Annotated in this window: 103 protein-coding genes and 1 tRNA gene (2 of these 104 only partly in view); 50 read left to right on the forward strand and 54 right to left on the reverse strand. The window is 36.9% G+C overall.

The genetic code is table 11. The annotated features are described in order from the left end of the window. On the reverse strand, nt 1–1,075 hold the 5' portion of the coding sequence (hflX, locus tag PXG98_RS04095) for a GTPase HflX (RefSeq protein WP_276389137.1). Its footprint begins 140 nt before the window's first position; 1,075 of the gene's 1,215 nt are visible here — the first part of the coding sequence; its start codon is at nt 1,073–1,075; the stop codon falls past the left edge of the window. 71 nt (nt 1,076–1,146) lie between these two features. Between hflX and PXG98_RS04100 the strand changes: the two genes are divergently transcribed. Next, on the forward strand, nt 1,147–2,121 hold the full coding sequence (locus PXG98_RS04100) for an endonuclease/exonuclease/phosphatase family protein (RefSeq protein ID WP_276389138.1): 975 nt from the start codon (nt 1,147–1,149) through the stop codon (nt 2,119–2,121). A 2-nt stretch (nt 2,122–2,123) separates the two neighbouring features. Here PXG98_RS04100 and PXG98_RS04105 read toward each other — a convergent pair whose 3' ends face one another. Continuing rightward, entirely contained in the window at nt 2,124–2,846 is a 723-nt protein-coding gene (locus PXG98_RS04105) for a 3'-5' exonuclease family protein (RefSeq protein ID WP_276389139.1), read from the reverse strand. A gap of 436 nt (nt 2,847–3,282) precedes the next feature. Between PXG98_RS04105 and PXG98_RS04110 the strand changes: the two genes are divergently transcribed. Next, on the forward strand, nt 3,283–4,419 hold the full coding sequence (locus PXG98_RS04110; protein WP_276389140.1) for a hypothetical protein: 1,137 nt from the start codon (nt 3,283–3,285) through the stop codon (nt 4,417–4,419). Nucleotides 4,420–4,575: 156 nt separating this feature from the next. On the opposite strand, the gene PXG98_RS04115 is transcribed toward PXG98_RS04110, so the two are convergent. From PXG98_RS04115 to hemA, 12 genes are all read right to left on the reverse strand, one after another. Then, the gene (locus PXG98_RS04115; protein WP_276389141.1) at nt 4,576–5,049 is read right to left on the reverse strand and encodes a methylated-DNA--[protein]-cysteine S-methyltransferase; all 474 of its coding nucleotides are present in this window, start codon (nt 5,047–5,049) and stop codon (nt 4,576–4,578) included. Further along, nucleotides 5,049–6,152: a CNNM domain-containing protein gene (locus tag PXG98_RS04120; RefSeq protein WP_276389142.1), complete on the reverse strand. Its 1,104-nt coding sequence runs from the start codon at nt 6,150–6,152 to the stop codon at nt 5,049–5,051. The genes PXG98_RS04115 and PXG98_RS04120 overlap by 1 nt, the downstream gene beginning before the upstream one ends. A 63-nt stretch (nt 6,153–6,215) precedes the next feature. Beyond that, nucleotides 6,216–7,565, reverse strand: coding sequence for a serine hydrolase domain-containing protein (locus tag PXG98_RS04125; RefSeq protein ID WP_276389143.1), 1,350 nt, complete (start codon nt 7,563–7,565; stop codon nt 6,216–6,218). A 21-nt stretch (nt 7,566–7,586) separates the two neighbouring features. After that, the gene (gene hemB / locus PXG98_RS04130) at nt 7,587–8,576 is read right to left on the reverse strand and encodes a porphobilinogen synthase (protein ID WP_276389144.1); all 990 of its coding nucleotides are present in this window, start codon (nt 8,574–8,576) and stop codon (nt 7,587–7,589) included. A gap of 40 nt (nt 8,577–8,616) precedes the next feature. After that, a complete protein-coding gene (locus tag PXG98_RS04135) occupies nt 8,617–9,405 on the reverse strand; it encodes a PhzF family phenazine biosynthesis protein (RefSeq protein WP_276389145.1) in 789 nt (262 codons plus the stop codon). 12 nt (nt 9,406–9,417) lie between these two features. Then, complete coding sequence (hemF, locus tag PXG98_RS04140; RefSeq protein ID WP_276389146.1) at nt 9,418–10,323, reverse strand: oxygen-dependent coproporphyrinogen oxidase; 906 nt, start codon at nt 10,321–10,323, stop codon at nt 9,418–9,420. Next, the gene (locus PXG98_RS04145; protein ID WP_276389147.1) at nt 10,295–10,861 is read right to left on the reverse strand and encodes a GNAT family N-acetyltransferase; all 567 of its coding nucleotides are present in this window, start codon (nt 10,859–10,861) and stop codon (nt 10,295–10,297) included. Before PXG98_RS04145 ends, hemF begins: the two co-directional genes overlap by 29 nt. 2 nt (nt 10,862–10,863) lie before the next feature. Next, entirely contained in the window at nt 10,864–11,355 is a 492-nt protein-coding gene (locus tag PXG98_RS04150; protein ID WP_420909541.1) for a DUF6973 domain-containing protein, read from the reverse strand. 1 nt (nt 11,356) lies between these two features. Beyond that, entirely contained in the window at nt 11,357–12,382 is a 1,026-nt protein-coding gene (gene hemE / locus PXG98_RS04155) for a uroporphyrinogen decarboxylase (protein WP_276389149.1), read from the reverse strand. 9 nt (nt 12,383–12,391) lie between these two features. Next, complete coding sequence (locus tag PXG98_RS04160) at nt 12,392–13,057, reverse strand: uroporphyrinogen-III synthase (protein WP_276389150.1); 666 nt, start codon at nt 13,055–13,057, stop codon at nt 12,392–12,394. A gap of 1 nt (nt 13,058) precedes the next feature. Next, nucleotides 13,059–13,967 carry a hydroxymethylbilane synthase gene (gene hemC, locus PXG98_RS04165; protein ID WP_276389151.1) on the reverse strand — a complete coding sequence of 303 codons (909 nt, stop codon included), beginning with the start codon at nt 13,965–13,967 and terminating at the stop codon, nt 13,059–13,061. Beyond that, entirely contained in the window at nt 13,964–15,220 is a 1,257-nt protein-coding gene (hemA, locus tag PXG98_RS04170; protein ID WP_276389152.1) for a glutamyl-tRNA reductase, read from the reverse strand. The genes hemC and hemA overlap by 4 nt, the downstream gene beginning before the upstream one ends. A gap of 203 nt (nt 15,221–15,423) precedes the next feature. On the opposite strand from hemA, the gene PXG98_RS04175 reads away from it, so the two are divergent. After that, entirely contained in the window at nt 15,424–16,308 is an 885-nt protein-coding gene (locus PXG98_RS04175) for a helix-turn-helix transcriptional regulator (RefSeq protein WP_276389153.1), read from the forward strand. Nucleotides 16,309–16,351: 43 nt separating this feature from the next. Further along, complete coding sequence (locus PXG98_RS04180) at nt 16,352–17,116, forward strand: ThuA domain-containing protein (protein WP_276389154.1); 765 nt, start codon at nt 16,352–16,354, stop codon at nt 17,114–17,116. On the opposite strand, the gene PXG98_RS04185 is transcribed toward PXG98_RS04180, so the two are convergent. Continuing rightward, on the reverse strand, nt 17,094–17,972 hold the full coding sequence (locus PXG98_RS04185) for an N-acetylmuramoyl-L-alanine amidase-like domain-containing protein (RefSeq protein ID WP_276389155.1): 879 nt from the start codon (nt 17,970–17,972) through the stop codon (nt 17,094–17,096). The two genes, PXG98_RS04180 and PXG98_RS04185, sit on opposite strands and share 23 nt — an antisense overlap. A 219-nt stretch (nt 17,973–18,191) precedes the next feature. Here PXG98_RS04185 and hemH point away from each other — a divergent pair, with 219 nt between their 5' ends. After that, nucleotides 18,192–19,229, forward strand: coding sequence for a ferrochelatase (hemH, locus tag PXG98_RS04190; RefSeq protein WP_276389156.1), 1,038 nt, complete (start codon nt 18,192–18,194; stop codon nt 19,227–19,229). A 110-nt stretch (nt 19,230–19,339) separates the two neighbouring features. After that, nucleotides 19,340–20,722, forward strand: coding sequence for an MATE family efflux transporter (locus tag PXG98_RS04195; protein WP_276389157.1), 1,383 nt, complete (start codon nt 19,340–19,342; stop codon nt 20,720–20,722). A gap of 13 nt (nt 20,723–20,735) precedes the next feature. Here the strand turns inward: PXG98_RS04195 and PXG98_RS04200 are convergent, their stop codons facing one another. Further along, on the reverse strand, nt 20,736–21,623 hold the full coding sequence (locus tag PXG98_RS04200; protein WP_276389158.1) for a bestrophin family protein: 888 nt from the start codon (nt 21,621–21,623) through the stop codon (nt 20,736–20,738). 246 nt (nt 21,624–21,869) lie between these two features. On the opposite strand from PXG98_RS04200, the gene PXG98_RS04205 reads away from it, so the two are divergent. The 7 genes from PXG98_RS04205 to PXG98_RS04235 all read left to right on the forward strand — a co-directional run bounded on the left by PXG98_RS04205 (nt 21,870) and on the right by PXG98_RS04235 (nt 33,741). Further along, on the forward strand, nt 21,870–25,001 hold the full coding sequence (locus PXG98_RS04205; RefSeq protein ID WP_276389159.1) for a glycosyl hydrolase: 3,132 nt from the start codon (nt 21,870–21,872) through the stop codon (nt 24,999–25,001). A gap of 26 nt (nt 25,002–25,027) precedes the next feature. After that, nucleotides 25,028–28,153 carry a WD40/YVTN/BNR-like repeat-containing protein gene (locus PXG98_RS04210; RefSeq protein WP_276389160.1) on the forward strand — a complete coding sequence of 1,042 codons (3,126 nt, stop codon included), beginning with the start codon at nt 25,028–25,030 and terminating at the stop codon, nt 28,151–28,153. 4 nt (nt 28,154–28,157) lie between these two features. Continuing rightward, entirely contained in the window at nt 28,158–28,709 is a 552-nt protein-coding gene (locus PXG98_RS04215) for a CopD family protein (protein WP_276389161.1), read from the forward strand. A gap of 115 nt (nt 28,710–28,824) precedes the next feature. After that, nucleotides 28,825–30,246: a sensor histidine kinase gene (locus tag PXG98_RS04220; RefSeq protein WP_276389257.1), complete on the forward strand. Its 1,422-nt coding sequence runs from the start codon at nt 28,825–28,827 to the stop codon at nt 30,244–30,246. A 7-nt stretch (nt 30,247–30,253) separates the two neighbouring features. Then, the gene (locus PXG98_RS04225; RefSeq protein WP_276389162.1) at nt 30,254–31,036 is read left to right on the forward strand and encodes an enoyl-CoA hydratase/isomerase family protein; all 783 of its coding nucleotides are present in this window, start codon (nt 30,254–30,256) and stop codon (nt 31,034–31,036) included. 23 nt (nt 31,037–31,059) lie between these two features. Beyond that, nucleotides 31,060–32,607 carry a hypothetical protein gene (locus tag PXG98_RS04230; protein WP_276389163.1) on the forward strand — a complete coding sequence of 516 codons (1,548 nt, stop codon included), beginning with the start codon at nt 31,060–31,062 and terminating at the stop codon, nt 32,605–32,607. A 51-nt stretch (nt 32,608–32,658) separates the two neighbouring features. Continuing rightward, complete coding sequence (locus PXG98_RS04235) at nt 32,659–33,741, forward strand: PA0069 family radical SAM protein (protein ID WP_276389164.1); 1,083 nt, start codon at nt 32,659–32,661, stop codon at nt 33,739–33,741. Between the two features lie 28 nt (nt 33,742–33,769). Here PXG98_RS04235 and PXG98_RS04240 read toward each other — a convergent pair whose 3' ends face one another. The 4 genes from PXG98_RS04240 to PXG98_RS04255 form a co-directional block, all read right to left on the reverse strand. Then, entirely contained in the window at nt 33,770–35,179 is a 1,410-nt protein-coding gene (locus PXG98_RS04240; protein WP_276389165.1) for a Gfo/Idh/MocA family protein, read from the reverse strand. Nucleotides 35,180–35,252: 73 nt separating this feature from the next. Further along, nucleotides 35,253–35,912 (reverse strand): HD domain-containing protein, encoded by a 660-nt coding sequence (locus PXG98_RS04245; RefSeq protein ID WP_276389166.1) that lies wholly within the window; start codon nt 35,910–35,912, stop codon nt 35,253–35,255. Next, nucleotides 35,909–36,646: a lysophospholipid acyltransferase family protein gene (locus PXG98_RS04250; RefSeq protein ID WP_276389167.1), complete on the reverse strand. Its 738-nt coding sequence runs from the start codon at nt 36,644–36,646 to the stop codon at nt 35,909–35,911. Before PXG98_RS04250 ends, PXG98_RS04245 begins: the two co-directional genes overlap by 4 nt. 104 nt (nt 36,647–36,750) lie before the next feature. Beyond that, nucleotides 36,751–37,164, reverse strand: coding sequence for a BrxA/BrxB family bacilliredoxin (locus PXG98_RS04255; protein ID WP_276389168.1), 414 nt, complete (start codon nt 37,162–37,164; stop codon nt 36,751–36,753). A gap of 128 nt (nt 37,165–37,292) precedes the next feature. Between PXG98_RS04255 and PXG98_RS04260 the strand changes: the two genes are divergently transcribed. From PXG98_RS04260 to PXG98_RS04275, 4 genes are all read left to right on the forward strand, one after another. Continuing rightward, nucleotides 37,293–38,024: a tellurite resistance TerB family protein gene (locus PXG98_RS04260; RefSeq protein WP_276389169.1), complete on the forward strand. Its 732-nt coding sequence runs from the start codon at nt 37,293–37,295 to the stop codon at nt 38,022–38,024. 32 nt (nt 38,025–38,056) lie between these two features. Beyond that, nucleotides 38,057–38,641 carry a HupE/UreJ family protein gene (locus tag PXG98_RS04265; RefSeq protein WP_276389170.1) on the forward strand — a complete coding sequence of 195 codons (585 nt, stop codon included), beginning with the start codon at nt 38,057–38,059 and terminating at the stop codon, nt 38,639–38,641. Between the two features lie 134 nt (nt 38,642–38,775). Continuing rightward, nucleotides 38,776–39,213, forward strand: a complete 438-nt coding sequence (locus PXG98_RS04270; protein WP_276389171.1) for a deoxycytidylate deaminase — start codon at nt 38,776–38,778, stop codon at nt 39,211–39,213. A 15-nt stretch (nt 39,214–39,228) separates the two neighbouring features. After that, on the forward strand, nt 39,229–40,851 hold the full coding sequence (locus PXG98_RS04275; RefSeq protein WP_276389172.1) for a S41 family peptidase: 1,623 nt from the start codon (nt 39,229–39,231) through the stop codon (nt 40,849–40,851). On the opposite strand, the gene PXG98_RS04280 is transcribed toward PXG98_RS04275, so the two are convergent. Further along, on the reverse strand, nt 40,848–41,051 hold the full coding sequence (locus PXG98_RS04280) for a hypothetical protein (protein ID WP_276389173.1): 204 nt from the start codon (nt 41,049–41,051) through the stop codon (nt 40,848–40,850). The two genes, PXG98_RS04275 and PXG98_RS04280, sit on opposite strands and share 4 nt — an antisense overlap. Nucleotides 41,052–41,093: 42 nt before the next feature. Beyond that, nucleotides 41,094–41,669, reverse strand: coding sequence for a MarC family protein (locus tag PXG98_RS04285; RefSeq protein WP_276389174.1), 576 nt, complete (start codon nt 41,667–41,669; stop codon nt 41,094–41,096). Between the two features lie 125 nt (nt 41,670–41,794). Between PXG98_RS04285 and PXG98_RS04290 the strand changes: the two genes are divergently transcribed. After that, nucleotides 41,795–42,370: a DUF3109 family protein gene (locus PXG98_RS04290; RefSeq protein ID WP_276389258.1), complete on the forward strand. Its 576-nt coding sequence runs from the start codon at nt 41,795–41,797 to the stop codon at nt 42,368–42,370. Here PXG98_RS04290 and PXG98_RS04295 read toward each other — a convergent pair. Together PXG98_RS04295 and PXG98_RS04300 are read right to left on the reverse strand one after the other, a co-directional pair. Next, a complete protein-coding gene (locus tag PXG98_RS04295) occupies nt 42,360–44,294 on the reverse strand; it encodes a tetratricopeptide repeat protein (RefSeq protein ID WP_276389175.1) in 1,935 nt (644 codons plus the stop codon). The two genes, PXG98_RS04290 and PXG98_RS04295, sit on opposite strands and share 11 nt — an antisense overlap. Nucleotides 44,295–44,303: 9 nt before the next feature. After that, complete coding sequence (locus tag PXG98_RS04300) at nt 44,304–45,038, reverse strand: LytR/AlgR family response regulator transcription factor (RefSeq protein WP_276389176.1); 735 nt, start codon at nt 45,036–45,038, stop codon at nt 44,304–44,306. 364 nt (nt 45,039–45,402) lie between these two features. Here PXG98_RS04300 and PXG98_RS04305 point away from each other — a divergent pair, with 364 nt between their 5' ends. From PXG98_RS04305 to PXG98_RS04320, 4 genes are all read left to right on the forward strand, one after another. Beyond that, nucleotides 45,403–45,546, forward strand: coding sequence for a hypothetical protein (locus PXG98_RS04305; RefSeq protein ID WP_276389177.1), 144 nt, complete (start codon nt 45,403–45,405; stop codon nt 45,544–45,546). 47 nt (nt 45,547–45,593) lie between these two features. Then, entirely contained in the window at nt 45,594–46,142 is a 549-nt protein-coding gene (locus tag PXG98_RS04310) for a hypothetical protein (protein ID WP_276389178.1), read from the forward strand. Nucleotides 46,143–46,771: 629 nt separating this feature from the next. Next, nucleotides 46,772–47,758 carry a ribonucleotide-diphosphate reductase subunit beta gene (locus PXG98_RS04315; RefSeq protein WP_276389179.1) on the forward strand — a complete coding sequence of 329 codons (987 nt, stop codon included), beginning with the start codon at nt 46,772–46,774 and terminating at the stop codon, nt 47,756–47,758. A gap of 93 nt (nt 47,759–47,851) precedes the next feature. After that, nucleotides 47,852–50,329: a ribonucleoside-diphosphate reductase subunit alpha gene (locus PXG98_RS04320; protein WP_276389180.1), complete on the forward strand. Its 2,478-nt coding sequence runs from the start codon at nt 47,852–47,854 to the stop codon at nt 50,327–50,329. A gap of 430 nt (nt 50,330–50,759) precedes the next feature. Here the strand turns inward: PXG98_RS04320 and PXG98_RS04325 are convergent, their stop codons facing one another. Genes PXG98_RS04325 through PXG98_RS04335 form a run of 3 tightly spaced genes read right to left on the reverse strand, consistent with a single transcriptional unit; the run spans nt 50,760 to nt 54,049 of the window. Then, nucleotides 50,760–51,680, reverse strand: a complete 921-nt coding sequence (locus tag PXG98_RS04325; protein WP_276389181.1) for a hydroxypyruvate isomerase family protein — start codon at nt 51,678–51,680, stop codon at nt 50,760–50,762. A gap of 6 nt (nt 51,681–51,686) precedes the next feature. Next, nucleotides 51,687–52,334 carry a gluconate 2-dehydrogenase subunit 3 family protein gene (locus tag PXG98_RS04330; protein ID WP_276389182.1) on the reverse strand — a complete coding sequence of 216 codons (648 nt, stop codon included), beginning with the start codon at nt 52,332–52,334 and terminating at the stop codon, nt 51,687–51,689. Continuing rightward, nucleotides 52,334–54,049 carry a GMC oxidoreductase gene (locus PXG98_RS04335; protein WP_276389183.1) on the reverse strand — a complete coding sequence of 572 codons (1,716 nt, stop codon included), beginning with the start codon at nt 54,047–54,049 and terminating at the stop codon, nt 52,334–52,336. Before PXG98_RS04335 ends, PXG98_RS04330 begins: the two co-directional genes overlap by 1 nt. Before the next feature lie 224 nt (nt 54,050–54,273). Between PXG98_RS04335 and PXG98_RS04340 the strand changes: the two genes are divergently transcribed. The 4 genes from PXG98_RS04340 to PXG98_RS04355 all read left to right on the forward strand — a co-directional run bounded on the left by PXG98_RS04340 (nt 54,274) and on the right by PXG98_RS04355 (nt 58,185). Next, nucleotides 54,274–55,275: a sugar phosphate isomerase/epimerase family protein gene (locus tag PXG98_RS04340; RefSeq protein ID WP_276389184.1), complete on the forward strand. Its 1,002-nt coding sequence runs from the start codon at nt 54,274–54,276 to the stop codon at nt 55,273–55,275. A gap of 15 nt (nt 55,276–55,290) precedes the next feature. Beyond that, complete coding sequence (locus tag PXG98_RS04345) at nt 55,291–55,734, forward strand: DinB family protein (protein ID WP_276389185.1); 444 nt, start codon at nt 55,291–55,293, stop codon at nt 55,732–55,734. A gap of 6 nt (nt 55,735–55,740) precedes the next feature. Then, on the forward strand, nt 55,741–56,970 hold the full coding sequence (locus PXG98_RS04350) for a nucleoside permease (protein ID WP_276389186.1): 1,230 nt from the start codon (nt 55,741–55,743) through the stop codon (nt 56,968–56,970). A gap of 75 nt (nt 56,971–57,045) precedes the next feature. Next, entirely contained in the window at nt 57,046–58,185 is a 1,140-nt protein-coding gene (locus PXG98_RS04355; RefSeq protein WP_276389187.1) for a Gfo/Idh/MocA family protein, read from the forward strand. 36 nt (nt 58,186–58,221) lie between these two features. Here PXG98_RS04355 and PXG98_RS04360 read toward each other — a convergent pair whose 3' ends face one another. Continuing rightward, a complete protein-coding gene (locus PXG98_RS04360; protein ID WP_276389188.1) occupies nt 58,222–58,692 on the reverse strand; it encodes an ASCH domain-containing protein in 471 nt (156 codons plus the stop codon). A 19-nt stretch (nt 58,693–58,711) separates the two neighbouring features. Next, a complete protein-coding gene (locus PXG98_RS04365) occupies nt 58,712–60,415 on the reverse strand; it encodes a GMC oxidoreductase (RefSeq protein ID WP_276389189.1) in 1,704 nt (567 codons plus the stop codon). A gap of 150 nt (nt 60,416–60,565) precedes the next feature. Here PXG98_RS04365 and PXG98_RS04370 point away from each other — a divergent pair, with 150 nt between their 5' ends. The 6 genes from PXG98_RS04370 (at nt 60,566) to nadD (ending at nt 65,318) form a co-directional block, all read left to right on the forward strand. Next, nucleotides 60,566–61,618 (forward strand): sugar phosphate isomerase/epimerase family protein, encoded by a 1,053-nt coding sequence (locus PXG98_RS04370; RefSeq protein WP_276389190.1) that lies wholly within the window; start codon nt 60,566–60,568, stop codon nt 61,616–61,618. A gap of 9 nt (nt 61,619–61,627) precedes the next feature. Beyond that, complete coding sequence (locus PXG98_RS04375) at nt 61,628–62,365, forward strand: 3-keto-disaccharide hydrolase (RefSeq protein ID WP_276389191.1); 738 nt, start codon at nt 61,628–61,630, stop codon at nt 62,363–62,365. 1 nt (nt 62,366) lies between these two features. After that, the gene (locus PXG98_RS04380; protein ID WP_276389192.1) at nt 62,367–63,179 is read left to right on the forward strand and encodes a 3-keto-disaccharide hydrolase; all 813 of its coding nucleotides are present in this window, start codon (nt 62,367–62,369) and stop codon (nt 63,177–63,179) included. A gap of 62 nt (nt 63,180–63,241) precedes the next feature. Continuing rightward, complete coding sequence (locus PXG98_RS04385; protein WP_276389193.1) at nt 63,242–64,099, forward strand: YicC/YloC family endoribonuclease; 858 nt, start codon at nt 63,242–63,244, stop codon at nt 64,097–64,099. Beyond that, complete coding sequence (gene gmk, locus PXG98_RS04390) at nt 64,099–64,680, forward strand: guanylate kinase (protein ID WP_276389194.1); 582 nt, start codon at nt 64,099–64,101, stop codon at nt 64,678–64,680. Before PXG98_RS04385 ends, gmk begins: the two co-directional genes overlap by 1 nt. A 53-nt stretch (nt 64,681–64,733) precedes the next feature. Then, the gene (gene nadD, locus PXG98_RS04395) at nt 64,734–65,318 is read left to right on the forward strand and encodes a nicotinate (nicotinamide) nucleotide adenylyltransferase (RefSeq protein ID WP_276389195.1); all 585 of its coding nucleotides are present in this window, start codon (nt 64,734–64,736) and stop codon (nt 65,316–65,318) included. An 86-nt stretch (nt 65,319–65,404) separates the two neighbouring features. Here the strand turns inward: nadD and PXG98_RS04400 are convergent, their stop codons facing one another. The 3 genes from PXG98_RS04400 to PXG98_RS04410 all read right to left on the reverse strand — a co-directional run bounded on the left by PXG98_RS04400 (nt 65,405) and on the right by PXG98_RS04410 (nt 69,721). Then, the gene (locus PXG98_RS04400) at nt 65,405–66,106 is read right to left on the reverse strand and encodes a DUF6503 family protein (protein ID WP_276389196.1); all 702 of its coding nucleotides are present in this window, start codon (nt 66,104–66,106) and stop codon (nt 65,405–65,407) included. Between the two features lie 41 nt (nt 66,107–66,147). Next, nucleotides 66,148–68,436 (reverse strand): inorganic phosphate transporter, encoded by a 2,289-nt coding sequence (locus PXG98_RS04405; protein WP_276389197.1) that lies wholly within the window; start codon nt 68,434–68,436, stop codon nt 66,148–66,150. A 76-nt stretch (nt 68,437–68,512) separates the two neighbouring features. Continuing rightward, on the reverse strand, nt 68,513–69,721 hold the full coding sequence (locus PXG98_RS04410) for a porin (protein ID WP_276389198.1): 1,209 nt from the start codon (nt 69,719–69,721) through the stop codon (nt 68,513–68,515). A gap of 390 nt (nt 69,722–70,111) precedes the next feature. Between PXG98_RS04410 and PXG98_RS04415 the strand changes: the two genes are divergently transcribed. Then, nucleotides 70,112–70,471: a toxin-antitoxin system YwqK family antitoxin gene (locus PXG98_RS04415; RefSeq protein WP_276389199.1), complete on the forward strand. Its 360-nt coding sequence runs from the start codon at nt 70,112–70,114 to the stop codon at nt 70,469–70,471. A gap of 6 nt (nt 70,472–70,477) precedes the next feature. On the opposite strand, the gene PXG98_RS04420 is transcribed toward PXG98_RS04415, so the two are convergent. From PXG98_RS04420 to PXG98_RS04430, 3 genes are all read right to left on the reverse strand, one after another. After that, nucleotides 70,478–70,879: a carboxypeptidase-like regulatory domain-containing protein gene (locus PXG98_RS04420; RefSeq protein ID WP_276389200.1), complete on the reverse strand. Its 402-nt coding sequence runs from the start codon at nt 70,877–70,879 to the stop codon at nt 70,478–70,480. 156 nt (nt 70,880–71,035) lie between these two features. Next, nucleotides 71,036–73,081 (reverse strand): hypothetical protein, encoded by a 2,046-nt coding sequence (locus PXG98_RS04425; protein ID WP_276389201.1) that lies wholly within the window; start codon nt 73,079–73,081, stop codon nt 71,036–71,038. Nucleotides 73,082–73,111: 30 nt separating this feature from the next. After that, nucleotides 73,112–75,925, reverse strand: coding sequence for a TonB-dependent receptor (locus tag PXG98_RS04430; protein WP_276389202.1), 2,814 nt, complete (start codon nt 75,923–75,925; stop codon nt 73,112–73,114). A 205-nt stretch (nt 75,926–76,130) separates the two neighbouring features. Here PXG98_RS04430 and PXG98_RS04435 point away from each other — a divergent pair, with 205 nt between their 5' ends. Then, entirely contained in the window at nt 76,131–77,474 is a 1,344-nt protein-coding gene (locus tag PXG98_RS04435) for a deoxyguanosinetriphosphate triphosphohydrolase (protein ID WP_276389203.1), read from the forward strand. On the opposite strand, the gene PXG98_RS04440 is transcribed toward PXG98_RS04435, so the two are convergent. Beyond that, nucleotides 77,471–78,601 carry a DUF3078 domain-containing protein gene (locus PXG98_RS04440; protein WP_276389204.1) on the reverse strand — a complete coding sequence of 377 codons (1,131 nt, stop codon included), beginning with the start codon at nt 78,599–78,601 and terminating at the stop codon, nt 77,471–77,473. The genes PXG98_RS04435 and PXG98_RS04440 overlap by 4 nt on opposite strands. Before the next feature lies 1 nt (nt 78,602). Next, nucleotides 78,603–80,375, reverse strand: coding sequence for a 1-deoxy-D-xylulose-5-phosphate synthase (locus PXG98_RS04445; protein ID WP_276389205.1), 1,773 nt, complete (start codon nt 80,373–80,375; stop codon nt 78,603–78,605). Between the two features lie 68 nt (nt 80,376–80,443). Between PXG98_RS04445 and PXG98_RS04450 the strand changes: the two genes are divergently transcribed. Next, entirely contained in the window at nt 80,444–80,899 is a 456-nt protein-coding gene (locus PXG98_RS04450; RefSeq protein ID WP_276389206.1) for a nucleoside deaminase, read from the forward strand. A gap of 57 nt (nt 80,900–80,956) precedes the next feature. Here PXG98_RS04450 and PXG98_RS04455 read toward each other — a convergent pair whose 3' ends face one another. The 8 genes from PXG98_RS04455 to PXG98_RS04490 form a co-directional block, all read right to left on the reverse strand. After that, nucleotides 80,957–81,151 (reverse strand): cold-shock protein, encoded by a 195-nt coding sequence (locus PXG98_RS04455; RefSeq protein WP_019671237.1) that lies wholly within the window; start codon nt 81,149–81,151, stop codon nt 80,957–80,959. Between the two features lie 90 nt (nt 81,152–81,241). Then, nucleotides 81,242–81,505, reverse strand: a complete 264-nt coding sequence (locus PXG98_RS04460) for a hypothetical protein (RefSeq protein ID WP_276389207.1) — start codon at nt 81,503–81,505, stop codon at nt 81,242–81,244. Further along, nucleotides 81,495–83,291, reverse strand: a complete 1,797-nt coding sequence (locus tag PXG98_RS04465; protein WP_276389208.1) for a chloride channel protein — start codon at nt 83,289–83,291, stop codon at nt 81,495–81,497. The genes PXG98_RS04460 and PXG98_RS04465 overlap by 11 nt, the downstream gene beginning before the upstream one ends. 64 nt (nt 83,292–83,355) lie before the next feature. Then, a complete protein-coding gene (gene aspS / locus PXG98_RS04470) occupies nt 83,356–85,104 on the reverse strand; it encodes an aspartate--tRNA ligase (protein WP_276389209.1) in 1,749 nt (582 codons plus the stop codon). A gap of 160 nt (nt 85,105–85,264) precedes the next feature. After that, the gene (locus PXG98_RS04475; protein WP_276389210.1) at nt 85,265–88,771 is read right to left on the reverse strand and encodes an efflux RND transporter permease subunit; all 3,507 of its coding nucleotides are present in this window, start codon (nt 88,769–88,771) and stop codon (nt 85,265–85,267) included. A gap of 4 nt (nt 88,772–88,775) precedes the next feature. Beyond that, nucleotides 88,776–89,939: an efflux RND transporter periplasmic adaptor subunit gene (locus PXG98_RS04480; protein ID WP_276389211.1), complete on the reverse strand. Its 1,164-nt coding sequence runs from the start codon at nt 89,937–89,939 to the stop codon at nt 88,776–88,778. A 22-nt stretch (nt 89,940–89,961) separates the two neighbouring features. Next, nucleotides 89,962–91,296 carry a TolC family protein gene (locus PXG98_RS04485; RefSeq protein ID WP_276389212.1) on the reverse strand — a complete coding sequence of 445 codons (1,335 nt, stop codon included), beginning with the start codon at nt 91,294–91,296 and terminating at the stop codon, nt 89,962–89,964. Next, nucleotides 91,297–91,902, reverse strand: coding sequence for a TetR/AcrR family transcriptional regulator (locus tag PXG98_RS04490; protein WP_276389213.1), 606 nt, complete (start codon nt 91,900–91,902; stop codon nt 91,297–91,299). It lies immediately after the preceding gene. A gap of 164 nt (nt 91,903–92,066) precedes the next feature. On the opposite strand from PXG98_RS04490, the gene PXG98_RS04495 reads away from it, so the two are divergent. Continuing rightward, the gene (locus PXG98_RS04495) at nt 92,067–93,041 is read left to right on the forward strand and encodes a polyprenyl synthetase family protein (protein ID WP_276389259.1); all 975 of its coding nucleotides are present in this window, start codon (nt 92,067–92,069) and stop codon (nt 93,039–93,041) included. Here the strand turns inward: PXG98_RS04495 and PXG98_RS04500 are convergent. Next, complete coding sequence (locus PXG98_RS04500; protein WP_276389214.1) at nt 93,038–94,183, reverse strand: lycopene cyclase family protein; 1,146 nt, start codon at nt 94,181–94,183, stop codon at nt 93,038–93,040. The genes PXG98_RS04495 and PXG98_RS04500 overlap by 4 nt on opposite strands. Nucleotides 94,184–94,228: 45 nt before the next feature. Continuing rightward, a complete protein-coding gene (locus tag PXG98_RS04505; RefSeq protein ID WP_276389215.1) occupies nt 94,229–96,523 on the reverse strand; it encodes a TonB-dependent receptor in 2,295 nt (764 codons plus the stop codon). 82 nt (nt 96,524–96,605) lie between these two features. On the opposite strand from PXG98_RS04505, the gene PXG98_RS04510 reads away from it, so the two are divergent. Together PXG98_RS04510 and PXG98_RS04515 are read left to right on the forward strand one after the other, a co-directional pair. Beyond that, complete coding sequence (locus PXG98_RS04510) at nt 96,606–97,259, forward strand: metal-dependent transcriptional regulator (RefSeq protein ID WP_276389216.1); 654 nt, start codon at nt 96,606–96,608, stop codon at nt 97,257–97,259. A 5-nt stretch (nt 97,260–97,264) separates the two neighbouring features. Continuing rightward, nucleotides 97,265–98,080 (forward strand): ZIP family metal transporter, encoded by an 816-nt coding sequence (locus PXG98_RS04515; protein ID WP_276389217.1) that lies wholly within the window; start codon nt 97,265–97,267, stop codon nt 98,078–98,080. A gap of 151 nt (nt 98,081–98,231) precedes the next feature. Here PXG98_RS04515 and ppk2 (PXG98_RS04520) read toward each other — a convergent pair whose 3' ends face one another. Both ppk2 (PXG98_RS04520) and ppk2 (PXG98_RS04525) read right to left on the reverse strand, forming a co-directional pair. After that, the gene (gene ppk2, locus PXG98_RS04520) at nt 98,232–99,035 is read right to left on the reverse strand and encodes a polyphosphate kinase 2 (protein WP_276389218.1); all 804 of its coding nucleotides are present in this window, start codon (nt 99,033–99,035) and stop codon (nt 98,232–98,234) included. 2 nt (nt 99,036–99,037) lie between these two features. Continuing rightward, the gene (ppk2, locus tag PXG98_RS04525; protein WP_276389219.1) at nt 99,038–99,883 is read right to left on the reverse strand and encodes a polyphosphate kinase 2; all 846 of its coding nucleotides are present in this window, start codon (nt 99,881–99,883) and stop codon (nt 99,038–99,040) included. A 192-nt stretch (nt 99,884–100,075) separates the two neighbouring features. Here ppk2 (PXG98_RS04525) and PXG98_RS04530 point away from each other — a divergent pair, with 192 nt between their 5' ends. The 6 genes from PXG98_RS04530 (at nt 100,076) to PXG98_RS04555 (ending at nt 105,195) form a co-directional block, all read left to right on the forward strand. Continuing rightward, the gene (locus PXG98_RS04530; RefSeq protein ID WP_276389220.1) at nt 100,076–102,109 is read left to right on the forward strand and encodes a S9 family peptidase; all 2,034 of its coding nucleotides are present in this window, start codon (nt 100,076–100,078) and stop codon (nt 102,107–102,109) included. Nucleotides 102,110–102,122: 13 nt separating this feature from the next. Further along, the gene (locus tag PXG98_RS04535; RefSeq protein WP_276389221.1) at nt 102,123–102,560 is read left to right on the forward strand and encodes a hypothetical protein; all 438 of its coding nucleotides are present in this window, start codon (nt 102,123–102,125) and stop codon (nt 102,558–102,560) included. A 37-nt stretch (nt 102,561–102,597) separates the two neighbouring features. After that, nucleotides 102,598–103,005 (forward strand): DUF2141 domain-containing protein, encoded by a 408-nt coding sequence (locus PXG98_RS04540; RefSeq protein WP_276389222.1) that lies wholly within the window; start codon nt 102,598–102,600, stop codon nt 103,003–103,005. Nucleotides 103,006–103,322: 317 nt separating this feature from the next. Then, nucleotides 103,323–103,904, forward strand: coding sequence for a TetR/AcrR family transcriptional regulator (locus PXG98_RS04545; protein WP_276389223.1), 582 nt, complete (start codon nt 103,323–103,325; stop codon nt 103,902–103,904). A 48-nt stretch (nt 103,905–103,952) separates the two neighbouring features. Further along, complete coding sequence (locus PXG98_RS04550) at nt 103,953–104,702, forward strand: SDR family oxidoreductase (protein WP_276389224.1); 750 nt, start codon at nt 103,953–103,955, stop codon at nt 104,700–104,702. A 100-nt stretch (nt 104,703–104,802) separates the two neighbouring features. Further along, on the forward strand, nt 104,803–105,195 hold the full coding sequence (locus PXG98_RS04555; protein ID WP_276389225.1) for a DUF423 domain-containing protein: 393 nt from the start codon (nt 104,803–104,805) through the stop codon (nt 105,193–105,195). Between the two features lie 153 nt (nt 105,196–105,348). On the opposite strand, the gene feoB is transcribed toward PXG98_RS04555, so the two are convergent. The 3 genes from feoB to PXG98_RS04570 form a co-directional block, all read right to left on the reverse strand. Beyond that, entirely contained in the window at nt 105,349–107,592 is a 2,244-nt protein-coding gene (gene feoB / locus PXG98_RS04560; RefSeq protein ID WP_276389226.1) for a ferrous iron transport protein B, read from the reverse strand. Next, entirely contained in the window at nt 107,589–107,834 is a 246-nt protein-coding gene (locus PXG98_RS04565) for a FeoA family protein (protein ID WP_276389227.1), read from the reverse strand. The genes feoB and PXG98_RS04565 overlap by 4 nt, the downstream gene beginning before the upstream one ends. Before the next feature lie 124 nt (nt 107,835–107,958). Further along, nucleotides 107,959–108,633, reverse strand: coding sequence for an SCO family protein (locus PXG98_RS04570; RefSeq protein ID WP_276389228.1), 675 nt, complete (start codon nt 108,631–108,633; stop codon nt 107,959–107,961). A 164-nt stretch (nt 108,634–108,797) separates the two neighbouring features. Here PXG98_RS04570 and rseP point away from each other — a divergent pair, with 164 nt between their 5' ends. The 3 genes from rseP (at nt 108,798) to PXG98_RS04585 (ending at nt 111,427) form a co-directional block, all read left to right on the forward strand. Beyond that, nucleotides 108,798–110,150, forward strand: coding sequence for an RIP metalloprotease RseP (gene rseP, locus PXG98_RS04575; protein WP_276389229.1), 1,353 nt, complete (start codon nt 108,798–108,800; stop codon nt 110,148–110,150). Between the two features lie 70 nt (nt 110,151–110,220). Beyond that, nucleotides 110,221–110,294, forward strand: a tRNA-Asn gene (locus PXG98_RS04580). A gap of 95 nt (nt 110,295–110,389) precedes the next feature. Continuing rightward, on the forward strand, nt 110,390–111,427 hold the full coding sequence (locus PXG98_RS04585) for a LamG-like jellyroll fold domain-containing protein (RefSeq protein WP_276389230.1): 1,038 nt from the start codon (nt 110,390–110,392) through the stop codon (nt 111,425–111,427). Nucleotides 111,428–111,637: 210 nt separating this feature from the next. Here PXG98_RS04585 and PXG98_RS04590 read toward each other — a convergent pair whose 3' ends face one another. Next, nucleotides 111,638–111,865, reverse strand: a complete 228-nt coding sequence (locus tag PXG98_RS04590) for a hypothetical protein (RefSeq protein ID WP_276389231.1) — start codon at nt 111,863–111,865, stop codon at nt 111,638–111,640. Nucleotides 111,866–112,102: 237 nt separating this feature from the next. On the opposite strand from PXG98_RS04590, the gene PXG98_RS04595 reads away from it, so the two are divergent. Beyond that, entirely contained in the window at nt 112,103–113,209 is a 1,107-nt protein-coding gene (locus PXG98_RS04595) for a helix-turn-helix domain-containing protein (RefSeq protein WP_276389232.1), read from the forward strand. A gap of 79 nt (nt 113,210–113,288) precedes the next feature. Next, entirely contained in the window at nt 113,289–114,761 is a 1,473-nt protein-coding gene (locus PXG98_RS04600) for an alpha/beta hydrolase (RefSeq protein ID WP_276389233.1), read from the forward strand. A gap of 170 nt (nt 114,762–114,931) precedes the next feature. On the opposite strand, the gene PXG98_RS04605 is transcribed toward PXG98_RS04600, so the two are convergent. Then, entirely contained in the window at nt 114,932–115,126 is a 195-nt protein-coding gene (locus tag PXG98_RS04605; protein ID WP_276389234.1) for a hypothetical protein, read from the reverse strand. Between the two features lie 166 nt (nt 115,127–115,292). Between PXG98_RS04605 and PXG98_RS04610 the strand changes: the two genes are divergently transcribed. After that, nucleotides 115,293–115,343: the 5' portion of an MBL fold metallo-hydrolase gene (locus tag PXG98_RS04610; RefSeq protein WP_276389235.1), read on the forward strand. It continues 975 nt past the right edge of the window; the window shows 51 of its 1,026 coding nt (coding positions 1–51); it begins with the start codon at nt 115,293–115,295; its stop codon lies beyond the right edge, outside the window.

A 115,343-nucleotide genomic window follows, 5' to 3' on the forward strand; every position in this document is an offset into this window, starting at 1 on the left:
TTTCACCAACTTTTTGCATCCAAGTATGTTTCCAGTCGGCAATAGAATAATGCCTTGTGGTACGTTCTGTAACCAAATCATCCTCATCGATGGTTTCAACTTTGAACTGATCAATCTTATTAAATATCATCAGGGTGGTTTTATCAGCTACGCCGATATCACTTAAAATTTGATTGACTGAACTGATATGATCTTCAAAGTTGGAATGTGATATATCTACAACATGTAGCAATAAATCTGCCTCCCTTACTTCGTCTAATGTACTTTTAAAACTTTCTACTAGCTGTGTTGGAAGTTTTCTTATGAATCCAACCGTATCGCTAAGTAAAAAGGGCAAATTACCAAGAACAACCTTTCTAACCGTTGTATCTAGGGTAGCAAATAATTTGTTCTCTGCAAAAACATCACTTTTACTTATAACGTTCATTAGAGTAGATTTACCAACATTGGTGTATCCTACAAGGGCTACACGAACCAGAGAACCCCTATTCCCACGTTGGGTACCCATTTGTTTGTCAATCTTAGCTAGTTTCTTTTTTAGAAGAGAAATACGATCTCTTACAATTCTTCGGTCTGTTTCTATTTCTGTCTCCCCAGGACCTCTCATTCCAATCCCACCTCTTTGCCGTTCTAAATGCGTCCAAAGCCCTGTTAATCGCGGAAGTAAATATTCGTATTGAGCAAGTTCAACCTGCGTTCGAGCATAACTCGTTTGTGCTCTTTGTGCAAAAATATCAAGGATTAATCCCGTTCTGTCTAGTATTTTACAGCGAAGAATTTTTTCAATGTTTCTTTGTTGTACAGCCGAAAGTTCATCGTCAAAAATAACAGAGCCAATTTTATTTTCGCTAACAAAAGCTTCCACCTCTTTTATTTTTCCACTACCGATATATGTTTTTGGGTTAGGCACTTCTACCCTCTGAACAAACCTTTTCTCTACTTGGCCACCAGCAGTATAAGTCAAAAACTCTAGCTCATCCAAGTATTCTTTCACCTTGTCTTCACTCTGCTTTTGATTGATAACACCAATCAACACCGTTTTTTCATGTTCAATGCTCTGGGTCTTTTCTATCATGCTTTTTAATATTAAACAAATCTGGTTAATCCCAGTAAGTTCATTTTTGTACTTTTAAACAAATATCTTTTATGGGTTTTCCTTTTTCAGATAGCAAAGATGACAATTATTTACATACAATTGCATTTTACAATTTGGAGAATTTGTTTAATACTAAAGATGATAAACATACTCTTGATAGAGACTTCACTCCAAATGGACGCAAAAAATGGACGGACGCAAGATATAGGAAGAAGTTAAGAAAACTTTCTACTACAATTTCTAAAATTGGTAAAGAAACGGCATATAAACCTCCGACACTTGTTGGTATTGTCGAGGTGGAAAACAGTGAAGTTATCAAGGATTTACTCTCCACTAAAGGCTTAAAGGATTATGATTACGACTTTGTACATTTTGAATCTCCTGACGAGAGAGGAATAGATACAGCTCTTTTATATTTAAAGTCTTATTTTAAAGTAATTGAATCGAGACCCATTCCCTTGCTTATTTTTAATGATAATGGGGTTAGAGATACAACAAGGGATATTCTATATATACGTGGAGAACTTAACGGAGAAGAAATACATGTTTTTGTAAATCATTGGCCTTCCAGGAGAACGGGTGCCTCAGAAACTTTAGAGAAGAGAATGTTAGCCGCGGAAAAAGTCTTAATGGAAATGACGGAAATAGAGAAGAATCATTCAAATCCTAAGTATATAATAATGGGAGATTTTAATGACAACCCAAATGCCCAGAGTATTCGGCATATGATTAGTTCCAAGCCTTTATATAATCCTATGGAGACCTTGTTAAGCGAAGAAAGAGGGAGTGCCAATTATAAAAGGCAGTGGTCTCTTTTTGACCAGATTATTATCTCTGAACGCTTTTTTAATTATGCTACAAAACAACATAGTTTTACTGAGGCCGATATTTTTGATAGCTATAACCTTAGAGAGTGGTCTGGACGGTATACTGGAAATCCGTTTAGAACGTATGTGGGAACCAAGTATCTAGGTGGGTCTAGTGATCATTTTCCGGTTTATATCCAGCTAGAATACAATCCATAATTTTAATCTATAGGTTTTAGTTGCTCCTTGCACAGGATTCTCTCATTTTTAAATCGTAAAAAAACATTAACCAAGTTTAGTATGTCTTTTTCGGCAGAACTCCATTTTCTAGATTGACTGGTATAATCAGACGCCGGATCACCTACAAGATGGGTGCCTTCTTTCTTTTTACTTGTTTTAATGGCGGAAAGGATATTTGTTAAAAGGGCTAAAGAAATATTGTGTTTATAGGCACCAAACTTCCATAATTCAAGAGTATCTAAATAAGGAGTTTCCCAAGGTTTTTTATCATAGGCAGCCAGTTTTTCTGGCAGTTTAATTTGATTTATAAGATACCTTCTTCCAAGAAAAGGGAAAGTAAATTCTTTCCCGTTATGGGCACAAAAAAGGTGTCTTGATTTATTAAAAAATTTCAGAATATAAGCCTTAAAATTTAAAAGTATATCTGGTTCTTTTCCTTTAAAAGTTTTTATGTTTAGGAGTTTTCCAATTGCATTGGTTTCAAGAGATCCAGTGGTTATTGAAGAAATTTTACCAAATTCTGCCCACAGAGCGGCCTCTCTTTTATAAGATATAGACGGATGCTCCCTAGCCCAATTGTATTTAGATTTACTACCCCAAAAGAGTTTTTGATTGTCATCTAGTAATTCGAATTTCAATTTTTGACGAACAGTTTCGAGTTTAATAAAAAGAACGTCTTCAGAGTTTATATTTTTGAATTTCATTTTCATTGGATGCTAAAGTCCGCAAGAATTCAAAACTAGAGGTCTTTGTTGAAAAGACCTTGCGGTTCATCGAAATACTTCTTAGAGCATCAATATATTTTTAGTAAATGCGTTACTATTTATAAAAATTAAAGGGATATGTTTTCTAAACGGAATTTTTTTACAAGGATAGTTTGTTTGCTACCATTTGTTGTTAGTTTTGTGCTTTTGATATCTTGTACTAATGATAATTCTGACAGTGAAGGAGAACTAGAGTATATTTTACCAGACGAGGAGACGGGGAAAGACTTAAGTTCTAATAAAGCGACAAAAGTGAAGGGGCAGGGCTAGAATAAGGAAATAAAGCAGCCATGGCTTTACGCCCAAATCAAGAATACTTTAGTAGGGTTTTAAGATAAATTCTTGGATTTAATCCTTAACTTTCCCAAAAAACTGCATGAAATCTTACAAAGGATTACTCATCCCATTTTGGTTTGGGGTGTTTACTCTGTTACTATCCTGTTCGAATGATGATGAAGGAATAGAAGATACTTCAGTTTCTAACTTTCCCAGCTACTCCGTTATTGGAGAAAATTTTCAAGGAGTTTTTCAATTTAATTACGATGGTTTAGATGAATCTGGCCAACTAATTAATTTAACGGAAGAGAACAATGTCTTAAGAGAATACCTTACCCTTAGACAAGTATCTGAAACGCTAACATTTTTCATTTTTTCTGCTGGAAAATTTTCGGCAGTTCAAAGGAACTACATAACGGGTGAAACAAATTTTGTAAATGAGTTTTATACCGATTCTAACGAAAGATCGGTCATTTGGGGAGCAACTTCTGAAAGTCAGATTTTTATGGCCAATTATAGTCCCAGAGGGTCTACAAATTTTGGAGTAAGAATAATTGATCTAGTTACTCAGGAAGAAGAAGATTTAATAGTGGATTTTGATGTAAATAATGTTTACCAACCTCTTTATCTCAATGGCAGGTTGTTTTTAGGCTATATGGACTCAAATTCGAACCATAAACTTGCCGTAGTAGATACTAATTTAAATACTTTGATTAGGACCTTTGATTTTGGACAATTTGCCCCTAGTATCTTTATTGCAAAGGATAAGAACATTGGGATTATCAGTGGGAATAATAGTTCCGACTATAGTTTTACACTTTATGATATTTCCTCTCTAGAGCCAATACAAGAGGAATCATTAATAATTAACAGATTTTTTAGCCCTGGCGCTATACAAACACAGGCAGAATTTGCTAACAATGGCTTGTATTATCTGAATTTCTATTTCCAGCCCTCTCCTATTAGCTTTGGACCGGCATACTACGATTTCGTTCAAAAAGAAAATACAATCATCGATATGGTCTCTATAGCGCAAGAAGTTCAAGATGAAATAGGGATTCCATTAGAAATTAGTGCATTTGACTATGAGGAGGAATCAGACACATTTCTAGTGGGTTATACCACTTTTGAAAGCCCTGATCTATTAAAAGGAGGGATTCTAATTATCTCAAGAGAAGGGGAATTATTGCTACGTGAGGCCTTAGATTTTGCACCAGACTATTTTATAAGGCAATAATAGCGTTCTAGACTAGTCAGTCTTTTTTTACTAGAGTATGGATGTAAGGCTTTAAGTCAAAAAAGGGACAAAAGAATCACAGTTTCGTCGAAATACTAAAATCTAGTTCTTTATAGTATAATTATTCAGCTTTTACAAACCATATAGTCTGTATGCTTAAAAGAGAGATTGCTGTTTCACAGGATTTTCATGGTCTAAAAGCCATTTTTTTCGATGTACCCCTCCTGCATAACCTGTTAAAGAGCCATCTGAACCTATAATTCTGTGGCAAGGTATTACAATCCATAAGGGGTTTTTCCCGTTTGCTGCGGCTACGGCTCGAATAGCCTTTACGTCTCCCAGAATATTAGAAAGATCCCAATAAGATAAGGTCTTTCCATAGGGCACGTCTAATAATGCCTTCCATACCCTTTTTTGAAACTCGGTTCCCTCAGGATTTAAACGTAGATCAAATTTCTGCCGGCTTCCTTCAAAATATTCTCGCAATTGATAGACAGCATCTTCCAAAAACTGGGGGATTACAAGACTCTCTTTTTCCTGCGATTCTAAAACGCTAATTGAAGAGAGACCTTCATGATTGCCTTCTATTTTGGTATAACCAAGAGGGGTTTTAATAAATACTGTTTCCATTACTCAATAATTCCGGTTCTTTTCGCTCGATCCTCCCATTTTTTACGTGCCAAAAGTTGTAAATCTTCAACATTATCACTTTCATCCATTATTTCAAGGCCTAATAGTGTTTCAATAACATCTTCCATGGTCACTAGACCGCTTACCGAACCATACTCATCAACCACCAGGGCAATATGTTCTCTTTTAGCTATTAAAGTTTCAAACAGCTGAGGAATTGGAGTATCGCGCTTGGTTATTAAGATCTCTCTTTTAATATCGGCTAGAACAGCATCTCCATTTTCTTCGATAATCTCTTCAAGAACACGATCTTTAAGTACATAACCAGTTATTTGATCAGGACTATCCATATATACGGGTATCCTCGAAAATCGTAATTTTCGATTTTCCATAAAGAAGGCTTTTATGGTGGTTAATTGATCGGCTATCTTAATAACCGCCCTAGGAGTCATAATATCCTTGGCATATATTTCGTCAAATTTTAATAGATTTTTAATGATTTTAGACTCCGATTCCTGAAAAACGCCTTCTTCGCTAGCTATATCGGCCATTGTAGTAAAATCCTCCCTGCTTAGAACACTTCCGTGTAGTTCTTTTTTACCTATTAGCTTGGTAAATAATTGTAAGACCCATAAAACTCCGGTCCATTTTAGGACTAGGACCAGTATATCTAGGGCCCTAGTGGAAAAGTTAGCCAATTTTTTCCAGTAGGTTGCCCCAATGGTCTTTGGAATGATTTCTGAGACAACTAAGATGAGAACCGTCATTAAAGCAGAAACTATTCCTACCATAACATCCTCCGTTATCCTAATGCCAAAAACGGTTTGCGTTTTTGCACCATAAATTTCTTGGTAAGCTACTTTTGCCTGCACGCCTACTAAAATTGCCCCAACGGTATGCGCAATGGTGTTTAAGGTTAGGATGGCAATTAATGGCTTGTCTACATCCTTTTTGAGATTTTCGAGCTTGAAGGCGTATTCTTTACCTTCTTTTTTCTTTAGGTTAATAAAAGTTGGCGTTACGCTAAGTAGTACGGCCTCTAAGATCGAACATAAGAAAGAAAAAAATATCGATATGAGAGCGTAAAAAACAAGGAGTTCCATGAAGGTCTAACTTAAGCTACTAAAATACTAATAAACTCTTTAAGATGCTTCAAAGCCTTATTATTAATAGCCCAATATTTCATTGTAAAAGAGCTGATGTATGGAGGTTCTTATATTCAGACTGTATAGATTCCTATGACTTCTAGTAGGATAGACTCTATTGGATAGGAATATATATACCAATTGGTTTTTTGGATCTGCCCACACAAAAGTACCTGTAAAACCGCTATGTCCGAAACTTTCCTTACTTGCACTAGGTGCAGGATAGGCCTCTGTTATTGGCAATGAATTGTTGTTGAGATAGGGTTTATCAAATCCCAAACCGCGTCGATTATCATTAAGTGGATATTGTGTTTTAGTAAACTCCTTTAAGGTTAATTCCGAAATATATTTTCGATAGTTATAGACCCCATAGTTTTGGTACATCTGCATTATTTTAAACAAGTCCATAGCAGTGCCAAAAAGACCAGCATTTCCCGATACTCCTCCAAAAAGAGCAGCATTTTCATCATGCACCCAAGACTTTACAAGAGTTTTTCTAAAGATTGAATCATATTCCGTTGGAATAGTTTCGTTTAGAAGTTTACGCTCTTTTGGTTTATATCCTAATGTTATTGAACCTAGGGGTTGATAGAAATTCTTGTATAAATAGTATTCATAAGAACTACCACTTAGATTTTCTATTACTTTGGGAAAGATTAGAAAGGCAAGACCAGAATATTTGTACTTTTTCTCTTCTCCAATAGAACTTTGGGCTATTTCTCGATAGATTTTCTTTTTAAAACTACTTCTTATGTAAAGGGAATCATTTATGGGATTGTTAAATCTATAAGATGCTGTGTTGTGAATGATGTTGCTCTTAATTTTATTTTTTTTCAACACCTCGTTCATGAAGACAATATAAGGCTCCAAACCGGCCTGATGGGACAGAATTTCTCTTAAAGTGAGATCGCGTTTATCTTTTCTTTTTTTCCATCCTGGCCAATAGTTACTAAACGGAACGTCCAATTCTATCTTGCCCTCGTCATATAGTTTCATAAGGGCTGGAAGCGGGCCAAGAATTTTGGTAACGGAAGCCAGATCATATAATGCATTCAATGGAATTTTCTGAATACTGTCGTAGGTTGCATAGCCAAAGGCTTTGTGGTAGATGATTTTCCCCTTATGCGCAGTGAGAACTTGGGCTCCTGGGAAGGCCTTCCTTAAAATACCGTCTGTTATAATTGAATCAATTCTTAGACTGATTGTTTTGCTTATTAAATCAATAGGCAAAGGATCTTCATAAGTATTTTTGCCAACATAAGCTTCAGAAAAGTCTTGTCCAACTAATGGAAAGCTAGCTAGGGAAATCATTAAAATACTAATTAGTATTTTAAAATTGCAAAAGTGCTTGGAGGGTATATGGGTTGCCATGATAGAACGTTTTAAATGAATCTATCCAAGAAGTTTAACCACTTCCTTGGCAAAATAAGAAGCGATAATATCCGCACCTGCTCTTTTCATCGAAATCAATTGTTCCATCATAATAGTATCATGGTCTATCCATCCTTTTTCTGCAGCCGCCTTAATCATCGCATATTCTCCGGATACCTGATAAACGGCAACTGGTACGTCTACCTCATCTTTTAATTCTCTTACAATATCCAAATAGGATAGGCCGGGTTTAACCATAATTATATCCGCCCCTTCGTCAACATCCATATGTGCTTCTCTGATGGCCTCCAATCGATTGGCAGGATCCATTTGGTACGATTCCTTGTCCTTAGGAATATTTTCCTTATCAATTGGTGCAGATTCCAGAGCATCTCTAAATGGGCCATATAAACCACTTGCATATTTAGCACAATAGCTTAATATTCCTGTATCAATCAATTCTTCATCCTCTAAAGCTTCCCGAATTATTTGAATTCGCCCATCCATCATATCGCTGGGTGCCACAAAATCCGCTCCGGCTGAAGCATGGGAAATACTCATTTGGGCTAGTATTTCACTTGTTTCATCGTTTAGTATCACTCCATCGGCCACTATGCCGTCATGCCCATAAATAGAATATGGGTCTAGTGCTACATCAGTCATAACGAGCATTTCAGGACATACGTCTTTAATCGATTTAATAGCTCTTTGCATTAATCCATATTCATTCAAAGCCTCCGTTCCTTTATTATCTTTTAGGTTTTCAGGGACTTTAACAAATAATAGTACGGACCGCAGACCTAGACTCCACAATTCTTTTACCTCTTTCGCAAGGATATCTAAACTCAGGCGATAATAATTTGGCATAGAAACAATTTCCTCTTTAACGCCCTTACCTTCAACAACAAAAAGAGGGACTAAAAAATCGTCCGGAGTAAGAATAGTCTCACGGACCAGACTTCTAATCACCTTATTGTTTCTTAATCTTCTATTACGTCTTAATGGATACATAGTAATTATTATAATTTAAAGGTAAGTGTTTTGTGGTTATTTAAATAGCAATATATCCTTCCAAATAAGGCACGGCAAAACCAGTTAGTATTACACGATCTCCTTTTATCTGACATTCTATTGCCCCACCTCTTCTAGACAGTTGTCTTGCACTCAAATTATTTTTACCAAGCTTCTCTGACCAGAAAGGGACAAGGCTAGTATGAGCTGAGCCGGTTACCGGATCCTCATTTATACCACAATTGGGGGCGAAAAATCTCGAAACAAAATCTACATTATCGCCTGCGGCGGATATGATTATTCCCCTCACGGCTAACTGCCCTAACAAGTGGAAATTGGGATTTATATCCCTTATTTGCTTTTCGCTTTTAAAAATGAGCATAATATCTGTTTTGCCTTTAAAGGCAGCAACAGGTTTTTGGCCAATCGCCTGGATCAGATCTTCAGAAGCTTGTATGGGATTTAAGGTGTCTTCTGGAAAATCTAGAGAGATGGATCCATCCTTTTGCAAACTTACATGCAATAGTCCCCTATTTAGAGATGCAAATACTATTTCTTTTTTTTCTTTTTCGTAATAATTAAAAATAACATAGGCCGAGGCAAGAGTTGCATGACCACACAAATCCACTTCTGTTTCGGGAGTAAACCAACGAATGTCATAGCCTATTTCATTTTTTACTACGAAGGCTGTTTCCGCCAGATTATTTTCCATGGCGATATTTTGCATTACCCTCTCTGGTAACCATGTATGTAATACACACACCGCAGCAGGGTTGCCGCCGTATAAGTTGGCGGTAAACGCATCTATTTGGTAAATTTTCTGTTTCATACTATTCATCGTTTACTGAGCTAGCCAATCTTTAGGTTGTTTTAATACATTTTCCAGCTTTGCTTCTTCACTTCCCACACTTGGTTGGTAATCATATTTCCATTGCACTACAGGAGGTAGGCTCATAAGAATACTTTCTATTCTTCCATTCGTTTTTAAGCCAAAAAGAGTACCCTTGTCGTGTACTAAATTAAATTCAACATACCGTCCTCTTCTTATTTCCTGCCAGGTTCTGTTTTCCGGAGAATACTCGCGTTTGTACCTTTTCTCTACAATCGGAAGGTAGGCTGTCAGAAAGCTATCTCCAATTTCTCTTACAAACTCAAACCAATCATCTATAGACATTTCCTTGTTAGATTTACAGTAGTCGAAGAAAAGACCACCAACCCCTCTAGCCTCATTCCTATGGGTATTCCAAAAATAACTGTCGCATTTTTCTTTATATTTTTTATAAAACCCTTGGTTAAACTTATCACACCCGGCTTTGCAGATTTTATGAAAATGGATAACATCTTCTTCAAATAGATAATAGGGTGTCAAATCCAAGCCACCCCCAAACCACTGATCAATCATCGTTTTGTCTTTATCATACATTTCAAAATAGCGCCAATTGGCGTGCACTGTAGGCACCATTGGATTTCTAGGATGAATTACTAGACTAAGACCACAAGCAAAAAAATCAGCCTCCTTTACGCCAAAATACGCTTGTAAACTCTCGGGGAGTTCTCCGTGAACAGCAGAAATATTAACTCCGGCCTTTTCAAAGATACTCCCCCCTTCCAATACGCGGGTTCTGCCACCACCACCTTCTAGGCGCTCCCAAAGATCTTCTTGAAAATCAAGCTTGTCTAGGGCCCCTAGCGTCTCAGTGATACTATCTTGTAGCTGTTCAATGTAGTGGTAAAACTTCTCTTTCATTTTTTGCTTCATATAGTTCCATATCTAAACAAATTCCCGCTGAGGTACTATGGGATTTGCTTAATGTTTTTGTCCATTCAAAGCCGCATTTTTCAGCAACGCGAATACTTGCCAGATTAGATTTGTGTATATGCGATTCTAGGATTAATAGTTGAAGGGAATCAAAGGCATATTTAACAATCTGATTTACTGCCAATGTGGCCCACCCTAAATTACGGATATTTTGTTGTACACAATAGGCCACCTCTGCTCTGCCTTTTATCCAGTTTAGTTCTTTAAGAATTACAAGCCCCAAAATAGTACTTTCCTTCTGCGTCTTGATGGTAAAAATATACTCTTTTTTTTCGATTTTCAGGAGTGCTTTCTGCTTAATATAGGCAAGAGAATCTTCTTCATTTTTATTCTCATTTAGGGTAATTGGAAAGAATTTTTGAAGCCACTTCCTATTTGAATTAATAAAAAGGAACAAATGTTTTGCATCTTTCCGCTCCAGGTGTTCTAACCTAAGAGAATCTTCTCCTAATGGTAGTAATGCCATAATTATTCATTTAAGTGTACTAATTGTTCCTGCGATTGGGCTTTGATTTCTGAGATGTTTTGAATAGCCAAGGAAGCATCTGCCAAGTGTTTTAAACTTTTCATGTTTTCAGTTCTTGAACAACTTTTATTAGCGAGATAAAAGACTCTGCCAGCTTCATTATTGTGATCGTCCATGGCCTTTTCCAGAGGACTATTCTTAAACAACTCTTCATGTAAATCGGTTATTTTTTTAGCCCAATGCAAGGATTTTTTTTCTGAATTAAGATATTGTATAGAGTAATCAAGGATGAGATAATTCCAGAGAGCATGCCTGAAGGCATTGGAGTTGTTGTTGGTATGGTGTTGGTCACCAAATTCTTGTTCTGTATAGCGAATACATTTTTTTGTAGCCAAAAAGGTAGGATAAATGAAAGACATGTTGGAAAAACAAATTCCCAGTAATTTCCATAGCGCCTTAGTATCTAAATTTCTTAAAAGCTGCCCAACCAACATATTAAGAATATTCTTTCACAGCATCAATAAATGCTTTGGCATTTTCTACAGGAATATTTGGTAAAATACCATGTCCTAAGTTAACGATATAGCGGTCTTTTCCAAAGTCATTAATCATCGCTGTAACCATCTTTTTAATGTCGGCTGGTGGTGAAAGAAGCCTCGCTGGATCAAAATTCCCTTGAAGGGTAATTTTGCCTCCTGTTAGATATCTTGCATTCTGGGCGGAACAAGTCCAATCTATTCCTAAGGCAGAGGCTCCAGAATTAGCCATATTTCTAAGTGCAAACCAGCAGCCTTTGCCGAAAACAATGACCTTTGTATCTTCCTTTAAAGCATCTACAATTTGCTGTATATAGTGCCATGAAATTGTTTGGTAGTCTTCAGGAGACAACATTCCTCCCCAAGAATCAAAAATTTGTACGGCATTGACTCCTGATTTCACTTTCGATTTTAAATAAGAGATGGTAGTATCTGTTATTTTTTGCAAAAGTATTTTCGCTGCTTCTGGATTTGTAAAACAGAAGGCTTTTGCTTTGTCGAAATTTTTACTGCCTTGTCCCTGTACACAATAGCAAAGAATGGTCCAAGGGGATCCGGCAAAACCTATTAATGGGATTTCATTATTAAGTTTTTCTTTGGTCATGGTTATGGCCTGCATAACATAGTCTAGCTCTTTTGTTACATCAGGAACTATAACCTCTTCCGCCTCTTTTAGGCTTCGTATGGGATTGGGCAGAAAGGGTCCAAAATCTGGCTTCATTTCAACCTCAATCCCCATTGCTTGAGGAATAACTAGAATGTCACTAAAGAGTATAGCCGCATCCATGCCATACCTGCGAATTGGTTGCACGGTGATTTCAGAAGCGAGTTCGGGAGTCCGACAACGAGTAAAAAAATCGTACTTCTCCTTTATTTTCATAAATTCTGGCAAATACCTTCCAGCCTGTCTCATCATCCAAACCGGAGGTCTGTCCACAGATTCTCCATCTAGTGCTCTTAAAAATAGATCGTTTTTAATGTTCATCTCCCCTTATTAATTTTTTAGATAGTTTATTAATTCAATGATTAAATTTTCTTTAGTGGGTTTTTTTGCCACCTTTATTTCGCCACCTTTCTTTTGAGCTTCTTTAGCAGTAGTAGACCCAATACAAAATGCAATACTGTTTTCTAAGTTATTTAACCTTGTATAACTCTCAACACCACTAGGGCTATAAAAAAGGACTATATCAAAATTGGACGTGAAGGATAATACATTTAAGTGTGTTTTATAGACTACAATTTCTTTAAGTGCTATTGAACTATTTTTTAAGAGTTTTGGCAATTCTTCCCTGCGCATATTTCCGCAGAAATACAAAAAGGATAAAGAAAAATAGTTGGCAACAATATTTTCAGCTAAAGTTTTACTGTTATCGGAACAGGCAACAACATGAAAATTATTCCTTTCTAATAAAACCTTGGTCTTGGAACCAACACAAAAACATTTATATCTAATCGCTTGATAGTCTTTTGAATTAGGGTTTTTCAGAAATGCCTCCACAGCATTTTGGCTAGTGAATATTAGATTTACAAATGACGAATTCCATGTAAAATCTAAATACTCAATTTCAATAGCATCGTATTCTTGATATTCCGCACCTACATCAATTATGCGTCTTTGATACATTTCAGACAAGCTTCTTGTAGATAGTATTTGAATCATTTTACAGTTGCTCCTTTACCTCTTGCATTAGTTCTTTACCTCCGTTTTGTAGTGCCTCCTGCGCCCAAAATATACCTTGATTTTCAGCTTCAGATGCAGGAATAGATTTCTTGATAGAGATGCTTTTTCTCCCATCTAAAGACAACAAAATACCTTCAAAAGATATTTCATTCCCTGAAATGGAAGCAAGGGCTCCAATTGGGGCAGTACAACCTCCTTCAAGTTCTCTTAGAAAATCCCTTTCAAGTTTTGCACAAACTTCGGTAGCCGGGTCGTTTAAGGTTTTGACAAGGGCATTTAGGGCTTCATCCTGTATCTTCGAGGCAATCATCACAATTCCTTGTGCTGGTGCCGGTACCATCCAATTTAAGACTTTATGATTTTCTGGTAAAACGTCTATTCGTTGTAAACCTGCGGTTGCAAAAATGGCCGCATCCCAATTATTATCCTTGAATTTTTTTAGCCTTGTATTTACATTCCCTCTCAGATTTACTACCTCATGTTTTGGATATCTTTTTAGCCATTGGGCCTTCCTTCTTAAGCTGCCAGTTGCTACAAGGCCATTGCCGTTTAGAAAGTCTAATCCTTTATGTACAATAAGGTCTCTAGGATTACCTCTTTTTAATACGGCAGTTTGTTGTACACCCAAAGGTAGTCTTGTGGGAACATCTTTCATTGAATGCACCGCCAAATCAATTTTATTGGTCAGTAGTGCCACGTCTAAGGTTTTGGTAAAAATCCCAGTAATCCCCATGTCGTACAGGGGTAGATTTAATTCTAAATCTCCATCTGACTTTACAGGAATTAAGACTGTTTTATACCCTTTTTTCTGAAGTTGGTTTTGAACATTTTGGGCCTGCCAAATGGCCAGAGCACTATCACGAGTGCCAATTCTTATGACTTGGCTCATTCTTTAGCTAATTCTATTTGGAATACTTTTTGAATAAGTTCCAGACTGTCTTCCGCATCATTTTTGGGATCCTTAAAATGGTTCGCGAACTGTGTAGTGATTTTTTGAATTATTCTTTCAGAAATTATATCTGCGTGTTCCGTATTAAAATTAGAAATCTTTTTGGACTGAAAATCTAATTCTTCTTCTTTAAAAGACTTTAATTTGGTTTTAAGTGCTTTAATTACGGGTGCAAATTTTCTTGTCTCTAACCACTGGTTAAATTCCGTTTTTATTTCTTGAATAATTATTTCGGCCTGCGGAATAAATGCTTTTCTTCTCTCTAAAGTTTCATCCGTAATTTGCGAAAGGTGGTCTAGATGTATAAGAGTAACATCTTCAAGCTCTTTTACAGAATCATCTACGTTTTTAGGTATAGATAGATCAAGAATCAGTAAGGGTTTGCGATTGTAGATTAGCTCTTTGGTAATGGTTGGATGGGGAGCGCCTGTTGCTACAATGAGAACATCAGATTTTCTTATTTCAGCCTGAAGATCCCCGAAATCCTCCACTTTTAAACTAAACTTTCCAGCGATTTTTTCTGCCTTATCCTTGGTTCTGTTAATTAAGGTAATATGTGGATGACTTGTATGTTTCACTAGATTCTCACAAGTATTTCTACCTATTTTTCCTGTGCCAAAGAGAAGGATATTTTTATTGGAAATATCGGAAATATTTTTCAAGATATATTGCACAGAGGCAAAGGCAACTGAAGTGGCCCCTGAAGATATCTCGGTTTCATTTTTAATCCTCTTACTTGCCTGAATAACAGAATTAACAAGTCTTTCTAAAAAATGACTAGTAAGACCGTGGGTTTTGGAAAGTGCAAAACTTCTTTTTAATTGACTAATAATTTCAAAATCTCCTAATATCTGACTATCTAAGCCAGTACCCACCTTAAACAAATGATCTATGGCTTCCTGGTTTTTATGTATATAGGCAACATTTTGAAATTCTTCAACCGTCCCTTTAGAATAGTCACATAGTAATTTGATTAACTGAAAAGGATGCTGCGCAAACCCATGCAATTCCGTTCTATTGCAGGTTGATACAGCTAATAAACCATCTATTCCCAATAATTTAGCCTCTGCTAAAATAGCATTGATGCTATCGGTGTCAAGGCTAAATTTTCCCCTTAGCGTTGCGTCTGCCATTTTATAACTTAGACCTACGGAATAAAAGGAATTGTGTTTGGAGATATTATACCTCTTCATATAATTTATTATGAGCTCAAAAATAAGTGCATCTTACCTATAAAAATAACGCTAGAAGGGCAATATATGTCGAAGGAAGTGATTTTCACCTAATTTTGACTGTAAAACTGAGAAAACCATTATATTTAGGGGGGTTATTATAGGATTGTCTAATTTAATTTAGAAAGATTCTAAATAGATAAGGAATAAAAATGTTGGGAAAGATGCTAAAAAATATCGCTGAAGGTTCTAAGGACGAAGTAGTTATTGAGGATGACTTTTACATTCTTAAATTACAAAATGAAACTTCTGTAAATCAAAAAGTTACGCGAAAAATAGACCGTACTTTCATTCAATTTCATTTTTGCCTGAAAGGCCAGGCTAAGTTTATTTTTAACCAGGGGAATTATGCCTTAGATATAGCTGAAGAAACCTCTTTATTATTGTATAATACTAATCTGGATTTACCTTTAAATTTAGAATTAGGTTCCAATTCATGGCTTATTTCCGTGATAATGACACTAAAAAGATTTCACTCTTTGTTTAGCAGCGAGGCAGGTTTTATCCCATTTCTTGCAGGAGAAGGCCGGGATCAGAAGTATTATGCCCAAGAAGTTGTTACTCCGGCAATAGCTGTTGTATTAAGTCAGATTATCAATTACAACCTCAATTCGTCTATCAAGACCCTTTTTGTTAAGGCAAAGGTTTATGAGCTTATGGCCCTTTATTTTAATAAAAGTGAAGATGCAGATATAGAGCAATGTCCGTTTTTAGTTGACGAAGAGAATATTAAACGAATTAAAATGGCTAAAGAGATTATGATTACAAGAATGGCAGAGCCGCCTACATTAAAAGAGTTGTCAGACGAGATTGGGCTATCCTTAAAGAAGCTAAAAGAAGGCTTTAAGCAAGTTTACGGGGAGCCTGTCTTTAGTTTCTTATTTGACTATAAGATGGATTATGCCAGGAAAATGTTAGAATCTGGGCGGTTTAATGTTAGCGAGGTTGGTCATAGGATAGGTTATAGTACTCCTAGTCATTTTATTGCCTCGTTTAAAAAGAAGTACGGTACTACTCCTAAGAAGTATTTGATATCTCTTGGTTTGTAATAAAGAAAATTATTTACATTTAACAACACTAAAAGTACTAACTATGAGAACTTACTTTACACTTATCATTGCTGTTTTACTTGGAAACTCTCTGTTAGCTGAACCAGTTCAGGCCTCTTCAGCCATAACAGATGAAATAGAATCGGCCCCGGCACAAATATTAGTTTATACCAAAACTCTAGGATATCGGCACAAGTCCATAGAAAAAGGTGTAAAGACTTTGAAAGAACTAGGCAAAAAAAATAATTTTCAGATTACACAGACGGAGGATTCTCTTCAGTTTAACTTGAAAAATTTAGAGAAGTATCAATTGGTAATATTCCTAAGCACTACTATGGATGTCTTAGGTGCGGAGCAGGAAAAGGCCTTCACAGATTATATACGAGGAGGCGGAAGCTTTATGGGGATTCATGCCGCGGCAGATACAGAATATGAATGGCCATGGTACGGGAAACTAGTAGGGGCTTATTTTGAAAGTCACCCCAATGATCCGAACGTTCGTGAAGCAAGTATGAATATGGTAGACAAGAATCACGCTTCTACAAAACATTTGGACGATATATGGACCAGGTCTGATGAATGGTATAATTATAAAAATATCAATCCTGATCTTAAGGTATTAATATTTCTAGATGAGTCTACCTATGAAGGTGGAACTAACGATGATTTTCATCCTATAGCCTGGTATCACGAATTTGAAGGCGGTCGAAGCTTTTATACAGGAGGAGGTCATACAAAAGAATCTTTTGATGAGCCAGCCTTCCAAAAACATCTACTTGGAGGCATTAATTATTGTCTGGGGAGGTAAAGAACTTATTTATAGCCTCACTACTTGGTCTGGCAACCATTATTCCAGTATTGTTTTTTACAGTCTTTAAATATTCTGTTAATGGACTTTCTGTGATAGTTACTTTTCCAGAAGAAGAAGCATGTAAAAGGTGTAGCCGTTTGTCTTCTATAAATATGGCCAGTCCAGTATGCGTAATATCGAGCCCATCTATGGAGGTGGTCAGGGCTATTATATCCCCATCTTTGATCTTTTCCTCATTTTCTTTGATATTTTCAGCTCGAATAATCCATATGGCTTTCTGACTAAGAACTTTCTCAATGGCTTCTATTTTTTGAAAGTTTAAGTCATCCGTCAGAAAAGGATAAAGATCTCTATGAGTACTCATAAAATCTATACTTTTCAGAGATTTCTCCCCCCCTATATCCTTGGTAATATCTTTAACAAATCCTTTTTTTTCGTTATTGGCAATCCAGTCTGAAAAATAGTGTAATCTGGAAGCATAACCATCTAATACCCCATCACGATATCTTACACTTTCCAAAACCTTTGTAAAGGTTTCGAAATCTGATTTACCCGTGTAATTCATTAGGCTTAGTGCTAAGACATTCTCAACATAGGTAGTACAGTCCAAACCATGAAAATTCACTACTAGGGTCTCTTTTTGTCCAACTTCAAGGGTCTTGGCCACATAAGGAGTCTCCAAAAAGGATAAACCTACGAACTTCACAAACTCTCCAAAAGAATCTGCATTTATGGTTTGAAAGTCTGTTATCTTTTTTTTAAATAATTCCTTGTCTTGAATTGTGCAAACAACTTCTTGTGAAAAAATCACGGAGGCAGACAGGAAGAAGAAACACAATAGAAAGCCTTTCATAATAAATGTTTGTCAAAAATAAGCAAATCACGGATAAGATTTTCAGTTTAGCTTTAAGACTGTCGCTTTTCATAGTTTATAGCATATAACTACCATTTAGAAGAGAGAGTTTACTTTATAAGTATACTTTATGGTAACATTAGAAAAGTATAGACATAAAACGGTTTTTGTTTTATATCAAATAGTATTTTTGTTTTTTGAATTCCTAAGCGAAGATATATGAAAGGTGTTTTATTAGTAAACTTAGGCTCTCCGGATAGCCCTACTGCAAAAGATGTAAAACCATATCTTGATGAATTTTTAATGGACGAGAGAGTAATAGATGTTCCCAAATTACTGAGAAATCTTTTGGTGAGGGGGATTATTTTACAAACAAGACCAAAAAAATCTGCTGAAGCATATGCCAAAATTTGGTGGGAGGAAGGATCACCTCTTATTGTACTTTCTGAGCGCTTTACTGAAAAAGTTGAAAAGCATTCTTCCCTACCAATAGCACTTGGCATGCGATATGGTTCAATGGATATCAAGAGTGCTCTTGGAGAACTACATAAGAATGGTGTAAATGAAATACTACTGGTACCTTTGTATCCCCATTATGCCATGTCTTCCTATGAAACTGTAGTTGTGAAAACAATGGAGGTTCAAGGAGAATTTTACCCCGATATTAAACTTACTACCCTTCCCGCATTTTCTAAGAACAGCCATTACATCGAAGTGTTTTCTAATCATTTAAGAGAAAATTTAAAGGGTTTTGACTATGATCATTTATTGTTTTCCTATCACGGAATTCCAGAAAGACACATTCGAAAATCAGACCCAACAAGGTTCCATTGTAGAATAAATAGTACTTGTTGTACTGCCAATTCTGTAGCGCACAATACCTGTTATAGACATCAATGCTATAACCAAACGTCCAACGTAGTGAAAAAACTTGGTCTTTCTAAAGATAAGGTAAGCACTTCTTTTCAGTCGAGACTCGCTGGAGACCCTTGGTTAAAACCTTATACTGATTTTGAGTTTGAAAGACTTGCAAAATCTGGGGTACGGAAACTAGCTGTAGTAACACCTGCTTTTGTAAGTGATTGCTTAGAAACATTGGAGGAGATTGCAATGGAAGGAAAGGAGCAATTTCTAGAGGCTGGGGGGAGCGAATATATACACATACCCTGTCTTAACGATAGTGATCCTTGGGTTTCACTTATGGTTAAGTGGATAGAGGAATGGAATACATCGGGAGCACTTCCAATGGTTAATTAGGATATAACCTCTTAATTAAACAGGCTATTTTACTGATTGTTAGCCATAAAAGTGGCTTGAGTTACGCAGCCTTAATATTAAGCTCCTTCATAAAACGCAGAACATTTAATATGGCTAAAGTATCCGCAGAACAACTAGGAAATGAACCAATAGGCCCCCTGCTTATTTCACAAGCCGTACCTGCCTCAATAGGTATTTTGGTTATGTCCCTGAATATATTAGTAGATACTATATTCGTTGGAAATTGGATTGGGTCTATTGCAATTGCAGCGATTAATGTAGTCTTACCAGTATCTTTTTTCATTGCGGCATTGGGTATGGCCATTGGTATTGGAGGCAGTAGTGTCATCTCTAGGGCTTTAGGTGCAGAAAATAAAGAAAAGGCACTTAAAACCTTTGGGAATCAGATAACGCTTACCTTGCTAGTAACCATAACTATGGTGCTTCTCGGACTTTATTTTGTAGATAGTCTTATTCCAACTTTTGGCGGTAAAGGAGCGATTTTTGATCCGGCGAAAACCTATTATATAATTGTCCTTTACGGGGTTCCTTTTTTAGCCCTTTGCATGATGGGAAATACGGTTATTAGGGCAGAAGGCAAACCTAAGTTCGCCATGATTGCTATGATTATTCCTTCCCTTGGAAACCTTTTTTTGGACTACTTGTTTATTTATGTATTTGATTGGGGGATGGCTGGTGCAGCATGGGCTACAACGGCAGGATATCTAATGTGTTTCGGCTATATCCTATACTTTTTCCTTTCTAATAATTCTGAATTAAAACTTCGTCTCCACCATTTTATATTAAATGGGAGAATACTAAAGGAGATAAGCGCCCTTGGAGTAGTTACCTTGTCTAGACAGGCAGTTACTAGTATAACCTATTTACTAATGAATAATATTCTATTTTCCTTGGGAGGAGAACCTATGGTGGCAGTATATGCTATTATTGGAAGGATGCTAATGTTTGCTCTCTTTCCGGTTTTTGGAGTAACCCAAGGGTTTCTGCCGATAGCGGGTTTTAACTATGGTGCCAAGAAGTTTCAACGAGTTAGACAGTCTATTAAAATTGCAATTATGTATGCAGCCTTGGTGGCAACCGTAGTATTTCTCATATTAATGGTTTTTCCCTTTCAGATTACCTCCTTGTTCCTGGGAAATTCAGATAATATGTCTGCTTTAGATGTAGAGACTAATGCTTTTATTTTAGAGCATGCACCAAAAGCAATGCGATGGGTATTTGCAGCTACGCCCATTATTGCCTTTCAACTTATTGGAGCGGCATATTTTCAGGCCATAGGAAAGGCCATACCAGCGCTACTTCTAACTCTATCTAGACAGGGCTTTTTCTTTATACCTTTGATTTTAACCTTACCCTATTATTTTGGAGAGACTGGGGTGTGGATCTCTTTTCCAATTGCAGATGTTTTGGCCACTATTGTCACCGTCTTATACCTTAGAATGGCTGTAAAAAATGAGCTGCAGACAGACTAATGAATCCTTTTTATCACATTATGTAAAATCTCTTGGGCTCTAGAGGTTTTGGCAGTTCTTCTTCATTCAATATCTCCTTAATATTAATTTCAATAGCCCTTGCGATACTAGTCATAGCAGTATCCGTAGGTCTGTTTTCAAAAGGATCTTGAATGGTAAATGCTATCTTTTCAAGCATAAAAAACGGGATGGAGATTAGCACCAAGAGAGGAATTTCAAGAAAACCATAAATATCCTCAAGGGATAAAGATAAAAGGCCTAAGAAGATATAGATAAAAAAGTGTAATACATTTCTATACGTTCTTGGAAAAACAGTATTTTTTATTCTTTCGGCCTTGCCCATAGACGCCGTTAACCGGACCAAGGTACTGTCTATTTGTACTTGCTGATAGGCGTTAAGTTGTATATTCTTGGATAATTGTCGCAAATCTTCACTCTGAAGGTCTAATAGGGCCAATGGAATATGCTGTTTTTTAGATATGCTATGAAATTCATCTGGAGCAATAAAATCCTTTATCATTGAAGTAATCTCAACTTTGCGCAGGTATTGTCCAAGGGCATAGCACCAGGCTATTTGTCTATAAGACATTTTTGAAAGGATAGAATTTGACGGGTCTTCAGCAAAACTCTTTACTTGTAATACAAGGCTCCTGGAATCATTGACAATAGAACCCCAGATTTTTCTGGCCTCCCACCAACGATCATAAGACTGGGCCAGTTTAAAAGAAAGAAGAAGGGCAATTGCAGTGCCGAGAAAAGTTCCTATTGCTATGGGGACATCTATATTTACAACGTATAATTTGAAAAAGTATACCCCAAGAGAAAAAAACATTACAATTAATAAGTCCCATCTTACTTCCTTGGCCCAATACCTAATGGGGATGCTTTTTTCGAGTATCATATCAACAATAATTTAATTAGTTTGGACTAAAGATATGCGGTTTCTAATATATCAAAAATCTTTTTGAATCTTTCAGCCAAACAAATTCATTTATAATATCGTGAAGCAAACTGGATTGAAGCTACAATATAATAGTTTAAGGGACATCTAAATTCACCAAAAAAGCATTTTTTAAGCCTTTAAATAAAACGCTGTTTTCACTTCTTTTCCCTACATTTAGGTCGACTAATTCGAAAAGTGAATAGAATGATAAAAAACGGACTTCTGCTTCCCCTAATTGGTGCTTTTCTTTTTACTGGAAGTATTTTAAAAGCACAGAACACTAAATCCAAAAAACAGAGCACAAGTGAGTATCCTAAAGAGCTCTATTCAAACTTAGAATATCGATTAATAGGCCCTTTTAGAGGTGGTAGGTCTGCTGCAGTTACAGGAGTCCCCGGAGAACCCAATCTTTTTTATTTTGGCGCTACTGGGGGAGGAGTTTGGAAAACTACAAATGGGGGTAGAAGTTGGGAAAATATTTCTGATGGTTTTTTTGGCGGTAGTATTGGAGCTGTAGAGGTCTCCAAAAGCGATCCAAATGTAATTTACGTAGGGGGGGGAGAAAAGACGCTTAGAGGAAATGTTTCTTCTGGGTATGGAATGTGGAAAACTGAGGATGCTGGTAAATCTTGGAAAGCCTTAGGTTTAAGTCAGAGCAGGCATATTCCAAGAATAAGGATACACCCATCAAACCCAGATATAGTCTACGCTGCAGTCTTGGGGAATATCTATAAACCTAGTAAGGACAGGGGCGTATATAAAAGTATTGACGGCGGACTCACATGGGAAAAGACCCTTTTTGTCAACGAACAGGCTGGGGCTGTTGATTTGGTTATGGATCCCAATAATCCGCGAATACTCTATGCTTCTACCTGGAGGGCGCAAAGAACGCCGTATAGCTTAAGCAGCGGAGGCGAAGGGTCGGCCTTATGGAAGAGTACAGATAGCGGGGAAACTTGGCAAGAAATCTCCTTAATGGAGGGTTTTCCAAAGGATACCTTAGGGATAATTGGTGTAGCGGTTTCTCACAAAAATTCTAATAGAGTTTGGGCCATTGTAGAGAACAAAGACAATGGGGGGTTATATCGAAGCGATGACGGAGGCCATCGGTGGGCATTGGTAAATCAGGAGCGTAAATTGAGACAAAGAGCTTGGTACTATACCAGATTGTATGCGGATACGGAAGATGTAAATACCGTGTATGTTCTAAACGTACGCTACCATAAATCCACAGATGGAGGAAAAACGTTTGGCACCTTCAATGCACCACATGGTGATCATCATGATTTATGGATTGCACCGGAAAACTCAAATCGAATGATTATTGGAGATGATGGCGGGGCTCAGATATCCTATGATGGAGGGGATACTTGGAGTACCTATTATAACCAGCCTACAGCGCAGTTTTACAGAGTAACTACAGACAACGATTTTCCGTATAGAATTTATGCCGCTCAACAAGATAATTCTACCGTTAGAATACGCCATCGATCTGACGGGGAGTATATAGGCGAAAATGATTGGGAGTCTACTGCAGGGGGAGAATCTGCTCATATTGCCGTAGACCCATTGAACAATAATATCGTTTATGGGGGTAGTTATGGGGGCTATTTAACAAGAGTAAATCACGAAAAGAATACTTCGAGGGCGATTAATGTTTGGCCCGATAACCCTATGGGCTATGGAGCAGAAGGAATGAAATATCGGTTTCAATGGAATTTCCCAATTATTTTTAGCAGACATAATCCCAAAAGAATTTATACTTTTTCAAATCATGTGCATATGTCCGAGAATGAAGGAGAAAGTTGGGAATTGCTAAGTGAAGATCTTACACGAAACGATTCTACAAAATTGGTTTCAAGTGGCGGACCTATTACACAAGACAATACTGGAGTAGAGTATTATTGCACCATATTTGCTGCAAATGAAAGCCCTCTCAAGGAAGGAATTCTATGGGTGGGAAGTGATGATGGTCTTATCCATATTACTAAAAATGGAGGACAAACCTGGGAAAATATTACACCTCCAAATCTTCCAGAATGGAGTATGATAAATAGTGTTGAACCCTCCGCTTTTAACGAAGGCACTTGTTATGTAGCCGCCACCAGATATAAAATGGGCGATTTTAAACCGTATTTATACAAGACAGAAGACTATGGCAAAAGTTGGAGCAAAATAGTAAATGGGATTGCAGAAGAACATTTTACCAGGGTAATAAGAGAAGATCCAAAACAAGAGGGTCTTTTATATGCCGGAACGGAAACAGGAATGTATATCAGTTTTAATAATGGTTCTGATTGGAAAAAGTTCCAACTAAACCTACCCATCGTTCCCATAACAGATTTAACGGTTAAAGAAAATAGTTTAATTGTCGCAACTCAGGGTAGAAGTATTTGGATTTTAGATGATTTAACGGTTTTACATCAGTTAGAATCCGCAGGAAATTCAGAAATAGTTCTTTTTAAACCAAAAGATTCTTATAGAACAAAAGGTGAAGTTGGAAAAACTGTATCTCTTGTTGCAGGGCAGAATCATCCAAATGGTGTTTCTACACATTTTTATCTGAAGCAATGGAATGAAAAAGACACACTGAGTCTAACATATATGACCCAATCAGGAGATACTTTGGCTAGTTTTAACAGCAGTTCAAAGGAGGACGATAAAAAACTTAAAGTTAAAAAAGGAGGAAATACTCATATTTGGGATACTAGGGCAGATGGAGCAGAGAAATTAGACGGGATGATATTATGGTCTGCAAGTTTAAGTGGTCCAAAGGCCGTTCCCGGAACGTATCAAGTTTCTTTACATTGGAATGGCGAAGAAAAAAAGCAATTGTTTACCATCTTGGCAGATCCAAGAGCTGAGGTCACAGTAGAAGAGATGCAAAAGCAGTTTGACTTTATAAATGAAGTAAATGGTACTGTTAATAGAACACACCAGTCAATAAAAAGAATTCGGAAAATAAATTTACAATTAGAGACTTTTACTAAGCAGTATGAGGACACGCCTGCAACAGCAAATTTGGTTACTACGGCTAAGGAGATGAAAAAAAATTTGGAAGAAATAGAAAAAGCCTTATACCAAACAAAGAATAGAAGCCCTCAGGATCCATTAAATTTCCCGATACGTTTAAACAATAAACTTGCACATCTAAATAATTTGGTCGCAAGAGATGATTTCCCTCCAACAGAACAAGACTTGCAGGTCAAAGAAGAGTTAACCTTAAAAGTAAATGAACAACTTAGCAAGTTTGAGGAGATGATCGACAATGAAGTGGAAAGTTTCAATAAAGAATTTAATGCCTTGAATTTAAACTATCTTTTTATTGAAAAGTAGCATATTGTTTTAACAAAATTTTCATTATGAATAAAATAGCCATATCCGGAATATTTTTTTGCTTTTTATTTTTGGGGATTGCCCAAGATGCAGATTCTTATTTTGAACCACTTAAATTTAGAAATATTGGACCCTTTCGTGGCGGCAGATCTGTTTCTGCAGTCGGAGTACCTTCAGATCCTCTTACCTATTATATGGGTACTACAGGGGGAGGTTTGTGGAAAACTACCGATGCAGGACAAATTTGGTCAAATATCTCTGATGGATTTTTTGAAACAGGTTCTGTAGGTGCGGTTGCCGTTTCTCCTTCAAGTCCTAATATTGTCTACTGCGGTATGGGAGAACATGCTCCACGTGGGGTTATGACTTCTTATGGAGATGGAATTTACAAGTCATTAGACTCAGGGAAAACATGGAAAAAAGTAGGGCTTACCAAGACACAGCATATTTCCCGAATCTTAATTGACCCAACTAATCCCGATATAGTTTATGTAGCAGCACAGGGAGCTTTATACGGACCAAACGAAGATCGAGGAGTGTTTAAAACTACTGACGGCGGAGAGACATGGGAGAAGGTATTATTTGTTAATTCGCTTACAGGATGTTCGGAACTTTCCATGGATGCTAATTCTCCTGAAACCTTATACGCGGCAATGTGGGAACATCAAAGAAAGCCTAACAAGGTTATAAGTGGTGGTAAAGGAAGTGGCCTTTATAAATCTGTAGACGGAGGAAAAAATTGGTTTCAAATACACAATGGACTTCCAAAGGAAAAGGGAAAAATGGCAATTGCAGTTTCGGCTGCCAACTCAGACAAAGTTTTTGCTCTAATTGAGAGCGATACAAATAAAGATCAAGGGGGGTTGTTTGTATCTGACAATGGTGGAGATTCCTGGGAAATGGTTAGTGGGGATAATAGATTGGTTCAACGTGCTTGGTACTATATCGAAGTTTTTTTGGACCCTAATAATGAAAATGTCGTTTACGTGCTAAGTGCCTCGGCTTACAGATCTATAGATGGCGGTAAAACTTGGAAAGAGATTACGGGGACTCATGGAGACTATCACGACTTGTGGATTAACCCAAATAACTCGGATAATATGATTATTGCCGATGATGGAGGTGCAGCTATAAGTTTTGACTTCGGGAAAAATTGGTCTAGACAAGACAATATGCCAACGGCACAGTTCTACCGAATTAACACAGACAATTTGTTTCCCTATAATATTTATGGAGGGCAGCAAGACAATACTTCAGTAAAAATTGCCAGTCTTTCAGTTGGACGGGGGAGTATATCTCAGCAAGATTGGACCTATGCCGCCGGAGGTGAGAGTGCATTCTTAGCTTTTGATCCAGACAATCCAAGATATGTGATGGGGGGCAATTATTTGGGTACGATTGAGATTTTGGATATGGAGACAAAAGCCGAAACAAAAATAATGGAGGCTCCTATTCAGTACCTTGGGAGAGCCGCAAGAGACATGAAGTATCTTTTTAATTGGAGTGCCCCAATTATTTGGTCTAAACACGAACCTGATACATTTTATCATTGCGCACAAATGGTTCTAAGGACTAGAGATAAAGGCCTTAATTGGGAAGAGATTTCTCCCGATCTAACAAGAAATATGGACGAAAAGCAAGGTTTGGGAGGAGGGCCTTATACGAACGAAGCAGTAGGAGCCGAAAACTATGGGACCATAGCATATATTATAGAATCACCCGCAGAAAAGGGTGTGTTTTGGACAGGTAGTGATGACGGATTGGTACATATAACAAAAAATGGAGGCGAAACATGGGAGAATGTTACTCCAAAGGGTTTGGAAGAATGTTTGATTAATTCAATAGAAATTTCTCCTCATGATCCGGCAACGGCGTATATAGCCACTACAAGATATAAGTTTAACGATTATAGACCTGGGCTTTACAAAACCACAAACTATGGAAAAAGTTGGCAAAAAATTAGCGAAGGAATACCAGAAGGTTCTTTTACGAGAGTTATTAGGGAAGATGTAGTCAGAAAAAATCTACTTTATGCAGGTACAGAAAAAGGGTTATACGTTTCCTTTAATGCCGGACAAAGCTGGGAACCTCTTCAATTAAACCTGCCAATAACACCAATCACAGATTTAAAACTTCATCAAGGAGATTTAATTGTAGCCACTTCTGGAAGATCTTTTTGGATTTTGGACGACCTTACCCCTCTTCAGAAATACAACTCCAAACAGAACGAACTTTATTTATATGTAACTAAGAAAACCTATAATGGTACCTGGAGAAGTCCAATGACTGAAAATTCTAATTCTTTTGATGGGAAGGACTCTTTTGAAGGGATAAATCCGGCCAATGGGATAGCTCTTTTTTATCATCTTCCAAAAATAGCCGATTCAACAGAGGTAGTATTACGTATTGAAGATGGCCAAGGAAGAGAAATTCGTCGTTTTAGCAGTATTCCAAACTCCGACTACAAGCCAAATAATGGAGGTGGACCTCCTCCGGCACCAAAACTTTCTAAAATGACAGGTTTAAACAGGTTTGTTTGGGATATGAGACATCCAATATTACCAGGAATACCTGACACGTACATTGAAGCAGACTTTAGAGGACACAGGGCGCCGCCAGGAACATACAAATTTAGTCTAATGGTCGGGGATAATGCAGTGAGCGCAGAGGGAGAAATAGTCCAAACTCCGGGATGGAGCCTTCGCGAACAACAATATAGTGAGCATGATATTTTTATGAGCGAAATGGAAGAGAGCCTCACGGAAATGCATCAATTAACGAATAAATTATATGATGTAAACGTGCAGCTAAATCAACTTCTTGACAATCTAAAGGATAGTGAAACAAAGCAAAAAGGGATTGCCTTGGCTAAGGAATTGAAAAGTTGGGATAAAAAAATGATTCAACGTAAATCAAAAGCCTATGACGATGTTGAAAATTTTCCAAATAAGTTTACTGCAGAGTATTTGTTTTTAATCAATCAAACGGATAGCCCAATACCAATTCTAAATACTTCAAATATAGAGAGAAGACAGGTGCTAGATAAACAATGGAATATTTTACGAAAAGAAGCCATGTCCTTTTTAAATTCGGGAATTCCAGAGTTTAATAAAAAACTATGGGATTTAGGAATAGGGGCAATCAGATATTAACGTTTTGGAACAGTATTACAACTATATTAAAGCCCTACACCTAATTTTTGTAATTACGTGGTTTGCTGGATTGTTTTATATTCCACGTCTTTTTATTTATCATATAGAATCATCCTTAAAAACATCTCCTGAGAAGGAAATTTTAGGTAATCAGTTTAAGCTTATGGAGAAAAGGCTTTGGTATATAATTACATGGCCCTCTGCCTGTTTAGCTACTATTTTTGCAATTTGGCTGTTGGTAATTGTTCCTGAATGGTTACAGCAACCCTGGATGCATATTAAATTGTCCTTTGTTGTGCTTTTGATTTTTTATCATTTAAAAACACACCAAATGTTCCTTGAACTGCAAAAGGACAAGATTAGGTATTCTTCTAAATTCATGAGAATTTGGAATGAAGGTGCCACTTTAGCGTTGTTTGCGATTACATTTTTAGTAATTCTTAAGGGAACTTTTAATTGGATTTATGGAATTGCAGGTTTGTTTACCCTAGTTATCCTATTAGCATTAGGGATTCGTTTGTATAAAAAAATACGCGAGAAAAAGCCTGAAGCTTAAAAGCTATTAGGACCCAAATAATACTGATGCTTTGGCCTGATTATTGTTATCTTTAATTCCAAATTGGAAATTCTTGTTTAAGAAACTCTCTTTAAGGTCGCGCATTTTTGTTACCATGATTCTCTTGGTATTGATTGCTTCTATATTGATAGCAGGGGTTACTATTTATCAGTACAGGGAACAGTCTAATGACTACCACCAAATAAGACTAGAGCGAAAAGAGGCTCAAATAAAGCAAAGTATAGCTTATACATTACAAAAGACTACCTATCCAATTACTACCGACAATTTGGCTTTAATTTTTAGAGATGATATCTATAGGATAGCTGATGTGCAGAATGTAAACTTCAATATATATGACTTACAAGGAAATCTAATAAAAAGCTCAAAGCCACGTTTTCGGAACGATTCAATTAACTCTCATCTAAAAAAAGAGATATTAGACCATGTTGCCGAATCTTCTAATAAGAGGTATGTCTTCGATGATACTGAAGCTGGGGATAAGTATCAGGCTTCCTTCACCTATATAACTGATGAAAAGTTTAAGCCAATAGGGATTTTGAATATTCCCTATTACGAGGACAATTCGTTCAATGATATGGAACTCAAAGAGTTTTTAATGCGCTTAGCAGTGGTTTATTTGTTTATGCTGGTTTCCGCTATCGTTTTTGCCTATTTTATTTCTAAATATATCACCCGTTCTCTTCAAACTATCTCGGATAAACTATCTACTACGGATATAAATAGAACAAACGAAAAGATATTTATTGAAAATCCCGGGCATGAAATTGGTAAATTAATAGATTCATATAATGCTATGATCGACGAGTTAGAGCTCAGTGCAGTAAAACTAGCACGAAGTGAGAGAGAACAGGCTTGGAGAGAAATGGCGAGACAGGTTGCACACGAAATCAAAAACCCTCTAACCCCTATGCGCCTAAGTGTCCAAAGTTTTGAACGCAAGTTTAATCCTGAGGACCCTGAGATAACTATCAAGGTAAAAGAGTATTCGAATACTTTGATACAACAAATAGATACGATGAGCAGTATTGCATCTGCTTTTTCGAATTTTGCAGAAATGCCAGCACAGCAGAACGAAGATATCAATGTAATTAATATAGTAAAACTAGCCGTAGATATATTTAATGAAAAATATATACATTTCACGGCAAAAGAGGAAGAGATAACGGCCGAGTTAGATAGAACACAGTTAATACGGGTTATAACTAATTTAGTTAAAAATGCAATTCAAGCCGTTCCAGATGTGGTGGACCCAAGAATATTAGTTTCTGTCTCATCCATGGAGGATAAGGTTCAAATAACAGTTGCTGATAACGGAATTGGAATTCAGGACGATGTAAAGGCTAAAATTTTCGAACCAAAATTTACCACTAAAACCAGTGGAATGGGATTGGGGTTGGGAATGGTCAAAAATATAGTTGAAACCTACGGAGGTTCTATTGATTTTACCTCTCAACCGAAGAAGGGAACTGTTTTTACTGTTCGATTTCCAAAGAAAAGCAAAATACACAAATAAAATACCCATGACCTATACATCCATCGAAGTTCATACAGACTACCCAACGGCAACTATTACCATAAATCGCCCTGCTAAGTTAAATGCATTAAACAAAGAAACTATTAAGGAATTAAGTAAGGCCTTAAAGAAATTAGATGAGAATAACCGTATTAGAGTAATACTTATTACCGGTAAAGGGGAAAAAGCTTTTGTTGCAGGAGCTGATATATCCGAATTCTCAGACTATTCTGTAAAACAGGGGAAGGAGCTATCCGCCAAGGGTCATAAGTCGTTATTCGATTATATTGAAAATTTGGGTACTCCGGTTATTGCACTAATTAATGGTTTTGCCCTGGGAGGAGGCTTAGAATTGGCTATGGCATGTCATTTTAGAATTGCAAGTACCAATGCAAAAATGGGACTGCCAGAAGTTTCTTTAGGTGTAATTCCTGGCTATGGAGGCACCCAAAGACTTCCACAATTAATAGGTAAGGGGAGAGCCTTAGAGTTGATAATGACCGCTAATATGATAGACGCCCATAGGGCAAAAGAGATTGGATTAGTAAATCATGTGGTACCTATGGAAGAACTCCTAGAAAAAGGTCTAAAGACTGCAAATTCTATTTCTAAAAATTCACCTGTCGCAATTTCTTATGCAATAAAAGCAGTAAATGCCGGTTTTAATCATAATATGAATGGTTATAAAACTGAGATTGATGCTTTTGGCGATTGCTTTGGAACCAAAGATTTCAAGGAAGGTACTCAGGCATTTTTGGGGAAACGCAAAGCGGATTTCCCAGGAGTTTAGATGGCCAAAATTCTTTATTTCTAATGAACTTAAAGCTGTGTATTACCCTATTTTTTGCGATTTCACTTACTTACGGACAAGATACTCCTGTAGATTATAATTTTGGTGAAAAATATCCGGATAGATATAAGTATTCTAACTTAGTTACAATTTCTGATGACGGTTATGGCGGAAGTATCTTGGTAAGATCATATTTTACAGGAATGATTCTTAAACCTAAAGGTTATTTTATAGAACATTATGATAGCGATCTAAAGTTAGTAGAGGAATATAATCTAAAACTCAAAGGGCCCGAGTTTATTAATGGCTATGTTGCAAATGGACAGTTGTATATGCTATTTCTGGATTATAATGAAGTCTCTGCCAGCTATGATTACTTGGCTTACAGAAGCCCAATTTCGGATTTTAATTTTACCGTAGATAAAATCCTTTCCATAGCTTCCTTGCAAGTAGATGATCCATATGATCATAATTATTATAACAGGGATTTTAACCGTGGGTTTACAACAACTGCTTTATTCGATGAATCCAATTCGGGATTTGTAATCAGCACACACTTTAAAAAGGGAAAAACGAATAAACATTTCATATATGCTTTTAACTCCTCCCTAAAGAAAATTTTTGAAAAAGACTTTTCAGATGCTATTGAAAACAAAAATTACGCTTTCGAGAGTATGGCGTTTTCTTCAGATCTTACCAAAACATTTATAATCGCAAAAGCTTACTTTACAAAAAAAAGGTTTAAAGCAGAGGAAAGAAAGTTTCAGTATGAATTAATAAAAGTAGACTCTAAGGGTTACAAAACAAAAGTTTTTGATGTTGATAACAAATATTCTGAAGCCCTAAAACCTGTTTTATACGAGACGGATTTGTATTGTGTCGGATTTTATGCCAATCGAAAAGACAATCGATATAACGGAGTTTCTTTTTTTAAAATGAATCCGAACACCTTAGATATTTCAATTTTTAAATACAATCCCTTTTCAGATCAATTCATGAATGATAAGTTTGGGAAAGAGAACGCAGAGCAGGTAAAAAATCTTGTTTTTAAGAACGTAAGTTTTACCGAAGACAAATCTATTCTTTTCAATGCGGAAGAGTATTTTGTAACCACAAGTATTCAGGCAAATTCTAGTGGGGGTAGACTAAGGGTCGAAAGATTTCATTATAACGATATTGTAAGTGTAAAATTGAATAGTTCAGGGGAAATGCTTTGGGCAAGAAATATCAATAAATCGGAAGTTACACAGGGAGATGGAGCTTATGCATCCTATAGTTCGCTAAGCAAAAATAATGATACCTTCTTCTTTATAAGTACAGCTTCAGAAAACCCACAATTGTTAAATAATGAAAGACTGGTATTTAAACAAGGATTAAGCAGAAATAGAAATGTTTTTGTGATTCAATTGAATGAAGAAGGAAAGATGAGTTATAAAAAGATAATTGATGATAAAGAGGCTCGACTTCCTTTAATGGTCTCCAAGCCCCTATTGAATTATAAAGAGAATAATCTAATCTTTTACGCTAAAAGGGGAAGTAAAAAACAATTGGTTAATGTTAGCTTAAATTAAATATTCATATTACGGATTTATTCCATAAATTTGGAATAAATCCTATTTAAATTGAAGCCTGATCCATTTGCTAAAGGGCGTGGAGCCCAAAAGAATAGCCTAAACAAATTTCAAAAAGAATTCCATCTATTAGAAAAGTCATTTCAAGAATATTGCCGTTTAGAGGGGGAAGAACTGTCATCTAAACGTACGCAATATCTACCCATATTCCCTAAAACTATTGTCAATAAGGTATTGAGTCCAGATATTCCCTTAGACTACTCTATGAACCCTTATCAGGGTTGCGAACATGGATGTATATATTGTTATGCTAGGAATACTCACGAATACTATGGATATAGTGCAGGACTTGATTTTGAGCAAAAGATATTAATAAAAGAAAATGCTCCCACCTTATTGGAAGAAAAATTAACATCCAAAAACTGGAAGGCAAGCCCTATAGTGCTCTCGGGAAATACAGACTGCTACCAACCTGCAGAAAAGACCTATGAGATTACAAGAGCTTGCCTAGAAGTATTTTTAAAATACAAGCATCCAGTAGGCATTATCACGAAGAACAGTTTGATTTTAAGAGATTTAGATCTTTTAAAAGAATTGGCCCGATACAATTTGGTTTCAGTGGTTATTTCGGTTACCTCCCTGTCTGAATCAACACGAAGAACTTTAGAGCCAAGGACGGCCAGTATTTCCAAAAGACTTAAAACAATTTCTGAATTATCCAAAGAAAATGTTCCCGTTAGTTGTATGCTGGCACCGATTATTCCCGGAATAAACAGCCATGAAATAATGAATATGGCTGAAGCAGTTTCGAAGCAAGGAGCGATAAATTTTGGATACTCTATAGTTAGACTTAATGGCGCTATTGGCGACCTCTTTAAAGATTGGCTGGCCAAGGCGATGCCAAACAAGAAAGAAAAGGTACTTTCTTTAATCGCCTCTTGCCATGGAGGAAGCCTTAAAGATAACAGGTTTGGAATTAGGCATAGAGGAGAAGGTCCTATTGCCGTACAAATTAATGCTATTGCAAAAATTGCAAAGCAAAAGTATTTTAAAGCAGCTAGAACCCCTAAATTAAATACGGCATTGTTCAATAATAATAAAGACCCACAACTAAGTTTGTTTAATGAGCCCTAAGTCAACAAGGTGATAAAATGAGGTTTCCTTAGGTTAGTTCCCATCCTTGGCGATAGGTTCCTTTTACCCACTGATTTGCGAATTTGTAGTTAGTTACTTCCATCTTATCCCCATCCCACAAAATTTTTCTTCTTCCCGGATAATCAAATCCACGACCTCCGCTTTTGGGCTTTTTATACTGGAAAGACTTTATGGCTAAATTTCCCATTAATACGGCTTCTGTGAGGGGTCCCGATTTTTTGAAATCAGATGATGTAGGACTTCCTGTTAAACAGGCATCAACCCAATTTTGTTGATGCCCACCAGTACCTCCCTTAATCCGAAGGTATTTTTCAGGAGGAGGCGAATAGTCTTTCATGCGTTCTGAAGGTAAGAGTCTCGCATTTCTGGAATAGGTGTCACAAATAAGGATACCTTTTGAGCCATAAAAAATACTTCCTCCTCCCGTATCTCCAATGCTCTCATTATCCTTTAAGGCATCCGGTAAGTCTGGCATTAAACCTCCGTCATACCAATTAAGAGCAATATCTCCATGTTCTGGAGTATTAAATTTCAGCCGGACTAAGGAAGATGAAGGACATGAAGCGCTATAGTCTGCTTCTACAAAATCGCCTACCCAATTGGTAGTGCAACTGGCCTCCGCTTCTGTAGGGTACCCCAGATCTAGCACTCCAAAAGGTGTTTCCATGATATGACATCCCATGTCACCTAATGCTCCAGTGCCAAAATCCCACCAACCTCTCCATTTAAATGGGAGATAGGAATTGTTATAATCTCTCAATGCTGCAGGTCCTAGCCAAAGATCCCAATCTAGTTCTTTAGGAATGGCATCGACCTGGGTAGGCAGAGGAATACCCTGAGGCCACACAGGTCTATTTGTCCAACAGTCTACTCTATTAACTTTTCCGATAACACCAGATTCTATCCATTCTTTTGCTTGTCTACTGCCATCGCTGGAAGCTCCCTGATTCCCCATCTGAGTAACTATTCCATTCTCTTTTGCTACTTCGGTCATTAAGCGTGCTTCTGAGATATTATGTGTTAAAGGTTTTTCAACATAGGCGTGCTTTTTTTCTCTCATAAAAGGGAGAGCAATGCTAGCATGGGTATGGTCTGGACTAGCCACCATAATGGCGTCAATTTCACTAAGGTGTAAATCAAAGACTTTGCGAAAGTCTTTGTATTGTTTTGCTTTTCGGTATTTCTTAAAGGTCTTGGCAGCACTGCGTTCGTCAACATCACACATGGCTACAAACTTCACTTTTTTGGTTTTGTTTAGCCCATTAATGACCCCTGCACCCCGACCACCAACACCAAAAGCGGCTATATATAATGTATCGCTTGGAGGGATATGACTCTTGCCCAAAACGTGACTTGGAACTATGGAAAAAACACTGGCGCTTGCAGCCAAATTTTTAACAAACTTTCTTCTTTTCATAGGATTTTCGACTTTAACAAGCCTTGAAAATACAAAAAACTATTTCATCTTTTACGTCGGTTATATCGATTTCTTATTTAATTCCCTTCCATTCCTTATAGAATTGTTCTAAAAATTCGCGCATAAACAAATCTCGTTCCTGTGCAATTCTTTTTCCAAAAGAAGTATTCATTCCTTCCTTCACAAGTAATAGCTTTTCATAAAAGTGATTAATGGTCGGTGCGGTAGAATTCTTATACTCTTCTTTTGTCATTTCCAGGTTTGGCTTAATGGAGGGGTCATAGATTTCTCGATTTTTAAAGCCACCAAAACTAAAGGCTCTTGCAATGCCAATAGCGCCAATAGCGTCTAATCTGTCCGCATCTTGTACGATGTCTAATTCTAAAGAGTTAAAAGTAGAAGAAGTGGTATCTAGGGTGTTTTTAAAGGAAATATGTTTTACAATATTTACAATATGTTCTGAAATCTCCCTGTGGAGATTTAATGTCATTAAAAATTCTCTTGTACGGGAAGGGCCAATAGATTCATTGCCATTATGAAATTTGGAATCGCCAATATCATGTAAAAGCGAAGCTAATTCCACTACAAATGTATCCGCATTTTCATGTTTAGCTATTTGTAAGGCGTTAGCTCGAACTCGATCTATATGAAACCAATTATGGCCACTTTCTGTATTGTTAAGCGAATTTTTTACAAACGTTTCTGTTTGGGTTATAAGTTCCTTATGTTTCATGAGAAAGACGTCACTCCTTGTACAATTTCTTCTTCAACTTTAGCGATAACCGCTTCTATATTATTATTGTTTTCAATTGGTTTATGCACATCTAGTGTTATATGTGAACCCACACCATATGGGAATTTTCCATAGCGCAACATTTTCCAAGAATTATTAATACTGATTGGAACTATTAGCGCTGAAGGCGCTTTTTTAAGCAAAATTTTTAGACCTGTGGTTTGAAATTTTTTGGGATGCCCGTTTCTGCTTCTTGTCCCTTCAGGAAAAATAACAGCACTTCTAGAAGTTTTTTCGATGTATTTTCCCAGTTTTGCGATTTCTGTCAGGGCTTGTTTGCCATCTTTCCTGTCAATTAAAACAGAGCCCCCATGCCGGAGGTTATAAGAAACACTAGGGATTCCCTTACCCAGTTCAATTTTACTGACGAATTTCGGATGGTAATCTCTCATATACCAGATTATTGGCGGGATATCATTCATACTTTGGTGATTGGCTACAATAATCAATGGTCTGTCTTTTGGAATTTCATAAGGATTTCGAAAACTATAGTAGGTGCCCAAAATGTGCGTGCATCTTAAAAGTGAAAGATTTAAAATACTTACACTTTTTTTATGTGCTTCGTATCCAAACCAATTAAAACAAATCCATTGAATAGGATGAAAGAGCAATAAGACTGCTCCAAAAAAAAAGAAGTACAGTAGGGTTAGTGGATAGGCTATAAGCTTTTGCATAGAACAAAAATATAAAACCGTTCTAAATAGAACGGTTTTAATAGGTAATTCCGAAAATTTGTATTTTCAACTGGTGGCCTTAACCATCAGGAGAATGATTTAGCCTATGAACAAAACTCTTCGTAAGCTTCTTTTAAATTATCCGCAATCATATCGGCAGGTCTTCCCTCAATATGATGCCTTTCGATCATATGTACTAATTCTCCGTCCTTAAATAAGGCCATACTTGGAGATGAAGGAGGAAAAGGAACCATTAAATTCCTGGCGGCATTAACTGCTTCTGTATCTACCCCTGCAAAAACAGTAACTAAGTGATCTGGTTTTTTGGGATTGCTAAGACTAATTTTTGCAGCTGGTCTGGCATTAGCCGCAGCGCAGCCGCAAACTGAATTAACTACTACCAATGTAGTTCCTTCTTGATTAATTGCTTTTTCTACTGCTTCGGCTGTATATAATTCCTCAAAACCGGCTACAGATAGGTCCGCTCTCATAGGCTTTACTAATTCTTCTGGATACATATGCTATTTTTTTAAAAATGAATGATGCAAAGATAAGGAATTTGAAGTATTTAACTTGAAAACTATGGTCATTGCAAAATAGCAGTTCTTCTGATTATTCTATATTTGCCCATATATTTTTTATAGATATGTTAAGATGGGTTGCAGCTATATTGGGTTACTTCATTTTTCGCCTTCCGGGGGCTATAATAGGCTTTTTGGTTGGGAGTTTTATTGATAATACTTACGGGGGTAATAAAGGACGTAGTGTTTTTCAGGATTTTTCAAGACAGCAAGTTTCACCTGCAGATTTTGAATTAAATCTTCTTTCACTATGTTCTATTGTCATTAAAGCTGATGGACAGGTTAGTCAGAGAGAGCTAGATTATGTACGTCAGTATTTCGTTAGTACTTATGGCAAAGAAAAGGCCAATGCTATTTTCAGAACCTTTAATGAGGTTATAAAGAATAGAGAGATTTCAGCACAGAAAATATGTTCTTACTTAAACCAGAGAACTAGGTATGAAGTTCGACTCCAATTGTTACATTTTCTTTTTGGAATTGTACAAGCAGATGGGGCTATAAGACCTGCAGAAATAGAAAAAATAAGAGAAATTGCAAGGTATCTCAAAGTTGGAACTTATGATTTTGAAAGTATTAAGGCCATGTTCGTCAAAGCTGCAGATAATGCCTATAAAATTCTTGAAATAGATAAAAATTCTTCGGATGCCGAGGTTAAATCGGCATATCGAAAAATGGCAAAAAAATACCATCCAGATAAAGTAGTTACAAAGGATGAAGCCATAAAAAGAGGAGCGGAAGAAAAGTTTAAAGAAGTACAAAAAGCCTACGAACATATCCAGGCAGAACGCGGTATTTAGGCCTAAAGTTAGATTATAAGAAGGACACAGATATGTACGATTTTATTTTTTATTGTAATCTTGGACTGCAGCATGTGTTAGACTTAAACGCCTACGATCATTTGCTCTTTCTTACAGCACTTGCCATTCCATTCAGCTTTAAGGAATGGAAAAAAGTATTTATACTGGTAAGTATATTTACTATTGCACATTGCACCTCACTGGCTCTTGCAGGTATAGGTTTTCTGCAAGCAAACGTAGAAATAGTAGAATTCTTAATTCCAATAACAATAGTTTTTACGGCGCTTTTTAATTTATATTGGATAAACGGGACCCGACGAGAATCAAGAAGTCACTTTCTGGAATTTAGCACCCTTATTTTTGGATTAGTTCATGGACTGGGATTTTCGAATTATTTTAAAATGATAGTCGCAGGAGAAGATACAATTCTCAGGCCGCTAATTGCCTTTGCCTCCGGGATAGAATTAGCCCAGCTCCTTATTATTCTGATAGTATTGGGGCTGTCTTCTGCCATTAGTTCTCTTTTTGGTGTTAACTACTATCATCGTACTTCCGGTGTTTTAATATTAGTCGTATTAATGACAATACCACTGTTGTATCAGACTTGGCCCTTTTAAGGTATCTTTATAAGATAACCCAGCTCAGGGCAGAACAACGGTTTTAATTAAATATTAACCGTTAATGGTTGTAATGAAATTATAAAGCAAGTATCTTAGTATTTCAACTTTTTTCCAAAAGGGACATTATTTAAGTGAAGAAAATTAAACAAAAAAAATACGACAAGGCCTATCTTAGAATGGCATATGAATGGGGAAAGCTCTCTTATTGCAAAAGAAAACAAGTAGGGGCAATAGTGGTAAAGGATAGAATGATTATCTCCGATGGATATAATGGAACACCAACTGGATTTGAGAATTTCTGTGAAGATGATGAAGGGTATACCAAGTGGTATGTATTGCATGCCGAGGCTAATGCTCTCTCAAAAGTGGCATCATCGACACAGTCATGCAAAGGCGCAACCCTTTACATTACCTTATCGCCTTGCAGGGAATGTAGTAAGTTAATTCATCAGTCTGGAATAGAACGAGTGGTATATAAACAAGCTTATAAGGACACTTCCGGATTGGAGTTTTTAGAAAAAGCAGGAGTTAAATTGACCCATATTCCTATGATTGAAGAGGAAGACTAGAGTAGTGAAATTATTATGAAAAAGCAATATTACATATGGCCCACTGTTATTGCACTGGCCTTGTCTGTGGGAATTTTGGTCGGAGGTAAGTTACATTTTAATGACTCGCCTGAGAAGCTCTTTACAACCAATTCTAAGAAGGATAAATTAAACAGATTAATTGACTACATAGATTACGAATATGTCGATGACATTAATACCGATAGTATAGTTGACGTTACGGTGAATAACATTCTAGATAAATTAGACCCTCATTCTGTATATATTCCCAAGGAAGATATGACCAGAGTCACCGAGAATATGAAAGGAGATTTTGTGGGGATTGGGGTTAATTTCTATATGTATAGAGATACTATCACTGTAATTCGGACGGTTGAAAATGGTCCTAGTGCTAAAAAAGGATTAAAACCCGGAGATAGGATTTTAATGGCAGACGAGGATACCTTGTATGGAAAAAGACTGTCTAGCAATCTGATCGTAGATCGTCTTAAAGGGATTAACGGGTCATCGGTAGAACTAAAAGTGTACAGAAAGTCTGAAGAGAAAACTTTTGAAGTAGAAATAGATAGAGATAGGATTCCTATTAAAAGTGTTCAGTCTTATTATATGTTGACTCCGGATATGGGATATATCGAAATTAATAGATTTGCCGAGTCAACCTATAGAGAATTTGGAGAGGCTTTGAAAAGTTTACAACAGCAGGGAGCTAAGAAACTTACGCTAGACCTTAGAGACAATCCTGGCGGGTATTTATGGATAGCAGAACAATTGGCCGACGAATTTATTGAAGATGGAAAGCTTATTCTTTTCACTAAGAACAAAAAAGGTGAGACCCAGAAAACCTTTGCTACCAACAGAGGAAGTTTTGAGAATAAGCCGGTATACGTTTTAATTAATGAACGATCTGCTTCAGCTAGTGAAATTATTGCGGGTTCCTTACAAGATAATGATATAGGAACAATCGTGGGTCGAAGGTCTTTTGGCAAAGGCCTGGTGCAAAGAGAAATGGAATTAGGCGATGGCTCTGCCGTAAGATTAACGGTATCTAGATATTATACCCCCACCGGACGTTCTATACAAAGGACATATAAGAACGGAAACGACGATTATTATCAAAGATTCACAGAGCGTTTTAGCAATGGGGAATTGGTATCCGTTGATAGTATTAAGGTAGCGGATTCTTTAAAGTTTCTAACACCAAAAGGTAAAGTTGTGTATGGTGGAGGGGGTATTATTCCAGATGTTTTCGTGCCCATTGGCACAAATGAAGAGGAAGCTGTAGAAAGCTTAGACAACTTAGGATTTATTTCACGGTTTATTTTTGAACATCTAGAAGAAGATAGGACGCAGTATTCGAATATCGGAGAAAACCAGTTTTTAACAGAATTTGTCGTAGATGATATTCTTTTTGAAAAATTTATTGACTACTCGATTGATCGAGGTGTTAAGCTAAATTATTATGATTTCGAGGCTAAAATTAAGCTGTATTTAAAAGGTGCCTTAGCAGAACAATTATTTACGGCTAACCTTGGAGCGCAAATTAAATCAACGTCGGACAATATGTTGCAAAAGGTCAAAGAATTGGATCAACCAACAATTCAGCAGACCGAAAGGGGTTTAATAGAAAGCTCTAATTAATTGTCTTTGATTTTGTTTTGGATCTTTTTCGAGGTCCAAAAAATAAGCAGCAAGATTATCGCGCAAAGGGACACAACTATGCCAATTACGGCTACGGTGCTGTCACCTTCAAAGGGATTGGAATAATCCACTAAAGATGCATTGTATATTATTAATCCAAGGGCAATAACTATCAAAACGATCATTAATACTTTGTTCATCGGACAGCGGGTTTTAGGTTAATGTTGTTTCTCATAATTTAACTACTGAAAAAGCTCATTTATATTGGAGGTAAAAAGCTTTACAGCAATAGCCATTAAAATAACACCAAACACTTTTCTAATTATATTGATGCCATTTTTTCCAAGAAAACGTTCAATTATTTTCGAAGACTTAAGTACAATATAGACAAAAATTGTATTCAGTATTATGGCAATTATTATATTTTCTACATGGAATTCTGCGCGCAGAGCAAGTAGGGCTGTCATGGTTCCCGCACCGGCAATCAATGGGAACGCAATAGGCACAATAGAAGCACTCTCCGGGACATCATCTCTGTATAAAGCTATCCCCAATATCATTTCAAGAGCCAAGAAAAAAATTACAAATGCACCGGCTACAGCGAAAGAATTAACGTCAATACCAATTAGTTTAAGAATTTCTTCTCCTATAAATAGAAAGGCAATCATAATACAACTAGCAACAATTGTTGCCTTTTCGGATTGTATATGACCAACCTTATTTCTCAAACTAATTATTATCGGAATACTTCCAATAATATCAATTACTGCAAAAAGAATCATCGTTGCAGAGGCTATTTCCCGTAAGTTTAAATTCATCTCTTAAATTTTATAAAAATGAAGTTGGCAAATGTACGATATAGATCAAGTTTTGGATGCCTTAAAGTTTATTTTTTAATGAATAATGCGCCAAAGAATTATCTTTGACCAAAGAAGAATACAGTATGTTTAATTTAGAAAACACTATAGTTTCCGAAGAGATATTGGATAATGAATTTGTATGCAATTTAGATGCTTGTAAAGGCGCCTGTTGTATAGATGGAGATGCCGGAGCTCCTTTGGAGGAATCCGAGACTGAAATCTTAGTGGATATTTATGCAAGGGTAAAACCGTATTTACGGGAAGAAGGAGTAAAAGTAATAGAGAGCGAAGGCGCCTTTGTAAAAGGAGATGATGGAGAATGGGAAACACCACTAATTAACAAAGAAGAATGCGCATATGTCATATATTCCGAAAAGGGAATTGCCAAGTGTGGAATAGAAGAGGCCTATAATCAGGGAGCTATTCAATGGAAAAAGCCACTTTCTTGTCATTTATACCCTGTAAGAATAAAAGAATATAAATCCTTTACCGCGGTAAATTATCATAAATGGCAAATCTGTGATGCGGCCTGTACACTAGGAATGGAATTAAGTGTTCCAATTTACGTTTTTGTAAAAGATGCTTTGATAAGAAAATTTGGAAGTTCTTGGTATGCCGAATTGGAGTCTGTAGCTAAAAAAAAGAAGGCTAAAGAGTAGGAATATGTAGAATTACTTTAGTTCCAGAAGCCCTGCCTTTTTCATCAAACAGATCTATTATTTCTATGTTGAACTTATTTTGATAGTCTCTTGAAAAATTCGATAGACGTTCTTTGGTTATTTCTATACCTATTGATTTTCGTTTAAGTACCTTATTCTCTTTTAGTTTTTCTGCCATATCTCTTCCAACACCATTGTCGATAATAGAGATCATTATATATTCTCTTTTTTCTTTTGTAACATGTACCAAAATGCTTTTTTCCCCCTCTTTTGAAGATAGTCCATGCCAAAGAGCATTCTCCAAAAAAGGTTGTAAAATGAGGGAAGGAATTTTAATTAGATGTGGGTCTACTTCCGGTTCTATCGCCACTTTGAATTCAATTTCATTGGAAAATCTAATATTTTCTATATTCATATATAATTCTGCCGTTTCTAATTCCTCTGCCAGTAATATTTCCTTTAGTGATGAAGCTTCTAATATTTTTCGAACCAGTTTAGAAAATTTATTCAGATAGTGAACGGCATTCTTTTTTTCGTTGTTAATGATATATAGTTTTATTGAGTTTAGGGAATTAAAAAGGAAGTGAGGATTCATCTGACTTCTCAGCATGCTCTGTTCTAAGGTGAGCATCTTTTTATCACTCTTTAATTGGTATTGTCTATATAAAATATAAAGAATCAGTGTAAACAATGCCAATAGTAGGCCACCAACCAAAAGATAATTCTTATTTCTCCTCAGCTTTAAATTGATGATTTCATTTTCTTTGGCTAAAACTTCAATCTGGTTATTTTTCTTATCCGTTGCGTATTTAACAATCACATCGCTTACATAATTAAGATTTAAGTCGCTGGTAACCTTTTGCGTAAATTTTTCTGCTTCCTTGTAGTGAAATAACGATTTTTGATAGCTGCCAGTCTTCGTATATAGTTCCGATAAGAGCTTGTTACTACTAGACATATAATTGATAAAGTGATTTTCCTGCGCTATTTTCAATCCTTTTTTGAGGTTTATCTCGGCTTCTCTAAAGTCATTATTCTCCATGTAAGCCCATCCTTTGGAGATTAGCACTGCCGTAATTAGTTCTTTTTCCCCGGAATCCATAACCGTAATCAATAAAGGATCTAGAATTGCCATTGCCATTTTTAAATCGCCTTCGATAATATAAATTTGGGCAATACTATTTTTACAATTTGCTTCTTCGTCTTCTGCACCAATTTCCTCATAAATGGCCAGGGCAGTTCTATAACTTTCTAAAGCTTTGGTCAACTTTTTTTGCGCCTCCAAGCACTCTCCAATACTTTGGTAGTTAAAGGCCATTCCTATTTTGTTATTGAGTTCTGTTTCTAGATAGAGAGCACTTGTAAATTGCTCAAGGGCTAAGTCGTATTGTTCTAAGTTTTTATAGATGGTACCTATGCTGTTTAAAGCTACATTAATGTTTTTTTTTGTTTCTAAAGATGGGTTTTCTATACTTTCAGCAAGCTCCAAGGCCTCTTGGTGATAGTCTAAGGCGGTTTTAATGGCATCACCACTTCTGTAACTAATGCCAAGCTTATTTAGACTTATAATTTTTAACTCCAGGTTATTTTCTTTTATAGAGTAGTCTAGTGCTTTTTGGTGGTTATCGATGGCTTCTACATAATTCAACATATTGTTATATACTGTGCCCTTTTGGTTAAAGGCATAACTAAGTCCTGCGTAATAGTCTTGGTCTAATGCCTTCTTTATAAAATAGGTTATGGCGAGCGTATCTAGACTTTGAGGGCCGAGTACTTTGTCTATTTCAACATAAGAAATTGGTTTATTTTCAAGAAGACTGTCTATGGAGGCTTTAAGCGAATTGGGAAGTGTTTGCCCACTTAATAGGGCTAAATCAATAAAAACAAATACAATAATAATTATTCGTAGTCTAAAAAACTTCATAGAAAGGTGTTAAAGCATATCCAAGAAATCTGACTTTTTTTGTCGGGATACAGGTATTTTGTGATTGGACTGTAGTACAACATACCCGTCTGTTTTTAGGAATTCTTTAATCTTACTAAGATTAATAATATAGGAGTTGTGAATTCTATAAAAAGTTGATGAAGGAAGCAACTCGTTAACTTCTTTTAATTTCTTGGTAAGCACAATTTTTTGACCATCTTCTAAAAAAATTGTGGAATAATTCCCGTCGGAGGCTGCGTATAGTATTTGTTCACTTTTAAGGAATATTAGCTTGCCATCGGTGCTTACCGTGATCTTTTTGTCCTTGTCGGTAGCATTAAATTCTTTAAGTATTTTTTCAAAGCGCTCTGCTGTAAAACTTTTGGCATTAAACTTTTTAATTTTAACAATAGTCTCCATTAAATCATCCGTATCAATAGGTTTTAGCAAATAGTCAATGGCCTCATTTTTTAAGGCTTTAATGGCGTATTGATTGTAGGCTGTGGTGATTACAACGGGAAAATTCTTGTTTTCAAGTTTTTGTATGAATTGAAACCCGTCCATGGTAGGCATTTCAATGTCTAGAAACAAACAGTCGGGAGTATTTTTTTTTAAGTAGTCAAGGGCTTCAAAGGGATTGGTAAAGGAGGCAACCACGCTTATTTCATCGCTAAAATTAGTCAACTCCCAGGAAAGGCTTTGGAGTGCATTTTTTTCATCATCTACTAATACAGCATCTATCATTTGTCCTTTTAAATATGGATATAAGTTACAAAATTAGATATTATGAAGAAGGCTTCTGTGGAAAGATGTATAAACAGATTAAAAGTGAGTATAATTGGGATAATATTCTTTAAAACTGACATCTTATAGAGGTTTTTTGTAGATGATAGTGTTTTTTGTAGTTGTAAGGCATGCCTACAATATATTTAAGGTATAATGAGAACAAGCGAGCTAGATGTTTCGCTAGATTTATTGCAATTTCTTGAGCTGCAAACTATACATTTTTCGATACCATTTGTACAAATCAATATTGTACCCGATATAATCAATTTAACTTGGTCCTCGATAATGCTGTTAATGCGGTTGCACAATTAAATATTAAATCATGAAAAAGTGCATTATTTTTTTTCTACTCTTTGTTATTGTTTTGGTGCTTGCGGTTTTCACTGAAAAAGCTCAAACCCAGATAGAAGTAAATGACGTAGTATTAAAAGAAAATAACATCAATAATTTAATGGCAGAAGAATAAAGACAATAGTCTTTAAATAAACTAAGAAATAACCTAAATCGTCCTCCATGCCTCATTTCTTTATCAAGTCTATAAAGGTTGCAGTACTTTTAATGCTCCCATTATTTTATGGTTCTACCTTGCACAATTCTGCCACGGAAACTTTAAATTCTAATGAAGGGGCTTATCTATTAAAGACAAAAGGGGAGAAAGAAATAAATCTTCAGGGGGTTGTAACTTTTGATTCATCCATCGAAGTGGGTATTCATGGAGAGAAGTACGCCATACTTAAATTAAATCTTTCAGACACAAAATCCATAAATGGGCATTCATTTGGATTCTTAATTTCACGCCCTATTCTTAGCGCAAAGCTTATCGGAATAGGAGACTATAAAATAACTTCTAACATCAATGGTTTTCTGGATTACTTTGAGGGAGTCTTTGGTTTTGCAAACGTTAATGCTTTTGGAGAAACGCCGTATTTTGCTAAATCGGGATCTATTTCAATTGATAATATTGAACAATCTAGAATTAAAGGTTATTTAAACATTGCTTTTGAAAACAGCAATGGAGAAGTTATGTCGGTTAGCGGAAAATTTGATGCAGCTCGAAAATGATGTTTATTTCCCAGAACTTTTTTTAACAGTTTTTTGAAAACACTAAATTTAGATTGTATATTGACCGTTCTAAAAATATTGTCAAACATTGTGTACGACTCAGACTGAGGTATTTATGAATTTAAATGGCGAGGTCGTAGGTGAAATTATTGATTGGAAAGCCATTTCAAATGAGTTGGTTGAATATGTATGAAATTAGGTTTCGGGGGAACTACCTAAGTCAGCATTGCCAAGAGATAGTTTAATTAACACCTGCCGAGTCGTACCGTTTGATAAATCTCCTTTCTTTCTTCTTTTTCTATTTAAAATTAAAATGTTTGGGTTTCTCAATCCTTATAAGGATGATTAGGGCTTAGACTAATACGTAGTATTTATAAACCAAAAAGTATAATAAAAACATACTTTTTGGTTTTATTTTTATTGTTTAAGCGGGTAATGAAATTTATCAAATGAATAGATTTCCGCGAGAGCAGCAAATACCTAAGACCAAGTTAGATTTCAACATAGTGTGTTAAAAACTTTGGGACGATATTGCTAAAACAACCTTTAGAAATTGACAACATTTTTCAATCTTTGTTAACCCAACTCTTAGGAAATTTTTCCCTTCACAATTATTAAATTAAATAACTATGTCCGTAGCCGTAGAGCCAATTTTAGAACCAAATGACGACCGTTTTGTAATTTTTCCTATTCAACATCATGATTTGTGGGAATGGTATAAAAAGTGCGAAGCCTGTTTTTGGACAGCCGAGGAAATTGATTTACACCAAGATCTTACAGATTGGGCTACTAAATTGAGCCAAGATGAGCAATACTTTATTAAACATATCTTGGCCTTCTTTGCAGCTTCTGATGGTATTGTTAATGAGAATTTAGCAGAAAATTTTGTAAATGAAGTACAGTATTCGGAAGCTAAATTCTTTTACGGATTTCAAATAATGATGGAGAATATTCATTCTGAAACCTATTCTCTATTAATAGACACTTATGTAAAGGACGAAAAGGAAAAGGCGATACTTTTTAATGCCATTGAAAATTTTCCAGCTATCAAGAAAAAAGCAGACTGGGCATTAAAATGGATAGAATCTCCAAGCTTTGCGGAAAGATTAATTGCTTTTGCTGCGGTAGAAGGTATATTCTTTTCTGGAGCTTTTTGTTCTATTTTTTGGTTGAAAAAAAGAGGTTTAATGCCAGGACTTACTTTCTCCAATGAATTAATTTCTAGAGATGAAGGAATGCATTGTGACTATGCCGTTCACCTGCATAACAAACACTTAATAAATAAAGTTCCAAAAGAGCGAATTACAGCAATTTTGGTAGACGCTTTGAATATAGAAAGAGAGTTTATTACAGAATCTCTTCCTGTTAGTCTAATTGGGATGAACGCGAAATTAATGACACAGTATCTGGAATTTGTAACAGATAGGTTACTAGTAGAGTTAGAATGTGAAAAAGTCTATAATTCTACAAATCCTTTTGATTTCATGGATATGATCTCCCTACAAGGAAAAACTAATTTCTTTGAAAAAAGAGTATCTGAATATCAAAAAGCCGGAGTATTAAATAAAGATAAGGACGTAGATTCTCAAAAAATTAGCTTTGATTCTGACTTTTAGATAACAGCTGATCCAGAAAGAATATCATAATGTCTCCATTATAATAGGAGATAAACTAAATAACCAACAAAATTTAAAAACACAAAGAAACTTATGTATGTAGTTAAAAGAGACGGAAGAAAAGAGCCGATGATGTTCGACAAAATCACGGCGAGAGTACGAAAATTATGTTATGGCTTAAATGATCTTGTAGATCCGGTTAAGGTGGCAATGCGAGTAATTGAAGGTCTTTATGATGGTGTTACCACTTCCGAACTTGATAACTTAGCGGCAGAGATAGCGGCCACTTTAACTACAGCTCACCCCGATTACGCTAAACTAGCAGCACGGATATCTGTTTCTAACCTACATAAAAACACAAAAAAGTCTTTTTCTGACACGATGAGGGATTTGCATGAGTATGTGAATCCGAGAACCGGTAAAAAGGCGCCTCTATTATCCGATGAAGTCTTTGCGGTTATTAAGGAAAATGCGGAGGTTTTAGACTCTACTATCATATACAATAGGGATTTTGGATATGACTATTTTGGTTTTAAAACTTTAGAGAGATCTTATCTGTTAAAATTGAATGGTAATATAGCAGAGAGACCGCAGCATATGCTGATGCGAGTAGCGGTTGGAATACATTTAAATGATATAGATGCTGCTATAGAAACCTATGAGCTAATGTCTAAGAAGTATTTCACTCATGCTACTCCCACCCTATTTAACTCCGGGACTCCTAAACCTCAGATGTCTTCTTGTTTTCTTTTAGCAACAAAAGATGATAGTATTGATGGGATTTATGATACCCTAAAACAAACAGCAAAAATCTCACAGTCTGCAGGCGGAATAGGCCTGTCTATTCATAATGTACGTGCAACGGGTTCTTACATCGCAGGTACGAATGGTACTTCCAATGGGATTGTTCCAATGCTAAAAGTTTTTAATGATACTGCGAGATATGTAGATCAAGGTGGGGGTAAAAGGAAGGGTAGTTTCGCTATATACGTGGAGCCCTGGCATGCCGATATATTTGACTTCCTAGACTTGAAAAAAAACCACGGCAAAGAAGAAATGAGGGCGAGAGACCTGTTTTATGCGATGTGGATTCCGGATCTTTTTATGAAAAGAGTAGAGGCCGATGCTAACTGGACTCTTATGTGTCCTAACGAATGTACAGGTCTATTTACTACACATAGTGAAGAATTTGAAAAGAAGTATGTAGCATACGAGGAAGCTGGCAAGGGAAGGAAGACTATTAGAGCAAGAGAATTATGGGAAAAAATCCTAGAATCTCAAATAGAAACTGGCACGCCATATATGCTGTATAAAGATGCTGCAAACCGCAAAAGCAATCAAAAGAATTTAGGGACAATACGTTCTTCTAACCTTTGTACAGAAATCCTGGAATATACGTCACCGGATGAAGTAGCCGTATGTAATTTGGCCTCGATAGCGCTTCCGATGTTTGTTAAAAATGGAGAATTTGATCACAAGGAACTTTTTAGAGTAACCAAACGGGTAACGAAAAATTTAAACAGGGTAATTGATAGAAACTATTACCCAGTAAAGGAGGCCGAAAATTCTAATATGCGCCATAGGCCAATTGGTCTTGGGGTTCAAGGATTGGCAGACGCCTTTATTTTGATGCGACTACCTTTTACTTCAGATGAAGCCAAAACCATAAATCAAGATATCTTCGAGACCTTGTACTATGCAGCTGTAACCGCCTCTATGGAACTTGCTAAAGAAGAAGGGGCATATTCATCTTATGAAGGCTCTCCAATTTCAAAAGGAGATTTTCAACATAATTTATGGGGCATTAAGGATGAGGAGTTATCCGGAAGATGGGATTGGTCTAAGCTAAGAAAGAAAGTAGAAAAATTTGGAGTTAGAAATTCATTATTGGTAGCCCCAATGCCAACGGCGTCTACTTCTCAGATTTTGGGGAATAATGAGTGCTTTGAACCTTATACTTCCAATATTTATACTCGAAGAGTTTTATCCGGAGAATTTATTGTTGTTAACAAACATTTACTGGAGGATTTAGTCAAATTAGGGCTCTGGAATGAAAGTTTAAAACAAGAATTGATGAGAGCTAATGGTTCTATTCAACATATTGATATTATTCCTGAGGAGATAAAAGAACTTTATAAAACGGTCTGGGAGCTAAGTATGAAGGACATTATTGATATGTCTAGACAGCGTGGTTATTTTATCGATCAAAGTCAGTCACTTAATCTGTTTATGGAGAATGCGAATTATGGAAAACTAACGTCAATGCATTTCTATGCCTGGAAAAGTGGCTTAAAAACTGGAATGTACTACTTACGAACAAAAGCGGCAGTTGATGCAATTAAATTTACCTTAGATAATACAAAGAAAAAGGAGGTTCCTATCAGTGTAGCCGCAGAAGCGGAGGTTGCGGCGGCAAGCCCTGAGGCAGTGGTGGCTATGCCCGTAGAAACAACACCTGTAAAACAGGAAGAGGCAAATGTAGAGCCAATGACTGCGGCTGAGATGAAAGAGCTAATAGAAAGAGCTAAAGAAGGACAGGCAGACGATGATTGTCTAATGTGTGGTTCTTAAACGTAAACTATACCTACATGCTATGACTTACTTATGAAGTTTCTGGTATAGAATTAATAGTGTTTATTGATTAAAAAACACCTAGAGTAGATCTACCCCAATATTAGGGTCTATTCAAAGGTGTTTTTTTAATAGTATTAGTCTCGAAAGGTGCGGTAACCCCCAGCACATACAAATACAAAAAATATAAAATTTTTAGAAGAAATCAGGAGGCTTAAAGCGGAGGTAATCTTTATTTACGAATAAAGATTTTAAAGACGTTTCTAGATATCAGGAACAATGCCGTATAAATCAATAAAATTAAAATATAGTTATCCATTGTGTCTTTACTTATTGTTATATTTAATATACGAAGTAAATAAACTTTTGGATTAACTAAATGTAAAAAAATAGCATGAAAATTGTAAAATATATGCAGATCTTATAACGATTAGATAAAATTATCTACCTCTTTGTACGCATTAATCACCGCGAGCTCCCCTTCTTTATCTGGGCGCGAATTACCATGCTCCATGCCTAATATTCCTTTATACCCTTTATCATAAATGTACTTAAAGACATTTTTATAATTAATCTCTCCGGTGGTGGGTTCTTTTCTGCCGGGATTATCTCCTATTTGGAAATACGCAATTTCTTCCCAACAAGATTCTATATTTGGAATTAAATTACCTTCTTGAATTTGTTGATGATAAATGTCGAATAAGATTTTACAAGCTGGAGAATCAACGGCTTTACAGAGCTCAAATGCCTGAGGAGAATCAGTAAGAAAAAGGCCTGGATGGTTTCTAAAATTTAGGGGCTCCAAGACCATAGTCAAATTATGTGGTTCTAGTAAAGCACTAGCTTGTTTTAAGCTCTCTAATACATTAGCGGTCTGATAACCCATCGGGAGTTTTAAATCTACATGGCCGGGAACTACGGTCATCCACTTAGCATTCACTCTTTTCGCAACTTCTATTGAATTCTTGATGTCCGTTAAAAACTCTTCTCTAATAGCCTTATCGCCTGTTGTAAGGGTTGGTTCTTTCCAATATATTTTATGTGCAACAAACACCCCCATTTCCAAACCAAGTTTTTCCATAGAAGAAGCCATTTGGTTTTGAAGACCTATTTCTCGCCCAGGCATACCATTATCCTCCCAGGATTTAAAACCTTGTTCGGCCATAAACTGAAGCTGGTCTAAAGGATTCTCTCCTGCACTGTTTTTGAACATACCAATATGTGGCGCGTAGTTGAGATTAAACACATGTGGTTTAAAAGTATTTGCCTGAGACTGAAGTTTAAAGGAAGCCCCTGATACAATTGCAGTGCTTCCCAGTGTAGATGTTCTAATGAAATTTCTTCTTTCCATATATGGTTAAATAGACCAAGCTTTTCCGCCAGTCAATTCCTCTAAATCTCCGCAGGGAACATATTCTCCTGGTACTGGAAGATAGGCCAACACTTCCTCACCAATATACTCAGAAGTTTTATAGGCCCATATAGTAATATTTCTCAGATTCGAAGCAAAACTTGCAGCAGCCACATTATCATCTAAGACTATTTCTTCCCCTTTAATTTTTGCTTCCATATAAGCCTCCAAAGCCTCCTCATTTAACTCTTTCTGCTGTTTATCAACCTTTAGAGTTTTGGCTAATGAAGCTTCTAAATCTTCAGAAGACAAATCAATGGCCAATTCCTTGCCTGCAGAGTTTAGTGCCTCTTTGTTAAATGCATTAAAAGCCATTTTTATAAATTCCTGCTCGTTTTCGTCCATAACTTCATTTGCATACCGATCAATGAAGACATCTACATTTAATTCAGAAGCAGAAGGAGTATCTGTTTTAGGAAGTAGTATATCAACCAATTGTGTCAAGACAATTGCTTGTTCTTTGTTAAAAAATGATGGTGTCCAGGTTATGGACTTTTCATTTTGACAACTTTGTACCAATCCTATTAAGGTTGGCGTGGCCACCGTATAACCGAAGGCGAGGCCAATATTTTTTAATGCGTTTCTTCTTTCCATTATATGTTTCCTTTTTTAAGTTGCTTAGCGGCATGATCCACAGCTCTTGCGGTAAATGCCATATACGTTAGTGAGGGATTTACACATGCCGCGGAGGTCATAAATGCTCCGTCCGTAACATAGACGTTTTTAACTTCATGGATTTGATTATTGCCATTTAAGACAGAAGTTTTAGGATCTCTACCCATTCTAGCAGTACCCATTTCATGTATTCCAATCCCCATAGATTTTTCTTTATCGTCGTGAGGCTTAACATCCCGTAAGCCAGATTTTTCTAGCATTTCTACGGCTTGCTGTTTCATATCTTCCCTCATATTCCACTCATTCTCTTTGTATTCTGCATCAAAAGTTATAGTTGGTAAGCCCCAACCATCTAGCTTTTCATAGTCAAGAGTCATTCTGTTTTCTTCGTATGGCAATACTTCACCAAATCCTCCCATGCCCATAGTCCAACCACCAGGTTTTAGGATAGCATCTTTCAAGTTTTTACCATGGGACAACTCTGATATTGTCTCTTCCCAATTGCCTCTCGAACTTCCGCCCTGATAGCCATAACCACGAACAAATTCTTTCATATTTGAATTTCCACCTAGATTTCGAAATCTTGGAACGTATATGCCATTTGGCTTGCGACCTTTGTAATACTTATCTTCAAAACCATCAAATTTACCTGAAGCTCCAACTCCTAAATGGTGGTCCATGATATTTCTACCTAACTGATCCGAATCATTTCCCATACCATCGGGGAAGCGGTCCGACTTAGATTGCATCAAAATGGAGGTTGATGCCAGGGCCGAAGCACATAAAAAGATGACCTTAGCCTTAAACTCAAAAGTTTCTTTTGTTTCTCGATCTATTACCTTTACTCCTGTAGCCTTTTTAGTATCAGGATCATACATTACTTCATGTACTATAGAATCTGGCCTTAAAGTTAAGTTTCCGGTTCTTTCCGCTGCCGGGAGTGTTGAGGAGTTACTACTGAAATAGGCGCCAAAAGGACATCCGCGAATACATCTATTTCTAAATTGGCAACGGGTTCTCCCTTCAAATTGTTTGTCGCTATTAATATGAGCAACACGTCCAGCCGTAATTACTCGTCCATCAAAATTGTTCGCCACCTGCTCTCTAACGTGTTGTTCAACGCAATTGAGTTCCATCATTGGTTCAAATTGCCCATCTGGTAATTGAGGTAAACCAAGTTTTTCACCTGTTACGCCTATATAAGATTCTACCTTATCATACCAAGGAGCTATATCTTTATAACGTACCGGCCAATCAACACCATGGCCATCCATTTTATTAGCAGTAAAGTCTAAATCACTCCACCTATAACTGTGTCTTCCCCACATTATAGACCTACCCCCTACATGATATCCACGCATCCAATCGAATCGCTTAATTTCATTGTAAGGATGCTCTAAGTCATTTACAAACCAAAAATTATGTTGTGCTCTTGTTGTATAACCTGTTCTAGCCTGCTTTAACTGCTTGGCCTGATCTTCTTGAGATAACATCCCATTATTAGGGAAATCCCAATCGTCCATATTGGCTGTCGGGTAGTCCTCGATATGTTTAACCATTCTACCTCGCTCTAGCACTAAAGTTTTTAGACCTTTTTCGCATAATTCTTTTGCTGCCCAGCCACCACTTATTCCTGTCCCAACAACAATTGCATCGTATGATTCTTGTTCTTCGTTATAATAAAATTTGCCCATGTAGTTCTATTGTTTATTCCCTAAAAGTATCAAATATAAAATTAATTTTCTACATTTAAACCCATTATAACTTAGGGACTCTTTAGAGTTTCATGCAGATTGTTAGCAATTTGTAAATCTTGATTTGGTTTATCAATTCAATTAGCTGTTTGTTTATATTGATTCTTAATTTCAACTTTAATTGTTGAGAATAAAATAATTCAAAATTTAACCAATTTATATATATGAAAAGACGAGTTTTTTTAGGTAATAGCGCTAAGGCAGGAGTGGGATTAACCATTTTAGGGATGTACGCATGCAAAGAGAAAAAAACAGACGAAAAAGATGCTAGTTCAGAAGCAGAAGTTGTTGAGGCGACTGGCCCTTTTTTCAAGCTTTCTCTTGCACAATGGTCTTTACATAAAATGATTAGAGAAGGAGGCGTGGATCCATATACGTTCGCTGAGAAAGCTAAGGCATGGGGATTTGAGGGCTTAGAATATGTAAGCCAACTGTATAAGGATACCCTTGAGCCTTCTGATTATTCACCTGAAGCTATGCAAACTTTTATTGATAAATCTAATGCGGAGGCAACAAAACATGGCTTACAAAATTTGCTAATAATGATTGATGGTCAGGGAGACTTATCTACCTCAGACCCAGCGGAGCGCAAAAGCGCTGTAGAAAATCATTTTAAATGGGTAGATGCCGCTGCCGCAATGGGTTGTCATTCTATTCGTGTTAATTTGGCAGGAAGTAGTGTTCCGGAAGAATGGAAGGCTAATTCCATCGACGGACTCACGCAGTTATCGACCTATGCAAAAACTAAAAACATCAATGTTTTAGTAGAAAACCATGGAGGTTTATCTTCCAATGCAGCGATGCTGTCAGAAGTAATGAGTACAGTAAATATGGATAACTGTGGCACCTTACCAGATTTTGGAAATTTCTGCATCCGACGGAAAGATCCAAAGGACTACCAGGCAGGATGCGCCGAAGCATATGATATCTATCAGGGAGTTGAAGAACTTATGGTGCACGCTAAGGCCGTTAGTGCAAAATCTCATGAATTTAATGCAGCTGGAGAGGAGACTGAAATTGACTATGTAAGAATGTTACAAATAGTTAAGGATGCCGGCTACACCGGATTTATTGGAGTAGAATACGAAGGAAGTACACTCTCAGAAGAAGATGGAATCATTGCGACGAGGGATTTAATGCTTAAGTCGGCCGAAAAACTTACCTAACGATTAATCTACTTTATGAAAGTTTTCTTTAATCAACTTTTTGATTATAACTTTTATTGTAATAAAAGTCTAATTGAGAAATGTTCTGAGCTTAACGCTATTCCCGAAAGAAGTGAAACGTTGTTCAGTCATATATTGAATGCCCATCATATATGGAACGCCAGGATTCTAAATCAAACACCAATTTACGACGTTTGGCAGAAACACGATATTAAGTCTTGGGAGGATATACATTATGATAACCAACGCAATTCCTTTGAAATTGTCACCAATGCAACAGACTTTGATAAGCGAATAGACTATGAAAGCACCGATGGAAGGTCATATACTAATACTTTAGGTGAGATGCTGTTTCATATAATTAATCATTCTACGCATCATAGGGCACAGATGTCCATAGACTTCCGATCTAATGAAATTGATCCAATTTCACTGGATTATATTTTCTATAAAAGGTAAAAGACAATGAATAAAAGGGTTCAGTTTCAACTTTCTCTAATGATGTTTTTAGAGTTTTTTGTTTGGGGAAGTTGGTTTGTGACCATGGGAATTTATTTGCCTAACACTCTTGGGGCTAGTGATCCAGAAATTGCAATGGCATATTCCACACAATCGTGGGGCGCAATAATAGCTCCCTTTATAATAGGATTAATAGCCGACAGGTACTTTAACGCTGAAAAAATTCTTGGGGTTTTACATTTACTGGGGGGTGCATTAATGATAAAGTTGGCTTTTGCAGAAAGTTTTATAGAATTTTATCCTTTTATTTTGGCGTATATGATTCTATATATGCCCACGTTGGCCTTGGTAAATTCCGTTTCCTTTAATCAAATGGACAATCCGGCCAAACAGTTTTCGTTTGTACGTGTTTATGGCACTATTGGGTGGATAGTTGCGGGAATTACAATCAGCTATTTGTTTAATTGGGATTCTGTATCAAATGTGGAGAATGGTGCTTTGAGAAATACCTTTTTAATGTGTGCCCTCGCTTCAGGCATCTTGGGCTTTTTCAGTTTTACCTTGCCCAAAACACCACCCACGGTAAAATCGCAAAAGACAGTGAGTGTAAAACAATTATTTGGACTCGATGCACTTCAGTTACTAAAAGATAGAAATTTTGCGGTCTTTTTTATTGCCTCCGTATTAATTTGTATCCCTCTAGCTTTCTATTACCAACATGCAGGACAATTTCTAGGGGAAATTGGGGTTGAAAATCCAGCAGGGAAAATGACAATCGGACAGGTTTCCGAGATACTTTTTATGCTTTTGCTACCATATTTTTTCAAAAAATATGGATTTAAAAAGACTATAATAGTAGCTATGTTAGCTTGGACGGTACGTTATTTGTGTTTTGCTTTTGGAAATGCAGGAGACCTTTCCCTAATCATTTTAATAGGTATAGGGCTCCATGGAATCTGTTATGATTTCTTTTTTGTGTCTGGACAGATTTATACAGACAGCAAGGCAGGGTTAAAATATAAAAGTTCTGCTCAGGGTTTAATCACTCTTGCTACTTATGGTGTTGGGATGCTAATAGGTTTTTGGGTAGCGGGTAGAATTACAAATTATTTTGTAAATAGTGCAGAAGGGCATGACTGGGAAGTGATTTGGATTTATCCTGCAGCTTTTGCACTTTTGGTCTCTGTTCTTTTCGCAATACTTTTCAAAAATGAAAAAATAGAGTATAAAACTTAAATATTATTAATAAATTGAATCAACATTTTCTTTTTTATGTTTAGAAAGAAAAATGAATCTTGAAGTTAGAAAAATATGGCAAAAAAAATCAGACTAGGAGTTATAGGAGGAGGCGGAGATTCTCTTATAGGTGTATTACATAGAGTTGCATCGCATATAAATGATAACTATCAAATTGTGGGAGGTGTTTTTAATCCAAATTATGATGAGAATATTGCATTTGCAGAAGAAATAGATGTTCCTACAAATCGAATTTATAAGGATTTTGATACCCTTATTGAAGAAGAATTGAAATTACCTGAAGAAGAAAGGATTCAGGTATGTTCCGTACTTACTCCAAATTTTCTGCATTTTCCAATGGCAAAAAAGCTTTTAGATAATGGGTTTCACGTAATATGTGAGAAACCAATGACTACTACTCTGGAAGAGGCAAAGGAATTACAAGAAGCACATAAAAAGGCGGGTACGGTATTCGCAGTTACCCATACCTATACCGGTTACCCCATGGTGAGGCAGATGCGGGAAATGATAAAATCGGGTGCTTTAGGAAAAATTCATAAAGTAGATGCAAGGTATTACCAAGGGTGGATAAACACTATAATTCACGACAAGGAAAAAAGGTCCTCAGTTTGGAGATTAGACCCTAAAAAAGCCGGGATAAGCTCTTGTATGGGAGATATTGGCGTACATGCCTTTAATCTTATAGAATATACCACTGGATTAGAAGTAAAATCTCTCTTGTGCGATTTTAATTACCTATATGAGGATAATCAAATGGACGTAGATGGTACGGTTCTTATAAGAATGGGAGATCATATCAAAGGGGTAATACGGGGAAGCCAGGTTGCCACAGGAGAAGAGAATGGACTTGCTATTAGAATTTATGGTGAAAAAGCGGCCTTCGTATGGGAGCAAGAAAGGCCCAATTTTCTATACAAACTAAGTGATACAGAACCCACACAAATATATAAGCCCGGACATGCCTATAATTCTGAACTTTCATTAGACGGAACTAAACTACCACCAGGGCATCCAGAAGGAATATTTGATTCCATGGCAAATATTTATCTCGGAGCTGCCCGAGCAATTAGAGGAGAAGAAATTAATGATGGAGAATTTCCAACTATGCGAGATGGCGTACGGGGCTTAAATTTTATTGAAGCCACGGTAGCTTCAAATAAGCTAGGAAATGTTTGGGTAGATATGGAAGATTAGAGGATGTTATAAATCCCCCTTTCATGCTTTGTAGTTCTATTTTTTTGGAGCAAATACCTTATCAAAATATTCACAAACAATAATCATACTTTCTCTGGGAACCCTTTGGTATTCTTCTAATTCTAGGGTTATGCGCTCCCAGTGCATTTCCTTCCAATAGTGCAAGCTAAGATCTCCTTCTCCCTCAATTTTAGCGTAAGACTCTCTAATGCTAAAATAGGGTTTAAGACGAACTGCAACTGTGCGTAGTAAGCATTTGGCAACACCCTGATTATCTGTAATTATGGTAAAATCTCCGATTTTCGGTAATTTTTCATTTCTGTATTGCATTCCCAATAAAGAATGGGAAAAGGCCCTTTTCTTCCCACTTAATATAAGATCAAGCTGTCTTTCGGTGTCTAGTTTATCCTCAGACAAACAGATTACTCGGGGTTCTTGAGCAAAGGCGTATTCCAAGTGTTGGTCTAAAAAGTCTCCCCATAAGTTTCTGGCAGTTGTGTTTTCCATAATTATTATGTTTCAGAAATTATGAAAATTTCCCATCTTTAAATTCTTTTACGGCATGGTTGGCTGCTCTCGCTGTAAAGGCCATATAGGTTAAGGACGGATTTACACAGCTTGAAGAAGTCATAAATGCTCCATCTGTAACATATACATTAGGCACCGTATGCACTTGATTGTTTTTGTTTAGGATTGACGATTTTGGACTCTTCCCCATTCTGGCACCTCCCATTTCATGGATGCCGAGGCCAGGGCCTGTAACTTCATCGTAAGGAGCTATATCCTTAAACCCTGCTTCTTCAAACATCCGAACAATTTGGGCTATAATATCTTTACGCATTCGAAATTCATTTTCTTTAAATTCCACATCAAAATCTAGTTGAGGGAGCCCCCATTGATCTTTCTCTGTTTCACTCAGGGTGACCCTATTGTCATCGTAAGGAAGAAATTCCCCAAATCCAGTAACACCTATAGTCCATTTACCAGGTTTTAAGATAGTATCTTTTAAGTCTTTTCCATATCCCAGTTCCCCAACAGCTTCTGTCCAGTCTTGTCTGCTTGCCGAGCCTTGGTAGCCAAAGCCTCTGAGATAATCTTTGCCTTCTGATTTTTTGTCTAGATTAACAAAGCGAGGAATATAGAAACCATTTGCTCTGCGGCCTTTATAATATTTGTCTAAATGGCCTTCCACAGTTGCGGAAGCACCTAACTTGTAATGATGATCCATAATACCCCTGCCCAAGGCATCCGAATCATTTCCTAATCCATTTGGAAAACGCTTTGATTTAGATTGTAATAAAATGCCAACAGAAGCCATCGCTGAAGCACAAAGGAATATTATGTTGGCCTTGTATTCTATTTTTTCTTTAGTAAGCGCATCAATAACTCTTACTCCGGTAGCTCTTTTTAGTACTTCATCATAGACTACCTCATAGACTATACTATTAGGTTTTAAGGTCATATTACCCGTCCTTTCTGCAGCCGGCAGCGTGGAAGAATTACTGCTAAAATAGCCACCAAAAGGACATCCTCGCCAACATCGATTTCGATTCTGACAAACACCCCTGCCTTCAAATGTAGCTTCTGGATCTGTTATGTGAGCTACCCTGCCTATAGTAACTAACCTTCCATCCTGGAATTTAGTTTCAACCGACTTTTGAAAATCTTCCTCCACACAATTTAATGGCATTGCGGGCTGAAATTTTCCATCGGGCAGTTGTTTTAAACCTAAATTTTGTCCGCTAACTCCTATATACTCTTCTACTTTGTCGTACCAGGGCGCAATATCCTTATATCTTACAGGCCAATCAATACCTATCTTATCTTTTTTGTTAGCTCCAAAATCAATATCACTCCATCTGTAGCTCTGTCTTCCCCATATTAAAGATCTACCGCCTACCTGATATCCTCTTATCCAGTCAAAACGTTTGGTCTCTACATATGGATGCTCCAAGTCATTAACAAAGAAATGCTTCACATCGTCTTTAGGAGCCCAGTTTACTCGTTTTTGTTTGTGGTATTTTTTTTTGTCTTCTTCAGAGAGTTCATTGCGATATGGAAAGTCCCACGCATCCATATTCATGGTAGGATAGTCTTCAATGTGTTTTACCATTCTTCCTCTCTCCAGGACCAGAGTTTTTAATCCATTTTCACACAATTCTTTTGCTGCCCATCCTCCACTGATTCCAGTACCAACAACAATTGCATCGTATTGCTCTGTTTCTTTCATTCTATATTTTTATTTTAATACTAATGGTTTTGCTATATTTAACACTTCGATTGCGTAGATTGGGTCGAAGAGAAATTGACCATTTAAATATAGGATTTAATTATTAAAAATTAAGTCAACTTCAATGCATTATTAATTAAGAATCGTTATATGAAGACTATTAAGGGACCAGCAGTATTTTTAGCACAGTTTGTAGATTCAAAAGCACCATTTAATTCTTTAGAAGGAATGTGTAAATGGGCCGCAGATCTTGGATATAAAGGAATTCAAATCCCAACCTGGGAATCCTTTTTAATTGATATAGACAAGGCAGCAGAAAGTCAGACTTATTGTGATGAATTAAAAGGGACAATAAATTCCTATGGTTTAGAAATCACGGAACTGTCTACCCATTTACAAGGCCAACTAGTTGCGGTACACCCTGCCTATGATATTATGTTCGATAATTTCGCGCCAGATAACGTAAAGAATAATCCAAAGGCAAGAACTGCTTGGGCAGTAGATGTGGTAAAAAAGGCTGCCACCGCTAGTCGTCGTTTAGGACTGAAGGCCCATGCCACTTTTTCTGGAGCACTGTTATGGCACACTTTTCACCCTTGGCCACAGCGACCTCCTGGCTTAGTAGAGTTGGGTTTTGAGGAGCTAGCAAATAGATGGTTGCCTATACTTAACCATTTTGATGAAGAAGGTGTGGATGTGTGTTATGAAATTCATCCCGGGGAAGACTTACACGATGGGGATACTTTTGAGCGTTTTTTAAAGGCTACCGGAAACCATAAAAGGGTTAATATTTTATATGATCCCAGCCATTTTGTGCTGCAACAATTAGACTACCTGACTTATATAGATCACTACCATGAGTTTATAAGATCTTTTCATGTGAAAGACTCTGAATTTAATCCAACAGGAAAAAAAGGAGCTTTCGGGGGATATAATGATTGGGGAGATAGAGCCGGGCGTTACAGGTCTTTAGGAGATGGCCAGATCGATTTTAAATCGATATTCTCAAAGTTAACACAATATGGATGCGACGTATGGGCTGTAATGGAATGGGAATGTTGTATAAAAAGTCCTGAGCAAGGCGCAATTGAAGGTGCTAAGTTTATTCAAAATCATATAATTGAAGCCACGGAAAAGACTTTTGATGATTTTGCCGGTGGAAATATAGACAAAGACGTTTTAAAAAATATATTAGGACTATAATTAATTAGGATGAAAAAAATAGTATTTATTGGTCTTTGCACTTTGGTGTTTATTGGATGTAAAGAGAAAAAAGAAGAGAAGATTTTGGAGGCTGATTTAGAGGTTGTTCAGGTATCTGAAACACCCGATAACGAATGGAAAGTCTTGTTTGATGGCACTTCCTTTTCTGGCTGGAAAGGATATTTAATGGATTCAGTCCCTAACAGTTGGAAGATAGAAGAAGGAGCTATGGTATTCTATCCCCAAGAGGGCGAGGGAGCAAACTTGGTTAGTACAGCGGAGTATACCGATTTTGTTCTCTCCTTGGAATGGAAGATATCAGAAGGAGGGAATAGTGGAATTTTTTGGGGAGTTGTTGAAGATCCCAACTTAGAAGAACCATATGAAACCGGTCCGGAAATTCAGGTTTTGGACAATGAAAAACATCCAGATGCCAAGGCGGGGACAACACACCAGGCAGGTGCCTTGTATGATATGGTAGCCCCTTCCGAAGATGTTACGAAGCCAGTTGGAGAATGGAATTTGTGTGAAATAACTATAAATCATAAGGAGAATCTTGGTAAAGTAGTGTTAAACGGGGTTGAAATAGTTAGTTTTCCAACAAATGATGAAGCTTGGGATACGATGGTAGGGGATTCAAAGTTTGCAGATTGGAAAGAATTTGGCAAATATAAAACAGGTAAAATAGGGCTGCAAGATCACGGAGATATGGTGTCTTTTAGGAATATAAAAATTAAAGAGCTCTGATATGAATAGAATATACGGCATACTTTTCATTGTGTTATTTTTCGCTTGTAAAAGTGAAGTACCGCAACAAGAAACAGTTTTGGATAAAAATGCTTCCGCTGTTATTGTTTACGAAGAGTATACAGGGGTAGAACCTACAGAACCAGAAGCAACAGAATTCTACGAGCCTGTGCCTCCAACGGTAGATCCAGTATCTCAAAATGGTGCTCCAAGTGACGCTATAATTCTGTTTAATGGAAAAGATTTTGAAAATTGGGAAAATGCTGAAGACCAGACATCCGTAGAATGGCATCTTAACGATGATGGTTCCATGACAGTGAAAGATAAGGCAGGTGATATTCAAACCAAAGAAAAATTTGGTGACTTACAGCTGCATATAGAATGGCAATCTCCTGCAGAGATACAAAGAGATGGTCAAAACAGAGGAAATAGCGGAATATTTTTGTCTGGCTTATATGAAATCCAAGTTTTAGACAACAATGACAACCCTACTTATACTAACGGGCAGGTAGGCTCTATTTATAAACAACATACCCCTTTGGCAAAAGCCTCAGTTCCCACAGGAGAATGGAATATATATGATATAATTTATCACGCACCAGAGTTTAATGAGGAAGGTGGAAAAATCAAATCAGGTACTATCACTCTAATACATAATGGTGTTTTGATACAAGATAATGTGGAAATAAAGGGAACTACACCGTATATAGGTTGGCCAAAGAATCCTCCGCATGGTAAGGGACCTCTAAAGCTCCAAGACCATGGCGATAACAGCCGAGTCAGCTATCGTAATATTTGGATAAGAGAGCTTTAGATAAAAAAGCATTATCTAAAAAAGGAATTCTTGAAATTCTTTCAAAATTTAAAATCAAATTTATGATTCAATCTATGACTGGCTTTGGGAAGCATACGCTTCAGCTCCCTAATAAAAAGATTACCATAGAGCTTAAATCCTTAAACAGTAAGAATTTGGATTTAAATGCACGAATGCCTTCTGCGTATAGACAAAAAGAACTTTTAATGCGTAAAACAATTGCCGACTCCTTATTAAGAGGCAAAATTGATTTTGGTCTATATGTGGAGTCTACAGGTGGAGAGACCAGTTCAGAAATCAACAAGGCAGTAGTCCTCAATTATATGGATCAGTTGAAATCAATAGCCGAAGGGGATTCTATTAAGTTATTAGAAATGGCTTTGAGAATGCCAGATGCTTTGAAGACAGAAAAAGAAGATATTGATGAATTAGAATACAAAGCCATAGAAGAAGTTCTTGAAGTAGCATTAAAAGAAGTAGTTACTTTTAGATCTGAAGAAGGAGCAGTCCTCGAAAAGGATTTTATTCAACGAATTAAGGAGATAAGTAAGCTATTGCAAAAAGTAGACCTTATGGACCCTGAAAGAATTGGAACTATTCGTGCACGTTTGGATAAGGCTGTAGGAGAATTAAAGGCCGAAATAGATCAGAACAGATTTGAACAAGAATTAATTTATTATTTGGAGAAATTTGATATAACCGAAGAAAAAGTACGCTTGGCAAATCATTTGGACTATTTTTTAAAGACCTTGAATTCTAAAGATTCTAATGGTAAAAAGTTGGGGTTTATTGGACAAGAAATTGGAAGAGAAATAAACACCATTGGATCTAAGGCAAACTATGCACCTATGCAAAAACTTGTGGTTCAAATGAAAGATGAATTGGAAAAGATAAAGGAACAAATGCTTAATGTGTTATAATGAAAGGAGGGAAGCTACTTATCTTTTCGGCTCCTTCCGGGAGCGGAAAAACAACTATAGTTAGGCATTTATTGGAACAGGAAGAGCTAAACCTGGCCTTTTCGGTATCCGCTACTTCTCGCCCTAAAAGAGGAGACGAAAAACAAGGGGAGCACTACTATTTTATGTCGACTTCTGAGTTCAAAAAGCATATTAAGAATAATGATTTTTTAGAATGGGAAGAGGTATACAGAGATAATTTTTATGGAACTCTTAAAAGTGAAGTGGAGCGTTTATGGAGCAAAGGAAAGAATGTGATTTTTGATATTGATGTGGCAGGAGGCTTGCGAATTAAGCGTAAATATCCAGATGTTACTTTGGCTGTTTTTGTAAAACCACCGAGTGTAGATGAGTTGAAGATTAGATTAAAAAAACGCAGTACAGAGAGCGATGATAAGATAAACATGCGTATTGCCAAAGCCTCGGTTGAATTGGCCACTGCACCCCAATTTGATAAAATAATAAAGAATTATGAACTGGAAACAGCACTTAAAGAGGCGTATAATCTTGTAGCAGATTTTATTGGTCTGGATAAAGAGTAATACTTCTCACAAATGAGAAGGATTTTAATTTCCCTCTTGTTCTACTTTTTACTATGAAGAAAATTGGCCTTTTTTTTGGGACTTTTAATCCAATTCACCTTGGACATTTGGTTATTGCCAACCATATGGTTGAGTTTTCGGATCTTGATGAAACTTGGTTTGTAATTACTCCCAGAAGTCCGTTTAAGTTAAAAAAGACATTGTTAGATAATAACCACCGCTATCAGATGGTATTTGAAGCGATTAAGGACTATCCTAAATTTAAGGCCAGTACCATAGAGTTTAACCTACCGCAGCCCAACTATACTATTAATACTCTGGTACATTTACAAGAGGTACATGGGGAGAATCATGAGTTTTGCCTTATCATGGGGGAGGACAATTTAAAAAGTTTTCATAAGTGGAAGAATTATGAAACTATTCTAGAGCAATATGAAATATATGTGTATCCTAGAATTTCTGGAGGACAGGCTGTAAAGGAATTGGCAAACCATCCTAAGATTCACAAAATTGCTGCACCAATAATGGAAATTTCTTCAACTTTTATCAGGAAAGAACATGGTAACGGGAAGAATATAAGACCTATGTTACCAGACAATGTCTGGAAGTATCTGGATGAAATGAATTTTTATAGATAATTATTTCAGGGCTTTCCTTCCTTAATTGTTTTAAAAAAGAGCGAGATGTCAGTAGATACATTATACTATAGGTGGTAGAAATAAAATTACTTCATTAGAATATCCGTTCCCAAAAGTTCGTCGTTTTTATTGTAATACCAGGTTCGTACTTTGGGCATTTTAATGGAAGAGATACTTTCTATACCCTCAAGGATAATATATTCCCCGTCATTTTTTGACTCATCGTGATAAAATTGATAAACTTCCATGGCATTCGTCTTGGGATCAAAATAGAAATACCAAATGTCATCACCAACATCTTTAGTATAAGTAACCTTTAAGACATTATACTTCTTACCCTTAAAATTTTTAGATAATACTTCTGGGGCTATTATTGTGCCGGGATCTTTAAGTTTCATTGGAAGCCCGTATAGATAGCTGTAATAATCCTTCATTTTTGTGGCACGTTCACATTTTAAATTATACTTTGCTTCTTGAGACTTTGTTGGGGTTATGCCGTTGAGCATAAAGGAACATTTTCCAGCCTTAACCTCACTAATAATTGTAGCACTGTCCGATTCCATTGCTAACTTAAAATATGATTTTGAATTGTCTAGAGTAATTATACTTTCCCTTTTTCTGCCATCCGGATACTCTAGGGTAACAAACAATTCTCCTTTGAATTTGCTCCAGAGCCCGTCGGGATCATGAAAGGCGATAGCATCATCCAATAATTGTGAACTAGACTCTTTCTGCCCAATTAATACGGTTATAGACAAAAGGCACAAAACAGAAACCAATATTTTCATCCTGAATAGCTCAGTTTTTTATGATTGTAATTAAAGATAGGTTAATCTAACCTATTAATGTCAACACTACGATCGTACATGTTGTAATATAGCTCTAAAAGACTAATTGTGGCCGTCATCAAATCTTTAGTTTCTAATAGAAGAGAAAAATAAAGTGTCGTATTTTTAGGACTGGACTCTTCTGACCTTGTTCTTTGTATTTGTTTTTCGACTTTAACCAAAACTAGTTTGTACAATTCTTCTTTCTTCTTTAATATTTCACCGATTTCTTCAAACGAACGATTATCAAATGCTTGTTTTGAGCTGCTAAAAAGAGATTCTAACTCTAAATTTATCTCAGTGAGTTCTTTGACTTGATTATACTTTAATTTTTTGTGATTGTTGTGAATATGTTTATGGGTAATTTTGGTTATATACTCAAGCGATTGGGAGATGTCGGTTAAATAGGCCAAAATATTTATATAAAAATTACTCGCTTCTAAACTACTATCATCAAGGTTTTTTATGAAGTAGAATAAATTATCTCTAAGCTCGTCAATTTCCGTAGAAAGTTTGGTAACATTATTCTTGTTCTTTTTTAGAACATCGAGATTCTGTTTTGCCAGGCCATCAATACTATTTCTGTAGAGTTTGCTACTGCGTTTAAGAGCTCGAGAAATATTATGTGCACTTTCTTCAATAACTCCCTTTATAGAACTGCTTTCTGATTTTAATAACCTATCTTCTTCCCTTATTACTTTGGCTTTTTTGTTGTACGAAATATAATTCCGAGCCAATAATAAAATGGCAATAAAAAGTAAAACGCCAATAGCAGTTCCCTTTCCGAAACTGATAATGGTTAGAATAATACCCGCAGCAAGGAAGGCAATAATTGCTGTGGCAAACCAACCTCCAATTACATTTAATACACCTGCAACTCTATAAACCGCACTCTCACTACCCCAAGCTCTGTCTGCTAGGGAAGTTCCCATAGCCACCATAAAAGTCACATAGGTTGTAGATAAGGGTAATTTATAAGATGTTGCAATAGAAATTAAAATCCCGGCAACCATTAAGTTAACGGCAGCCCTAACCATATCAAAGGCGGCATATTCATGTGTTCTACCCTTAGGTAAGACTAGAATAGGCTTTTCAAATTGTTTTTCAATTTTGTCTAAAAGTGAATTAGGCAAAATGGTTTTAGTGTAGTTTGATGCAAGAATTGTGAGCCTTACCAAACCACGAGACAAATTATTTGGTTTAAAACGCTCCTTCGCTTCACCTTCTCTAGAGAGATTTATTTCTGTATCAGCTACATAGCGGGCTTTTTTTGAGAACCACAATGTGACTACCATAATCATTCCAGATATAAACAGCAAAATGGTAGGGGTAGGCACTTTTGTGGCTAAAATGTCCATGCTAAATTCGGTAGATGCCATTCCCGAAGCGGACCAGGCTTCGTAGGACTGATATGCTGCAATTGGCACTCCAATAAAATTAACCAAATCATTGCCTGCAAAAGCCAAAGCCAATGCAAAGGTTCCAACAACGATTATGACTTTATAAATATTAATTTTGGCTAAAGAGATCGAAATAAAAGACAGTAAAGACCAGAAGATAAGACTGATTGAGACAATTGAAAATACTTGATCTTCCAGAAAAGCACTAATTTTAACACCTCCAATGATGTCGTAAGTTTCACCAGCGTATGGTGTCCCTTTAATACCTTTCATAAATATAAAATAGGTGATGGCAGATAATGCTACACCGCCAAAAAGAGCTCCTACATAGTTAGATTTTTTTTCAAATTTAAACGACAGTAATAAGCGAGAAATCCACTGAACAATAGCTCCAATGGAAAATGCAAAAACTACAGACAATAAGATTCCTGATATAATTTGAAAAGCCTTTGAGGTATTAATATAATTTGTAACATCTGTAAAACTTCCGTCATCTGCTCCTATTTTTAACAGTGACATGGCTACCGCGGCACCCAATAATTCAAATACAATAGATACAGTAGTGGAGGTTGGCATACCTAAGGTATTAAAGAAATCCAATAGTAGAATGTCGGTAATCATGACTGCCATGAAGATGAACATTATTTCATTGAAATAGAACTCACCTGGATTAAAGATTCCCTTTCTGGCAACTTCCATCATACCACTGGAAAAAATAGCTCCACAAGCAATTCCCAAGCTGGCAACAATCATTATAGTTCGAAATGATATTGCCTTTGAACCAATTGCCGAATTCAAAAAATTTACAGCGTCATTACTCACGCCAACTACCAAATCTGCAACGGCCAATACGGCCAATGCGATTATCATAATGAAGTAAATGTTATCCATGATTTAGTAATAGGATTAAATGGTAAATGTCCAATGTTTGCATGTAAAAAAGGTTACCAAAGTGTTAATAATTTTGTCAAAAATGTAAATCCATCTGTAATCTGCATAAAAGTCTGTCTGTCCCTCCATCTACGGCGAAGTAACTAACATCTGATTGTACTTTTAGCTTATTGCCTACAATATACTTTGAAAAACCCAAAGTATATTGATTAATTGGATTTCTGCCAGTAATTACCTGATCATAATTGATGTCCGAATATCGACCCGCTATCTCCCAATTATTCGGGAATAAGTATCCTGCTTGCAAGTTAATTCCATTTCCTACACGAACTACATCACCTGTCTCTGTACCATCAGAATTTTTTGCAATAGGATCCTTGGCATCTCTATTGGCATATTCTCCCATAAATGAAAAACCTTTATACTTAAACATGGTGTCGACAAATAGAGTGCTTATTGTGGTTTCATAGAATCCAACATCGTTTACCATATAAATACCCAGATTACTTCTAGTTCGAACTGCATCCACATTAATGTCATATGTAGCTGCCACCATTAGTTTTGGTTTGTCTTCTCTTTGCAAATCGGATCCAACATAATCGCCTTTTTTAGCAAAGTAACCGAATGGTAGAAATTCCAACCTTCCTGTGTATTGATGCCCACCATAATTCCCTAATACGACATTACGACCTTCTCCTTGAGAAAATGCAAATTTCTCCCGCATAATAAAAGTGTCTGTAATATTGATATGATGCCTGAGTTGGATCCCTATATCCCTGTCAATATTAAATCCGGCATTAAGAAGAGAGCGGTCTACAAGCTGCAAATCTCCTGAAGAAATAACCCGTTCTACGTTTCCAGGGAGTTTGGTTTGTCCTGCCCACAGGACGAAGTTTTCATAAAAGTTCCACATTACCACCGCATCAAGTATTATTCTTGGGGCATTATTTGTAAATTCAGATATTCCGGCTATATCTCTATTAGATAAACCCAATTCTAATTTATACTTAAGTTTAGGAGTCGCTACAAAACCGTCAAATTTGAACCTGGCTCTCCGTATTAAAAAATTACTCTGAGGATCGACTAGTCCACCATTTGGACCTTTTTGCCAAGTAGCACTCGTCAATACTTGGAAACGTGCGGCAAATTTCATACTCCAAGTACTGTCCTGCCCCATTAGATTCAAAATTCCTTTACCAAAAGGGCCAGCAGCTTTAGTATCCTGAGATAGAGCCGTAGTGCACAGTGATAGGGCTAATCCTAGGATAAGCAATTTAGTATTCATAAAATATTAGTTTTTGTCTCGGACAAAGAACCAATATCTCTGTTAATATAACGTTAACTCAACATTAAGTTATAAAACAAAAAAGACTGCCTTGGCCAAAGGCAGTCGTTAGAATTCATAAATGAAAGTCGACAAAAACTAATATTCAAAATGAAATCTAGGATTGTCGTATTTAAATACAAAACAAATCTCAGTAAAAGTTGTGATGTAATTGTGATGTAAAGTTTAAATAATCATTAAAATTAATATTGGAACGCTACAATAAAATACTAAAAGACAATAGGCAGCGTTTTCTAATGTAAATAAAATGTTAAGTAAAAGTTGATTTAAGGTTAAAAAAAAGTATCTTTATAAAAGATAGGTTTAGTAAAGAAAAAGAATAACAACAATATGAAAAAGACAGCAGTATTATTGGCATTGATGTTAGCCACTGTATTTGTTAATGCACAAGATAAGAGAGTACAGAAACTTAATAAAGAGACTAATTTAATAGAAGTCACAGATTATCATGATAATGGACTAATTAGCCAGAAAGGATCCTTTGATTTAAAAGGTCAATTACACGGGGAATGGTTTAGTTATGATGAAGCGGGAACTTTAATTTCACAGGGACAATATGTCAATGGCGTTAAGTCTGGGAAATGGGTTTTTTGGTCTAACGACACTAGGAAAGAAGTAGAATATAGTGAGAATCAAATCGTTAAAATAAATGGCAATGACAATCTCTCTAGAATTGCCGACAAAAACTAATTATTTTTAACTACCGGAGTGTTTACCACCATAAGCAGTTAAACTTGTAGACTCTTCAGATTCTTTTGTCAAATCGGCAATATCCTTATTACTTAGTTGTATAGCTTGTAATTCCTTAAGTACTTGGATAGTTTCATTGGTTTTAACAGCAATAGGAATTTCTACAGTTTCATACCCTAAATAGCTTACAATTAAAATATATTCCCCAGGATCCAAATTGTCTATTTCAAAATTCCCATGAAAATTAGTCTTGGCATTAATGGAAGTATTTTTCAAGTGAACATTGGCGAATAACATAGGCTCATTGTTCGTTTCATTATCCAAGATAGTGCCTCTTACAGAAGCCCGTTCTTGAGAAAACATAAATCCAGATAATAATAAGGTAAGTACTAGGACTAAATTTTTCATTTTGCTTTTGTTCTAACTGCAAAAGAAAGGCTTCAATGTAAAGCTAAGGTTACCATTATATTAAAGTTTGGTAATAATGGTTATTTCGCGCCAATGAATTAAAATATGAAGACCTTGCATTGCAAGGCCTTCGGTGGTATTCAATTGGTATAATAGCTAGTCGCCAGTTATCCAACTAAACATAGTAAGGTCTACTGGAGTGCCGTTGAATACGTCGTCATCAACACTGGTTAAGGGAGTGCCGTCCACAATTACATTGCCAACAGGTCCTCCGTCTCTCATTTCTACATTTACTACATAACCAGTTAAAAGAACATTGGTCATTGTGGCACCAGATTCTTTCTTAAACTGTAGCGCAGTTCCACCTGGATTAGCAGAAGAAATGGCTGTGAAATTATTTAAGGTAGGATTTCCATTTAAGCCATCTGCCTCAACAGCTGTTGAGAATCCGGCAACGGTGTGTGACACATAAGTATTCTCTAAAGTACCATTCCATCCTTCTGTCCAGTCTACCGCATCATCCTCGTTATTTTCTAAATAGAAATTAGAAGCATTTACAGTCCCACCAAAGAACTCAACCCCGTCGTCAGTTCCATTTAGTATACCTATATTGGCAATAGTAGTTCCAGAACCAACTGCATATAGAGATAAGCCGTTAAACTGAGATTCAGCATTAATTTGAGCCCCTGCATAGTTTATAATTAAGTAGTTAATACTACCGGAACTATCTGTATCATTAGTTCCTCCATAAACAAAGCCGCCAACTTCTGCAATTGCATCTATACCTTCTGTGGTAGTTGCATCTCCCAAGATTACGAGGCCACCCCAATCTCCTGGATTCTGATTTGTAGACGTCATTACCACTGGGTCATTCTCTGTCCCTAAAATATCTATTTGAGCTCCTTTTTTAACCACAATGTAGGTCTCGGTGGCGACGCCGTCTGCCGCATCAGCAATAATTAAAGTGCCAGCTGGGATGGTTAATTTTGCGGGTGCTTCTACACTAAGAGTTCCTTCTAACAAATAGATTACATTTGCATCGAGTGATGTATCAGCTGTAATCGTACCGGATAATGGCATTGTCTCTACTTCTGAAGCATTTTCCACCCATGAAAATAGGGCTATATCCACCGTTGGCGGGGCTAGGTATGTTAGATTTGGGTCAGCCGCTACTCCATCGATTATTACATTAGCCAAAGGCCCACCATCTCTCATTTCTACTGAAACAACATATCCTGTTAAAGAAAGACCAGTAATTGTAGCTCCTGATTCTTTTTTAAATTGAAGGGCAGTTCCTCCTTCTGTTGAAACGGCAGTGAAATTCGTGAGCCTTGGATTTCCATTTATACCGTCGGCTTCTACAGCTGTAGAAAAACCTTCTATTGTATGCAGAACATAAGTATTGGTAACTTCTCCATTCCATCCCTCTGTCCAGTCAACCGCATCGTCTTCATTATTTTCTAGGTACAAATTCATTATGCTAACCGTTCCTCCAAAGAATTCTACACCATCATCCGTACCATTTAATATGGCAATGTTTTCGATAGTTGTTCCAGAACCTACAGCATATAGTGATAAACCATTGTATTGGGATTCAGAGTTTATTTGCGCCCCGGCATAGTCAATTATTAAATAGCGGATAGATCCAGAATTGTCTGCATCATTAGAACCTCCATAAACAATTCCACCAACTTCAGCAATGGCATCGGCCCCCTCTGTAGTAGTGGCGTCCCCAGCAATAACCAGACCTCCCCAATCTCCGGGGTTTTGTCCTGCAGAAGTCATTAATACCGGTTGAGCCGCAGTACCTTGAATATCAATAGAACCCCCTTTTTTAACGACAATATATTTATCTGTTCCAGATTCTGATGTTATCGTTGTTCCTGCCGGAATGGTTAAAGTAACGCCCGTTTCAACACTTAGTATTCCAGTGAGGATATAATTGACACTTGCGTCTAAGGTACGGTCTTCGGTAATTGATCCCATAAGATCAGTTCCCTCTAGAGCCTCGCATTCGTTAGGACAAGAACCACCACAATCTATACCTTCTTCATCTCCATTTTGTATTCCGTCTGTGCAAGTAGGAGCATTTCCGCCTTCTCCAGGAGGATCTGGATTATTATCATCCCCACTACAACCCACTATTGTAATGGTCGTAATGGCCATAATTATCATTAAGAATTTAGTGGTTTTCGTTTTCATAATTATAAGTGTTAAGGGTTAATATGTATTTTAAAATGTATAGCTCAGCCCCAGATTTATCTGGGCACCTCTAGTATATGATCGGACTAACTCTTCTGTTTCTATACCAGTTGTACTTGGTTTTACTAATTGTGTTCTTTCTATACTAGGGTTTAACAAATTCCGGCCAATAAAGCGTAAACGCCAGTGCTCGTTAAATTCCTTGCTTATAACGGCATCTAAGACTACAAATCCTTTTTCTACGATGGCGTCATTATAAAAAGTCTCACTTGCACTTTGAATTTCAGGTGCCCCGATTGCAAAGATCTTATCGGAGGCATAGTTTGCTGTTAAGGAGGCATTAAACGGATTTTCACCCGGAGAGGTAAAATTTAGACTTGTATTTAATATCCAGTCAGAAGCTCCCTGCAAGCCTTCTTCCGTTAAACCTTTATATCTAAAGGTTCTTACAAAGTTGCCTTCCTCATCAAACACTTCTTTTAAGTCTTGACTATGCCACATTCTAGTCACATTAAAAACAAGATTTAATGCACTTGTACTGGGAGCACCCGTATCTTCATTGAGTTGTGGATTTAGGAGGTTAAGCTTTGTTTCTGCTTCTAAACCAAAGACTTCTGCCTTATTTCCAGTATTGAAGTAAGAAAAGACACCTGCAGAACCGCGATCTTGCGCTCTGTTAATTGGGTCACTAATATCTTTGTAAAAGGCGGCAAGGGAGATAAGCTGGTCGTTCGAAGGAAAGAACTCCCATTTAAGGTCAAAATTTAAATCTGTTGACGCTTCCAAATCTGGATTACCTCTAGTAACCTGGCCAACCTGAGAAACATACTCAAAAGGAGCAATCTCTTTAAATTCAGGGAGGGTAATAGTTCTACTAAAAGCAAATCGAAGTGCCTGCTTTTCATTGAAATCATACTTTAAATTTACACTAGGATATAAATTGTCGTACTCCTTATTGCTTTCCCCAACTCTTCCAGGAAAATTTCCTACATCAAAGGCAACACCAATTTTATCTCTTTGGTATCTAAGACCAAGGTCTGCATTAAACTTATTAAAACCAATATTGAAGTCTGCAAAAGCAGCCTGTGAGTCCAGGTTACCAGTATATAGATCAGGTTGTAAAATATTTAATTGTAGATCCCCGTTATCAAAATTCTCTTGCTGAAATATGGCTCCAAGATTGTCAATAGATGGTGGGTTAATAGTATTTGTTGCTCTTTCTTCAACTCCAACAAACTCGGACTTAAAATCTCGTTCTTTAGTTCTGAAATTAACCCCAAACTCTAACTTCATAGGAGTAGGGCCGTCTTCTTTTATTCGAAATTCGTCTTTGATAAAACCGTTGTATTCTACATCTTCAATTTTCTGACTAGATTTTCTTTGCTGAAAACCACCTGTTCTACCTAGTTGAACAAAGTCGCTATTGGGATCAAAGTTTACCTCGTTCCGAATTCTATTTGGTTCATCGGCATTAACTAGATTATATCCACCGGCCCAGTGCAATGTATTTTTTTCACCTAGCTGATGTGTGCCCAGTAGTTGTGTAACAATTAAACGTGTTTGCTTTGTATTCTGATCTCGGATAAATTGTCCTAGTCCTTCTGCAGGATCTGTTTCTTCAAAAATAAATCCTTCTCCATTTCTCCCTCCTTCATAAAGCTGCTCTCTTAAAGTATTGATAAATAATGTGCTTGACTTAAGTTTATTTTTATCATTAATGAAATAGGTTAAATCCATTAAACCCGAGGTAACAGTTTCTTCATTCCAATTCGTGGCATCCGTAATAGTGTCATCTATGAAATTGGATCTGAATTGTCTAAAAATCCCCTCACCGTATTCAAACTTTCTGGAGTGCGAACCCGAAAAGAATATTGCTAATTTATCAGCGATTCGTTTTCCAGCGGCAATATTAAATCTGTAGTTTATAGGATTATCTCTTTTTACTGTATTCCAACCTTGTTGTGTAATTAGCTCTTGTGTACTAAGATTTTGTTTGTAAAAGCCGAAATCAGTATTATAAGAGTTTGGGGAAACTTTAAAATTGTTGTAAACCCCATTGCTTATGACGTTTGTGTTAAATCCTGTCTGAAAACCTATATTGAGTTCACTGTTTCCAGCTAGTTCTCTGGATGTTATATTTACCGTCCCGGACGCCTGATCTGCTGTATTTCTTACATCGTACGTTTTGCTAACACTTACGTTTTGAATTACTCTGGTAGTAAATAGGCCCAGATCTATGTTTTTTCGCTCTACATCATCGGACGGTACAGCCAGTCCATTAAGGGTAGTGGACAAATATCGGTCTCCTAAACCTCGAATAAAAATATCTCCGGACGCCTCACTACTAGTTACCCCAGAAATTTTTGTCGTGGCAATGGCAACATCAGACACCCCAATTTTTGATAATTGCTGTGCACCAATACTTTCCTTTATCTCCACGGCTTTTTTCTGATCTAAAAGCAAGGCTACTTCAGAATCTTTCCGAGCCTGAACCGTAACTACCACTTCATCTAAAGAGACACCCTGAGAGGCGGACATTGGAATATCTAAAGTAGTTACATTACCTGCTACAACCGTAATATCTGGAATTTCTACAGTTTCATAGCCTAAAAAACTAAAAACCACCGTGTAAGAGCCAGGTTCTATATTCGTGAGTTCATACAATCCATCAAAGTCTGAAGTAGTTCCTTTAGATGTACCTTTTATTATCACGTTGGCGAAGGCTAAGGGTTCATTATTCGCTTCTTTGTCGGTCAGTTTTCCTAAAATACTTCCCGTATCCTGTGCATTACTTGTGAATGCAAACGCTGCTATTAACAGCAGACTAAAAATTAAATGTTTCATTTACTATGTTTAATACCGCTGCAAATAACGCTAGCACTTGTAAAAGTGATGTTAGCCGTGGGTTAAACCTCTGTTTTCTTATTGTTAGATTTGTGTTAAGGCGTTAATAAAAGGTTAAGGACTGTCCAAGGGCTTTTAAAACAAAGGGCTTAGCGATTTAAATACTTTGATTAAAAGAGCTAACTTGTCCCCAAATTTTTTTGGAATGAAATGGGAAAAACTACTTTCTTTAAAACGTTATGGGGATCAAGGAATTAGACATAGAGTGGCACAGCAAGAGACTAGACTCGGCTTTGAGGTAGATTACGACAGAATAATATTTTCTTCCGCTTTTCGAAGTCTTCAGGACAAGACGCAAGTTATTCCACTTTCCAAATTAGACTTCGTTCACACTCGTTTAACCCATAGTTTGGAGGTCTCAGTAGTAGGCAGAAGTTTGGGTAGAATTGTTGGGGCCAAATTATTACAAAAACACCCGTATTTAAGCGAGAAATTAGGATATAGGTTCGGAGACTTTGGGGCCATAGTGGCTGCTGCAGCCCTGTCTCATGATATAGGCAACCCTCCTTTTGGACACAGTGGAGAAAAAGCTATAGGAGAATATTTTAGCCATGGAAAAGGAAAAAAGTATAAGGATTTAATTAGCCCAAAAGAGTACCAAGATTTAATTAGTTTTGAAGGCAACGCCAATGGATTTAGACTTTTAGCTGCCTCAAGAGAAGGGGTTGATGGCGGGTTAAGACTAAGCTATGCTACCTTGGGCGCTTTTATGAAGTATCCGAAAGAGTCTTTACCCAAAAAACCAACCCAGTATATTGGAGATAAGAAATTTGGATATTTTCAGGCAGAAAAGCATTTGTTTCAGGATGTTGCTGAGGAGTTGGGCTTACAATCAAGAGGAAAGAGTAATAGTATTTCGTATTGTAGGCATCCTCTGGCTTTTTTGGTGGAAGCTGCCGATGATATTTGCTATACCATAATTGATTTTGAGGATGGGATTAATTTAGGCCTCGTCCCCGAGGAATATGCACTGGAATATTTAATAAATCTAGTAAAAGACACTATAAATACTGCAAAATATAACTCTTTGAATCTTATGTCCGATAGGCTGAGTTATTTAAGGGCCTTGGCCATTAATACCTTAATAAATGATGCAGCAGAAGTTTTTCTTAAAAATGAAGAAGAAATTCTAGAAGGCAGCTTTCAAGATTCACTTTTAGATCATAGTAAGTATAAAGCGCAAACCAAGGATATAATAAAACTAAGTGTAGATCACATCTATATGTCTAAGGGAGTGGTAAATAAGGAAATTGCAGGGTATAGACTAATAAGGGATTTATTAGAAGCTTTTACACCAGCCCTGATTCGAAATATGGAGGGGAAGGCCAGTAGTTATGATCGACTTTTATTGGCAACGCTACCAGAAAATTATAAAGACGAAAAAGCATCGGTGTACCAGAATTTATTAAATGCAAGTTGTTTTGTTGCCAGCCTGTCTGATAGTACCGCAGTTTATATTCATAATAAAATATCCGGTAAAGACCTTTAAAAACTATAGACCAATCCTATAGAAAGGGCCTGTCTAAACTGAATTTTGGGGATCCCCGGGTTAATAACGGTGCCATCATCGGCAATCTCTGTATCAAAGAGAATGTCGTCATCATAAATAATTTGTGTTCCCAGATTGGCTTCAATAAAGTTATTTACCTTAAAATTGAAGTTTAGTTCCCAATCCACATCGATATTCCCAAACTTCCTTATATAATCGGTAAAAAGGCTTAAACGATGATCGAGAATTATATTTTTTGCAATTTCTTTCTCCCAGGTATTAGTAACTAAAATCCCAAATTCAATGAAACTTTTTTCGCCTTTTTGAATAATGTTCCCATCCTCATCAAAAACGGCCTTTTTAACCCCAAAGGCACCATTATTAGCAAGATTTTCATCTAAGACAAAGGTCGCCTTTACCGTGGTTGGGGATAGGTAGAGGTTAAAATTCTGCCCTTCAGGAATAAACGAGGGACCACCTCCAAAAAATAGATAACCCGGGGCCATAAAAGTAGAAATTGGATTGTCTCTATCTGGGTATTTAAAACCATCGGCGAACTGGGTATTAAATTTTAAATTCACGGAATAATACCAATTACTCAATGTGTCTTGTCGATATCCGAAAGTGGAACTTAACCTTATAGCATCCTCTGTTTTTCTTGGCTTTCTACCTTCTTGTATATTAACTCCATACCGCAGAGTCACCTGATTATCCCAAGTTAGAAATCTAAATTTATAATTTCTTTCAAATCGCATATTGCCAATGGCTGATATAGCATTATCACCCCCAGCATTCCAATTAACAAATGCCACCTCACTCATATTAAAGCCCAGTCTATTTATTTTAGTCCAGAAGGAGGGGACTTTGAATTTTTTTGGCGGTTCGCTTAATGCCTTGGTTTGATTAAAGGAAATAACTGGGTTGGTAAGGTTGACTCCTCTTGGAATCACATCAATTTTATATTGCGTAGCCCTTATTACCACAGTATCTATCTTGGTAGTATCTATTAGTATAGTATCCCTAGCAATTATACTATCTGTCGCAATAGGCGATGGAATACTATCCTGGAGATATGCCAATTGACTGCTTAAAAGAAAAATAAAGAAGAGTAAAGGCTTTTTTAGCATATCAAATTTCCGATAATTTTTTTGTTATTAATTGTAGTATGGATTGGTTGTCTAAAGCTGTGGCTTTGTATAAGTTTTCCATCGGACCATGTTCCACAAACCCATCCTCAATACCTAAAACTGTAATAGGAATTTGGGAAACTGTAGTGTTCTTATATTCGAGGACAGCACTGCCAAAGCCACCCAGCTTACAACTATCTTCGATAGTGATTATTTCCTTGTAATTCAGGAATATAAAATCCAGTAAATTGTTGTCTAAGGGCTTTACAAATCTCATATTGTAAATTCCAACTCGCATCCTTGGGTCTACTTTATCAATTTCAGACATAAGGTTTTGGCCAAACGGACCAATGGTTAAAATGGCAAGAAGACTACCTTTACGAAGTTCTTGCCCTTTACCAATTTTAATCATTTTAAAGGGTTTCTGCCATTCAAGGCTAGTTCCTCTTCCTCTTGGATATCTTACGGCAATTGGTCCTAAAGGGACTTCTTGTGCTGTATACATTATATTGCGAAGATCTTCTTCATTTCCGGGGGCGAATACAATTAAGTTAGGAATACACCTCAGGTATGCAATATCAAAAACGCCGTGATGGGTTGGCCCATCTTGGCCAACCAAACCAGCTCTATCGACTAGCAGTATAACGGATAGGTCTTGTAGACATACATCATGGATAATCTGGTCATATGCCCGCTGTAGGAAAGTAGAATAAATAACACAAAAAGGCAGTAAATCTTTGGTGGCCATACCAGCGGCCAAAGTAACTGCATGCTGCTCTGCTATTCCTACATCAAATGCCCTTTCAGGGAATCTCTGCATCATGTATGTTAAAGAACTCCCGGAAGGCATTGCGGGTGTAATTCCAATAATCTTTTTATTATTCTCTGCTAATTCCACAATGGTTTTTCCAAATACATCCTGGTATTTTGGTGGAAGCTTAGCTAGTTTATCTGTTTCTAAATCCCCAGTTGTTTTATTAAACTTACCTGGTGCATGATAGACTACCTGATTTTCTTCAGCTTTTTTTAAACCCTTGCCTTTGGTAGTGCTAATATGAAGTAGTTTAGGACCCGATTTTTTCTTTAGCCTTTCAAGTTCCTTAATAAGTCCTTGGATGTTATGGCCATCGATTGGTCCTGAATAATCAAAGTTTAAACATTCAAAAATGTTCTCTTCTTTTGCGATTCCCTTTTTTACTGTAGTAAGGTATTTTTTTAATGCTCCCACGCTGGGATCTATCCCTATGGCATTGTCATTTAGTATGATTAATATATTAGTATTACTCACTCCTGCGTGGTTAAGGCCTTCGAAGGCCATGCCACTAGCTATAGACGCATCACCAATTACAGCAATATGATGCTTTTGAATATCTCCTTTAATTTTTGAAGCTATTGCCATTCCTAGTATGGCCGATATGGAAGTGGAGCTGTGGCCAGTTCCAAATGCATCGTATTTGCTTTCAGATATTCTTGGAAAACCGCTTATTCCTCCAAACTGTCTGTTGGTTTCAAAAATTGACTTCCTTTCGGTGATAATTTTATGACCATAAGCCTGATGCCCAACATCCCATATCAGGATGTCCTCGGGAGTATTAAATACATAGTGTAAGGCCAAAGTTAATTCTACAACGCCAAGACTGGCACCTAGATGTCCTTCTTTTACAGAAACAATATCAATAATAAACTGCCTTAAATCTATAGCCAAGTCTGCTAATTGCTCAACTTTAAGCTTGCGTAAATCGCTAGGAGAGTTTATTTGGTTTAAGAGTTTCATAGGAAGTTGCAAAGGTACATTAATTCATTTTTTGTTATGACTACATCTATTCCTATTATTGTACTATTATGTCCACAGGTTTTAAACTAGACGATCGCTATTTTATGCAAAAAGCTTTACAGGAAGCAGAGTATGCTATGTCTATAGGAGAAATTCCTGTTGGCGCTGTTATTGTTGTAAAAGAAAGAATAATTGCAAGGGCACATAATCTGACGGAACAATTAACAGATGTAACCGCACATGCCGAAATGCAGGCCATAACGGCGGCTAGTAATTTCTTAGGAGGAAAATATCTTAAGGGCTGTACTCTTTATGTTACCCTAGAGCCTTGTCAAATGTGTGCCGGAGCACTTTATTGGAGTCAAATTAGTAGAATTGTCTATGGTGCCAAGGATCCAAAAAGGGGATACTCTGCAATTAACGGAAGATTACATCCTAAAACTTTAGTAAGTAGCGGTATAATGGGCGAAGAAGCAGCAGGCCTCCTCCAAGACTTTTTTAGTAATAAAAGAGGCAGAGTTTAGGCATAAAAAAATCCTCAATAGACCATTGAGGATTTAATAAATTCAAAATAAAATATATTATCCGATTACTTGCACTTGTGCTGCAACCATTCCCTTTCTACCTTCTTCTTCTTGGTATTCTACTTTGTCGCCTTCGTTCAATTCTACTCCGTTCAATGCCGTTGCATGAACAAAAATATCCTTTCCGGTGTCGTCGTTTGTAATGAATCCGTATCCTTTGGATTCATTGAAAAATTTTACAGTTCCTGTCATTAAAATAAATATTAAAATAAAAAAATTATGCTACGAAAGTATGATATTTTAGGCAGACGGCTTTAATGAATGGCTAAAATTTGACCAAATTTATTGATTTTCAGACTTTTTAGGTTCTTTGCCCTGCATTTTTCTAATGTTTTCTTCTGTAAGCATATAGTCTTGAACTTTCCTTCTTTTACTCTCTTTATATAAGAATAACGGCATTGCAATCAAAAAAAGACCTACCGTGCCAGAGCCAATAAATTTATGCGCTATTTGGGGCATATCTTCCAAAATATAGAAGCCATACCCAATTCCTCCAAAAGAGGCAAGCGTAATAAGGATAACTATATGTTTAAGTTTAATCTGCATCTTCCTTAGTGAAGTTTATAAGTTTTCTTCTGTAGGCAGTTAATAGTTTTGACTTTGAAATGAAGCCGATGTATTTTCCATGGTTTAAAACGGGTAAATTCCAAGCGCTGCTATTTTGAAATTTTAACATAACCTCCTGCATCGTATCGGATTCCTGAAATATTACTTCAGGGGGACTATGCATAAAGGATTCCACTTTTACCTTATCATACATACCAGTTTCAAACATAATTTCCCTAATATCATCTAATGTAACTATTCCTACAAGGTAATTATTGCTGTCTAAAACAGGGAAAATATTTCTCGTAGATTTGGATACGGCCATATGGACCATGTCTCCAAGACTTATGTCTTGTTTTATGCTTTTAAAGTCTTTCTCTATAATCTCGTCTAAGGCCATTAGCCCTAGTACTGTTTCGTCTTTATTATGCGTAAGTAATGCGCCCTGTTTGGCTAATTCTCTGGTATATATGGTGAAGTCCATAGCATTTTTGGTTAATAAATAGGAGATAGCCGCGGTAATCATTAAAGGGACAAAGAGTTGGTATCCTCCTGTAATTTCAGCAATTAAGAAAATGGCAGTCAAAGGAGCATGCAATACTCCAGCGATAAGACCAGCCATTCCGATTAAGGTAAAATTACTTTCATTTACTGAAAACCCCAGCCCTAGGTTATTTATCACCTTTGCCACTACATTTCCCAAGGCACTTCCCATCACCATGGTAGGAATAAAGATGCCCCCAGCACCTCCTGCGGCAAAGGTTGTAGTCATAGCAACTGCTTTAAAAATGGTTATTCCAAAGAGTAGGGCAATAACCATCCAAATATTTGTAGTGTATTCGTCGAAGGGCGTTTTACCCAAGGCAGACAAATGATCCCCCTTTAAGAGATTATTAATAAACCCAAACCCTTCCCCGTATAATGGGGGAATAAAATAAAGCATAATACCAATAGCCAAACCTCCTACAAGAAGTTTATACTTTGGACTTTTAAACCGGTCAAAGAAATGGAGAATACCAAAATACATTTTGGTAAAGTAGATAGAGGCAATTGCCGTCCCCACACCTAAAATGATATAAAACAAGGTATCTTTTACTTCGAAGAGTTCAGTGATCGAAAAACTGAATAAGGTTTCGTCACCTAGGAAAAAATACGAGGTTAAGACGCCAGAAATAGAAGCCAGGAGTAAAGGCAGCATAGAAATCATGGTAAGGTCTAAACTAAAAACTTCGACCGCAAAAATTATAGCGGCAATTGGGGCTTGAAAAATAGACGAAATGGCGCCTGCCGAGGCACATGCGATTAATAAAGACCTAGTCTTGGCATTAATATGAAAAAGCCTAGAAACACTAGAACTAATAGCAGCTCCAGAGGCAACAGCAGGTCCAAGCAAACCAACAGAACCACCAAAACCTACGGTCAATGGAGCAGTTACAAGAGGCAAAACAATTTTTTTGGAACTTATAATCCCTTTCTTCTTAGACAGGGAGAACAGGATGGAGGAAATGGCATGTTCTAACTTCTCTTTATGAACATATTTTACGTAAAGATAAACAAGGGTAAGGCCAATTATAGGTGTTATGAAATACAATTGATAATTTGAAAAAACGATACCTTTTTGTAAAAAGGATTCAATAAAATAAGTAGTATTTTTTAAAGTAACCGCGGCTAGCCCGGCTAGAAAACCTACCAAAACACTCATGAGTTGTGTAAAGGTCTTATTTGAGATATTTTTATATCTCCACTTTAAAAAGTTGGTAAATAAGGAAGCTCCTCTGTTTGGCATTTTAGGCACTATACATTTAAAGGTATTAAAAAAATATAATGGCCACTAGTATAAATGGTGTATATCAGGATTGTATTTTTAAATGTAACTCCTTGAGTTGTTCTTGGTCAAGGGGAGAGGGTGCATCTATCATAACATCTCTACCACTATTATTTTTTGGAAAGGCGATAAAATCTCTTATCGTCTCCTGTCCCCCCAAAATAGCTACAAGTCTGTCCAAACCAAAGGCAATTCCTCCATGTGGCGGGGCGCCATATTGAAAGGCATCTAACAAAAACCCAAATTGTGCATTGGCTTCTTCAGGAGTAAAGCCTAGGTGTTTAAACATAATTTTTTGGATTTCTTTATTGTGAATTCTAATGGATCCACCTCCAATTTCGTTACCGTTCAGAACTAGGTCATAGGCGTTTGCTCTTACGGCAGAAGGATCTGTTTCTAAAAGCTCCAATTGACCTGGCTTTGGAGAAGTAAACGGATGGTGCATAGCGTGGTAGTTACCGGTTTCATCGTCTAATTCCAGCAAAGGAAAATCTACTACCCATAGTGGTGCAAAGTCCTCAGGATTCCGTAAGCCAAGACGTTCGGCCATTTCCATTCTAAGAGCACTTAACTGCGGTCTTGTTTCCTTGATACTACCCGAAAGAATACACAGAAGGTCTCCTGGTTCGGCTGAGGCTTTTTCTGCCCAGACTTTTAAGTCTTCCTGAGAATAGAATTTATCTACTGAAGATTTATAAGAGCCGTCTTCATTACACTTTACATAAACCATTCCTTTCGCCCCAATCTGAGGTCTTCTTATCCAGGCTATTAGTTTGTCAATTTCTTTTCTGGTGTAGGTAGAACCTCCAGGAACTGCTATGCCAACCACGATTTCAGCAGAATTGAAAATACCAAAATCTCTGTGCTTTGACACATCGGTTAATTCGGCAAACTCCATTCCAAAACGAATGTCCGGTTTGTCATTACCATATCTTTTCATGGCATCGTCATAGGTTAGGCGTGGAAAAGCACTAACATCCTTACCATTTATCTCTTTTATTAAGTGTTTTGTAAGTCCTTCAAAGGTTGTAAGAATGTCTTCTTGTTCCACAAAGGCCATTTCACAATCTATCTGTGTAAATTCTGGCTGTCTGTCTGCTCTGAGGTCTTCGTCTCTAAAACATTTCACAATTTGAAAATATTTGTCGAGGCCACCTACCATTAAGAGTTGTTTGAAAGTCTGTGGAGATTGAGGGAGTGCATAAAATTGCCCTTCATTCATTCTACTTGGAACTACAAAATCTCTGGCTCCTTCGGGAGTAGATTTTATAAGGTATGGGGTTTCCACCTCTATGAAACCTTCATTGCTAAGGTATTTTCGCACCTCCATGCTAACCTTGCTTCTGAAGATTAAATTGTTTTTAACTGGTGTACGTCTTATATCCAGATAACGATATTTCATTCGCAGATCGTCTCCGCCGTCCGTCTTATCTTCTAGCGTAAAAGGTGGTACTAAAGACTTGTTTAGAATGACTAAATTATCTACTAGAATTTCAATATCTCCTGTAGGTATATTAGGATTTTTGGAAGTTCTTTCGATAACCTTTCCTTTTATCTGAACAACAAATTCACGCCCTAACGTCCTGGCCTTTTCCAACAAATCGGTGTCTGTTCTTTCCTCATCAAAAACCAATTGGGTAATGCCATATCGATCTCTTAGATCTATCCAAATAACAAAGCCCTTGTCTCTTGATTTGTGAACCCATCCGGAGAGGGTTACTTCGCTATTTACATCTGAACTTCTAAGCTCCCCGCAGGTATGACTTCTAAACATTATAATTTCCCTTATTTAATCGCCGCAAATGTAAGAAGTTATGATTTTATTTAAGGTAATCCTCCACTTTTTTTATTACCATTAGTTGGGCGAATCCCAAGCGATAATAAAACAAAGAGCCCCATCTATGGGATGGGGCTCTTTACCAAAAAATAACGCCTTATGCGGCTATGTCGAGTTTCTTTTTTTCCTGAGGCCTGATTTTTTTCTTCTTCTTAAATCGCAATTTGATTCTGTAAATAATATTGAACATTACAGGTACGATTATTAAGGTAAGAAAAGTGGCTACAATAAGACCAAAGATTACGGTCCATGCCAAAGGTCCCCAGAAGATTACATTATCCCCTCCGATATAAAGTTTTGGATCGAATTCGGAGAAAAGGGAGAAAAAGTCAATATTTAGGCCTATGGCCAGGGGGATTAGTCCAAGAACCGTTGTAATGGCAGTAAGCAAAACAGGACGAAGCCTGGCTTTTCCACTTTTTACAATTACTTCTGTAACCTGACTCAAACTAAGCAGATCTTTTTCTTCGAGACCCAATTCCAGTTTTTTTCTGTCGATTAGAATTTGTGTGTAATCTAATAATACTACCCCATTGTTTACCACAATTCCTGCCAGGGATATAATTCCCATCATGGTCATCATTATAACAAATGGCCACCCAGTTATCATTAAACCGCCAAAAACACCAATAAAACTTAGGAAAATAGCAGTCATTATTATTCCCGGTTTTGAGATTCCTCCAAATTGGAATATGAGTATTAGCATAATTAAACCTAAGCCAGAAAAGAAGGCTCCCATTAGAAATTGCATCTGCTTATTTTGTTCTTCAATTTGTCCTGTATAGTCGATTTTTACATCGGGTGGGAGCAGAGCAAATTCTTCCATTTCTTTTTTAATTTCAGCCACAATTGCGCCTGCATCCGTAAAACCTGGTTTTAAGCCAGAATAAACCGTTACCACTCTTTTGGTATCCTTGTGTTTTATGGCACTAAATGAAGAGGTGTTTCGCTGGGAAGCTACTGCAGATACAGGAATCTCTTTAATCTGCCCCGTTGCCGGGTCTCTGAAGATTATATTCTGATTAAACAGAGCACTTTTATTATAACGAATGTCTTCGTTGAATCTTACGTTTATATCGTAGTCTTCTCCGTCTATTTTATAAATCCCTGCCTTATCTCCAAATAGAGACCTTCTAAGTTGTTGACCTACCTGTGCCACAGAGACCCCTAGTTCTCCTGCCTTCTCCCGATCTACCACAACCTCCATACTCGGCTTTCCTTTATTTACGTCAATTTTGAGTTCTTCAATACCAGCAATATTTTTGGTATTCAGGAAGTTTTTCATGCTCTCGGCGACATTAATAAGTTCGTCGTAGTCCTTACCCTCTATTTCTATATTAATAGGATAGCCAACAGGAGGCCCTAACGCATCTTTTTCAACAGAAATAGCTAGTCCTGGATATATGCCCTTGAGCCCTTCCTGTATTTCTTTTCTTAATATTTCAGTGTCTTTTCCTTCTCTAAACTTATACTCTCTCATCGAGATAGTAATTTTTCCCCTGTGTGGCATTTCAGCTGCTGAACCCCCTTCGGTAAAGGGATTTTCTGCTCCCTTTCCCACTTGAGAAACACTAGATTCTACCAAAACATTTTTGCCTCCAATTTGGTATTCGGCGTCATTGGCAATAGCATAAACCCTTTTTTCTATATCCTTGGTTATGCTGTTCGTTTTTTCAATGGCTGTTCCTTGGGGATACTCCAAATAAACGTAAATTTCATTAGGGACATTATCTGGAAAAAATTCAACCTTAGTTCTACCGCTTCCAAGTGACCATCCAAAAGCTACAAAGGATAAAATGAGCAAGAGAATGGTAGATCCAAAAAACATAAATACATTTCTACCGCGCAAAGCAAAACGCAATTGATTTTCATACCAGTTTTCAAAACGTGAAAGATAGTTTCTTTGAAATTTCAGTGCAGCTTTCTTTAAGCCATATTTGTATATCCAAAATAGAACTGCAACGACTATCATCAGGGAACCTAATCCTCTCATTTCTCCTCCAAACATCATAATAAACAATCCTATACCACCTAAAATTATACTCAGGCGGATTAGCTGTTTTAGGGTAAGCTCTTTATCACCAACTTCCATAAAACTAGAAACCAACATAGAATTCATGAAGATGGCCACAAAGAGTGAAGATCCTAGTACCACCGATAAGGTGATCGGGAAAAAGATCATAAATTCACCCATAATACCAGGCCACATTCCTAAGGGAACAAAAGCAGCAACAGTGGTAGCAGTGGATATAATTATAGGAAAAGCTATTTCTCCAATTCCTTTTTTGGCGGCTTCAATCCTCGAGTAGCCTTCCTCTTCCATTAGACGATAGACATTTTCAACTACCACAACTCCATTGTCTACCAACATACCAAGGCCCATAATAAGCCCAAATAAGATCATAGTATTAAGTGTATAGCCCAAAGCCGACAGAATCATGAACGAGATAAACATAGACATAGGGATAGCAAACCCTACAAACAGGGCATTTCTAAATCCTAAAAAGAACATTAAAACCGTGACCACCAAAATGATCCCAAAGATTATGTTATTTACCAGATCGTCTACCTGATTTAGTGTTTTACTAGAGGAGTCATTGGCTATAGTAACCTGTAAATCTGCAGGGAAGTAGTCCTCTTTCGACTTATCTACTATTTCTCTTATTTTATCCGCAGCAGTAATCGCATTTTTACCAGCTCTTTTCTTTATATCGAGCATAACCACACTGCTTCCTTCTTCTCTTGCATATGTAGTTTTGTCTTCTTCCGTAAAGCTTATTTTTGCGATGTCTTTTAAATAAACGGCATCGTTTTTTTCAGATTTAACAACAAAATCATTGAGGTCAAAGGGATTTTCTACCTCCCCAATAATACGTATGGTTCTTCTTTGATCGCTTGTTTTTAGGTTGCCAGCAGACATGGTCATATTCCCATTGGCAATAGCCTGTATAACATCATCAAAACTAACCTTTGATGCCATCATCTTATAGATGTCAACAGCTACCTCTACTTCTTTTTCTTGTGCCCCTCTTATGTCTACCCCTTTAATTTCAGGTAAATCTTCAATTTCATCCTCTAAATATTCACCAAATTCCTTTAGTTTATCTGTGGGGTAGTCTCCCGTAAGATTAACATTCATTATAGGAAAGGATTCCGAAATATTAAGGTCAAAGACATCGGGTTCTACTTTAGCACCATTAAAAATAGGCCAGTCTTCCCCGGCTTTCTCTGCGTCTACTTCATCTTTTACTTTTAACTTGGCACTTTCAACGGTGATGTCCTCATCAAACTCTACTACAATCATAGAATAGTCTTCCTGAGAAGTAGAAGTTATTTCAACAAGATTACTAACGTTTTTAAGTTTATCCTCTAAGGGATCAGTGATTAGTCTTTCAATATCTTCCGCGGTATTGCCCGGGTATACCGTACTGATATAAATTTTGGTTTCTTTTACCTCAGGAAAATCTTCTCTTGGCATTGAAAAATAAGCCGACAGGCCTATCACCAAAAATATTCCTATCATCACATAGATAACCGAAGGGTTATCTATAGCCCAGGAAGCCAAACGAAATTCTTTGTTCGCATTTTTTTGTTGCTTACTCATCTGTTTATATTATTTTAACTTCCTGATTTTCTTTTACATTTCTTGCACCTTCTTTAATCACTTCATCGCCAAGCGTTATTCCATCAATAACTTCAACTAAATCTCCCTGTGTCTGACCCGTTAGAATCGTTTGTTTTTTTACCGTAGTAGTATTGGAATCTTCCTTATTGATTATATAGACATATTGTTGCCCATTTGCATTCTCTGAGATTACACTTTGTGGAATTAGTATAGCTTGGTTATTGCTGTAATCATTGATTTGTACTCTTGCGGTAAGATTGGGTTTTATATTCCTTTTTTCATTGGGAACAGCAACTTCTACCTGAAAAGATCTATTGGTAGGATTAATGAAATTTCCGGTTTGCCTTACTTTAGAATTTATTGTATCCCTGAGTACAGGAAAATACACTTTTACATCCTTCCCAACAGTAACTCCGTTGATATAGTTTTCCGGAACATCTACGGCGATATACATATTGGAAAGATTAATAATTCTAAAAACAGCCATGCCATTTGCCGGAGAAACAACTGTACCTTGGTCCTGTATTACATCGTCTATTATTCCTGAAAACGGAGCTCTAATATTAGATTTAGCAAGTTGGCTTTCTGCTTGGGCCACGGAGCTTCGAATTGCTTCGTAATTCGTTTGGGCTTGAAGAAATTGAATCTCAGATCCAATTTTCTGATCCCAGAGTCTTTTTTGTCTTTCAAAAGTAGTCTTGGCTAAGGCTTCCTGGGTTTTCAATTGGGTTAATTGACTGCTCATACCTCCGTCATCAATGGTAGCAAGAAGTTGACCTTTCTTTACACTTTGCCCCTCTTTCACATAAACTTTTTGCAGGGTGCCGTTCATCTCGGGATAGATTAAAACATTCTGTTTCGTCATTACATTCCCTTGCAACTCTAGAAAGTGGTTAAAAGGCTGTGCTTCTACTTTTAAAGTGGTGACTAAGGCTAGTTTAGAGTCTTTGTTCCCAGCCCGGAGAACTGAATCAAGAGTCCTTATTTCCTTTGTCAATTCCCGGTGTCTTTCCGTTAATTCCTCTTTTTTGCTTTTAACCTTCTCAAGGTTCCCTTCAGCAATTACGGCTTCTACAGAGGTGTCAGACCCATCTCCACAGGAGGCCAGTATCAGAATAAGAAGGCTGGTTAAAACTATATTTTTCATTTGTTCTGTTTTTTGTTGGATGTTAATTGTTAAGCACTGTTTCCAATGCAGTTTTTTTGTTGATTACTTCTACCATAGAATCAAGAAAGTCTCCTTGAGCGCTATAAAGTTGCTCTTGTGCCTGACGCAGTTCAAAACTGGTAGCAAGTCCTTCGAAATATTTTGTTTCATTTTTCTTTTCAATTCTTTCGGCTAAGTTGAGGTTGCTTTTTGCGGTTTCATAACCTTCTATGGAAAAGATATAGTCACTTTTGGCACGTTCAAGTTGTAGTCTTATTTGTTCTTCAGTTTCCGTTAACTGGGTTTTGGCCTGATCGTAGGCAATTTTAGCTCTTTGCGTAGTGGCACTTCTATTTAAGGAGCTAAAAATTGGAATTTTCAAATCGAAGCCAAGGGTTGACGCAGGATACCAGTCCTGTCCACTCTCAAAAAAAGAAAATGTATTACTAAAACTAGATGCACCGTAATTTACAAAGGCATTAAGAGTTGGTAAGCCTCTACTTTTAGCTAGTTTAAGTTCGTAATAACGCTGTTCATTTAGATTGGCAACAATTTTATAATCCACATTGTTCTCCATGGAAAAGTCCGATTCTAAAAGATTAAAATCTATTTGCTTTAGGGTTAAATCGTCAAGGTTTTCTAACAGTATTGTCTTGTTTTCAATGGGGAGTCCCATTAATAAGTTTAAGGTTTGCAGGGTTATTTCTTCAAAGCGGATAGAGTTCCGTAAAGCATTATCTATGGATGCAAGAGTTATCTGCAATTGTTCAACGCTCTCCTCGTCTCCAAGTCCATTCTCAAATAGTTTTTCTGTTTCAAAAAGGTTTTTCTCTAAGGTGGCCTTATTCTTTTCTAAAATGGCAACAGTTTCATTTGATAAGAGGACATTTCCATAAGCCTCAATGACCGACTGCCTAACATCTAGATCGGTCTTTTCTTTAAAATTTTGACTGTATCTAAGGAAGGCCTCTGTTGCCTGAACCCCAACAATATAGGAGCCATCAAAAATCTGTTGTCTGAGCGTTGCAAAAGCATTTACGGTGTTTTGCTGTCCAAAAACTACTGGAATAAAAGATCCTGGAGGGCCTCCAGTAATTTCACTGGGAATCAGGGTTACAGGCTGCTTTAGCTGATTTTGATAGCCTACTGTACCGTCAATTTGTGGTAAACCAGTAGCAATTGTTTCCCATTTCTGCTTTTCTGCATCCAGAATCTCCCTGTCTGCATTTATGACGCTATAGTTGTGTTCTAAGGCATAGGCTATAGCCTGATCCAGAGTAAAACTGCTTGTTTCCTCCTGAGCGTTGCCAAGATAGGCGTTAAGCAATACTAAAATAACTAATGATAAAATTCTCATTTAATCCTGATTTGAATTGATGATTTGGTTAAGAAGTTTTCTTCCTTTTGGCGTTACGATTCCTCTAAGATGATATTCAAGATAATCATCCATAAGCTCCCAAACGGGGAAGTCTTTTTCAGGAAAAAGACGATTATCTTTGATACTTGTAACGCCAGAGAAATAGATTTTTGCGACAAAACCAATATTTAAATTTTCTCTGTATATCTTAAGCTTTATACCTTTTTCTACATTTCGCAACACACATTCGTACATTATTTGGTATTGCTTTTTGTGAAGGGTATTATACACTTTGGGGTAATATTTTTGAAGCTGGTATTGAGGTGATGTTTTCTCATTCTTGAGGTGCTCCATCAACATCTTTTTAATTTCATAAAGCTCTAGAATCGGATTTTTATTAAGAGCACAAATCTCATTTATGCCGCAGGAAACGGCATGAAATACGTACATAGTCGCCGCTTCCACCAACTTGGTTTTATTCTCGAAATGAGAGTAAATAGTCTTCTTAGAAACGCCCATTTCACGAGCAATATCGTCCATAGTCACGCTCTTAAATCCAAGATCTAAAAACAGGTCAGAGGCTTTTATAAGTATTTCTTGTTTCATAATTTGGAAGACAAATATATACAAGGAAACTTTAAATACTACAAAAGTTTCCAAAGTTTTACAATAATTTAACACAGCTCCTACCCAGTTAATTATTTCCTAACAAGTGGTTTAAATAGTTACATGGTTACTATCATTTAATGTATTTTTGAAAAAAATTCATGATGCAAGATTTGCTGTTCTTTAGAGACGCTTTTAATGGATACCTAAAGGAATCCTTGAGCGCAAGGGAACCATTAAACCTTTACGAGCCTATTGTATACATTATGGAATTGGGAGGAAAAAGGCTGCGCCCTGTTTTAACCCTTATGGCGACTCATGCCTTTGATGGGGACTATAAAAAAGCCTTAAATGCGGCCTTGGCTATAGAGGTCTTCCATAATTTTTCTTTAGTTCATGACGATATAATGGATGAAGCACCTATTAGACGAAGCTCACCTACGGTTCATGAAAAGTGGGATGTAAATACAGGTATACTATCTGGAGATGTTATGTTGATTAATGCCTATCAATATTTTGAAAATTATGAGAATGATACCTTCAAGGCATTAATAAAACTCTTTAGTAAGACTGCCATAGAAGTGTGCGAAGGCCAGCAGTACGATATGGACTTTGAGGAGAGGGATGACGTAACAGAAGAGGAGTATATTAAGATGATCACTTATAAAACAGCTGTATTGGTTGCGGCAGCATTAAAAATGGGCGCAATGATAGCAGGTGCTTCCCTAAAATCTCAGGAACTGATTTATGATTTTGGGCTTAATTTGGGTATTGCTTTTCAATTGCAGGATGATTTTCTTGACGCCTTTGGGGATCCGGATAACTTTGGCAAGCAGGTTGGAGGAGATATTATTGAGAATAAAAAGACTTTTCTTTATTTACAGTCATTAAAGATGGGCACTCAGGAACAGGTTACCGACCTGGTGGATCTTTTTTCCATTAAGCCTGTACAGCCCTTGGATAAAATCAAGACGGTAAAGGACATTTACGAGAAAAGTGGCGCGACGGAGGCTATAAAAAGAGAAATTGAAAAATACACACACCTTGCTTTTGAGTCTCTGAAATTGTTAGATGTCCCTTCTGAAAAAGTAGCTCCCCTTCAAGAGTTTGGATTAAAACTAATGCAAAGAGAAGTTTAAAGTATTCTCTGAAAAAGGGCTTTTATAAAATAGGAGCTGGGACAACTGGAAATAACCTTCAAATCTTCTGATAGACTTGTCTCTTCATCTAGGAATTTAAGCAGTATTTGTGGACTACAATTCTTAAAAAGAGACTCAAAGATTATGCTTCCTGCCGCATTGTTTTTATAGAGAATGTCTAGTAGTAAAAGATCATAAAACCAATATTTGTCTTTCCCGCTAAAGGTGTCTAAAGGCTTATTCACTTTTAAAAAAGAAATGAGTTCTTTGGTTTTTTTTTGTGTTTTTTTGAAGGTATACCCGGTACTAGCCTTTGCCCAACCCCCAGCTAGTCCAATATGTAGAATGTTCTGTGAGTTTTGGCTGTTGAAATCATAGCTTGTCATAGGAATATTTCCTTTTTCTTTTTCAAGTAGTTCATAAGAATCACAGCCGAGAACTTCAGTAATATACTGTTTTATGGCCAATTCGTATTCTTCTTTTTCCAAGGTTTTGGCAGAAAAAAGAGTATATTCTATGAGCCCTTCGGTATCACTAAATGGGAGAATATAAATAAAGCGCGTATTTCCCTTTTGTGGAATAGAAAAATCCATAAAAGTTGGGGATTGCGAATTAAAAATGGGCTTTTTACTTCTTATAACCCATCCTACAAAATGTTGCTGTATTAAAGGGTATTTGGTTTGATTTTTTACAAAAGAGACATCAAAAATACTATTAAACACTTTTTTTGCTTTGAGCGTCGCAGTGTCTATTTCTACTTCAACCAGATTCTGTTGCTCTGTAATATTTAATACCGTGCCCAGCTGAAAACTAATATTGGGATAGGCTTGGATTTTTTCTAGCATGAAGGTGTAGAAATCGCTTCCTTTTAACATTTTATAGGCATAAGGAGTTATTTCTTTATCCAGAGAGAAGTCTTTTGCTAAAAATTGGATGCGTTTCCAGTTTTTAAAAAGAATACTGTCAAATTCCCCTTCTCCTTTTTCCCAGAAACACCATGTACGGTCATTCTCCTCCTTTTTATCCTTGTCAATAAGAAGAATTTTCTTGGTTTTAAAAAAGGAGTCTTTACCCAACGAATTGGCAAGCATCAATCCCGCGGCACCGGCACCTACTATTATATAATCGAAATCTGTATTCACGTAAACTAAATATCAAATGTACAAATAAGAATTTTGGAATTGGTTTTAATCTATTCTATAACGAAGGCCTAAAAACCCTCTAATTCCTTGATTTGGCGCATAGACATAGGATGGATCAAAGGTTAGGGCATAAGGATTATCAGGAGTTTGCACTGCATTTCCAGCATTGTCGAATACCACGTTTTTATCAAAGGGGTCTTCGGCCCGGGCAATAATAAATGGGTTGCCCCTGTTAGGTGTCCAGTTTAATAAGTTTTTTACACCTCCATAAATTTCAAAGTCACCGATGCCTGAATAAGTAAACTGTATATTTTGTATGCTCCAAAGGGGAGAAAATTCTTTTCTAGGATCCAATTCACCAAGTAAAGGAAGTCTCATTGGGCCATATAAATTTCCTGTATAGTCTATAGACAAATTCATGCTTCTAATCGCATATGAAATACTCCATGTTCCCGAGTAGCTCTCGGTAAGAATTTGTCTTTGAGTAATGCCATCTCGGGTATTACTGACATCCATAAGTGTACCCCCAACAATCATTTTTAAGCCATTGGCAAAGGCAAAATCAAGGTTAAGACTTAGGCCTTTGGAAATAGCGTTACCATCTAGATTCCTATAAATAATTTGATTTGGATTGGTGTCATAGTCTGGTAAAATAGCGTTGCTAAAATAGGTGTAAAATGCAGAGGCATCCAATGCAATAAAATTCCCGCCGTCGCTATAAATTTTCTTCAGATAATTAAGATTAAAGTTTACGGACTGTTCCGGTTCTAAATCTTCAGCAATAATTACATCTCTTGCTCCGGTCAATGCGGCATGCTCTTCTGTAAATAAGTTCACCACTCGAAAACCTGTTCCTGCATTAAAGCGAAGGATGTCATTGTCATTAAACTTCCATCGGTAGGCAAGCCTAGGAGTAAATATGGCGCCATGCCTTTTATCATAATCATATCGCAGACCGGTAAGTAGGGAATGTTTTTTAGAGAAAATCCATTCGTCTTGGATAAATAGACTAGGAATCCATACCTCGTCTATAAAGTTGCCTCCATTGTTACCGGTTGCTGTTGTATTATCATCATAATAGGTATATCTCAATGCGCTTCCCAAAAGCAAGTCGTGCCTGCCCAAAGGTTTGTTCCAGGTTAACTGTGCAAAACCTATTCTTTGATCAGCCAAATAAGGAGTATCCCCGTAAACAGAATTTTGGCTGTGATCGTTATAAGAAGCAGAAAACAATACATTCTCTTCAATTGGGAGTTGATACTTCCCTAAAAATTCCCATCTTCTTGTATATATACTCTCACCATATATTTCATCCGTACCTCGAAATTCTGGTGTCCACTGCATTTCGCCTCCCCATCGATCTTCATAAAAGAATCTTCCTGCTATGGATAATAGCTTATTGCTGGGTCTTCTTAAGGTCCATTTTTGAAAAAGAGATACCCTATCCTGAATTGTAAGATCTGTAAAATTATCTCCATTATTGTCGATGGGATTATCGTATCTAAAATAATTAAGACCTAAAAGTAAATTGGTGCTCTCACCAATGTTAATATGAGACCCCAAATCTAGGTTATATTCTCCCCATCCGCTTAAGAAACTATCGAGACTTAAGGTCGGCGCCTCCAGGGTGTTCTTAGTTATAATATTAATAAGACCTCCAACAGCCTCGCTTCCGTATAAAGTAGAGGCAGGTCCTTTTATTATTTCTACCTGTTCAATTAGAGAATTGGGTATCCCAGAAAGGCCATATACAGTACCCAGGCCACTCACAATTGGCATGCCGTCAATAAGAACCAGAGTATATGGCCCTTCAAGGCCATTAATATGAATATCTCCCGTATTACACACATTGCAATTGATCTGAGGTCTAACCCCATTTATGTTTTGTAAGGCTTCAAAAATACTTGCAGTAGGATTTTTTTTGAAGAAAGTAGGTTTATAGACTTCTACAGGGACAGGACTTTCCAATCTTTTTATTGGTTTTAAAGTCCCAGTGACTACTGTCTCATCTAATTGCTCCATAGAGGGAATAAGAATTAGCTCTAGTGCCAGTACTTTTCCTTTTTGAACCACAATTTCTTTATTCAACTCCATATACCCAAGAGAAGAAATGTTTAGAGTATATGTCCCTTCAGGTATACCTTCTATCACAAACCGACCATCTTTATCAGAGGTTGTACCAATTCCTCCTGGAAAAATCTGCACATGAGCCAGAGGAAGTGGATTGCCATTAGCCTTAACTACCCCCTTTACTGCTGAATCTTGGGCAAAAGCATAGGTGTTCCAGAAAATAAGGAAAAGTAGCAATATGCAAAAGGGTTTGTTTAAGAAGGATGCCATTGTGCAAAGCTAAATATAAATTTAGACAAATCTAAAAATATGTTTTTATAAATAAAAATGTATTTTTGCATAAATACTTTTCATGACTTATTCTGAAGAGAACTATATTAAAGCAATTTTCCATTTAGGGATAGATGGGGTGAAGGCCGTAAGTACAAATTCTGTGGCAGAGCAGATGTCCACCAAGCCATCTTCCGTGACCGATATGATGAAGAAATTATCGGAAAAGGGCTTGGTTAACTATAAAAAATACCGAGGAGTATCTTTAACAGAAAAAGGAAGGATATTGGCACTCTCTATAGTGAGAAAACATCGGTTGTGGGAGGTTTTTTTGGTTCAGAAGTTAGATTTTAGCTGGGACGAGGTACACGAGGTTGCTGAGCAATTAGAACATATTAATAGCGATAAATTAATTGATAAACTAGATGAGCTCTTGAATTTCCCAGAATATGATCCGCATGGAGATCCTATTCCGGCAAAGAACGGGCAGATTAAGAAACGCGATAAGGAGTTATTGAGTCAGATGGAGATAAACTCTGCAAGCATCTGTGTTGGGGTAAAAGATTCCTCTGTTGCCTTCTTAAGGTTTTTGGATAAGAATAAAATTGCTTTGGGAAATACCATAAGGGTTATGGAGATAGAAGAATTTGATAACTCCTTACATGTATTAATAGAGGATAGACCTATGCATTTATCGCAACTAATTGCATCCAATTTATATGTTAAAAAAATATAGGTAATATGGAAAATGTGATTGCTTATTTTGAAAGTATTAATCCAATTTTAGCGGCTCTATATGCCACCTTATTTACCTGGTTTCTTACGGCCATGGGAGCCGCACTGGTTTTTTTATTTAAGACGATGAACCGGGCTGTATTAGATGGGATGCTTGGATTTACAGGAGGTGTAATGGTCGCAGCCAGTTTTTGGAGTTTATTGGCACCCGGAATAGAAATGAGTCCGGGGGAGGGATTTGTTAAAGTGATTCCTGCAGCGGTAGGCTTCCTTTTAGGGGCGCTTTTTATCTATGGCTTGGATAAGGTTTTGCCCCATTTGCATATTAATTTTAAAGAAAGTGAAGGGATAAAAACACCCTGGCATAAAACAACTTTACTTACACTTGCCATTACCCTGCATAATATTCCTGAGGGTCTGGCTGTTGGCGTTTTGTTTGGAGGCGTTGCTGCTGGCTTTGAAGGAGCAAACATTGGTGGAGCTGTTGCTTTAGCCCTTGGGATTGGATTACAGAATTTTCCTGAAGGTTTCGCAGTGGCTATGCCACTTAGACGACAAGGATTATCCAGACTTAAGAGTTTTACTTACGGACAGGCGTCGGCAATGGTAGAACCAATTGCTGCCGTATTAGGGGCATGGGCGGTTCTGACATTTCAGCCAATTCTTCCTTATGCTCTTTCCTTTGCTGCAGGAGCAATGATTTTTGTGGTAGTAGAAGAAGTTATTCCTGAGACCCAACAAGATAAGTATACAGATATTGCAACCATGGGATTTATTGGCGGGTTTATTATCATGATGACATTAGATGTTGGTTTGGGCTAAGCTTCGTAAAAGCTTATTCTCCGAAAATTTCAAAGGCACCTTTTGACAGATAAACACTGTTTTCTACGCTTACCTTATGGGATGTAACTGCCTTAAGGGGAATGAATGATTCTCCTGATTTTATTTTTGCACTCAAAATTGTGGGAAATGGTTATTCAGACTCTAAATCCTCATAGGGAATAGTGTCAATAACATATTTTAGAGCTTCTATTCTTGCCTCTGATTTTTTATCTGCCTCAATGATAACCCAAGGCGATTCTTTTAAATTAGTACTCTCAAACATTTTTAATTTAAAGGAAGTATAATCGTCCCATAATTCCTGGGCTCTTAAATCTACCGCAGTCATTTTCCATTTCTTAAGAGGATTAGATCGGATTTCTTTAAACCTATTGGCTTGTTCTTCCTTAGTAATGGAGAAATAAAATTTAATTAAATAGGTGTCTGCGTCCATTATCATCCTTTCAAAACTATTAACCTGTTTCATGAAATTTTGATATTGGTATTTGGTACAAAACCCATTTACCGGCTCAACCACGGCTCTATTGTACCAGCTTCGATCAAAGAATACTATTTCTCCTGGTTTGGGTAGTTTATTAACGTACCGCTGAAAATACCATTGACCGCTCTCTTCTACCGTAGGTTTTGGGAGGGCAACAATTCTATATTGTCTGGGATTGATATGAGCGGTAATTCGTCTAATAGCTCCACCTTTTCCAGCAGCATCCCTGCCTTCAAAGAGGATGACTATCTTTTTGTTTTTTTCTATTACCCAGTTCTGAAGTTTAACTAATTCTGTTTGTAGCCTTATAAACTCCTTTTCGTATCGCGTTAGGCGAAGCGCCTTATCAATATTGAGTTTTTTTTCTAAAAACAGATTCTTTAAGCCTTGTTTGGAATTAAGTAAATCGAGGTCTTCTTCTGAAAGGATTTTGGTATGTTTGGTTATTTCGGACATGCTTAAATATCAATTTGCTGAATATGTCGGTAATATCTCAGAATTATGTTAGGATCTGGGAGAATAGAGGTTTTGTGATTTGTTTTTCTCCCATAATCAAATTTTGATAATACGTATCGTATACTTTCTAAACGGGCAGTTTTCTTATCATTGGCTTTAACGATTATCCATGGACTAAAAGTAGTATGCGTTTTAGAAAACATTTGTTCTTTGAAATACGTATACTTGTCCCAGAGGGCTTGTCCCTTCTTATCTACAGGACTAAATTTCCATTTTTTTAGTGGATTTCTTAGTCGACTTTCAATTCTTTTTTTCTGTTCTTTTTTAGAAATAGAAAACCAAAACTTTATTAGTAGTATACCATCTTCGTATAGCATGTGCTCAAATCCGGGGACTTGAACCATGAATTGTTCGTAATCTTTTTTAGTACAGAATCCCATTACCGGTTCCACTACAGCTCTATTATACCAGCTCCGATCAAAAAAAACAATTTCTCCAGGGTTTGGCAGCTCTTTTATATAGCGGCGAAAGTACCATTGTCCACTTTCCACTTCCGTGGGTTTTGAAAGCGCAACGACTCGCATTGTCCGTGGGTTTAAATGCTGGGTAAATCTTTTAATACTTCCTCCTTTCCCAGCGGCATCTCTTCCTTCAAAAATAACAGCAACTCTAAGCTTATTTTTGGTTACCCATTGTTGAAGGTTTACTAATTCAATTTGAAGTAGTCGCAGTTCTTCCTCATATTGAATAGTTTTTAGTGTCTTGGAGATATCAATTTGGTTTTCAGCTGCAAGGGCAACTAAATCTTTTCTTTTTTGTGCCTTCAGAAAATTTTCGGAGGTAAACATAAGCCTGGGCAATTAATTATAAGATTCCTGCCAATCAAATTAGCAGCTAAAAGTTAAAGGTAATAATTTTCAAAGAGTGGAGCTTTTAATCTAAAGTAGAAAATGTATCAAGCAGACAATAGAGCCGACCGAATTGTTGGATTCTATTGGCTTAATGTGTAAGTTTAAAAACTTATTCTAAATGTTAATAATATGAATTTTAAACACCTTCTAATTGCGTTTTTCATAGCCGGAGTCACGTGCCTTAGTTTTGGCCAAAAAAAAGAATTTAACTATTTAGATGTCTTTGCTTTAAAGTATGTTTCGGACCCGCAAATATCACCCAATGGCTCTTGGGTGGTATATAGAAATATGGGATTTGATGTGATGAGGGATAAGGCGAAAGGTAACCTTTGGTTAATTAGTTCGGATGGGAAAACGCATCAGAAACTAACCCAGGGGGAGGCTAATGAGCTAAGTCCTAGTTGGTCACCCTCAGGAGATAGAATAGCATATATAAGAGCAACAGAGGAAGGTTCCGAGATTTATGTTTATTGGTTCGATACAGGGAGAACAGCAAGGATATCTCAGCTGCCGTTTACACCAAGTTCTCTCAGTTGGTCTCCAAGCGGAAATCAGTTAGCCTTTACCATGTTTGTTAGCGAGGCACCACCAGTATTGGCAAAAATGCCTAAAAAACCTAAAGGAGCTACTTGGGCTGCACCACCAAGAATTACCAATAGGCTTTACCATGAAAAAGATGGCAGTGGTTATATTCCTGATGGGTATAAGCATATTTTTATTATTTCTTCTGAAGGAGGAGCGCCAATTCAAATAACCAAGGATAGCTTTCAACATAGTGGAAAACTCAGTTGGTCTAAGGACGGAAGTAGTATTTACTTTTCAGCCAACCGAAATGAGAATTGGGAATACGATTTTAGAAATAGTGATATATATGTGGTAAATATTTTTTCAGGAACTGTTTCTAAGGTAGTGGAGACAAATGGTCCTGCGCGTATGCCTTCTGTTTCACCAGACGGAAAACATATTGCTTATTTAGGTTATGAAGATAAGGTACAGGCGTATCAGGTCACGGACTTATATCTCCATACAATAGGCGAATCTGGAATGCGCGCTATCACGGAAGACTTTGATAGGAGTATTAAGTCGTTTCAATGGGATGCTAAGGGGAGTGGTTTTTATGTTTCCTATGACGATAAGGGAAATTCCAAGATTGCCCATATCAACTTGTCCGGAAAGATAACGGAATTGGCAAAGGACATGGGTGGCACCTCTCTAGGACGTCCTTATGCCGGAGGTTCATTTAGTGTTTCAAAATCCAATATAATCGCCTACAATAAGAGTACCCCCAAGCATCCAGCGGATTTGGTTGTTCTAGAGACGAAGAATAAAGAATTAAGACAGCTCACCTCATTAAATAAGACTCTTTTTGACCATAGAATTCTGGGAGAGGTTGAAGAAATATGGTATGAATCGTCTATAGATAAAAGAAAGATACAGGCCTGGGTAGTGTATCCACCTCATTACGATAAGAATAAAAAGTATCCCTTATTGGTTGAAAATCATGGAGGTCCTATTTTAAATTATGGGGACAGATTTTCTGCGGAAATGCAATTGTACGCAGCCGCAGGATATATCGTCCTTTATCCCAATGCCAGAGGCAGTACTAGTTATGGAGAAGAATTTGGAAATTTACTTTACAACAATTATCCAGGGGAAGATTACAATGATGTTATGGATGGCGTGGACTGGTGTATACAGATGGGAATTGCACATGAGGACAAACTATTTGTAACTGGTGGAAGTGCTGGCGGAATTATGACGGCATGGATTATTGGTAAAAATAATCGTTTTGAAGCCGCTGTAGTTGCCAAACCTGTTATGAATTGGATAAGTAAAACCTTAGTTGCGGACAATTATTTTAGATATGCCAATTCCAGGTATCCCGGACAGCCTTGGCAAAATTTTGAAGGGTATTGGAAATTTTCTCCATTATCTCTCGTTGGTAATATAAATACACCGACCATGGTCATGGTTGGTATGGATGACTTAAGGACTCCTCCAAGTGAAGCTAAGCAATTGTATCATGCCTTAAAATTACGAGAAATAGAAACCGTATTAGTTGAAATTCCCAACGCAAGTCACGGCATAGCCAACAAGCCTAGTAACTTAATTACAAAAATAGCACATACCTTGGCATGGTTTGAAAAGTATAATACAAAATAGAACTTGATTAATTATGAGGAAACAAAAACGTCATTGGGTATGGAGTATACTTTTACTTTTTACTCTTGTCGTATGTTTTTTTTCACTTCTTGCTCACTATAAGAATTGGGTTTGGGAGGAAGAGAATTCTTTTAATGTATTGTCCGGAGTATATTACAAGAACCTGCCATTTAATAGCATCAATGAAATAGAATGGGTTAAGAAGATACCCTCCTTGGAGCGCAGTAGTGGTTTTTCGGCTTGGTCTAAAGAGAAAGGGGTTTTTATAGATTCATTAAAACCTGAAAATACTGTCTATGTCTATGTAGATAACCTTGAGCACAGAAAATTAAGACTTCGTTACCAAGATTCACTTTTACTTTTTATAAATTTGGCAGATTCTTTAGAAACCATCCAATTGTATGAGTATTTAGACTCTAAGATTTCGGGAAGTCTTGATAATAAAAATTAAATAATTGAGTTCATATTAATAGTCCATAATTTGCCCTATGAAAAAACTTGCTTTTCTCTTACTAGTACTTCCCTTTTTTGCCATTTCACAGCATAAACTTACCATAGAAGTTGTTGGGGTAGAACACAGTAATGGTTCAATTTTGGTGGCGGTTTACGACAGTTCCGACAGCTTTTTAGATTCCGACAAGATGTTTTCCGGAGGTATGAATAGTGCATCTGAGGGAGCCACCATAGTTACTATTGAAGATTTACCAGAAGGGGAATATGCTCTGGCCATTTTTCACGATGAAAATGACAATGAGGTTCTAGACACTAATTTTATAGGAATCCCTAAAGAGCCGATCTCTTTTTCCCTTGGTAAAATGAAAACCTTTGGACCCCCACCCTATAAAGAGTGTTCCTTTAAAGTAGAGGAGGATACTGAGATTAAAGTAGAACTATAATATTGAGCTTTTTGGTTAGTCAATTTCTCCCTTAAGAGCCCCTTGAATCATAAAAAGAAGTATCGGGTCCGTAATCCTTCTATCTTTTTAATAAAGATACTTATAACATACTTCAAAACGCTTTATTGTGAATAGCCAAAATATATTCACTTAGGGTATTACTGCTCTTGGGTGGTGAATCGGGAGAGGGTTTTCTTGATTTAGTATAGAAAAGCAACAAAATAGTAAATGGCCATATTCTAAGAAAATTCTAAAAAGGATGTTAAAAATAATTTTGAAACGAACGTTTTATAATATATTTGTTGGGCATAAACGATATGGCAAGATTACAAGAGTATAATAAAGAAGAAGTTTTAAAAGCCGCGACAGAGGTATATTGGGCTAAAGGTTATCATGGAACCTCTATGCAAGACTTAGTCGAGGCTACTGGCTTAAACAGGTCAAGTATATATAATTCCTTTGACTCCAAACTAAACCTGTACCTGCAAACACTTAAGTTTTATCAGAAAGAAAGTGGCAGTTTATTTCAAAAGGCACTTTTGAAGGCAAATAACCCTTTAGAGGCAGTGCAGTTTATTTTCGAAATATTTCTTCCCATAATAGCAAATGAAGGCTTAAATAAGGGATGCTATGTTATGAGCTGTAAGACGGAACTGGGTAAACAAGAAGGGAAAATTCAGGACTGGTTACTCAATAATCAAGAAAATTCCATAAATATCTTTAGAGATCTTGTTTTAGAAGGCCAAAAGCTTGGAAATATAAATACCAAACAAAGTGCAGATTCCTATGCCTATTATTTGTTTTCAGCCTTTCAGGGATTTCGGATGACAGGAATTTTAATTAATGATAAGTTAGTTTTAAAGGAAATAATAAAGAATACAATAGAAGTAATTAAATAATTTTTTTAATCACATTTGGAACGAACATTCCAAAATAAAACAATAACAATGGATAGATTTAAAGACAAGGTAGTAGTAATTTCAGGAGGAAATTCGGGAATAGGATTTGCAACGTTGCAAAGTTTTCTCAGAGAAGGAGCCAAAGTAGTATTTTCGGGAAGAAGACAGGAGGCACTGGATGAGGTCTCAGCAAATCTTAAAGGAACCTTTAGCACTGTTTTGGCCGATCAGACAAAATTAGAAGACAATAAAAGATTGATTGAGACTGCTGTAGCAGCTTATGGGAAAATAGATGTTCTTTTTGTAAATGCCGGAGTGGCGTATTTTGCTCCTGCAGAAAGTATAGATGAAAATCATTTCGATTCTCAGTTCAACACCAACATTAAGGGGCCAGCCTTCTTGGTAAAGTACGCTATCCCAAACTTAAATGATGGGGCATCTATAATATTTAATACCTCGATAGTACATCAAAAAGGTTTTGAAGGGGCGGCGATTTACAGTGCTACTAAGGGAGCGCTTAGAGCTTATGCAAGGGTACTCACTACAGAATTGGCACCTAGAAAAATACGGGTAAATTCTATAGCCCCGGGACCAATAGCAACACCAATCTATAATAAGATGGGAATGTCAGAGGAGACTGTCTCCGTAATGGGGGAGGGTTTTGCCGCTGCTAATCCTCTGAAACGTTTTGGTGAGGATAATGAGATTGCAGAGACAGTTGTTTTTCTTGCCTCACCCGAAGCCAGTTATGTAAACGGTATTGAATTGGCCGTAGACGGGGGATTGAGTCAGGTATAATAGTCTCAAAATATCTTTAAGCCCATCCATAATTATGAATGGGCTTTTTTTGTGTTCTAATATTAGCAAAGTATCTTTCCGATTTAAGCGAGTATATAATATGGAGACAATATTGATTATGCAGATAATGGCCTCTTTTTATGGCCTGTCTGCAGTTATTATAGGAGCTTTTGGAGCCCATGTATTAAAAAAGCATTTTAACGAAGGGCAACTGGGAAGTTATGAGACAGCAGTGAAGTACCAGATGTATCATGCTCTATTACTTCTGATATTAAGTTTTAACCTCGGTTTTACAAAAAGACTAGAAGTTTATATGGCGCACTTTTTAATTTGGGGAACCTTTCTTTTTTCTTTTAGTATTTACGGATTAATACTAAGCGGCTTAAAAGGAAGAAAATGGAAGTTTTTGGGGCCTATTACCCCACTTGGCGGCCTATTTTTGGTAATTGGCTGGGTCTTATTGTTGTTTAGCGTGCTGGGAAATTTTATTTAAGGCTAATGACAGCCACAATTATCTTGCCCACAAGAGCCCTTACTTTCTTTTTTAAGACCAAAAAAACCTTTTGGCAAGATATATTTCTTTGCTAAAAAGAATACTGCATATCCTAGGGTTAGGTAGACTAAGACGGCTTGTATTACTTCCATATTATTTTAAAACTTGAAATGCAATTAAAGCAACAATATACGCAAAAACGCTCATAAAAATTAATTGAGCAATTGGCCATCGCCAACTATTCGTTTCCCTTTTAACAATTGCAAGAGTACTCATACATTGCATGGCAAAGGCGTAAAATAATAATAGAGAAATTCCAGAAGCCAAATTAAATAAGCTCTTTTTGGTTTTAGGATTAATTTCGGAAGCCATTCTTTCTTTAATTGTTTCGGTCTCCTCTTCGTCGTTACCAACGCTGTAAATGGTAGCCAAGGTACCTACAAAAACTTCCCTTGCAGCAAATGAAGTGAGCACGGCAATCCCAATTTTCCAATCATAACCCAAAGGCAGAACCATTGGTTCTATGGCTTTACCAATGGTACCTATATAAGAGTTTTCTAACTTATAACTAGCAATTTCTTGGTTTCTGGCTTTATTTTCTAAAGAAAGCTTTTTGATTTGTATAGAATCTCTCATCGCCAAAGCCATTTCGCTATCCGATGCACTCGAAGCCTCAGGCATTACCCTACTTCTATAAGAATTGAGCTCTCTTTGAATTTGCTCTTGATTGTATTCATCAAAACCTATAGTTTCAATTTTTTGAGTAACTATTTCTTCGGCATTATTAAATTCTGAAGAATACCCATTAGAACCAAGGAACCAAAGCACAATAGAGATAGAAAGAATTATTTTACCCGCACCATAGACAAAACTTTTTGTCTTTTCCACCACGGTATAGAAGACATTTTTAAAAAGGGGCATTTTATAGCTTGGCATTTCTACAACGAAAAAGCTCCTGCTCCTAATTTTTAAGATTTTGTTTAAGATCATAGCCGAAAAAATAGCGGCTCCAAATCCTATTAAATATAACAGAGTTAGGGTGAGTGCCTGATAGCTCAATCCAAAAAACCTACCTTCGGGAATCACCAAGGCAATTATAATTAGATAGACCGGAAGGCGTGCAGAACAGGTAATAAAAGGGGTAACCAATATAGTGATAAGCCTTTCCTTCCAATTTTCGATGTTTCTTGTGGCCATAACGGCCGGAATGGCGCATGCCGTCCCGGAGATTAAGGGAACAATACTTTTCCCACTCAGACCAAAGGGTCGCATAATGCGATCCATTAAAAAGACTACTCTACTCATATAGCCCGATTCTTCAAGTAAGGCAATAAAAAGAAACAGAAAAGCTATTTGTGGAATAAAGATGACAATGCCGCCAATCCCAGCTAATATACCTTCGGCTAGTAAATTGGTAAAAACCCCTGGGGGCAGGGTTGTTTTAATCCATTCACTTGCAGCTGCAAATTGAGCATCAATAAAATCCATGGGGTAACTACTCCAATCGTAAATAGCCTGAAAAATAGTTACTAGGATAAACAGGAAAATTAGATAACCAAAAACTCTATGGGTAAGAATTCTATCTATCGAGGCTCGCCATCCTTTTGCTGCATTTCGGTCTATTAAATAAGTCTCCTTGAGAACTTTGTTTATAAACTGATACCTTAATATCGTTTCTTTTTGCTGCAAGCGTTTTAATTCTGCTTTGGATTTTGTGGTAAAGGAGGAAGTATCTTTTACTGCCTTTTTTTCAATTGGCATAAAGTTCACATCCTGTGTTATTACAATCCATAGCTTGTATAAATCTTCCTTTGGGAAGGTTTTTCTTAGTTTTTCAAAATACTCAGGCGCAATAACTGTAGTATCTAAGTTAGGTTCTGCAGAAATGGTTTTATAATCCGCAATTAACTGTTTAAGGCCATCAATTCCGGTTCCTTTTCTTGAACTTATTAAGGCAACTTTAGTGTTTAATAGCTCTTCGAGCAATGAAATATTGAGGGAAATCCCTTTTTTTTCCATCCTGTCTGACATATTTATGACTAGGATACTTGGGATTTTTAAATCCTTAATTTGCGTAAATACCAAAAGGTTACGCTTTAAATTTTCCACATCACTGACCACTACCGCCACATCTGGAAAATCTTTATCCTTCTTATTTAGCAGTAGTTCTACCACAACACTTTCATCTAAAGAAGTAGTGTTTAAACTATAGGTGCCTGGTAGGTCTAGTATATGGGCTTTCACCCCTCTTGAAAGTTTGCAGATACCTTCTTTTTTCTCTACCGTTATTCCTGGATAATTACCTACTTTTTGACTTAATCCCGTAAGTTGATTAAAAACAGAAGTCTTACCCGTATTCGGATTTCCAATTAACGCCACATTGATACTCTTACTCATAGAATAGCTTTGGGATCAATAATATCTAGCTCTATTTGAAGGGCAGTAGCTCTCCTAATGGCGATATGAGATCCACTAACGTTAATATACAGGGGATCCTTTAAAGGAGCAATCTGCACCATCTCTACTTCATTTCCAGGAAGACATCCCAATTCCAGAAGTTTTATAGGCAGAATATCCTCAGCAAAACGCTTTATAATTCCTCTTTCTCCTCTTTTCAGATGTGCTACGGTAATGCGCAATTTTTATTTAGATTGATTTTAAGTAAGGACAAAAATAGAAGAAAAAGCTGAAGTTTTAATGGAAAAATTTAAAAATCGGACTACAACAGCTTGGTAGCCATATTTAGTGGCTCCATGGGCTAAATTAACGGAGGTAAGACATTTTAAGGATATTCAAATCTTGTAATAGACGTTCCATATCTTCTTTACTGGTACCATTATAGGCTCCGCGAATACGTCTTTCTTTGTCTACGAGTATAAAATTTTCCGTATGAATCATATCGTATGGGCCTCCATCACCGTCTGTTTTAACGGCCAGATAGGATTTTCTGGCCAGTTCGTAAATCTGTTTTTTATCCCCAGTTAAGAGGTTCCATTTTTCATCGATTACGCCCTTTTCCAAAGCATACTTTTTTAATTGCGGTACCGAGTCAATCTCAGGAGTAACCGAGTGAGAAACCAATAAGATGTCAGGATCATTCTTAATCTCTTCTTGTATAAAGGCCATGTTTTGGGTCATTTTTGGACATATGGTGGGGCAGGTGGTAAAGAAAAAATCGGCTATATAAATCTTATCCTCGTAGTCTTCCTGGGTTATAGTCTGCCCATTCTGGTTTACTAGGGAAAAGTCTGCGATAGTATGGTATTTTTTTACATGTGTAATGCTGCTATCCATCAATTCGGAATTGAAATCAGCAGGTTGATAGACTCGTAACAGCTCCCTTGGTTGAAGGGCATTGTAAAACAAGTAAATGATAATACCGGATAGTACAAGTAAGACAATTCCAAACAATTTGTATTTTGCAAAGAAGTTTAGCATAAAGACAATTTATACAAAGGTAACGCAGCTAATCGTTGTCTTCCAAATAGAATAGCTCTTCCTGCTGCTAAAACTTTCATAAATATTAAGGCATCCCCGGCACTTTCTTTTTTTAAGACCTTCTAAAAGATTACTTTTGTGCGTTTTAGTTTTAAAAATCATCAATGAGTCCCATATTAATAAAGACGATACAATTCTTTTTGAGTCTCTCTCTTTTAATTGTTTTACATGAATTAGGGCATTTTATCCCTGCCAAACTTTTTAAAACAAGGGTGGAGAAGTTTTACCTGTTTTTTGATATTAAGTTTTCACTATTTAAGAAAAAGATAGGCGAAACAGTTTACGGTATTGGATGGCTCCCTTTAGGGGGGTATGTGAAGATATCCGGGATGATTGACGAAAGCATGGATACGGCACAAATGGCCGAGGAGCCAAAGCCATGGGAATTCCGAAGTAAACCGGCCTGGCAGCGACTTATAATTATGCTGGGTGGTGTAACGGTAAATTTTATCCTTGCCGTAATTATTTATATAGGGATGGCCTATTCTTATGGGGATCAGTTTATCCCAATGAATAGTTTGCCTGATGGGATCTGGGTAAGAGAGAAAGCCATTGGTGATGCTCTTGGGGTTCAAACAGGGGATAAGATTTTGGCAATCGATAGAGAAGAAATTGATAATTTCGATGCTTTGCTCGGCGAAATAATAAACGGGAATAGTATTACCATAAACCGCGATGGGAATACCATAGAAAAAGAAATTCCAGTAGACTTTATCTCAACGCTTCTTGAGGATGAAGAGAAAATTCGATTTATCGGGCCAAGAATTCCCTTTGTTGTAGGAGCTATTCCGGAGAATTCCTCCAACAAAGAATCGGGTCTTGCTCCAAAAGATCAGATAATTGGTATCAATAATATGCCAATTAAATATTTTGATGAGGCCAAGCCGCTGTTAGAGAAATTTAAAGAGCAAGAAGTCGCATTAAGTGTTAGACGTGGAGATGAAGAAATGCAAATACCTGTAATAATAAGCGATTCTGCCACCATAGGTCTTAGCCTCGGAGGGATGACTTTTGAAGAAATGGAAGATCGTGGTTATTTTAAACTGGAGACTAAAAAATACAGTTTCGAGGAGTCTATTCCTGCGGGGATAGACAAGGGGGTAACAACCTTGTCTAATTATGTAAAACAGTTAAAGAAAATTTTTAATCCAGAAACAGGAGCTTATAAAGGAGTCGGTGGATTTGCGGCCATAGGGAGTATGTTTCCAGACACTTGGAATTGGCCGGCTTTCTGGTCTACTACGGCCTTAATATCTATTATATTAGCCTTTATGAATATTTTACCCATCCCGGCTTTAGATGGGGGCCATGTTACTTTTTTATTGTATGAAATGGTTACAGGAAGGAAGCCAAGTGATAAGTTTTTAGAATATGCACAGATGATTGGTTTTTTCCTTTTAATAGCATTATTGTTATTTGCAAATGGCAACGATATTTATAAATGGCTAATTAAATAATAATCCATTATTTTTTGTTGGGCTATTTCGAAGAAACTATTATATTTGCATCCCAAAAATAGGGAAACATTCCTCCTTAGCTCAGTTGGTTAGAGCATCTGACTGTTAATCAGAGGGTCCTTGGTTCGAGCCCAAGAGGGGGAGCAAATTAAGTCCAGTAAGCATTATGTTTACTGGATTTTTTGTTTTTAATGGGTTATGAGATTTTTTCTATCTTACAGGGCCAAAAATTTTTATTTATGCGAGGCTATCTAGTTAATAATCAACCACAAAAGTCTTTTGTTTATTTTCTCTTAACGATGTTCTTGTTCATCAGTTATTCGTGCCAAAAAGAAGAATCAAATATTCTGGAAGCTGATCTGTCTGCCAACGCAGAAATTAGTGGGAAAGACAAGAATGCCAAGGTAGATATCTGTCACAAAGGGAAGGTGTTGAATATAAGTATTAATGCGGTTTCTGCTCATCAAAGACATGGAGATGCCGTAGATTTAGATGAGGATGGTTTCTTTGATATAGAAAACGACTGCGGTCCTGTAGATTGTGACGACAGTAATTTTGAGATAAATCCTAATGCTGAAGAAATTTGCGGTAATGGGATGGACGATAATTGTAACGGAGAAATAGACGAAGCCTGTAACTCATTACCCGCACCAATAGCTTACTACCCGTTTAATGGAAATGCTAATGATGAATCTGGCAACGGCAATGACGGGAATGTAAGTGGGGCTGTTCTAACTACAGATAGATTTGGAAATGCCTATAGCGCCTATAGCTTTAATGGAGTTGATGATTTTATAGAAATACCATCTTCTGCAGAAAACATCTTGAGCTCTACGGATTTCACGGTCTCTGTTTGGTTTAGAAGTACTTCGGAAAGTGAAGGGGTAATTTGGGAAAAACGAAGTACAAATAGTTGTATTCCAGGAGAAGGTACAGCAACCGGTCTAAAACAAACAAGCATGGGTCAAGAAAACTTCTTAGAAGCATACGCTAATGCTTCGAGTAACTATAATCTTAATTCTAGAAATGCAGTGGACACGGGAGATTGGTTTAATGCTGTTTTGGTAAGAGAAGGTGTGTTTTTGACCTTATATCTAAATGGGATAGTAGAAGAATCCGTAAGTATAAGTCCTGGGACGGATTTTACAACGACTCTAAACCTGTATATAGGGAAAGCCATAAATTGTTCAGGGAGTAATTTTAAAGGGGACATCGACGATTTCACTATTTATTCTGAAGCCTTGTCTGGGAGTCAGATAGCGACGCTGTATAATTAAAATTGAACTTTTTTGGATAAACAAAATTGCTTTTAAGTTGTTATTTGTTCCCTTAAGACACTAAAAGGATACATGTTTGATCCGGATGTAGGGTATTAGTCATTACTACGGCAAAGCGATTCTTCCTATTAGAAATTATAATATATAAAAAGAGCTCTATTTTAACACTGTTTTTTATAATGCTATTTATGAACCAATCAATTTTCAAGTCTAATATTCCACATAATTTAGTGGAAGATTATTTTTACGGTTCATAGCGCCTGAATTTCTAATAGAAATTCTTAATAATCCACAATCTGCTTCAGATGGAAAATCCTCGTAACTGACCCAACACCAGCTATAGACAAGAGCGTTAAGCGTAATTTGGTTTTGGTTATCCAAAAACCGTCTTAGAGAACGTTTTATTTTTTGCACATTGGCCTTGATGGCTTTTTGCATTAGAACTCATTCCAAGGTTTTTTTATAACTTTAAGACTATATAGCAAGGTACAAAATTAGCAGCCCTTAACTTGAGATATGCCCAATACGCTGCGAGGATAGCTCTCCATGGACCTGCAACTCATTGAGTTAAAGATAAAGTGTATTAGCACCAATTCTGCCTGGCCCTGAATAAAGGCTATATAAGTTTAAACTGTACGTAAAAAAGTCAAGAATAATAGATAGTATTCATAATCAATGATCGACACTTCATTAAACTCATCTAACTTTTTCTTTTTACTTGCTGTTTTTCAGGGGGTATTACTGGGTTTTATTATCATTTTTCGGAGACAGAATAAAAAAACTAACCTCTTTTTCGGCCTGCTCGTATTTCTGTTCTCTCTTTCGCTTTTGCATCTCATTCTGGAAGAGTCCATAAGCGGATTCAATGCCAAGTATCCTTTTCCTATGGAATTTAGTCTCTCATACGGGCCCCTGGCCTATCTACATATCTTGTATATTAAGGATCCAAAGAGAATTTTTTCAAAAAAAGACTTGTTACATTTTTTACCGTCAATGCTGCTGGATGGCGTATTCTTTACTGCCATTTTCCTATACATAAGAGCTCACATGGATTGGGCGTATGAAAACATTCCTCTGATACAGAGCGTCGCATTGGTTATTACCTTTTTTGGCGCAATTCACTTAAGTATCTACACTTATTTCATTTATCGAGAGTCGTCCGAAGCAAAACACATGCTTAGGGAATTTGAGAAAATTAAAAAATGGCTCAACTACCTGATTATTACATGGAGTTTTCTAATTGGTTTCTTGGTCCTTGCTGTTCCGGTTGGATTGCTCTTCATTGAAGATGTGGATAATAACTCGGCACTTTTATATAAACCATTAGGAATCTTACTAAGCTTGAGTATTTATCTACTGGGATATCTGTATTTGTTGAAATATGGCCAATTGGTAGAAAGCTATACAGAAAGGGTCTCTAAGTTCAGTTTTTCGGAAGAAGAACTGGAAGGTCGAAAGAATCAATTACTATATGTGCTCAAAGAAAAGAAATTGTATTGTGATTCGGCCTTGACCCTCGCTAAGCTAGCCAACCATCTGAATTGGCCTATCAACAGCCTTTCCAACGTAATCAATGAATCACTTCTAACGAATTTTAACGATCTGATTAACTACCATCGGATAGAGGCTTTCAAGGAACGTGTCTGTGAAAGGGAAAGCCAAAAGTATTCGATCATAGGTCTGGGGCAAGAAGTTGGCTTTAGGTCTAAGGCCTCTTTTTACCGTGCTTTTAAGAAAGAAACAGGCATAACTCCATCGCAGTTTATCGAGTCTCAAGCCTAGAGAAGTTTCATATGGCTATTTGAGACTTAACTAATTTGTTTTTTTTTCAGTCTACATGGACCTTTGGAAAAAAACAAAAATGAACAAGATATTTATCACATTACTAAGTACAATCCTTCTGACCAGCTCTAGCTTTAGTCAAAGTAATCTAGTCAACGTAAAGTCGAAGCAGTATAAGACCTCCGGAGGTCTTAAGGTAGAAGGACAAGTCGGCTTTCTGGAAGTTCCCGAAAACCGTAAGGATACATCAAGTAGAAAGATTCGATTGAAATATGTGTATCTGAAAAGCTTATCGAAGAATCCTTCCTCCCCTGTTGTTTATTTGGAAGGAGGCGGAGGGATGAGTACTTGGGAAGCCGATAGTGAAAAAGATCTACATGATAGAATTGAAATTTTAGAAGTAGCCGACCTTATCTTTTTAGACCGAAGGGGTTCTATTGATGAGGCACTTACGTATATCTGGCAGGAAGACTTTCCGACCGACTTTTTTATCTCTGAAACATTTGCAAATCAGCACTACCAAAAGATGGCAAAGACTGCTTTGGATAAATTCAGCGAGGATGGGGTTGATATCTCTGGTTACAACATCGAGGAACACGCCCAAGACGTAAATGTTTTAATGAATGCCCTTGGGTTTGATAGATACACTATATTCGGTTTTAGTTATGGTTCGCAAATCGGAATGACGGTCATGGAGATGTTTCCAAACCAGGTAGATAAAGCTATTCTCGTTGGAGCTGATGCCCCGAATCAAGCGTTCAATTTTCCGAGACATTTGGACGCACATATTAAGAAAATTGCCCATTTGGTAGAACAAGAAGGCACACTTAATATGACTGCATTAGAGTTTGAGAAGTTGGTATGTGAAACAATGAAAAAACTTAAAGAGAATCCTGCTTTAGTCATCGTTAAAAACCCCTTGACAAGAAAAGAAATGGAGCTTAAAATAGGTGATTTTGGACTTGGACTTATTCTGCGATTGGATATTGATGATTATCATGACATTCCAGTAATACCCAGACTATTACATTCTATTAATACTGGTGATTACTCCCTACTTACCTGGTTTGTACAAAAAAGGATTGTATTGGCAATTGGACTGCCAGGACAAGGTATCAACCAACAGCTGGCGTCCGGTGCAAGTCTAGAAAGGTGGTCTGTGATAGAAAAGGAGCGTCAAGAAAGTATGTTTGGAAATATAGTTAACTTCCCGTTTTCAGCCGTAAAAGATCAATGGCCGGCTACTATTCTTTCAGTTGACCCTTCCATCCCCTTAAAGACCGAGATACCCACTTTGTTTATAACCGGCACCTTGGATTGTAGAACCCCGATAGAACAGGTTGAAGAAACTATAAAGGGTTTTGAAAACGGTATTCATGTACAGGTAGAAAATGCAGGACATGAACAGGCACAATGGGATGCAGAGGTTGCAAATACTATTATTCCTTTATTCATTAAGGGCGAACCTATGGAAACGACTAAGGCCTACTATTCGGCCATTGAGTTTATTCCATTAACAGGAAACGCAACAGGTCATCCATCGATCAAGTAAAACTTCATTCCATATATTGGTTCCAATTTGGCAACTATAAACACCAACTAATTATAATGATATATAAAAAGAGCTCTATTTTAACACTGTTTTTTATAATGCTATTTAAGAACCAATCAATTTTCAAGTCTAATATTCCACATAATTTAGTGGAAGATTATTTTTATGGTTCATAGCGCCTGAATATCAATAGAAATTCTTAATAATTCACTATCTGCTTCAGATGGAAAATCCTCGTAACTGACCCTACACCAGCTATAGACAAGAGCGTTAAGCGTAATTTGGTTTTGGTTATCCAAAAACCGTCTTAGAGAACGTTTAATTTTTGCACATTGGCCTTGATGGCTTTTTGCATTAGAACTCATTCCAAGGTTTTTTTATAACTTTAAGACTATATAGCAAGGTGCAAAATTCACAGCCCTTAACTAGGTGCCTACTCAATTCGCTGCTAGAATAGCTCTTCATGGGCTTGCACCTCATTACATAAAATACAAAGTTCATTAGTGTTCAACTAAATGAAATTATGAAGTTATGAAATCAATTTTAATAATATTCTTCGCCTCAATATTATTTATCAGTTGT

It is taken from the genome of Eudoraea chungangensis (assembly GCF_029360665.1).
GTDB lineage: Bacteria > Bacteroidota > Bacteroidia > Flavobacteriales > Flavobacteriaceae > Eudoraea > Eudoraea chungangensis.

What these genes read in the sequence shown, in the direction of transcription:
- PXG98_RS04100 (WP_276389138.1), top strand. Translation starts at nt 1,147, where the DNA reads ATGGGTTTTCCTTTTTCAGATAGCAAAGATGACAATTATTTACATACA.
- PXG98_RS04105 (WP_276389139.1), bottom strand. Translation starts at nt 2,846, where the DNA reads ATGAAATTCAAAAATATAAACTCTGAAGACGTTCTTTTTATTAAACTC.
- PXG98_RS04110 (WP_276389140.1), top strand. Translation starts at nt 3,283, where the DNA reads ATGAAATCTTACAAAGGATTACTCATCCCATTTTGGTTTGGGGTGTTT.
- PXG98_RS04115 (WP_276389141.1), bottom strand. Translation starts at nt 5,049, where the DNA reads ATGGAAACAGTATTTATTAAAACCCCTCTTGGTTATACCAAAATAGAA.
- PXG98_RS04120 (WP_276389142.1), bottom strand. Translation starts at nt 6,152, where the DNA reads ATGGAACTCCTTGTTTTTTACGCTCTCATATCGATATTTTTTTCTTTC.
- PXG98_RS04125 (WP_276389143.1), bottom strand. Translation starts at nt 7,565, where the DNA reads ATGGCAACCCATATACCCTCCAAGCACTTTTGCAATTTTAAAATACTA.
- hemB (WP_276389144.1), bottom strand. Translation starts at nt 8,576, where the DNA reads ATGTATCCATTAAGACGTAATAGAAGATTAAGAAACAATAAGGTGATT.
- PXG98_RS04135 (WP_276389145.1), bottom strand. Translation starts at nt 9,405, where the DNA reads ATGAAACAGAAAATTTACCAAATAGATGCGTTTACCGCCAACTTATAC.
- hemF (WP_276389146.1), bottom strand. Translation starts at nt 10,323, where the DNA reads ATGAAAGAGAAGTTTTACCACTACATTGAACAGCTACAAGATAGTATC.
- PXG98_RS04145 (WP_276389147.1), bottom strand. Translation starts at nt 10,861, where the DNA reads ATGGCATTACTACCATTAGGAGAAGATTCTCTTAGGTTAGAACACCTG.
- PXG98_RS04150 (WP_420909541.1), bottom strand. Translation starts at nt 11,355, where the DNA reads ATGTTGGTTGGGCAGCTTTTAAGAAATTTAGATACTAAGGCGCTATGG.
- hemE (WP_276389149.1), bottom strand. Translation starts at nt 12,382, where the DNA reads ATGAACATTAAAAACGATCTATTTTTAAGAGCACTAGATGGAGAATCT.
- PXG98_RS04160 (WP_276389150.1), bottom strand. Translation starts at nt 13,057, where the DNA reads ATGATTCAAATACTATCTACAAGAAGCTTGTCTGAAATGTATCAAAGA.
- hemC (WP_276389151.1), bottom strand. Translation starts at nt 13,967, where the DNA reads ATGAGCCAAGTCATAAGAATTGGCACTCGTGATAGTGCTCTGGCCATT.
- hemA (WP_276389152.1), bottom strand. Translation starts at nt 15,220, where the DNA reads ATGAAGAGGTATAATATCTCCAAACACAATTCCTTTTATTCCGTAGGT.
- PXG98_RS04175 (WP_276389153.1), top strand. Translation starts at nt 15,424, where the DNA reads ATGCTAAAAAATATCGCTGAAGGTTCTAAGGACGAAGTAGTTATTGAG.
- PXG98_RS04180 (WP_276389154.1), top strand. Translation starts at nt 16,352, where the DNA reads ATGAGAACTTACTTTACACTTATCATTGCTGTTTTACTTGGAAACTCT.
- PXG98_RS04185 (WP_276389155.1), bottom strand. Translation starts at nt 17,972, where the DNA reads ATGAAAGGCTTTCTATTGTGTTTCTTCTTCCTGTCTGCCTCCGTGATT.
- hemH (WP_276389156.1), top strand. Translation starts at nt 18,192, where the DNA reads ATGAAAGGTGTTTTATTAGTAAACTTAGGCTCTCCGGATAGCCCTACT.
- PXG98_RS04195 (WP_276389157.1), top strand. Translation starts at nt 19,340, where the DNA reads ATGGCTAAAGTATCCGCAGAACAACTAGGAAATGAACCAATAGGCCCC.
- PXG98_RS04200 (WP_276389158.1), bottom strand. Translation starts at nt 21,623, where the DNA reads ATGATACTCGAAAAAAGCATCCCCATTAGGTATTGGGCCAAGGAAGTA.
- PXG98_RS04205 (WP_276389159.1), top strand. Translation starts at nt 21,870, where the DNA reads ATGATAAAAAACGGACTTCTGCTTCCCCTAATTGGTGCTTTTCTTTTT.
- PXG98_RS04210 (WP_276389160.1), top strand. Translation starts at nt 25,028, where the DNA reads ATGAATAAAATAGCCATATCCGGAATATTTTTTTGCTTTTTATTTTTG.
- PXG98_RS04220 (WP_276389257.1), top strand. Translation starts at nt 28,825, where the DNA reads ATGATTCTCTTGGTATTGATTGCTTCTATATTGATAGCAGGGGTTACT.
- PXG98_RS04225 (WP_276389162.1), top strand. Translation starts at nt 30,254, where the DNA reads ATGACCTATACATCCATCGAAGTTCATACAGACTACCCAACGGCAACT.
- PXG98_RS04230 (WP_276389163.1), top strand. Translation starts at nt 31,060, where the DNA reads ATGAACTTAAAGCTGTGTATTACCCTATTTTTTGCGATTTCACTTACT.
- PXG98_RS04240 (WP_276389165.1), bottom strand. Translation starts at nt 35,179, where the DNA reads ATGAAAAGAAGAAAGTTTGTTAAAAATTTGGCTGCAAGCGCCAGTGTT.
- PXG98_RS04245 (WP_276389166.1), bottom strand. Translation starts at nt 35,912, where the DNA reads ATGAAACATAAGGAACTTATAACCCAAACAGAAACGTTTGTAAAAAAT.
- PXG98_RS04250 (WP_276389167.1), bottom strand. Translation starts at nt 36,646, where the DNA reads ATGCAAAAGCTTATAGCCTATCCACTAACCCTACTGTACTTCTTTTTT.
- PXG98_RS04255 (WP_276389168.1), bottom strand. Translation starts at nt 37,164, where the DNA reads ATGTATCCAGAAGAATTAGTAAAGCCTATGAGAGCGGACCTATCTGTA.
- PXG98_RS04260 (WP_276389169.1), top strand. Translation starts at nt 37,293, where the DNA reads ATGTTAAGATGGGTTGCAGCTATATTGGGTTACTTCATTTTTCGCCTT.
- PXG98_RS04265 (WP_276389170.1), top strand. Translation starts at nt 38,057, where the DNA reads ATGTACGATTTTATTTTTTATTGTAATCTTGGACTGCAGCATGTGTTA.
- PXG98_RS04275 (WP_276389172.1), top strand. Translation starts at nt 39,229, where the DNA reads ATGAAAAAGCAATATTACATATGGCCCACTGTTATTGCACTGGCCTTG.
- PXG98_RS04280 (WP_276389173.1), bottom strand. Translation starts at nt 41,051, where the DNA reads ATGAACAAAGTATTAATGATCGTTTTGATAGTTATTGCCCTTGGATTA.
- PXG98_RS04285 (WP_276389174.1), bottom strand. Translation starts at nt 41,669, where the DNA reads ATGAATTTAAACTTACGGGAAATAGCCTCTGCAACGATGATTCTTTTT.
- PXG98_RS04290 (WP_276389258.1), top strand. Translation starts at nt 41,795, where the DNA reads ATGTTTAATTTAGAAAACACTATAGTTTCCGAAGAGATATTGGATAAT.
- PXG98_RS04295 (WP_276389175.1), bottom strand. Translation starts at nt 44,294, where the DNA reads ATGAAGTTTTTTAGACTACGAATAATTATTATTGTATTTGTTTTTATT.
- PXG98_RS04300 (WP_276389176.1), bottom strand. Translation starts at nt 45,038, where the DNA reads ATGATAGATGCTGTATTAGTAGATGATGAAAAAAATGCACTCCAAAGC.
- PXG98_RS04305 (WP_276389177.1), top strand. Translation starts at nt 45,403, where the DNA reads ATGAAAAAGTGCATTATTTTTTTTCTACTCTTTGTTATTGTTTTGGTG.
- PXG98_RS04310 (WP_276389178.1), top strand. Translation starts at nt 45,594, where the DNA reads ATGCCTCATTTCTTTATCAAGTCTATAAAGGTTGCAGTACTTTTAATG.
- PXG98_RS04315 (WP_276389179.1), top strand. Translation starts at nt 46,772, where the DNA reads ATGTCCGTAGCCGTAGAGCCAATTTTAGAACCAAATGACGACCGTTTT.
- PXG98_RS04320 (WP_276389180.1), top strand. Translation starts at nt 47,852, where the DNA reads ATGTATGTAGTTAAAAGAGACGGAAGAAAAGAGCCGATGATGTTCGAC.
- PXG98_RS04325 (WP_276389181.1), bottom strand. Translation starts at nt 51,680, where the DNA reads ATGGAAAGAAGAAATTTCATTAGAACATCTACACTGGGAAGCACTGCA.
- PXG98_RS04330 (WP_276389182.1), bottom strand. Translation starts at nt 52,334, where the DNA reads ATGGAAAGAAGAAACGCATTAAAAAATATTGGCCTCGCCTTCGGTTAT.
- PXG98_RS04335 (WP_276389183.1), bottom strand. Translation starts at nt 54,049, where the DNA reads ATGGGCAAATTTTATTATAACGAAGAACAAGAATCATACGATGCAATT.
- PXG98_RS04340 (WP_276389184.1), top strand. Translation starts at nt 54,274, where the DNA reads ATGAAAAGACGAGTTTTTTTAGGTAATAGCGCTAAGGCAGGAGTGGGA.
- PXG98_RS04345 (WP_276389185.1), top strand. Translation starts at nt 55,291, where the DNA reads ATGAAAGTTTTCTTTAATCAACTTTTTGATTATAACTTTTATTGTAAT.
- PXG98_RS04350 (WP_276389186.1), top strand. Translation starts at nt 55,741, where the DNA reads ATGAATAAAAGGGTTCAGTTTCAACTTTCTCTAATGATGTTTTTAGAG.
- PXG98_RS04355 (WP_276389187.1), top strand. Translation starts at nt 57,046, where the DNA reads ATGGCAAAAAAAATCAGACTAGGAGTTATAGGAGGAGGCGGAGATTCT.
- PXG98_RS04360 (WP_276389188.1), bottom strand. Translation starts at nt 58,692, where the DNA reads ATGGAAAACACAACTGCCAGAAACTTATGGGGAGACTTTTTAGACCAA.
- PXG98_RS04365 (WP_276389189.1), bottom strand. Translation starts at nt 60,415, where the DNA reads ATGAAAGAAACAGAGCAATACGATGCAATTGTTGTTGGTACTGGAATC.
- PXG98_RS04370 (WP_276389190.1), top strand. Translation starts at nt 60,566, where the DNA reads ATGAAGACTATTAAGGGACCAGCAGTATTTTTAGCACAGTTTGTAGAT.
- PXG98_RS04375 (WP_276389191.1), top strand. Translation starts at nt 61,628, where the DNA reads ATGAAAAAAATAGTATTTATTGGTCTTTGCACTTTGGTGTTTATTGGA.
- PXG98_RS04380 (WP_276389192.1), top strand. Translation starts at nt 62,367, where the DNA reads ATGAATAGAATATACGGCATACTTTTCATTGTGTTATTTTTCGCTTGT.
- PXG98_RS04385 (WP_276389193.1), top strand. Translation starts at nt 63,242, where the DNA reads ATGATTCAATCTATGACTGGCTTTGGGAAGCATACGCTTCAGCTCCCT.
- gmk (WP_276389194.1), top strand. Translation starts at nt 64,099, where the DNA reads ATGAAAGGAGGGAAGCTACTTATCTTTTCGGCTCCTTCCGGGAGCGGA.
- nadD (WP_276389195.1), top strand. Translation starts at nt 64,734, where the DNA reads ATGAAGAAAATTGGCCTTTTTTTTGGGACTTTTAATCCAATTCACCTT.
- PXG98_RS04400 (WP_276389196.1), bottom strand. Translation starts at nt 66,106, where the DNA reads ATGAAAATATTGGTTTCTGTTTTGTGCCTTTTGTCTATAACCGTATTA.
- PXG98_RS04405 (WP_276389197.1), bottom strand. Translation starts at nt 68,436, where the DNA reads ATGGATAACATTTACTTCATTATGATAATCGCATTGGCCGTATTGGCC.
- PXG98_RS04410 (WP_276389198.1), bottom strand. Translation starts at nt 69,721, where the DNA reads ATGAATACTAAATTGCTTATCCTAGGATTAGCCCTATCACTGTGCACT.
- PXG98_RS04415 (WP_276389199.1), top strand. Translation starts at nt 70,112, where the DNA reads ATGAAAAAGACAGCAGTATTATTGGCATTGATGTTAGCCACTGTATTT.
- PXG98_RS04420 (WP_276389200.1), bottom strand. Translation starts at nt 70,879, where the DNA reads ATGAAAAATTTAGTCCTAGTACTTACCTTATTATTATCTGGATTTATG.
- PXG98_RS04425 (WP_276389201.1), bottom strand. Translation starts at nt 73,081, where the DNA reads ATGAAAACGAAAACCACTAAATTCTTAATGATAATTATGGCCATTACG.
- PXG98_RS04430 (WP_276389202.1), bottom strand. Translation starts at nt 75,925, where the DNA reads ATGAAACATTTAATTTTTAGTCTGCTGTTAATAGCAGCGTTTGCATTC.
- PXG98_RS04435 (WP_276389203.1), top strand. Translation starts at nt 76,131, where the DNA reads ATGAAATGGGAAAAACTACTTTCTTTAAAACGTTATGGGGATCAAGGA.
- PXG98_RS04440 (WP_276389204.1), bottom strand. Translation starts at nt 78,601, where the DNA reads ATGCTAAAAAAGCCTTTACTCTTCTTTATTTTTCTTTTAAGCAGTCAA.
- PXG98_RS04445 (WP_276389205.1), bottom strand. Translation starts at nt 80,375, where the DNA reads ATGAAACTCTTAAACCAAATAAACTCTCCTAGCGATTTACGCAAGCTT.
- PXG98_RS04450 (WP_276389206.1), top strand. Translation starts at nt 80,444, where the DNA reads ATGTCCACAGGTTTTAAACTAGACGATCGCTATTTTATGCAAAAAGCT.
- PXG98_RS04455 (WP_019671237.1), bottom strand. Translation starts at nt 81,151, where the DNA reads ATGACAGGAACTGTAAAATTTTTCAATGAATCCAAAGGATACGGATTC.
- PXG98_RS04460 (WP_276389207.1), bottom strand. Translation starts at nt 81,505, where the DNA reads ATGCAGATTAAACTTAAACATATAGTTATCCTTATTACGCTTGCCTCT.
- PXG98_RS04465 (WP_276389208.1), bottom strand. Translation starts at nt 83,291, where the DNA reads ATGCCAAACAGAGGAGCTTCCTTATTTACCAACTTTTTAAAGTGGAGA.
- aspS (WP_276389209.1), bottom strand. Translation starts at nt 85,104, where the DNA reads ATGTTTAGAAGTCATACCTGCGGGGAGCTTAGAAGTTCAGATGTAAAT.
- PXG98_RS04475 (WP_276389210.1), bottom strand. Translation starts at nt 88,771, where the DNA reads ATGAGTAAGCAACAAAAAAATGCGAACAAAGAATTTCGTTTGGCTTCC.
- PXG98_RS04480 (WP_276389211.1), bottom strand. Translation starts at nt 89,939, where the DNA reads ATGAAAAATATAGTTTTAACCAGCCTTCTTATTCTGATACTGGCCTCC.
- PXG98_RS04485 (WP_276389212.1), bottom strand. Translation starts at nt 91,296, where the DNA reads ATGAGAATTTTATCATTAGTTATTTTAGTATTGCTTAACGCCTATCTT.
- PXG98_RS04490 (WP_276389213.1), bottom strand. Translation starts at nt 91,902, where the DNA reads ATGAAACAAGAAATACTTATAAAAGCCTCTGACCTGTTTTTAGATCTT.
- PXG98_RS04495 (WP_276389259.1), top strand. Translation starts at nt 92,067, where the DNA reads ATGCAAGATTTGCTGTTCTTTAGAGACGCTTTTAATGGATACCTAAAG.
- PXG98_RS04505 (WP_276389215.1), bottom strand. Translation starts at nt 96,523, where the DNA reads ATGGCATCCTTCTTAAACAAACCCTTTTGCATATTGCTACTTTTCCTT.
- PXG98_RS04510 (WP_276389216.1), top strand. Translation starts at nt 96,606, where the DNA reads ATGACTTATTCTGAAGAGAACTATATTAAAGCAATTTTCCATTTAGGG.
- PXG98_RS04515 (WP_276389217.1), top strand. Translation starts at nt 97,265, where the DNA reads ATGGAAAATGTGATTGCTTATTTTGAAAGTATTAATCCAATTTTAGCG.
- ppk2 (WP_276389218.1), bottom strand. Translation starts at nt 99,035, where the DNA reads ATGTCCGAAATAACCAAACATACCAAAATCCTTTCAGAAGAAGACCTC.
- ppk2 (WP_276389219.1), bottom strand. Translation starts at nt 99,883, where the DNA reads ATGTTTACCTCCGAAAATTTTCTGAAGGCACAAAAAAGAAAAGATTTA.
- PXG98_RS04530 (WP_276389220.1), top strand. Translation starts at nt 100,076, where the DNA reads ATGAATTTTAAACACCTTCTAATTGCGTTTTTCATAGCCGGAGTCACG.
- PXG98_RS04535 (WP_276389221.1), top strand. Translation starts at nt 102,123, where the DNA reads ATGAGGAAACAAAAACGTCATTGGGTATGGAGTATACTTTTACTTTTT.
- PXG98_RS04540 (WP_276389222.1), top strand. Translation starts at nt 102,598, where the DNA reads ATGAAAAAACTTGCTTTTCTCTTACTAGTACTTCCCTTTTTTGCCATT.
- PXG98_RS04545 (WP_276389223.1), top strand. Translation starts at nt 103,323, where the DNA reads ATGGCAAGATTACAAGAGTATAATAAAGAAGAAGTTTTAAAAGCCGCG.
- PXG98_RS04550 (WP_276389224.1), top strand. Translation starts at nt 103,953, where the DNA reads ATGGATAGATTTAAAGACAAGGTAGTAGTAATTTCAGGAGGAAATTCG.
- PXG98_RS04555 (WP_276389225.1), top strand. Translation starts at nt 104,803, where the DNA reads ATGGAGACAATATTGATTATGCAGATAATGGCCTCTTTTTATGGCCTG.
- feoB (WP_276389226.1), bottom strand. Translation starts at nt 107,592, where the DNA reads ATGAGTAAGAGTATCAATGTGGCGTTAATTGGAAATCCGAATACGGGT.
- PXG98_RS04570 (WP_276389228.1), bottom strand. Translation starts at nt 108,633, where the DNA reads ATGCTAAACTTCTTTGCAAAATACAAATTGTTTGGAATTGTCTTACTT.
- rseP (WP_276389229.1), top strand. Translation starts at nt 108,798, where the DNA reads ATGAGTCCCATATTAATAAAGACGATACAATTCTTTTTGAGTCTCTCT.
- PXG98_RS04585 (WP_276389230.1), top strand. Translation starts at nt 110,390, where the DNA reads ATGCGAGGCTATCTAGTTAATAATCAACCACAAAAGTCTTTTGTTTAT.
- PXG98_RS04590 (WP_276389231.1), bottom strand. Translation starts at nt 111,865, where the DNA reads ATGCAAAAAGCCATCAAGGCCAATGTGCAAAAAATAAAACGTTCTCTA.
- PXG98_RS04595 (WP_276389232.1), top strand. Translation starts at nt 112,103, where the DNA reads ATGATCGACACTTCATTAAACTCATCTAACTTTTTCTTTTTACTTGCT.
- PXG98_RS04600 (WP_276389233.1), top strand. Translation starts at nt 113,289, where the DNA reads ATGAACAAGATATTTATCACATTACTAAGTACAATCCTTCTGACCAGC.
- PXG98_RS04605 (WP_276389234.1), bottom strand. Translation starts at nt 115,126, where the DNA reads ATGAGTTCTAATGCAAAAAGCCATCAAGGCCAATGTGCAAAAATTAAA.